At 62.2% G+C, this 83406-nt stretch carries 90 protein-coding genes and 1 pseudogene; 39 read left to right on the forward strand and 52 right to left on the reverse strand.

The features are described 5' to 3' along the window. The 3 genes from CO670_RS20295 to CO670_RS20305 all read right to left on the reverse strand — a co-directional run. Positions 1-451 (reverse strand): ThuA domain-containing protein (locus CO670_RS20295; protein ID WP_176538988.1); only part of this gene is annotated, 451 nt, incomplete at its 3' end. A 194-nt stretch (positions 452-645) separates the two neighbouring features. Next, positions 646-987, reverse strand: a complete 342-nt coding sequence (locus tag CO670_RS20300; RefSeq protein WP_088672874.1) for an SMR family transporter — start codon at positions 985-987, stop codon at positions 646-648. Between the two features lie 19 nt (positions 988-1006). Beyond that, entirely contained in the window at positions 1007-1570 is a 564-nt protein-coding gene (locus tag CO670_RS20305; protein ID WP_097591908.1) for a TetR/AcrR family transcriptional regulator, read from the reverse strand. Between the two features lie 169 nt (positions 1571-1739). On the opposite strand from CO670_RS20305, the gene CO670_RS20310 reads away from it, so the two are divergent. Both CO670_RS20310 and CO670_RS20315 read left to right on the forward strand, forming a co-directional pair. Beyond that, on the forward strand, positions 1740-2150 hold the full coding sequence (locus CO670_RS20310; protein WP_097591972.1) for a group II truncated hemoglobin: 411 nt from the start codon (positions 1740-1742) through the stop codon (positions 2148-2150). Then, entirely contained in the window at positions 2147-2518 is a 372-nt protein-coding gene (locus CO670_RS20315) for a DUF423 domain-containing protein (protein WP_097591909.1), read from the forward strand. Before CO670_RS20310 ends, CO670_RS20315 begins: the two co-directional genes overlap by 4 nt. On the opposite strand, the gene CO670_RS20320 is transcribed toward CO670_RS20315, so the two are convergent. The 6 genes from CO670_RS20320 to CO670_RS20345 all read right to left on the reverse strand — a co-directional run bounded on the left by CO670_RS20320 (position 2515) and on the right by CO670_RS20345 (position 5764). Continuing rightward, positions 2515-2886 (reverse strand): VOC family protein, encoded by a 372-nt coding sequence (locus CO670_RS20320; RefSeq protein ID WP_097591910.1) that lies wholly within the window; start codon positions 2884-2886, stop codon positions 2515-2517. The genes CO670_RS20315 and CO670_RS20320 overlap by 4 nt on opposite strands. Continuing rightward, positions 2883-3197 carry an antibiotic biosynthesis monooxygenase gene (locus CO670_RS20325; protein WP_016733880.1) on the reverse strand — a complete coding sequence of 105 codons (315 nt, stop codon included), beginning with the start codon at positions 3195-3197 and terminating at the stop codon, positions 2883-2885. Before CO670_RS20325 ends, CO670_RS20320 begins: the two co-directional genes overlap by 4 nt. Positions 3198-3206: 9 nt before the next feature. Beyond that, the gene (locus tag CO670_RS20330) at positions 3207-3479 is read right to left on the reverse strand and encodes a hypothetical protein (protein ID WP_097591911.1); all 273 of its coding nucleotides are present in this window, start codon (positions 3477-3479) and stop codon (positions 3207-3209) included. Next, positions 3476-3883: a DUF2325 domain-containing protein gene (locus tag CO670_RS20335; protein ID WP_064835535.1), complete on the reverse strand. Its 408-nt coding sequence runs from the start codon at positions 3881-3883 to the stop codon at positions 3476-3478. The genes CO670_RS20330 and CO670_RS20335 overlap by 4 nt, the downstream gene beginning before the upstream one ends. Positions 3884-3991: 108 nt before the next feature. After that, positions 3992-5281, reverse strand: a complete 1290-nt coding sequence (locus CO670_RS20340; RefSeq protein WP_097591912.1) for a TonB family protein — start codon at positions 5279-5281, stop codon at positions 3992-3994. Positions 5282-5338: 57 nt separating this feature from the next. Then, positions 5339-5764: a hypothetical protein gene (locus CO670_RS20345; protein ID WP_097591913.1), complete on the reverse strand. Its 426-nt coding sequence runs from the start codon at positions 5762-5764 to the stop codon at positions 5339-5341. Positions 5765-5941: 177 nt separating this feature from the next. Here CO670_RS20345 and CO670_RS20350 point away from each other — a divergent pair, with 177 nt between their 5' ends. The 7 genes from CO670_RS20350 (at position 5942) to CO670_RS20380 (ending at position 10964) form a co-directional block, all read left to right on the forward strand. After that, the gene (locus CO670_RS20350) at positions 5942-6124 is read left to right on the forward strand and encodes a hemin uptake protein HemP (protein ID WP_088673716.1); all 183 of its coding nucleotides are present in this window, start codon (positions 5942-5944) and stop codon (positions 6122-6124) included. A 19-nt stretch (positions 6125-6143) separates the two neighbouring features. Next, a complete protein-coding gene (locus CO670_RS20355) occupies positions 6144-7193 on the forward strand; it encodes a ChuX/HutX family heme-like substrate-binding protein (protein WP_097591914.1) in 1050 nt (349 codons plus the stop codon). Between the two features lie 11 nt (positions 7194-7204). Continuing rightward, on the forward strand, positions 7205-8134 hold the full coding sequence (locus tag CO670_RS20360) for an ABC transporter substrate-binding protein (RefSeq protein ID WP_097591915.1): 930 nt from the start codon (positions 7205-7207) through the stop codon (positions 8132-8134). A 2-nt stretch (positions 8135-8136) separates the two neighbouring features. Continuing rightward, positions 8137-9240 carry an iron ABC transporter permease gene (locus tag CO670_RS20365; protein ID WP_097591916.1) on the forward strand — a complete coding sequence of 368 codons (1104 nt, stop codon included), beginning with the start codon at positions 8137-8139 and terminating at the stop codon, positions 9238-9240. Between the two features lie 23 nt (positions 9241-9263). Continuing rightward, positions 9264-10058 (forward strand): heme ABC transporter ATP-binding protein, encoded by a 795-nt coding sequence (locus CO670_RS20370; RefSeq protein WP_097591917.1) that lies wholly within the window; start codon positions 9264-9266, stop codon positions 10056-10058. Between the two features lie 150 nt (positions 10059-10208). Then, entirely contained in the window at positions 10209-10553 is a 345-nt protein-coding gene (locus tag CO670_RS20375; protein ID WP_097591918.1) for a DUF883 family protein, read from the forward strand. A gap of 9 nt (positions 10554-10562) precedes the next feature. Beyond that, complete coding sequence (locus CO670_RS20380; RefSeq protein WP_097591919.1) at positions 10563-10964, forward strand: hypothetical protein; 402 nt, start codon at positions 10563-10565, stop codon at positions 10962-10964. 270 nt (positions 10965-11234) lie between these two features. On the opposite strand, the gene CO670_RS20385 is transcribed toward CO670_RS20380, so the two are convergent. Further along, positions 11235-11792 carry an RNA polymerase sigma factor gene (locus CO670_RS20385; RefSeq protein ID WP_004677121.1) on the reverse strand — a complete coding sequence of 186 codons (558 nt, stop codon included), beginning with the start codon at positions 11790-11792 and terminating at the stop codon, positions 11235-11237. Between the two features lie 10 nt (positions 11793-11802). Further along, positions 11803-12009, reverse strand: coding sequence for a NepR family anti-sigma factor (locus CO670_RS20390; protein WP_088672860.1), 207 nt, complete (start codon positions 12007-12009; stop codon positions 11803-11805). 51 nt (positions 12010-12060) lie between these two features. Here CO670_RS20390 and CO670_RS32610 point away from each other — a divergent pair, with 51 nt between their 5' ends. The 5 genes from CO670_RS32610 (at position 12061) to preA (ending at position 17356) form a co-directional block, all read left to right on the forward strand. Beyond that, positions 12061-12243: a hypothetical protein gene (locus CO670_RS32610; RefSeq protein ID WP_141502348.1), complete on the forward strand. Its 183-nt coding sequence runs from the start codon at positions 12061-12063 to the stop codon at positions 12241-12243. Positions 12244-12275: 32 nt separating this feature from the next. Then, positions 12276-13070 carry a response regulator gene (locus tag CO670_RS20395; RefSeq protein ID WP_097591920.1) on the forward strand — a complete coding sequence of 265 codons (795 nt, stop codon included), beginning with the start codon at positions 12276-12278 and terminating at the stop codon, positions 13068-13070. A 192-nt stretch (positions 13071-13262) separates the two neighbouring features. After that, positions 13263-14258: an HWE histidine kinase domain-containing protein gene (locus CO670_RS20400; protein WP_176538990.1), complete on the forward strand. Its 996-nt coding sequence runs from the start codon at positions 13263-13265 to the stop codon at positions 14256-14258. 408 nt (positions 14259-14666) lie between these two features. Further along, positions 14667-16028 (forward strand): NAD(P)-dependent oxidoreductase, encoded by a 1362-nt coding sequence (locus CO670_RS20405; protein ID WP_097591921.1) that lies wholly within the window; start codon positions 14667-14669, stop codon positions 16026-16028. 14 nt (positions 16029-16042) lie between these two features. After that, positions 16043-17356 carry an NAD-dependent dihydropyrimidine dehydrogenase subunit PreA gene (gene preA, locus CO670_RS20410; RefSeq protein WP_097591922.1) on the forward strand — a complete coding sequence of 438 codons (1314 nt, stop codon included), beginning with the start codon at positions 16043-16045 and terminating at the stop codon, positions 17354-17356. 131 nt (positions 17357-17487) lie between these two features. On the opposite strand, the gene CO670_RS20415 is transcribed toward preA, so the two are convergent. From CO670_RS20415 to ftrA, 5 genes are all read right to left on the reverse strand, one after another. Then, positions 17488-18483, reverse strand: coding sequence for a TIGR03885 family FMN-dependent LLM class oxidoreductase (locus tag CO670_RS20415; protein WP_097591923.1), 996 nt, complete (start codon positions 18481-18483; stop codon positions 17488-17490). 345 nt (positions 18484-18828) lie between these two features. After that, positions 18829-19002 carry a peptide chain release factor-like protein gene (locus tag CO670_RS33405; protein ID WP_245425912.1) on the reverse strand — a complete coding sequence of 58 codons (174 nt, stop codon included), beginning with the start codon at positions 19000-19002 and terminating at the stop codon, positions 18829-18831. Next, a complete protein-coding gene (locus CO670_RS20420) occupies positions 18999-19442 on the reverse strand; it encodes a peptide chain release factor H (RefSeq protein WP_245425914.1) in 444 nt (147 codons plus the stop codon). The genes CO670_RS33405 and CO670_RS20420 overlap by 4 nt, the downstream gene beginning before the upstream one ends. After that, a complete protein-coding gene (locus CO670_RS20425; RefSeq protein WP_245425916.1) occupies positions 19429-20619 on the reverse strand; it encodes an RNA ligase RtcB family protein in 1191 nt (396 codons plus the stop codon). Before CO670_RS20425 ends, CO670_RS20420 begins: the two co-directional genes overlap by 14 nt. A 234-nt stretch (positions 20620-20853) precedes the next feature. Next, positions 20854-21855, reverse strand: a complete 1002-nt coding sequence (ftrA, locus tag CO670_RS20430; RefSeq protein WP_097591925.1) for a transcriptional regulator FtrA — start codon at positions 21853-21855, stop codon at positions 20854-20856. A gap of 71 nt (positions 21856-21926) precedes the next feature. Between ftrA and CO670_RS20435 the strand changes: the two genes are divergently transcribed. Then, positions 21927-22337 carry a rhodanese-like domain-containing protein gene (locus tag CO670_RS20435; protein ID WP_097591926.1) on the forward strand — a complete coding sequence of 137 codons (411 nt, stop codon included), beginning with the start codon at positions 21927-21929 and terminating at the stop codon, positions 22335-22337. A 39-nt stretch (positions 22338-22376) separates the two neighbouring features. Here the strand turns inward: CO670_RS20435 and CO670_RS20440 are convergent, their stop codons facing one another. After that, positions 22377-23399 (reverse strand): NAD(P)-dependent alcohol dehydrogenase, encoded by a 1023-nt coding sequence (locus tag CO670_RS20440; RefSeq protein ID WP_097591927.1) that lies wholly within the window; start codon positions 23397-23399, stop codon positions 22377-22379. A 103-nt stretch (positions 23400-23502) separates the two neighbouring features. Between CO670_RS20440 and CO670_RS20445 the strand changes: the two genes are divergently transcribed. From CO670_RS20445 to CO670_RS20455, 3 genes are all read left to right on the forward strand, one after another. Beyond that, positions 23503-24402, forward strand: coding sequence for a LysR family transcriptional regulator (locus CO670_RS20445; protein ID WP_097591928.1), 900 nt, complete (start codon positions 23503-23505; stop codon positions 24400-24402). A gap of 185 nt (positions 24403-24587) precedes the next feature. After that, entirely contained in the window at positions 24588-25124 is a 537-nt protein-coding gene (locus CO670_RS20450; protein WP_097591929.1) for a biliverdin-producing heme oxygenase, read from the forward strand. Beyond that, positions 25121-27694 carry an HWE histidine kinase domain-containing protein gene (locus CO670_RS20455; RefSeq protein WP_097591930.1) on the forward strand — a complete coding sequence of 858 codons (2574 nt, stop codon included), beginning with the start codon at positions 25121-25123 and terminating at the stop codon, positions 27692-27694. Before CO670_RS20450 ends, CO670_RS20455 begins: the two co-directional genes overlap by 4 nt. 5 nt (positions 27695-27699) lie before the next feature. Here CO670_RS20455 and CO670_RS20460 read toward each other — a convergent pair whose 3' ends face one another. Next, positions 27700-28344, reverse strand: a complete 645-nt coding sequence (locus CO670_RS20460) for a TetR family transcriptional regulator C-terminal domain-containing protein (RefSeq protein WP_088684768.1) — start codon at positions 28342-28344, stop codon at positions 27700-27702. Positions 28345-28643: 299 nt separating this feature from the next. On the opposite strand from CO670_RS20460, the gene CO670_RS20465 reads away from it, so the two are divergent. The 3 genes from CO670_RS20465 to hydA are packed head-to-tail and all read left to right on the forward strand — an operon-like array spanning position 28644 to position 31938. After that, positions 28644-29897 carry a Zn-dependent hydrolase gene (locus CO670_RS20465; protein ID WP_097591931.1) on the forward strand — a complete coding sequence of 418 codons (1254 nt, stop codon included), beginning with the start codon at positions 28644-28646 and terminating at the stop codon, positions 29895-29897. Beyond that, on the forward strand, positions 29897-30487 hold the full coding sequence (locus CO670_RS20470) for an endonuclease domain-containing protein (protein ID WP_097591932.1): 591 nt from the start codon (positions 29897-29899) through the stop codon (positions 30485-30487). Before CO670_RS20465 ends, CO670_RS20470 begins: the two co-directional genes overlap by 1 nt. Then, the gene (gene hydA, locus CO670_RS20475) at positions 30484-31938 is read left to right on the forward strand and encodes a dihydropyrimidinase (RefSeq protein WP_097591933.1); all 1455 of its coding nucleotides are present in this window, start codon (positions 30484-30486) and stop codon (positions 31936-31938) included. The genes CO670_RS20470 and hydA overlap by 4 nt, the downstream gene beginning before the upstream one ends. 57 nt (positions 31939-31995) lie before the next feature. Here the strand turns inward: hydA and CO670_RS20480 are convergent, their stop codons facing one another. Continuing rightward, positions 31996-32409: a cupin domain-containing protein gene (locus CO670_RS20480; protein ID WP_097591934.1), complete on the reverse strand. Its 414-nt coding sequence runs from the start codon at positions 32407-32409 to the stop codon at positions 31996-31998. Positions 32410-32503: 94 nt separating this feature from the next. On the opposite strand from CO670_RS20480, the gene CO670_RS20485 reads away from it, so the two are divergent. The 7 genes from CO670_RS20485 to CO670_RS20515 all read left to right on the forward strand — a co-directional run bounded on the left by CO670_RS20485 (position 32504) and on the right by CO670_RS20515 (position 41959). Beyond that, entirely contained in the window at positions 32504-33289 is a 786-nt protein-coding gene (locus CO670_RS20485; protein WP_097591935.1) for an ABC transporter ATP-binding protein, read from the forward strand. Between the two features lie 184 nt (positions 33290-33473). After that, the gene (locus CO670_RS20490) at positions 33474-33854 is read left to right on the forward strand and encodes a DUF559 domain-containing protein (RefSeq protein ID WP_097591936.1); all 381 of its coding nucleotides are present in this window, start codon (positions 33474-33476) and stop codon (positions 33852-33854) included. Then, on the forward strand, positions 33851-34780 hold the full coding sequence (locus CO670_RS20495) for an ABC transporter permease (RefSeq protein WP_097591937.1): 930 nt from the start codon (positions 33851-33853) through the stop codon (positions 34778-34780). Before CO670_RS20490 ends, CO670_RS20495 begins: the two co-directional genes overlap by 4 nt. Further along, complete coding sequence (locus tag CO670_RS20500; RefSeq protein ID WP_097591938.1) at positions 34777-35904, forward strand: ABC transporter permease; 1128 nt, start codon at positions 34777-34779, stop codon at positions 35902-35904. Before CO670_RS20495 ends, CO670_RS20500 begins: the two co-directional genes overlap by 4 nt. Before the next feature lie 59 nt (positions 35905-35963). Further along, positions 35964-36935 (forward strand): ABC transporter substrate-binding protein, encoded by a 972-nt coding sequence (locus CO670_RS20505; RefSeq protein ID WP_097591939.1) that lies wholly within the window; start codon positions 35964-35966, stop codon positions 36933-36935. 500 nt (positions 36936-37435) lie between these two features. Next, positions 37436-38626 (forward strand): efflux RND transporter periplasmic adaptor subunit, encoded by a 1191-nt coding sequence (locus CO670_RS20510; protein ID WP_097591940.1) that lies wholly within the window; start codon positions 37436-37438, stop codon positions 38624-38626. A 12-nt stretch (positions 38627-38638) separates the two neighbouring features. After that, positions 38639-41959, forward strand: coding sequence for an efflux RND transporter permease subunit (locus CO670_RS20515; protein ID WP_097591941.1), 3321 nt, complete (start codon positions 38639-38641; stop codon positions 41957-41959). Positions 41960-42051: 92 nt separating this feature from the next. Here the strand turns inward: CO670_RS20515 and ureG are convergent, their stop codons facing one another. The 19 genes from ureG to CO670_RS20610 form a co-directional block, all read right to left on the reverse strand. After that, positions 42052-42663, reverse strand: a complete 612-nt coding sequence (gene ureG, locus CO670_RS20520) for an urease accessory protein UreG (RefSeq protein WP_097591942.1) — start codon at positions 42661-42663, stop codon at positions 42052-42054. A gap of 84 nt (positions 42664-42747) precedes the next feature. After that, positions 42748-43419 (reverse strand): urease accessory protein UreF, encoded by a 672-nt coding sequence (locus tag CO670_RS20525; RefSeq protein ID WP_097591943.1) that lies wholly within the window; start codon positions 43417-43419, stop codon positions 42748-42750. A gap of 5 nt (positions 43420-43424) precedes the next feature. Then, positions 43425-43997: an urease accessory protein UreE gene (gene ureE, locus CO670_RS20530; protein ID WP_097591944.1), complete on the reverse strand. Its 573-nt coding sequence runs from the start codon at positions 43995-43997 to the stop codon at positions 43425-43427. An 80-nt stretch (positions 43998-44077) separates the two neighbouring features. After that, the gene (locus CO670_RS20535; RefSeq protein ID WP_097591945.1) at positions 44078-44941 is read right to left on the reverse strand and encodes a GGDEF domain-containing protein; all 864 of its coding nucleotides are present in this window, start codon (positions 44939-44941) and stop codon (positions 44078-44080) included. 330 nt (positions 44942-45271) lie between these two features. Then, the gene (locus CO670_RS20540) at positions 45272-45943 is read right to left on the reverse strand and encodes a TIGR02117 family protein (RefSeq protein WP_097591946.1); all 672 of its coding nucleotides are present in this window, start codon (positions 45941-45943) and stop codon (positions 45272-45274) included. 32 nt (positions 45944-45975) lie between these two features. Further along, positions 45976-47688, reverse strand: a complete 1713-nt coding sequence (gene ureC / locus CO670_RS20545) for an urease subunit alpha (RefSeq protein ID WP_097591947.1) — start codon at positions 47686-47688, stop codon at positions 45976-45978. A gap of 100 nt (positions 47689-47788) precedes the next feature. Beyond that, positions 47789-48427 carry a Urease operon accessory protein gene (locus CO670_RS20550; protein ID WP_176538991.1) on the reverse strand — a complete coding sequence of 213 codons (639 nt, stop codon included), beginning with the start codon at positions 48425-48427 and terminating at the stop codon, positions 47789-47791. A 16-nt stretch (positions 48428-48443) separates the two neighbouring features. After that, positions 48444-48851, reverse strand: a complete 408-nt coding sequence (locus tag CO670_RS20555) for a lysozyme inhibitor LprI family protein (RefSeq protein ID WP_097591949.1) — start codon at positions 48849-48851, stop codon at positions 48444-48446. 17 nt (positions 48852-48868) lie between these two features. Next, positions 48869-49174 carry an urease subunit beta gene (locus CO670_RS20560; RefSeq protein ID WP_010014268.1) on the reverse strand — a complete coding sequence of 102 codons (306 nt, stop codon included), beginning with the start codon at positions 49172-49174 and terminating at the stop codon, positions 48869-48871. A 10-nt stretch (positions 49175-49184) separates the two neighbouring features. After that, a complete protein-coding gene (locus CO670_RS20565; protein ID WP_097591950.1) occupies positions 49185-49436 on the reverse strand; it encodes a DUF1272 domain-containing protein in 252 nt (83 codons plus the stop codon). A 9-nt stretch (positions 49437-49445) separates the two neighbouring features. After that, complete coding sequence (locus CO670_RS20570; RefSeq protein WP_007816043.1) at positions 49446-49748, reverse strand: urease subunit gamma; 303 nt, start codon at positions 49746-49748, stop codon at positions 49446-49448. 21 nt (positions 49749-49769) lie between these two features. After that, complete coding sequence (locus CO670_RS20575) at positions 49770-50591, reverse strand: urease accessory protein UreD (RefSeq protein WP_097591951.1); 822 nt, start codon at positions 50589-50591, stop codon at positions 49770-49772. A gap of 149 nt (positions 50592-50740) precedes the next feature. Next, complete coding sequence (urtE, locus tag CO670_RS20580) at positions 50741-51436, reverse strand: urea ABC transporter ATP-binding subunit UrtE (RefSeq protein WP_003542323.1); 696 nt, start codon at positions 51434-51436, stop codon at positions 50741-50743. An 18-nt stretch (positions 51437-51454) separates the two neighbouring features. Then, positions 51455-51973: a hypothetical protein gene (locus CO670_RS20585; protein ID WP_097591974.1), complete on the reverse strand. Its 519-nt coding sequence runs from the start codon at positions 51971-51973 to the stop codon at positions 51455-51457. A gap of 76 nt (positions 51974-52049) precedes the next feature. Beyond that, positions 52050-52805: an urea ABC transporter ATP-binding protein UrtD gene (urtD, locus tag CO670_RS20590; RefSeq protein WP_097591952.1), complete on the reverse strand. Its 756-nt coding sequence runs from the start codon at positions 52803-52805 to the stop codon at positions 52050-52052. A 5-nt stretch (positions 52806-52810) separates the two neighbouring features. Beyond that, on the reverse strand, positions 52811-53974 hold the full coding sequence (gene urtC / locus CO670_RS20595; protein WP_097591953.1) for an urea ABC transporter permease subunit UrtC: 1164 nt from the start codon (positions 53972-53974) through the stop codon (positions 52811-52813). Then, positions 53971-55596: an urea ABC transporter permease subunit UrtB gene (gene urtB, locus CO670_RS20600; protein WP_097591954.1), complete on the reverse strand. Its 1626-nt coding sequence runs from the start codon at positions 55594-55596 to the stop codon at positions 53971-53973. The genes urtC and urtB overlap by 4 nt, the downstream gene beginning before the upstream one ends. Positions 55597-55709: 113 nt before the next feature. After that, positions 55710-57002 (reverse strand): urea ABC transporter substrate-binding protein, encoded by a 1293-nt coding sequence (gene urtA / locus CO670_RS20605; RefSeq protein ID WP_097591955.1) that lies wholly within the window; start codon positions 57000-57002, stop codon positions 55710-55712. Positions 57003-57188: 186 nt separating this feature from the next. Then, positions 57189-59093, reverse strand: coding sequence for a phosphatase PAP2 family protein (locus CO670_RS20610; protein ID WP_097591956.1), 1905 nt, complete (start codon positions 59091-59093; stop codon positions 57189-57191). Between the two features lie 179 nt (positions 59094-59272). Here CO670_RS20610 and CO670_RS20615 point away from each other — a divergent pair, with 179 nt between their 5' ends. Together CO670_RS20615 and CO670_RS20620 are read left to right on the forward strand one after the other, a co-directional pair. Further along, complete coding sequence (locus CO670_RS20615) at positions 59273-62656, forward strand: ATP-binding protein (protein ID WP_097591957.1); 3384 nt, start codon at positions 59273-59275, stop codon at positions 62654-62656. Then, the gene (locus CO670_RS20620) at positions 62649-63566 is read left to right on the forward strand and encodes a response regulator transcription factor (RefSeq protein ID WP_097591958.1); all 918 of its coding nucleotides are present in this window, start codon (positions 62649-62651) and stop codon (positions 63564-63566) included. Before CO670_RS20615 ends, CO670_RS20620 begins: the two co-directional genes overlap by 8 nt. A 44-nt stretch (positions 63567-63610) precedes the next feature. Here the strand turns inward: CO670_RS20620 and CO670_RS33410 are convergent. From CO670_RS33410 to CO670_RS20655, 7 genes and pseudogenes are all read right to left on the reverse strand, one after another. Next, a pseudogene (locus tag CO670_RS33410) lies at positions 63611-63861 on the reverse strand (NAD(P)-dependent oxidoreductase); the annotation flags it as partial. An 85-nt stretch (positions 63862-63946) separates the two neighbouring features. Then, on the reverse strand, positions 63947-65068 hold the full coding sequence (locus tag CO670_RS20630) for a branched-chain amino acid ABC transporter substrate-binding protein (protein ID WP_097591959.1): 1122 nt from the start codon (positions 65066-65068) through the stop codon (positions 63947-63949). Positions 65069-65188: 120 nt separating this feature from the next. Next, positions 65189-65542 (reverse strand): DUF6867 family protein, encoded by a 354-nt coding sequence (locus CO670_RS20635; RefSeq protein ID WP_088686981.1) that lies wholly within the window; start codon positions 65540-65542, stop codon positions 65189-65191. A 132-nt stretch (positions 65543-65674) separates the two neighbouring features. Next, positions 65675-66418 (reverse strand): ABC transporter ATP-binding protein, encoded by a 744-nt coding sequence (locus CO670_RS20640; RefSeq protein ID WP_176538989.1) that lies wholly within the window; start codon positions 66416-66418, stop codon positions 65675-65677. Continuing rightward, entirely contained in the window at positions 66418-67293 is an 876-nt protein-coding gene (locus CO670_RS20645; protein WP_097591960.1) for an ABC transporter ATP-binding protein, read from the reverse strand. The genes CO670_RS20640 and CO670_RS20645 overlap by 1 nt, the downstream gene beginning before the upstream one ends. Next, entirely contained in the window at positions 67293-68690 is a 1398-nt protein-coding gene (gene livM, locus CO670_RS20650) for a high-affinity branched-chain amino acid ABC transporter permease LivM (RefSeq protein WP_097591961.1), read from the reverse strand. Before livM ends, CO670_RS20645 begins: the two co-directional genes overlap by 1 nt. A gap of 4 nt (positions 68691-68694) precedes the next feature. Then, a complete protein-coding gene (locus CO670_RS20655) occupies positions 68695-69597 on the reverse strand; it encodes a branched-chain amino acid ABC transporter permease LivH (RefSeq protein ID WP_088686979.1) in 903 nt (300 codons plus the stop codon). 550 nt (positions 69598-70147) lie between these two features. Here CO670_RS20655 and cysQ point away from each other — a divergent pair. Next, on the forward strand, positions 70148-70945 hold the full coding sequence (cysQ, locus tag CO670_RS20665; RefSeq protein ID WP_097591963.1) for a 3'(2'),5'-bisphosphate nucleotidase CysQ: 798 nt from the start codon (positions 70148-70150) through the stop codon (positions 70943-70945). Between the two features lie 632 nt (positions 70946-71577). Next, positions 71578-72303: a sugar transferase gene (locus CO670_RS20670; RefSeq protein ID WP_088672816.1), complete on the forward strand. Its 726-nt coding sequence runs from the start codon at positions 71578-71580 to the stop codon at positions 72301-72303. A gap of 109 nt (positions 72304-72412) precedes the next feature. Here CO670_RS20670 and CO670_RS20675 read toward each other — a convergent pair whose 3' ends face one another. Beyond that, positions 72413-73159, reverse strand: coding sequence for a LuxR C-terminal-related transcriptional regulator (locus tag CO670_RS20675; protein WP_097591964.1), 747 nt, complete (start codon positions 73157-73159; stop codon positions 72413-72415). A 400-nt stretch (positions 73160-73559) separates the two neighbouring features. Here CO670_RS20675 and CO670_RS20680 point away from each other — a divergent pair, with 400 nt between their 5' ends. Then, the gene (locus CO670_RS20680) at positions 73560-73835 is read left to right on the forward strand and encodes a DUF1153 domain-containing protein (RefSeq protein WP_007533628.1); all 276 of its coding nucleotides are present in this window, start codon (positions 73560-73562) and stop codon (positions 73833-73835) included. Between the two features lie 20 nt (positions 73836-73855). Here CO670_RS20680 and CO670_RS20685 read toward each other — a convergent pair whose 3' ends face one another. Next, entirely contained in the window at positions 73856-74323 is a 468-nt protein-coding gene (locus CO670_RS20685) for a paraquat-inducible protein A (protein WP_097591965.1), read from the reverse strand. A 134-nt stretch (positions 74324-74457) separates the two neighbouring features. On the opposite strand from CO670_RS20685, the gene CO670_RS20690 reads away from it, so the two are divergent. Then, positions 74458-74736, forward strand: coding sequence for a GNAT family N-acetyltransferase (locus CO670_RS20690; protein WP_097591966.1), 279 nt, complete (start codon positions 74458-74460; stop codon positions 74734-74736). Positions 74737-74970: 234 nt separating this feature from the next. Here the strand turns inward: CO670_RS20690 and CO670_RS20695 are convergent, their stop codons facing one another. Beyond that, entirely contained in the window at positions 74971-75321 is a 351-nt protein-coding gene (locus CO670_RS20695; RefSeq protein ID WP_088672812.1) for a flagellar export protein FliJ, read from the reverse strand. A gap of 436 nt (positions 75322-75757) precedes the next feature. Between CO670_RS20695 and ctrA the strand changes: the two genes are divergently transcribed. Continuing rightward, positions 75758-76459, forward strand: coding sequence for a cell cycle two-component system response regulator CtrA (gene ctrA, locus CO670_RS20700; RefSeq protein ID WP_007533606.1), 702 nt, complete (start codon positions 75758-75760; stop codon positions 76457-76459). Positions 76460-76664: 205 nt separating this feature from the next. On the opposite strand, the gene CO670_RS20705 is transcribed toward ctrA, so the two are convergent. Next, on the reverse strand, positions 76665-77027 hold the full coding sequence (locus tag CO670_RS20705) for a response regulator (protein ID WP_011426567.1): 363 nt from the start codon (positions 77025-77027) through the stop codon (positions 76665-76667). A 120-nt stretch (positions 77028-77147) separates the two neighbouring features. Further along, complete coding sequence (locus CO670_RS20710; RefSeq protein ID WP_097591975.1) at positions 77148-77795, reverse strand: histidine phosphotransferase family protein; 648 nt, start codon at positions 77793-77795, stop codon at positions 77148-77150. Positions 77796-77989: 194 nt separating this feature from the next. Between CO670_RS20710 and CO670_RS20715 the strand changes: the two genes are divergently transcribed. Further along, entirely contained in the window at positions 77990-78577 is a 588-nt protein-coding gene (locus CO670_RS20715) for an EipA family protein (protein WP_097591967.1), read from the forward strand. 116 nt (positions 78578-78693) lie between these two features. Further along, positions 78694-79854 carry a hypothetical protein gene (locus CO670_RS20720; RefSeq protein ID WP_097591968.1) on the forward strand — a complete coding sequence of 387 codons (1161 nt, stop codon included), beginning with the start codon at positions 78694-78696 and terminating at the stop codon, positions 79852-79854. 3 nt (positions 79855-79857) lie between these two features. Here the strand turns inward: CO670_RS20720 and CO670_RS20725 are convergent, their stop codons facing one another. Together CO670_RS20725 and CO670_RS20730 are read right to left on the reverse strand one after the other, a co-directional pair. Then, the gene (locus CO670_RS20725) at positions 79858-80682 is read right to left on the reverse strand and encodes an RNA methyltransferase (protein WP_097591969.1); all 825 of its coding nucleotides are present in this window, start codon (positions 80680-80682) and stop codon (positions 79858-79860) included. A gap of 7 nt (positions 80683-80689) precedes the next feature. Continuing rightward, the gene (locus tag CO670_RS20730; protein WP_097591970.1) at positions 80690-81076 is read right to left on the reverse strand and encodes a hypothetical protein; all 387 of its coding nucleotides are present in this window, start codon (positions 81074-81076) and stop codon (positions 80690-80692) included. Between the two features lie 41 nt (positions 81077-81117). On the opposite strand from CO670_RS20730, the gene CO670_RS20735 reads away from it, so the two are divergent. Next, positions 81118-82143, forward strand: coding sequence for an RluA family pseudouridine synthase (locus CO670_RS20735; protein WP_097591971.1), 1026 nt, complete (start codon positions 81118-81120; stop codon positions 82141-82143). A gap of 190 nt (positions 82144-82333) precedes the next feature. Beyond that, positions 82334-83242, forward strand: a complete 909-nt coding sequence (gene rpoH / locus CO670_RS20740; RefSeq protein WP_088672805.1) for an RNA polymerase sigma factor RpoH — start codon at positions 82334-82336, stop codon at positions 83240-83242. The last annotated feature ends 164 nt before the right edge of the window (positions 83243-83406 follow it).

The following is an 83406-nucleotide window of genomic DNA, read 5'->3' on the forward strand; positions in this document are numbered from 1 at the left end:
CGTTCTCGAGCTCGAAATGCTCGCCGATGCCGGCGGCAATCGGGTGGCGTTGGTTGATCGTCCACAGCCGCTCGCGTTCGCCGGCCTCGCGCCATTTCAGTGCGCAGGGCGTGCCCATCAGCCGTTTGAAGATCTTGGAGAAATGGCCGGAATGCAGCACCAGCAGGCCCATGCCCTCCCAGACGCGCTTGGCGACACGCTCGACGACGATGTCGGAGACCGCGCCATGATCCTTGTGGCCCCACCAGGTCAAGACGTCGGTCTCGGCAAGCCGGGCTTCGCTGAGGCCATGCTCCGGCTCCTGCAGCGTCGCCGTCGTCGCCGAGATGGCGGGATCGGCATTCAGCGCATTGGCGATCGTCGTGTGCATGCCCTCGGGATAGATGCCGCGGACGATTTCATTGGTGGTCTCGTGAATATTCTCTCCCCAGACGACGGTGCGTATGGCCATGATGTGCTCCTCTGGAAGCTGGAAGTCTCGAGCAGGCGGGAAAAGCAGAATTCAAAGCGCTTTGGAAAAAGGCGCTGGGTACGCCCCGATCTCCTCCACGTCCAAGCAACACATAGCCCTTTGTCAGGAATTTGACAAAGGGGAAAATTTGTCGCGCGGGCCTCGAAGGAGGATTCTGAAATATCGCAGTGAAATCAATGCGAAACGGACTTCGAGAACAGGTTGACGACGACGACGCCCGATATGATCAGCCCGAGGCCGATGATCGCCGGCAAGTCGAGGCGCTGCTTGAAGAAGACGAGGCCGACCGAGGAAATCAGCACGATTCCCAAAGCGCTCCAAATCGCATAGGCGATGCCGACGGGAATGCTCTTCAGCGTCAGCGACAGGCAATAGAAGGCGGCCGCATAGCAGGCGACGACAAGTGCCGTCGGCCCGATGCGGGTGAACTGTTGCGACAATTGCAGCGCGGTCGTGCCGATGACTTCGAGCACGATGGCTGCAAAGAGCAGCCCGTAAATGGCGGCCTGGCTCATAGAGGCATTCCTTTTCGGATTACTTTCCGGTGAGCTCGACAAGGCGGCCGATGAGATCCCGCCTCAGAGCATCGCTGATGTCATGGCTCTCCAGCGTATCGGAGAACCAAAGGCCGTCGGCCGCAAAGCGCACGATCTGCGCGTCGAGCGAGGAATCGGTGCCGACATATTCCTCCGCCCGGGCCTGCACCCATTGTCGCCAGCGCAGCCGCAGCCGGGGTTCGGCAAGAAGCGCGATCGTCACCTGCGTCCAGCTTTTGGAATCGTCGGGACGATCCTTGAGACCGGACACCGCCCTCAGATAGGCGCGGGTGAAGCGGCCTTGCGGCTGCGGATCGCCGCGCATCAATTCCTCGATATCGGCGTCGAACTTTTCGAGCAGGCTCTCGAACAGCGCGTCGAGCAGCGCATTCTTCGTCGGGAAATGGTGCAGCAGCCCGCCCTTGCTGACGCTGGAGGCGGAAGAGACCGCATCGAGCGTGACGGCCGCCATACCATCGCTGGCGGCAAGACGCGCGGCGACCTCCAGCAACTGCTGGCGCACGAGAGCCGGTTGTTTCTTGCGATGATGAGCGTTCGACATGCCGTTATAAAGATACCGTCCGGACGGTTTTGTCAAGAAGAATCGGCTGAACAGCTTGCGCCATAGGCATTATGGGCGAAATGCCGCGGCACTTTGATGACAGTTGCGATCGTTTTCCGCCCGGTGCATGAAGGGTCGGCCGGATGGCAATGATATCGGGGATGGTTTCGTGACGGAAAAGGTCACCACTCTATATGAAGCGATCGGCGGCGATCCCGCCGTGCGGGCGCTGACGCATCGCTTCTACGTGCTGATGGATACGCTGCCGGAGGCAAGCAACGTGCGCGCCGTTCATCCGCCGAGCCTTGAGGGCAGCGAAGAGAAATTCTACGAATATATGAGCGGCTATCTCGGCGGCCCGCCGCTCTATACCGACAAGCGCGGCCATCCGCGCCTGCGCAGCCGCCACTTCGTCGCCGAGATCGGCCCGGTCGAGCGCGACGAATGGCTGCTCTGCTTCCGCCGCGCGCTCGATGAGACGATCGCCAGCCAGGCGCTGCGCGACCTGATCTGGGCGCCGGTCGAACGCCTTGCCTATCACATGCAAAACAAAGCCCCTGACACCGAGGAACAGCCATGAGCCTGAACACGCGCCTGGAGCCGGTGCTCTATCTCTTTGCCGGCCTGTTCGGTGTATCAGGCGTGGCGCTCGCCGCCCTTGCCGCCCACGGCGGCGGACAAGCCAACGTTGCGGCATCCGCATCGGCCATGTGCCTCGCGCACGCGCCTGCCCTCTTGGCATTGGCTCTCGGGACAGCAAGGCTCAAAACCGCCTGGCTGGCCGGTTTCCTCATGATCCTGGGAACGCTGCTCTTTGCGGGCGACCTCGTCACCCTGCGCTTCACCGGCGCCGGCCTCTTCCCCTATGCCGCGCCGACCGGCGGCTGGGCGATGATGCTCGGCTGGCTGGCCGTTGCGGCGGGTGCTGTCTTCCGCGTCAGAGCTTAGCCGCGCTGCTGCGGTACGCGACCGAAGCGCAAGAGGTTGCCGTGTGGATCATGGATATAGAACTCCTCCATGTTCCACGGCCGCACTTCCATCTCGGTCAGGCGTTCGATGCCCTTTTTGCGATATTCCGCATGAAGGGCGCCGATACCGCCGCCCCTGAGATAGACGGAGGTCTTCTCGCAGAGCCCGGTATCTTCGGTGCGCCAGAAATGCAGCTCCATGTCGTCACGCCGCAGGATGAGATAATCCTCCGCCTGATAGACGACATTGGCAAAGCCGAGCTTGTCTCGATAGAAGGCAAGCGTCGCATCGATATCGAGCGACGGAAGAACCGGCAGGACCTCGATGCGATCAGGCCCCTGATTCATATGCCGTCGACCACGTTGAAGCCTTCGAAGACCGGCGGCCCCTTGTACATCGCCTTGCGGTCGCCGGCATTGCGGTGTGCGGCGCGGAAATTCTCGGACTTCGTCCAGTTCTGAAAATCCTCTTCGCTCTTCCAGACCGTGTGCGAGGAATAGAGCGTATAGCCCTCCTCTTCGTTGAGCTTGCCGCGCAGCAGGCGGAATTCGACGAAACCGGGCACCTCGGCCAGGCTGGAATCGCGGTTGCGCCAGACGGTCTCGAAATCGCCCTCAGTCCCGGTGACGACCTTGAAGCGGTTCATTGCGATATACATGAAATCTCCTTACGCCTTCCTCTTTGCCGCCCTTGCTGCACGAGAGGGAAAGGCGAGAATATTATTGCCGTTTGCCGCCGCCGCGCCAAGCGGTCTCGTTGTCGCTTCTCCGGGCATGCGCGCCTCCCAGGTCGGGAACAGCGTCACGTTCGGATAGATCTGCTGGCGTTCGGCATGCTGCTGAAAAAGTTCGTAGAGCTCGGGCACGAGGCCGTCGCCGTTCTGGGCGGCGAGCTTGTGCAGGCCGATCATGGTGAAGCCGTCGGGGCGGTGGTCGTTCATCGGGAATTGTCTCGTTCGTTCATCGTCTGCAGCGCACGCTCCAGGCTGGACTTGCTGCCGTTGCGAAGTGGGATGAAGGCCTTGCCGAACTTCTTGCAGCCGGTCTTCACGCGCAGGCAGGCATCGTGGCTGATACAGTCGATCGGGCAGAACACGCAGTCGACCGAAGGAAGCACGGTATCGATGCGCGAAACCGCTTCGCGCAAGCCCCCGTCGTGATGAATGAGCTCGGCGCCGAAATTGCTGCAGATCTGGCGAAGATGCGCCACCTGGCAGTCACGCCCGCCGACATAGAGGAAACTGCGGCCATCGAGTTTCGATCGCCCATGGGATGCCAGGCCGGCCTCCTCGCCCGCGCTGTCGCGGACCTCCCGGTTCGATCCCTTCTTGCCCTTGCGAGCCATATACCACCCGTTCGCTCGTTGATCGTCACACGATTCCTGCGTGTGCGAACGGACCTTATTAAACTTGATTTTTAGAGTAAAGTATAAAGTTGATTATTTTTATCATATTTACTCCCTCCCGATCTCGAAGACCTGCGTGAAGCTCATCGAGATTCCGCCTGGAGTCGGACTGAAGGGTGACGCGCGCCGCACAGCCTCAGCAGCCGCCCGATCGATCTCCGGAACGCCCGAGCTTCTGGAGATGACAGCAGAGACAAGATTGCCGCTTCCAGTGATGGTCAGCGTCACTCCGGCCGTCCCGCTAACGTTCTTCGGCTCGCGAAGGGCGCGCCGGATGCGTGCACGAACCTTTCCGCCGTAGTTGGCGCGGGCGGCTGTGCCTACCCCGTTATTATTGGCGGCGGCTTGCGAATTGCGGTCTGACTGGGCTGACGGATTACCTTCAGCAACGCCACGCACAGAATCCTGCTGCCCCTCGCCCTGCGAGCCCGCAGTCTTCTTCGGCAGGCGCTTTTTCTCGGTCGGTTTCGGCTTTTCCTCAGTTACCGCTTTAGGTTTCGGCTTCGGCGTCACGACCTCTTCCGGCACATCTGGCTCCGGCTGCACCTCGGCCGTTTCGACGGGCTTGACCTCCTCGGGCTCGACTGCGGCGACAGGAGGGGTCTCTGATGGCTGAACTGCCGGGGGTATTTCGTCAGCGGGCCTCTGCTCCTCGGGAACGACCGTCGACATCGGTTGTGCGACGGCAGTTTCCGCCGGAACTTCGGAAACAAGGATTTCCGGTTCGACCGCCGCTGCCGTCTCCGGCGAAACACGCGTTACCTCAGGAGCAGGCGCTTGCTGGATCGGATCCTGAGTTTCTATGGGCGAGACTTCGGTCGGCTGGATTGTCTCCGGCTCAACCGCCTCTGGAATGATTTCTTCCTGTACGGTCACATCGGTCTCGCCTGCGGCGGTCTGGTCGATGTCGGAGTTACCGTACATCACAACGCTGACAGCCTCTCCGGCCTCCTCGATTGCTTCTTCCGGGATGTGGGGGAAGGCAACGATCAGTGCTGCGGCCAGCGTCGCATGGAAAATCAGCGAGCAAACACAACTTAGCGCCACCCGCCGCCGTACCGGCGTCTGCTCGTCTTCCTGCTTTTCCACCGCCGCATCCATCGGCGGCGCAGGAGCCGGAGTTTCCGGCGCGGTTTCCGGATGGTCGGGGAAGGAAGATATCTGGGCGAAACGCGTGTAGTGGATCACCGTTTCGCCGGCCGGCTGGCGTTGCGCGTTGCGCAGTTCCGGAAGCTCGTGGCCAGGATGCATGCCGGGCGTATTGTCGTTCAGGCTGTCGTCGGCGTCCGCCTCCCCGATGAGCACCTGTCTCGATCTGGACTTCGCTGAAATCGCCATTGTCTACGCCTCGGACAGCCTGAAACATGCCCGCCGGGGTTCATCCCCGGCGTGTTCTCATCCCTCGAAGGGAACGGAAATCTGCGAGCGGGTGACGATACCCTTCATGCATTCGCCGGCCGCCGGCCCGTCGCAAACAGGCGTGTCGTTGATGAGGATGCGGGTCACGCTCTCGCATTTGACATTCGGCATGTCGAACTGGCGCACGCGCTTCTTGCCTTGCGGCAGATCGCGGAAGTCGAGAACGGTGATGCGGTCGACGGCATTCTTGTCGTTGAAGAAGGCGAGCTCGAAGGAGACCTTGTTGATGGCGGCAGGCAGCTTGTTGAGCGCCACGAAGGTCATCATGCAGCCCTTCTGCGAAGGCGCCAGCGCATTGAGCTCGACATCGAGAGAAGCGGCGGGCGCCGCCTCCTGCGCCTGGCATAGACTTGAAAACGCCATCACGATGCCGGCCGCAACGGCCGCGAACCTACCCGTCATAATCTTCTCCGCATTGTCGTGAGCCGTCGGCGGACGGCTTCATATCAGCAATCTCAAAAACTTGACTGCGTTAGTCTTCTATTGCGTCTTTAAAAAACTATGAGTATGAAAGTCAAGATAATTGTAAACGCAGCCGGAGACCTCCCGATCCCCGGTCTCATGGAATTGCCAGCCGAAATGATGGTTGAAAAGCCAGATAGCTTTAAGCATGCGCCACTGCCCAGCGAGCCGGCGGCGCAACACCGGATCGTCGAAAGCGCGGATCTTTTCCGCGGCACGAACGAGATCATGATCAGACATGACGGGCTGGTTTACCGCCTGAAGATCACCCGCCAGGGCAAACTCATTCTCAATAAATAGGCCAATAAGTAGGTAAGACATGACTGAGCAGAAAAGACCGGCGCCAGCCGAAATCCGTGCGTTTCGCGCCGACAATCCGAAAATGCGTGAGCGCGATATCGCCGCCCAGCTGAAGATTTCCGAGGCAGCCCTCGTCGCCGCCGAAACCGGCATCAGCGTCACCCGCATCGATGGCAGCGCGACGAAGCTTCTCGAACGCGTGGAGCGCCTCGGCGAAGTGATGGCGCTGTCGCGCAACGAAAGCGCCGTGCACGAAAAGATCGGCATGTTCGAAAACATCAAGGCCGGCATGCAGAGCGCGATCGTGCTCGGCGAGAATATCGACCTGCGCATCTTCCCGAGCCGCTGGGAGCATGGCTTCGCCGTCTCCAAGAAGGACGGCGATCAGGAGCGCCTCAGCCTGCAATATTTCGACAAGGCGGGCAACGCCGTGCACAAGGTGCATCTGCGCCCGAATTCGAATGTCGAAGCCTATCATGCGATCGTCGCCGAGCTGAAGCTCGAAGAGCAGTCGCAGGAATTCGTCGAGGCCGAAATATCGAATGCCGCCGATGACGCCTCCGACGTCAGCCGCGACGAGCTGCGCGACAACTGGAGCAAGCTTACCGACACCCACGAGTTCTTCGGCATGCTGAAGCGCCTGAAGATCGGCCGCCAGGCCGCCATCCGCACGGTCGGCGACGATTATGCCTGGAAGCTCGACAACACCGCGACGGCAGAGATGATGCATGCTTCGGTGAAGTCGGGCCTGCCGATCATGTGCTTCGTCGCCAACAACGGCATCGTCCAGATCCATTCCGGCCCGATCTTCAACGTGCAGGCCATGGGTCCGTGGATCAACATCATGGACCCGACCTTCCACCTGCATCTGCGCCAGGATCACATCGCCGAGACCTGGGCGGTGCGCAAGCCGACCAAGGATGGCCACGTGACCTCGCTGGAGGCCTACAATGCCGAGGGCGAGATGATCATCCAGTTCTTCGGCAAGCGGCAGGAAGGTTTCGACGAACGCGCCGAATGGCGCGAGATCATGGAAAACCTGCCGCGGGCAGCAAGCGTGGCCGCTTAAGGATCATAGCGATGACGATGCGTAACAATCTGCGCCGGATCCGTCCCTGGGAACTGGCCCTGACGGCGGCCGTCATGGCGCTGCCGCTGATCCCGAACGCGCCGGCCGGCCAAAGCTTCGCCTTCGTCCGCGCCGCTCATGCCGAAGACAGGAAGCTCGATACGTCGCGCCTGGTTTCGGTCGGCGGCGACGTCACCGAGATCGTCTATGCGCTCGGCGAGGAAGGCCGGCTGATCGCCCGCGACACGACGAGCCTCTATCCGGAGGCCGCGCTGAAATTGCCCAATGTCGGCTATATGCGCGCCCTCTCGCCGGAAGGCATTCTTGCCATGAACCCGACGGCGATCATCGCCGTCGAAGGGTCCGGTCCGCCGGAGGCGCTGACCGTGCTGAAGAATGCGAGCGTGCCCTTCGAAACCGTGCCGAACACCTTCACCCGGGACGGCATCATCGCCAAGATCGACCGGGTCGGCGCCCTGCTGGGCGTGCCCGACAAGGCGAAGGCGCTCGAAGAAACGGTCGCGGCCGATCTCGACGCGGCGATCGCCGATGCCGGAAAGCGCCCGGAGGCCGAGCGCAAGCGTGTTCTCTTCATCCTCAGCGCCCAGAACGGCCGGATCATGGCATCGGGCACCGGCACGGCGGCCGATGGCGTCATCAAGCTTGCCGGCGCCGTCAACGCCGTCGGCGCATTCCCGGGCTACAAGCCGCTGACGGACGAGGCGATCATCGAAGCCAAGCCCGACATCATCCTGATGATGAATCGCGGTGACGGCGCCGGCACCAAAAACGAGGACCTGCTGGCCCAGCCGGCGATCGCGCTGACGCCGGCCGGCGAGAAGAAAGCGATCATCCGGATGGACGGCGTCTACCTGCTCGGCTTCGGGCCGCGCACGGCGGCCGCCGTGCGGGATCTCAACGCGGCGATCTACGGGGGCTGATCATGGCCCTGCCGCAAGCCATGACGGAACGAAGGCGACTGGTCCCGATGCGTGACGTCAGGCAGGCGGGCGACAGGACGCGCCTCGCCCTGCTGGCGATCGCCCTGCTCGTTGCCGGCTCGATCTTCTCGATGCTGTTTTCGGTGACGACGGGCGCTTCGGATGCCTCGATCGTCGACATCATCGCCAACATGGCCGGCTCCGAGGCGGCGCTCAGCGCCCGTGATCGCATCATCATCTTCGATATCCGCCTGCCCCGCACCATTCTCGGCTTCCTGATCGGCGCCTCGCTCGCCGTTTCGGGCACGGTGATGCAGGGCCTGTTCCGCAATCCGCTGGCCGATCCCGGCCTCGTCGGCGTCTCCTCCGGCGCAAGCTTCGGCGCGGTCGCCATGATCGTGCTCGGCGGCGGTCTCGCAGCCCCGCTCGAAGCGCTTCTCGGCATCTACGCGCTGCCCGCGGCTGCCTTCGGCGGCGGCCTCGCCACGACGCTGCTGCTCTACAGGATCGCCACCCGCCACGGCCAGACTTCGGTGGCGACGATGCTGCTGGCCGGCATCGCGCTCGGCGCGCTTGCGCTCGCCCTTACCGGCCTGCTGATCTACATGGCGAACGACCAGCAGCTGCGCGACCTGACCTTCTGGAGCATGGGCTCGCTTGCCGGCGCCACATGGACGAAGATCGCCGCCGCCGGCCCGATCGTGCTTCTGTCCTTCACCGCCCTCCCCTTCATGGCCCGCGGCCTCAATGCCATTACGCTTGGCGAAGCCGCCGCCTTTCATATGGGCGTGCCCGTGCAGCGGCTGAAGAACGTCGCCATCGTCGGCGTCGCGGCCGCGACCGGCGCATCCGTCGCCGTCAGCGGCGGCATCGGCTTCGTCGGCATCGTCGTGCCGCATATCCTGCGTATGGCGATCGGGCCGGATCACCGTTTCCTGCTGCCGGCAGCCGCCCTTCTCGGCGGCTCGCTGCTGATCTTCGCCGACGTGCTCGCCCGCACCTTGGTCGCGCCGGCCGAGCTCCCGATCGGCATCATCACCGCGGCCGTCGGCGGTCCCTTCTTCCTGTGGATCCTGCTGAAGCAGCGTTCGCGCCTTGCCCTCTAAGCGACCTTGTGAGTGACGTGCAGATGATCGAAGTGTCCGGCCTCTCCGTGCGCCTTTCCGGCAAGTCGATCATCAGCGACGTCGCCTTCGCCGCAAAGGCCGGCGAGCTGACGGCGATCGCCGGGCCGAACGGCTCCGGCAAGACGACGACGATGAAGGCGATCTCTGGCGAACTCGGCTATGATGGCTCGGTGCGCATCGGCGGCGACGAGGTGAAGGGGCTGAAACCCTGGCAGCTTGCCGCTATCCGCGGTGTGCTGCCGCAGGCCAGCACCATCTTCTTTCCCTTCACCGTGCGCGAGATCGTCCGCATGGGCCTGACCTCGGGCCTGAACCTCAATCCCGACAAGGCCAATCAGACGGCGGCGGCGGCACTTGCCTCGGTCGACCTCAACGGCTTCGAAGGCCACTTCTACCAGGAACTCTCGGGCGGCGAGCAGCAACGCGTGCAGCTTGCCCGCGTGCTCTGCCAAATATCCGAGCCCGTCGTCGACGGCAAACCCTGCTGGCTGCTGCTCGACGAGCCGGTCTCGAGCCTCGACATCAGCCACCAGCTGACCATCATGAGGCTCGCCCGCAATTTCTGCGAACGCGGCGGCGGCGTCATCGCCGTCATGCACGACCTCAACCTGACCGCCCTCTTTGCCGACCGCATCGTGCTGATGAAATCCGGCCGGCTCGCCGCCGCCGGCAATGTCGGCGAGGTGCTGAACGACGAAACCATGCTCTCCGTGTTCGGCTGCCCGCTGCGGATCAATCAGGTGCCGGCCGACGGCACGCCCTTCGTGCTCGCCCACAGCGCGGTTTCCAGCTCCTAACGGCCTGTCTGGCGGAACTTTTTCATAGCTCAACACGTTGTCGCCAATGATTTGGGTCAATGCCGGGCGGTCTCATGCATGCAACCATCGGTCATGACCCCCGGTGCAGAACAGGCGGGCTTGCGCGCGCCCCAGCCAATGGAGACAGCCATGACCTATTCCATCTTCCACTCCGGCCGCAGCCGCCGCAACGGCAGCTTCCACAATATCGAATCCGGCATCGAAGAGCAGATCGAAGCCCTACGCGAGGAACTCGCCGAACTGACGCGCCTGGTCGGCAAGGGATCGCGCCACCAGGGCGACAAGATCCGCAGCCAGGCGAGCGCCGGCTATGACGAGCTGCTGAGCCGCAGCGAGGACCTGCTGCGCGAACTGCAGCACGGCTATGAGCGTGGCGCGACCGAAATGCGCGAGACCGTGCGCAAGCATCCGCTCGCCACCATCGGCGCCGCGGCCGCTGTCGGCCTGGCCATCGCCTTCCTCGCCCGCCGCTGAGGAAGCGCGATGCTCTTTTCGATCCTCAGCCTGCTGACGGGCGCAAGCGTGCACCGGACCATCGCGCGGACGAAGCGCAACGGCATTTTCATCGCGCTTGCCCTGCTCTTCCTCCTCACCGCCTACGCGCTGGCGGTCACCGCCGGCGCCATCTGGCTCGCCGGCATTTACGGCCCGGTCGGCGCCGCCCTCTTCCTCGCCGCTTGCGCGCTGCTGCTCGCAATCATCGTGCTGGTGGTGATGTCGATCATGAACGCCCGCGAGGCCCGCCGCGCCCGCGACCGCCGCGCCGCGCTGGAATCCATGGCAACCGTAGGCCTCGGCCTCGTCCGCGCCCAGCCGCTGCTGACGGCGGGTGTGCTGACGGCCATCGTCGCGGCCAATCTGGTGGGGTCGAAGCGGGAGGATTGATCTTCTTGCGCCGCCGCTCCCCGATCCCGAAGAGGTGAAGCACCTACCTCTCCTACCTCATTCCTGTGCTTGTCACAGGAATCCAGCCACGGCGCGTCCGCGCCGTGAATGAACTACCATCTTAAACGGAAAGAGTCTTTCGCGCCCAAGGACTTGGGCGCACTGGATTCCTGTGACAAGCACAGGAATGAGGGTCGAGAGGTTAGTGCCCGCAACATACATGCCGCGAGAACCGGCGCCTCAACAGGCAACCGGCCTCTCAATCTCTCATCAAAACGCAAACGCCTTCGACGTCAGCGGCGCAGAAGTCGCGTCGGGACCGAAATCGGCCTCGCCTGAAATCTGCAGCAGTTCCTGCAGGCGCTGTCGCGCGCGGTTCACACGGCTCTTGATGGTGCCGACGGCGCAGCCGCAGATTTCGGCGGCCTCTTCATAGGAGAAGCCCGAGGCGCCGACGAGGATGATCGCTTCGCGCTGGTCCGGCGGCAACTGGTCGAGCGCCTTCTTGAAATCCTGCAGGTCGAGGGCGCCGTATTGCGACGGGTGCATCGCCATCGATTCGGTGAACAGCCCGTCGCTGTCCTGCACCTCGCGGCCGCTCTTGCGCATCTGGCTGTAAAGCTCGTTGCGCAGGATCGTGAAGAGCCAGGCCTTCATATTGGTGCCCATCTCGAAATGGTCCTGCTTGGCCCAGGCCTTCATGATGGTGTCCTGGACGAGATCGTCGGCCCGGTCATGCCGTCCGATCAGGGAAATGGCGAAAGCGCGAAGGCTAGGGAGGGCCGCCAGCAATTCCCGCTTGAAGCTGGGTTGCACTTTGTCTTCCATGCGGGCGATCCTATTCGGCCATCTTGGCAGAAGCCATCATTTCGGCATGGTCGAGCTTTTCGAGAAGGTCGAGGAAACGATCGGGAATCGCCTCATCCTGCGCGGCCGCGTAGAGAGACCGCAGCTTGACGCCGATCTGATTGTTCGGGTCCAGGATGTCGCTTGCCCGCAGCTCGAGCTTCCGCTGCTCCGCTGCTTCCTTATTGCGTGTAGTCATCAACTCGTCTTCTCGCCGTTATCTGTTCCAGGGGCGCAGTGTGGAATAACCATGATTTCAGCAGCCGCCAATGCCGTCGATATTGAGTGTTATACTATCAATGTCGCGGGCATCTGCTGCTGCGTGGGTCAAAATGTTACGCCCTTTCATGTCGGCTTGGATAATGCGGCGCGACAAAAAAAGTTCCTGCCGTTCCGGAACTTTTTTATCAAGGCGGCGTTAACCGCTCATTGAAGCCAAGACCGGCCTGCATACGGGAGCCCTTTATGACACTTTCTACTCGAATTGCGCCGCACCTTCCTTATCTGCGTCGCTATTCCCGCGCCCTTACCGGCACTCAGACATCAGGCGACGCTTATGTCGCCGCCGTTCTTGAAGCCATTATCGCCGATCTATCGATTTTCCCGGATACGGCGAATGACCGGGTTGCACTCTACAAACTGTTTACTCAACTGTTTGGTTCCACCGCCGTCCAGATTCCCGAGCCGACCTCTCCCTATGCCTGGGAGCAGCGCGCCACGCTCAATCTTTCCAAGGTCTCGGCCGGCGCCCGCCAGGCCTTCCTGCTTGCCGCCGTGGAGAATTTCCGTGTTGCCGAAATCTCGGAGATCCTGGAGCTCGACGAACAGGACGTCATGCTCCTGCTCGACAAGGCTTCGCAGGAAATTTCCCGCCAGGTCGCGACCGATATCATGATCATCGAGGATGAACCGCTGATCGCCATGGATATCGAGCAGATGGTCGAAAGCCTCGGCCACCGCGTCACCGGCATTGCCCGCACCCATGCCGAGGCCGTGGCGCTTTACAACAAGACCAAGCCGAGCATGGTGCTGGCCGACATCCAGCTGGCCGACGGCAGTTCCGGTATCGACGCGGTCAACGACATCCTCAAGACGGCGAGCGTGCCGGTCATTTTCATCACCGCCTTCCCGGAACGGCTGCTGACCGGCGAGCGCCCGGAACCGACTTTCCTTGTCACCAAGCCCTTCAATCCCGACATGGTCAAAGCCCTGATCAGTCAGGCTCTTTTCTTCAATGAATCGACCAGAGTAGCCGCCTGAGGCGCAATTTTCCGGCCCTCGGAACCAAATCGCCAAAGCAAGCGTTCCGGTGCTGCCGGGACGCTCCGGCGGCTTTAACGGTTTTTGCAGCGCTTTGCTCTAGAGTTGGCAGGCGATTTCTGGAAGTGCGCTCTCTCTAGCGGCGTTCGAGATGTCACAAGGAAAGGCGGCCGAGTGAATACGACTGAACCGTTGTCCGGCACGCCTCTCGCATTCGAGGGCAAGGCCGCAATGATGGAACGCGCGCTCGGCAGCGCCGGGATTTCCGTCCTCTGCCAGGACGCCCGGCTTTCGATCTTCTACGCCGAAAATCTGCCGCCGCATTTCGCAGCGCTCTTTGCCCCCGGCGGCAGCGACGCCGCGCTTTTCGGCGATGCCCATGGGCAATATCTGACGGCGCTGAAACACAAGGTGCTGGAAACCGGCATTCCCAACAATGCCGAGGTCGAGATCGACGTCGACGGCGAAATGCGCACCTATGAGCTGAAGATCCAGCGCACCGGCGAACGCGGCACCTATGGACTTCTGTCTGTCATGGCCGAAGTCACCGAAAGCCGGCATCGCGAAAAAGTGCTGAAATCGCTGTTGCGCGAACTCTCGCACCGCTCGAAGAACCTGCTTGCGATCATTCAGGGCATTGCCACCCAGACAGCGCGCAACACGCTCTCCCTCGACAGCTTCCTCGTCAAGTTCCGCGGGCGGCTGCAGTCGCTCTCCAACTCGCAGGACCTGATCACCGATTCGAGCTGGCGCGGCGCCTTCCTCTTCGAGCTCGCCGAAAAGCAGTTCGCCCCCTATTGGCCGGAAACATCAGGCTCCATGCCGGTCTACGGCATCAACGCCCATCTGACGCCCAATGCCGCGGTGCATCTCGGGCTTGCGCTCCACGAACTCATCGTCAATTCCGCCTCCTACGGCGCCATATCGGGCGGCGCCGCCTCCATCACGCTCAACTGCCGCGAGGCCATGATCGGCGAGAGACGGGCAATCGAGATCGCCTGGGCCGAGGTGCTGCAGGATCAGTCGGAAGTTCATGAATTCAGCGACAACAGCTTCGGCCGCACCGTGCTCGAGCGGGTCGTGCCCTCCTCGGTCAACGGCAAGGCGGAGCTGAACCTCGTGCCGGGCCGCATCGAATATCGCCTGACCATTCCCGAAACCGAATTCGAAATCCTCAAGCGGGTGTGAAGCCCAAACACACGGCCGACAACAGAAAAACAGCCGGTGCGAGGGCGGCGCACCGGCTGTCTTCACTCACCGGGAGGGGACCGTGAGTACGTCCGGATAGTGGGTTGGGGGCGCGCATGTTGGGTCGATGCGATCACCATCCGGATATCGCAATAACGAGGAAGCCCCGGTTTGGTTCCCGGGCATTCGAAAAAAATCGACTTTTTTTGAATCTTTTTTCTGATGCTCTGCCCCTCCCGCGTTCCGGCATGAATCCCGGCTTCGAAGAGGGTGAATTCCATATGTAAAAACAAATACTTGCCTGGAAACATCAGGCGACAAGGTTTAAAAATTTTACCGTTTGATAAATTTTTAAACCTGAGTTACGCTTTCCCTCACAGGCCGTTTACCAATAATGAGGGAACTTCAATGGAACGACTGGAAACTGGGATTCATGCCGGCCGGCTTACGCCCGCCGAGTATGAGGCTAATTTTTCCGATCTGCATCCGCGCCTTGACAATCATGAGGCGCTGGTCGCCGCCGATCGCTGTTATTTCTGCTATGACGCGCCGTGCATGACGGCCTGTCCCACCTCGATCGACATCCCGCTCTTCATCCGTCAGATTTCGACCGGCAATCCGCTCGGCTCGGCGAAGACGATCTTCGATCAGAACATTCTCGGCGGCATGTGCGCCCGCGTCTGTCCCACCGAAGAGCTCTGCGAACAGGCCTGTGTGCGCAACACGGCCGAAGAGCGGCCTGTCGAGATCGGCCGGCTGCAGCGTTATGCGACCGATGCCGCCATGCAGGCCGGCAAGCAATTCTATGTCAGGGCCGAAGCATCAGGAAAGAGGATCGCCGTCGTCGGCGCCGGCCCGGCCGGCCTTGCCGCAGCCCATCGGCTGGCGGTGAAAGGCCATTCCGTCACCATCTACGACGGCAGGGAAAAATCCGGCGGCCTCAACGAATACGGCATCGCCACCTATAAGACGGTCGACGATTTCGCTCAGCAGGAAGTCGATTACATCATGTCGATCGGCGGCATCGAGGTGCGCCACGGCGCCCTTCTCGGCCGCGACTTTTCGCTTTCCGATCTGCAGGCGCAATATGACGCCGTCTTCCTCGGCATCGGCCTTGCCGGCGTCAACGCGCTGCGCATCGAGGGCGAAAACCTTGCCGGCGTCGACGATGCCGTCGATTTCATCGCCGCACTCCGCCAGGCCGAAGACAAGAGCGACATCGCCATCGGCCGCCGCGTCGTCGTCCTTGGCGGCGGCATGACGGCGATCGACGCCGCGGTCCAGGCAAAGCTGCTTGGCGCCGAGGAGGTGACGATCTGTTACCGCCGCGGCAAGGAGCACATGAATGCCTCGGAATACGAACAGGATCTGGCAAGCTCCAAGGGTGTGATCATCCGCCACTGGCTGGCGCCGAAATCGATCCTGTCGCAGGACGGCAAGGTCGCCGCCATCGAAGTGGAATATACCAAAATCCTGGACGGCCGCCTCGTCGGCACCGGCGAAACCGGCGTGATCGCCGCCGACCAGATCTTCAAGGCGATCGGCCAGACCTTTGAAGCCTCAGGGCTTGGCGCACTGCGTATGGAATCCGGCCGGATCGCGGTCGATGTCGAAGGCCGCACCTCGCTTGACGGCGTCTGGGCCGGCGGCGACTGCGTCTTCGGCGGCGAGGATCTCACGGTTTCCGCCGTTGCCCACGGCCGCGACGCGGCTGAATCCATCCATCGCACCCTTTCCGCAGCAGCCGCTCCGGCTGTCGCGGTTGCTTGAGGGGAGAGAGAACAATGGCTGATCTCCGCAATAATTTCGTCGGCATCAAATCCCCGAACCCGTTCTGGCTGGCATCCGCGCCGCCGACCGACAAGGCCTACAACGTCGAGCGCGCCTTCAAGGCCGGATGGGGCGGCGTGGTCTGGAAGACGCTTGGCGAGGAAGGCCCGCCCGTCGTCAACGTCAACGGCCCGCGCTACGGCGCGATCTGGGGCGCCGACCGCCGCCTGCTTGGCCTCAACAATATCGAGCTCATCACCGACCGCGACCTCTACACCAACCTGCGTGAGATGAAGCAGGTGAAGATGAACTGGCCGGACCGGGCGCTGATCGCCTCGATCATGGTGCCTTGCGAAGAGCAAGCCTGGAAGTCGATCCTGCCGCTCGTCGAAGAGACCGGCGCCGATGGCATCGAGCTCAATTTCGGCTGTCCGCACGGCATGTCGGAGCGCGGCATGGGCTCGGCTGTCGGCCAGGTGCCGGAATATATCGAAATGGTCGTGCGCTGGTGCAAGCAGTATACCCGCATGCCCGTCATCACCAAGCTGACGCCCAACATCACCGATATCCGCCGCCCCGCCCGCGCCGCCAAGGCCGGCGGCACAGACGCCGTCTCGCTGATCAACACGATCAATTCGATCGTCTCCGTCGATCTCGACAATTTCGCGCCCAACCCGACGGTCGGCGGCAAGGGCAGCCATGGCGGCTATTGCGGCCCGGCGGTCAAGCCGATCGCCCTCAACATGGTGGCCGAGATCGCCCGCGATCCGGAGACCTACGGCCTGCCGATCTCGGGCATCGGCGGCATCACGACCTGGCGGGACGCGGCCGAATTCCTCGTTCTCGGCGCTGGCAACGTCCAGGTCTGCACCGCCGCCATGACCTACGGCTTCAAGATCGTGCAGGAGATGATCACCGGCCTCAGCGACTGGATGGATGAAAAGGGTCACAAAACCCTCGACGACATCACCGGCCGCGCCGTGCCCAACGTCACCGACTGGCAATATCTGAACCTCAACTACATCGCCAAGGCGAAGATCGACCAGGATGCCTGCATCAAATGCGGCCGCTGCTACATCGCCTGCGAGGACACCTCGCATCAGGCGATCACCAACGTCGTCAACGGCCTGCGCCATTTCGAGGTGATCGAAGAGGAATGCGTCGGCTGCAATCTCTGCGTCAGCGTCTGCCCGGTCGAGAATTGCATCACCATGGAGCAGCTTCCAGCCGGCTCGCTCGACAAGCGCACCGGCAAGGTGGTCGATCCGAACTACGCCAACTGGACGACGCACCCGAACAACCCGATGGCTCGCCAGGCGGCGGAGTAACGGCTTTGCAACGCCGCGGAGACGTTCGATCCGCGGCGTTGCCTTGAACCGGCAATGCCATGCTCAACCAAGAGATCCTCGAAAGAGGCGAATGGCGCTTGGGAGCATCGATCGGAACCAGGCCCGCCAGCTCAAACGGATGTCGGCCCCAGCGCGTCAGTCTTGAACGAGGGTAGAACCTCTCTCCCAAAGGCTTCGATGAACGCGCGCTGATTGCGACCGACATTGTGAACGTAGATCTCCTCGAATCCCATCGCGGCATCGGCCTTCAGCAATTCGACATGACGTCGCGGATCGGCCGAGATGCGCACATGCTCGTCCATATCCTCCGGCCGCACCTTGAGGCAGGCCTCGTCGAACTCCTCCGGCAAGCGAAGCGTTTCCGAGATCGCAGCAGAGATCGCGTTGCTGCGCCACTGGTCGAAGGCGTTCGCCCTGGCCTCCTCGTCGGAACCGGCAAAGGAAACATGTGTCTGTAGATAGAGCGGTTTCCCCTTCCCGCCGCCGCGCCGAAAGGCATCGATGATTTCGCCGAGCTTGTCCCGCGGCTGATTGATGGTGATAAGCGCATCCGCCCAGCCCCCTGCGAACTCCGCCGTATTCGGCGAAAGCGCTCCGGCGACGATCCGGGGAACCTTGTCGGGGAGCGTATGGACGCGCGCCTGATCGACTTTGATCGGCTCCATCCGGCTAACAAGCTTGCCTGCCCAGAGCTCGCGTATGATCTCGACCGCCGCCCGCAGCCTTTCGTTTCTTTCAGGCTTGGAGGGCCAGCGTTCGCCGATGACGTGCTCGTTCATCGCCTGCCCGGTGCCGACGGCGATCCACGGCAATCGTCCCGGAAACATCTGCGCGACCGTCGCTCCGGCCTGTGCAGTGATCGCCGGATGATAGCGCCATGCCATCGGAACGGTGATGATGCCGAACGGAATGGATTGCGTCGCCTGCAGCGCCGCCCCCAGCCAGGCCCAGGCAAATCCCGACTGCCCCTGCCTCTCGCTCCACGGCGTCAGGTGGTCGGACGACATCACCGCCCCGAACCCGGCAGCCTCCGCAGCCTGCACATATCCAAGAAGCTCGGCCGGCGAAAATTGTTCATGGGAAGCGTGATAACCGATCAGCGTCATGATCCGTCCCCTTTCAGCAACTGGCAGTCGTACCCATAGGGCGCTAGCCGCAGCTGCTTCGGTTCGACATCGCGACAAGTTCCTGCGGCCGCCATTGGAAACGTATAACTGATCGAGTGAGACCGGGTTCCTTGGTTTCCGCCGCCCCACCGCTCGGGGATTCGCCGCATGGCCTTTGGGACAGAGCGTGACGACTTTGCAGAGGCGGTTTCAAGAACTGCTGCCTGCAATCCGGCCGCTATGACGGCATCGAACGGGATCTCTATTTTTAGGGACCGCGACTGAAAGCAGCGGCGCCCTTCATCGAAGGGCGCCGTTTGTTGTTGCGGTCGGACCGAAGCCCGGTCAAAGCTTGAAAGCCTTGACCTCGTTGCCTCGCTCGATGGTCCGGTTGGCAATGAAGCGTCCGGATTTGGCCGCCTCCTGCTTTTCAGCCTCGAGTTGATGCAACATCGCCGCAAGACGCCGAAGCGCCAGGGCTTTGTTGCGGTGCTGGGAGCGCTCGTCACGCGCCGTCACAACGATTCCGGTCGGCCGATGCAGGACACGTACCGCACTGTCGGTGGTGTTTGATGCTGACCGCCCGGTCCGCCTGCCCGCAACGTCTCGAACCGCAGGTCGGCCGGATCGATCGTCACCTCGCCGCCCTCCGGTCTGGCCTCGATACGCTGAACCGCAACGTACCAGTTCTGCCGTTTGTGACCAGAACGCACCGGGCTCTTGAAGGTAAACCTGATCGTGCCGGAATATCCGGCAGCAATCCGTTCCGCCCCGATACCATCGAGGCTGACGATCGCCGACTTCGCACCGTGCTGGTCCGGCATCGGACCGAGGCTGGCCTCGAAAGAGCAGCCAAGACCCATCGCCTCACGTTCGAGGATGCCGAGAAGCGCAGAGAGTGCGATACGACATTCGACCGGGCCGTTGCCCGATGTGACAAGAAGATCAATAGCGCTCATGGTCGCGGCCTCCTTGCCGACGATATTCAGGTTTTCGCCGACGCTGCTCGACCTCCGCCTCGTCGACCGCCCTCTTGAAGGTGACAAGCGGCCGCAAGCTGGCAAGCCCGACGATCAGTCCCTCCTTTTCGAGATCGCTCACCACCTGCCCGGCATCCTTGTAGGCCGACGCCGCTTCTTCGACGACGAGAGAGCGATCGTCGCAGATGGCGATACCGCCCCAGGGATTGCGCAGCAGCTGTTCGCGTTCGGACCGATTGCGGCCGACACGCCCATGCATCGTGGCGCGATCGTATTTGCGGCCGGCCCCATGAGAGATGCCGCCGAGCGAACGGCCGATGCCGGCATCCGCGACAACCACGTGGCTGAGGCTGGCGCGAGACCCGGCAATCGGTGCAAGCTCGCCGGGTTCGACGGCCGCAGCGCCCTTGTAATGCACAAACCCGCGATCCAGGCGGCGAACGAGATTGTGCGGTATGTCGGCGATGAGGCGCAGATCGGTGCGAAGCGCCGCAGCCGCCCGCGCTGCGATCAGCCTCCGGTTCAGCGATGCCCAGGCAACGCAGCGATCATGGCTCGCAAGCCACGCCGCGCCGGCTTCCGAACCTGGATCGAGACCGGCTGCAAGCCCCGAATGAGCGGTCACCGTCTCCGCGAAGACGGCGGCGCCAAGGGAGCGTGAGCCGGAATGAACGAGGAGGTAAAGCCCCTGATCGTCGAGACCGGCAGCACGTCCGCCCTCGGCAAGATCTTCTACCGCCTGCAGCTCGCAGAAATGGTTGCCGCCACCGATCGTGCCCAAAGCACCGGGCACCAGGTCGGCGGGCAGCCCTGCTTCGGCGAGCCATTCGCCTGCCTCGCCTATCGTTTGCATTTCAAGCCGGCGAAGCCGCTCCGCAGCCTTGTCGATCTTCAGTTTGCGCAACGGCAGATCGAGGCCGAAGAGCGACATGCCGCAGCCGATATCGTTGCCGATCAGCAGCGGGTGCAGCCTGGATGACAGCAGGGCGACACCGGTCGCACCGTATTTGCCGGGATGCAGATCCGGAAAGGCCGCGATTTCCAATACGCCCGGCAGTCGTGACATCTCGTCGAGCTGGTCCAAGGCCGCGCCTTCGATCCAGGCGGAACCGGAAAAGAAACGATTGATGACCGCCGGATGAGCCAACGACGTCATCGGGGAGCTTCCGCTCCCGATAGAATTGCCCATGATAATGAACTCTGGATATGAGTGGTCTTTCATCGCCTGAGATGGCGATGTTCAACCGGCCTGCATCAGCCATTGGCTGAGTTAAGCCGAAACCCTCTCGGGGCGTGCGGAGATATTTGTCATCGTGGCGCTCCCTTCATCCAGAACAATCGAGAGCGCCCCTTTAGGGGAAGTCGGATATAAATGCAAGCATGACGCGCTTCAGCCGCCGAATGATTTCCGGTAGGCATGCGGGCTCGTTCCGAGCCGCCGGCGGAAGTGGTGCCGCATCGTCGCCAGCGTGCCGAAGCCGCTTGATATTGCGATGTCGTCCAGCGAGACGGCAAGCTCCCTTTCGAGAAGATCGCGGGCATGGCGCAGCCGCTCCTTCAGCAGCCATTCGCCGACGCTGAGGCCTGTCGTTGATTCGAAGCGGCGCTGGAAGGTGCGCATGCTCATGCCCGCCCTCTTGGCGAGCAGGCTGATCGGCTGCTCCTCGGCGAGGCTTTCGCGCATCCATTCGATCAGCGGGCCGAGGCGAATACCCTCGCGCTCCTGCGGCACCGGTGCGCTGATGAACTGCGCCTGCCCGCCTTCGCGATGCGGCGGCACGACGAGGCGGCGGGCGACGCTGTTGACGGCCTCCGAGCCGAAATCGCCGCGCACGACATGCAGGCAAAGATCGATGCCGGCGGCACTGCCGGCCGCCGTCAGCAGGCTGCCCTCGTCGATGTAGAGGACGTCGGCATCCAGCGTGATATCGGGATAACGCGCGGCGATCGAGGCGACATAGCGCCAATGCGTCGTCGCCCTGCGATTGGCGAGCAGCCCGGAGCCGGCGAGGACCGCAACGCCGGAGCAGAGCGACATGATGCGCGCACCGCGCTGATGCGCCGCCCTGAGTGCGGCCGCGAGCGGCTCCGGCACCGGCGCATCGATCGACCGCCAGCCGGGCACGACGATCAGGTCCGCCTCGTCGAGCACTTCCAGCCCCTTGTCGACCGCGACGCTCAATCCGCCGGCGGCGCGAAGCGGGCCCGGCTCGATGCCGCAAACGGAGAAGCGATACCAGCCTTCGCCCATCTCGGGACGCGGCAGGCCGAAGACCTCATAGGCAATCCCGAATTCGAAGGTGCAGAGCCCGTCATAGGCGAGCACTGCGACCAGCGGCCCTTTGGTCTGCTGCGGCGATGCGTTTGGCATGATCTTTACGCTGTCGGTCATGATGGCCAGTTTCGCAGATTTCTAGCATCGGCGATACCAGGCGGCAATTCCAACACCGAGGGAAAAGACCGATGCCAAGCCCCGTCTCCGAAATACCCGCCGCCGCACCCGATCTCGCCGCCGCCCATTATGCCGCCAAGCTCGCCTTCGAAACCGATTGTTCGGACGTCCGCGCCGCCTTCGCCTCCGGCAAAATCGATTTCGTCCTGCTCGATGTGCGCTCGCCGGCGCTGTTTGCGCAATCCCATGTGCCGGGCGCGATCAACCTGCCGCACGGCAAGATGACCGCGCATCGCATGTCGGAATGGCCGAGGGACACGCTGTTCGTCGTCTATTGCGCCGGCCCTCATTGCAACGGCGCCGACAAGGCCGCTTTCCGCCTCGCCAAGCTCGGCCTCCAGGCCAAGCTGATGATCGGCGGCATCACCGGCTGGGCCGACGAAGGTTTCGCCTTCGAAAGCGAGGCAATCGCTGCCGAATAACAGCAAGCTCCCCTCCACGATGCGGGGGGAGCGCTTGTTTCAAAACTCGATGACGACCTTGCCGAACGGGCCGCGATAGAGATGATCGAGCGCCTGCGGCAGTTCCTCGAAGGCATAGCGCCGGTCGATGACAGGCTTCAGGCCGGTGCGGTCGACGGCGCGCACCAGATCTTCCAGCGCCCGGCGGTGGCCGACCGAAATTCCCTGTATGACGGGTGCCTTCAAAAGCAGGGGCGCCGCGGGCCCCGAGACGTCGAAACCCTCGAACACGCCGATCACCGAGATGCGGCCGTTGACCGCCACGGCCTTCAGCGCCTGGCCGAGATGCGGTCCGCCGACGATCTCAAGCACGTGGTCGGCGCCGTAATCGCCGGTCAAGCGATAAAGCTGCTCCACCCAGTCGCCTTCGTGCCGGTTGATCAGATGATCGGCGCCGAGCGCCGACGCCCATTCGAGCTTTTCGGTGCTGCCTGACGTGATAAAGACCTCGGCGCCATGCGCCTTGGCGATCTGCAGGCCGAAGAGCGCGACACCGCCGGTTCCCTGCACCAGCACCTTATCGCCAGCCTTGAGCCTGCCGCATTCAATGAGGGCGAACCATGCCGTCAGGCCGGCGCAGGGCAGCGTGCTTGCTTCGGCGGCATCGAGTGTATCAGGCGCAAGCGTGAACCACTTCTCGGAAAGCACGCTATGTTCGGACAGCACGCCCGGATAGAAGCCGCCGCGTGTATGATAGTGCGGAGTGCGGGCTGTGCCCGGCCCGCGCCCCTCGATCCAGTCCGGGGAAAAGGTCGAGATCACCCGGTCGCCGGCTTTGAAGCGGGTGACATCCGGCCCGACGGCCTCGACCACGCCTGCCATGTCCGAGGCCGGCACGAAGGGAAATTGCAGCGGCAGCCCCATGCCGCTCTCCAGCACCAGCCTGTCGCGGAAATTGAGAGACACCGCCTGCGTCCGCACCCGGACCATCGTGCCTGACACTTCGGGAATTCCGGCTTCACCGATCTTCAGATCAGCTTCCGGTCCGATCGCCTCTGTCTGCCACTGCCTTGTCGTCTGCATCTCTCTGCTCCTTCTCGGTTGGAGGAGCCGCAGATATATCGTTGAATATTCGTCCGCTGTTGCGATATTATTGCGACAGAATGGTGCCATAGTGGAAACAAACATGGAGCAGCTGAAAGGAATCTCGATCTTCGTCCAGACGGTCGAAGCCGGCGGCTTCTCGGCTGCTGCCGAGCGGCTTCATCTCAGCCGCTCGGCGGTCAGCAAGACGATCGCAAGGCTCGAACAGCGCCTCGGCGTCCGGCTCTTCAACCGCACCACCCGGTCCCAGAGCCTGACCGACGAAGGCCGGTTCTTCTATGAGCGCTGCCTGAGAGCCATCGAGGAAATCCGGCTCGGCGAGGCCCAGCTTGAATCGGGCAGGCGCGAGGTCCGAGGCAGGCTGCGGGTATCCATGCCGGCGCTGTTCGGGCGCCATTGCGCCGCTCCGATCCTCACCCGCCTGCTCGACGACCACCCCGATCTCGAACTCGACTTTTCCTTCAGCGATCGCGTCGTCGATCTCCTGGAGGACGGCTTCGATCTTGCCGTCCGCAACGGCCCGCTGAAGGACAATCCCGACCTGATGGCGCGCGCGATCGCCCGCCAGTCCATGACGGTCTGCGCCTCGCCCGCCTATCTGGAAAAGCACGGCGTGCCGCAAACGCTCGACGATCTCGCCCGCCATCAGGGCATCGTCTATCGCAGGGGCGACAATGACAAGGCCTGGACCTTCCCGGCGGTGGCCGGTCCCCCGCGCGAAGTCCTGCCGAAATCGCGGCTGCGGCTCGACGATCTCGCCTCGATAGCAGACGCTGCCGTCGAAGGCCGCGGGCTTGCCTGGCTGACCTGCTGGCTGGTGCGGGACAGGGTCCTGTCAGGCGAACTCGTGCGTGTTCTGACCGATGTGCCGTCCAGCATCTTCGAAGCCTATGCCGTCTGGCCGCGATCGCCGGTGATGCTGCCGAAGGTGCGCCTTGCCATCGACACGCTGGCGGCAAATCTGCCTCGCCTGATGGGTTGAACGGCGCGCTCGCGCCGCAAGTGCCGCCGGTTAAAACCGGATAGGCTGGGCAGCGGATTCGCAAAGTGGAGAAACCCATGTTTTTCTATGGGTTTCTCTGGAAATACTGAGATGCTGCAATATATCGCTAATCTGCCATCCGAATAAACGGCACCATGTGCCACATCACTCAGAACACGGTCCGTATGTCACTTCGCAGCGTGCTCCGCGCACAAACAGCAGATTGCCACGCCGAAGTCGACAAGCTCTTCGGCACCTTCGACCTCTCCAACAAAGAGCAATACAGGACATTCCTGCGCGCGCACGCCCGGATCATACCGGCCGCCGAAAATGCGCTCGAGGACGCCGGCGTCATCCGCCTGCTGCCCGACTGGCCGGAACGAAGGCGGGCGCAGCTGCTGTTTGCCGATATCGGGGAACTCGGCGACCGGTTGCCCGAGCACCTTCCGCCACCCGCATTGCACGGCGAAGCGGCACTCTGGGGCACCCTTTACGTCCTGGAAGGCTCCAAGCTCGGCGGCGCTCTGCTCGCCAAATCCGTACCCGATCCCCTGCCCAGCAGCTATCTCACGCCGCAAGGCCCCAAGGGCGCCATCAGGATCTTCATGGATCGCCTCGATGCGAGCGATGTCGACGATCCCGCCGCCGCCGTTTCGGCAGCCCGCGCGCTCTTCGATCTTTTCCTCAAAGCCGGGCAGCTCGAACTGGAAGCCGTCCCATGAGCGAGGCGCGCGAACCAGTCGATCTCACCAATTGCGACCGCGAGCCGATCCATCAGCTCGGCGCCATCCAGCCCTTCGGCTTCCTGCTGGCGATATCGCTCGACTGGATGGTGACGCGGGCTTCCGCAAATCTTGCCGAATTTCTCGGAATACCGCAGGCCGATGCGCTCGGCCGTCCGATTTCCTCGCTGATCACGCCGGAGGCGCTTCACACGATCCGCAACAAGCTGACCACGCTGCGCGGTCCCGATGTCGTCGAACGCATCTTCGACATTGCCCTGATGCCCGATCAGGCCCGTTTCGACCTTGCCGTGCACATCAACGAAAATCAGGTCATTCTCGAAGGCGAACGCTGCCAGGAAGACAGGCGCAACGCCCCCTCGCTTTCCATGCGCAGCATGATGTCCCGCCTCGACCAGGCGGAAACGCTGGAGGCCTTCTTCCGCGAGGGCGCAAGGCAGGCGCGCGCGCTGACCGGCTTCGACCGGGTGATGGTCTATCGTTTCGACGAAGGCGGTTCCGGCGAGGTCGTGGCGGAAGCCGCCCGCAGCGGCATCGGCTCGTTCCTCGGGCTGCATTATCCGGCCTCCGACATTCCGGTGCAGGCGCGTGCGCTTTATCTGCGCAACCTGTTCCGCATCATCGCCGATATCGACGCGGTGCCCGTGGCGGTGTTCCCGCAACTCGACGAACACGGCCAGCCGCTCGATCTTTCCATGTCGGTGCTGCGTTCGGTCTCGCCGATCCACATCGAATATCTGAAGAATATGGGCGTCGGTGCTTCGCTCTCCATATCGATCGTCGTGGACGGCAAGCTCTGGGGCCTGTTTGCCTGCCATCATTACGGTCCGCGCCTGCCCTCGGCACAAAGCCGCTCCACCGCCGAGCTCTTCGGCCAGATGTTCGCGTCGCGCCTCGAAAGCCGCGAGCGGCGGCTGGCGCTCGACTACGAGACGAAGGCACGCCGCATTGCCGACCGGCTTCTCACCTCGGTGGCGGACAATGCCAGCCTGCTCGACGACCCCGCCTGGCTGATCGACGCGCTTGCCGACGCCGTTCCCGCCGACGGGATCGGTGTGTGGATCAACGGCCGGATGGCGCTTGCCGGCATCGGGCCGGACGAGAGAGGCTTTTCGGCACTCGTGCGCCATCTCAACCGCAATGCCGGCGGGCGCATCTATGCGGTGGACAGGCTTGCCGAGACCTATCCGGATCTCGATATCGACGATGCGGTGGCGGGCATGCTCGCCATACCGATTTCACGTTCGCCGCGCGATTACGTCGTGCTGTTCCGTCAGGAATTGGTGCGCACCGTCCGCTGGGGCGGCGATCCGCACAAGCCGGTGGAATACGGCCCCAACGGCCCGCGGCTGACGCCGCGCAAGAGCTTCGAAGCCTGGTCCGAACTCGTGCGCGGCCGTTCCCTCCCCTTTACCGAGGCGGAGCGGCGGGTCGCCGAAACGATCCGCGTTACGCTGATCGAGGTGGTGTTGCGCCTGACTGACGAGGCCAGCATGGCGCGCCAGATGGCGAACGAGCGGCAGGAGCTGCTGATCGCCGAACTCAACCACCGCGTCCGCAACATATTGAGCCTGATCACCGGCATCGTCCGGCAGTCGCAGACGACGTCGGTCGGCCTCGGTGATTATATCCGCCAGCTCGAAGGCCGCATTCAGTCGCTCGCCCGCGCCCATGACCAGATCACCAGGGATCACTGGGCGCCCGCCTCGCTGCGGCAACTGCTGTCGGCCGAAACCGCGGCCTATCTCGGGAAAAATGCGCAACGCTTCCGGATGAGCGGTGAAGACGTTCTGCTGGATCCCCAGGCCTTCTCCACCGCCGCCCTGGTTTTCCATGAATTGATGACCAACAGCGCCAAATACGGCAGCCTCTCCGGCGCCGGCAGCGGCACCGTCGAACTCGGCTGGAATCGCGACGATGAAGGCAATCTGCGCATCGGCTGGCGTGAAAAGGATGGCCCGCCCGTGGCCGAGCCGAAGCGCCACGGATTCGGCTCGACGATCATCCGGCGCTCCATTCCCTACGACCTCGGCGGCAAGGCCGAAATCCGCTATGTCAAAGAGGGGCTGGAGGCGGATTTCGTCATCCCCGCCCGCTACGTGGACGCCGTCGATCCAAGCGTGCTGCCGGGGGCAGCGCCTGCCGGCGTTGCGGAACACAAGGCTGCTCCCGCCGACCGGGAGCCGCTTTCGGGCTTGAAGATCCTGCTGGTGGAAAACAACCTGATCATCGCCATGGACGGGGAGGATATCCTGCGCCGCCTGGGTGCCGAAGTGACGACGGCGCCCAGTGTCGCCGAGGCGATGGAGATCCTGGCCGGCCAGTCCTTCGATTTCGCGCTTCTCGATGTCAATCTGGGAGACGAGACGAGTTTTGGGATTGCCGACCGATTGGCCGCCGCAGGCGTGCCCTTCGTTTTTGCCACGGGTTATGGCGAAGGCATCGCCCAAGCCAACAGCCACTCGGGCGCGCCGGTCTTGCAGAAGCCCTATACCACCGAAGGCATCTCGGATCTCCTTGCCCGAGTGCAGCTTCCCAAGAGAGGGTAGAACGGTCAGCTGCCCTCCGGCCGCAGCCCGCCGATGAAGAGCTGCTCCAAAAACCGCGCCGCATCCTCGAAGCGCCCTTCGCCGGCATGCTCCTGCCCCAGCACGGCACGCACCTGGACGTCGAAATCCGCATAATGCTGCGTCGTCGACCAGATCGAGAAGATCAGGTGGTAGGGATCGCATTCGGCGATCTTGCCTGATTTCGTCCAGGCGCGGATGACCTCCGCCTTCTCGTCGACCAATTCCTTCAGCGGCCCCTTCAGCTCGTCCTCGATATGGGGCGCGCCCTGCAGCACCTCATTGGCGAAAAGCCTGCTCTCGCGCGGAAAATCGCGCGCCATCTCCAGCTTGCGCCTGATGTAGCTGCGGATTTCTTCCTCCGGATTACCCTCGGCGTCGAAGGCGCGCAGCGGCTCCAGCCAGGTGTAGAGCACCCGGTCGATCAGCGCCCGGTGCATGGCTTCCTTGGTGCGGAAATAATAGAGCAGATTGGGCTTCGACATGCCGGCCACTTCCGCGATCTGATCAATCGTCGAGCCGCGAAAACCGCGTGCCGAAAACACGTCGAGCGCCGCCTCCAGAATCTGCTCTTCCTTCTCCTCCTGGATTCGCGTTCGCCTCAGGGTCTTCGCTGCTCTCGGAATAGCCATCGGCTATTGTTTCCCCTTGAAATTCAACTTCTTCCCTCAAGTTTCAGCAGAAGCGGCCTCTGCCGTTTTCTTGAGCAACTGCCCGCATTTTTATCGGCAATTTTCGTGATTTTCGTCTTGAGCCCGGCGGTGGAAGTTGTAATGTTTACCAATCGGTCAAATATCCGCCAGATGAAAAACAAAGGCAACTGGCGATTTTCCGGCGCTCGACAAAACCAATAAGAGGCGCGGGAATGGACCACGGGAACAGGCGGGCATGCCCCTTGCATGACTGCCGCAAACAGGTGAGGGCTTAAAAAATGGTGGCAGCACCAGGCGAGAACATGCGCGTCAATGGCGACCGTCTCTGGGACAGTCTCATGGACATGGCCAAGATCGGCCCCGGTATTGCCGGCGGCAACAATCGCCAGACGCTGACGGATTCGGATGCTGAAGGCCGCAGCCTTTTCAAGACATGGTGCGACGAAGCCGGCCTGACGATGGGCGTCGACCAAATGGGCACGATGTTCGCCACCCGTCCCGGCACCGATCCCGATGCCCTGCCGGTCTATGTCGGCTCCCATCTCGACACCCAGCCGACCGGGGGCAAATATGACGGCGTTCTCGGTGTGCTTTCGGCGCTCGAAGTCGTGCGCACGATGAACGATCTCGGCATCAGGACCAAGCACCCGATCGTCGTCACCAACTGGACGAACGAGGAAGGCGCGCGCTTCGCGCCCGCCATGCTGGCGTCGGGCGTCTTTGCCGGCGTGCACAGCCTGGACTTCGCCTATAACCGCAGGGACCCCGAGGGCAACCTCTTCGGCGACGAGTTGAAGCGCATCGGCTGGGTCGGCGACGAAGAGGTCGGCGCCCGCAAGATGCACGCCTATTTCGAATATCACATCGAACAAGGCCCGATCCTCGAAGCCGAAAACAAGCAGATCGGCGTCGTCACTCACTGTCAGGGCCTGTGGTGGCTCGAATTCACCCTGACCGGCAAGGAAGCGCATACCGGCTCGACGCCGATGAACATGCGTGTCAATGCCGGTCTCGCCATGTCGCGCATCATGGAAATGGTCCAAGCTGTCGCAATGGGCGAACAGCCGGGCGCCGTCGGCGGCGTCGGCCAGGTTTTCTTCTCGCCGAATTCGCGCAACGTCCTGCCGGGCAAGGTGGTCTTCACCGTCGACATCCGCTCGCCCGACAAGGCCAAGCTCGACCGCATGCGGGCAAAGATCGAAGCCGAAGCCCCGAAGATCTGCGACGCGCTCGCCGTCGGCTGTTCCATCGAGGCGATCGGCCATTTCGCCCCCGTCACCTTCGACGAAAAGCTCGTCACCGCGGTCCGCTCCGCCGCCGAACGGCTCGGCTACAGCCACATGAACCTCATCTCCGGCGCCGGCCACGACGCCTGCTGGGCCGCCAAGGTCGCGCCTGCCACCATGGTCATGTGCCCCTGCGTCGGCGGGCTCAGCCACAACGAAGCGGAAGAGATTTCCAAGGAATGGGCGACGGCGGGCGCCGACGTGCTGTTCCACGCGGTGGTGGAGACGGCGGAGATTGTGGTGTGATGTCTAATGTCGCGCCCGGAGCCCCCTCATCCGACCCTTCGGGCCACCTTCTCCCCGCTGGGGAGAAGGGAACGGCTGCCGTTGCGGCTTCCCCCTTCTCCCCTCGGGGAGAAGGTGCCCGAAGGGCGGATGAGGGGGCTCCGGGCGCGACTAAAATTATCAAACAGGATGTCCGTAAACATCGTCCAGCGAAAACCGGGCAAGCCCGCCAGCTTCGCCGCAACGAAACCGAAGAGGAATACCACCTCTGGAGCGATTTGCGCGCGCGACGCCTGAACGGCTACAAATTCGCACGGCAGGTTCCGCTCGGCCCCTTCATCGTCGATTTTCTCTGTCGTGAAGAGCGACTGATTGTTGAAGTCGATGGCTTCCAGCATGCCGAGAGCGCGACCGATCAACGCCGAGCGGAATGGCTCAACGCCAATGGCTATTCGGTCTTGCGCTTTTGGAATCAGGAAATCTCGCGCGAACGGCGCTCGGTCCTGGAAACGATCCTTGCGGCCTTGCAGGGCCGACTCGAATTCAGCTCCGAATTGCCGAGCTTCTATTCGCCAGCCGCATTCACAGATAAGGATAGGGAACGATCATGACCACAGTCATCAAGAACGGCACCATCGTCACGGCCGACCTCACCTACAAGGCTGACGTCAAGATCGATGGCGGCAAGATCGTCGAGATCGGTCCGAACCTCTCCGGCGACGAAACGCTGGATGCGACCGGCTGCTATGTCATGCCGGGCGGTATCGATCCGCACACCCATCTCGAAATGCCCTTCATGGGCACCTATTCCTCCGACGATTTCGAGAGCGGCACGCGCGCGGCCCTTTCCGGCGGCACCACAATGGTGGTCGATTTCGCCCTTCCCGCCCCGGGCCAGTCGCTGCTCGAGGCGCTGACCATGTGGGACAACAAATCGACCCGGGCCAATTGCGATTATTCCTTCCACATGGCGGTGACCTGGTGGAGCGAGCAGGTCTTCAAGGAGATGGAGACCATCGTCCGCGACAAGGGCATCAACACCTTCAAGCACTTCATGGCCTATAAGGGCGCGCTGATGGTGGATGACGACGAGATGTTCGCCTCGTTCCAGCGTTGCGCCGAACTCGGCGCGCTGCCGCTGGTGCATGCCGAAAACGGCGACGTCGTCGCCTCGATGTCGGCAAAGCTGCTCGCCGAAGGCAATAACGGTCCCGAGGCGCATGCCTATTCCCGCCCGGCCGAGGTCGAGGGCGAGGCCACCAACCGCGCCATCATGATCGCCGACATGGCCGGCTGCCCTGTCTATATCGTCCATACCTCCTGCGAGCAGGCGCATGAGGCGATCCGCCGGGCCCGCGCCAAGGGCATGCGCGTCTACGGCGAACCGCTGATCCAGCACCTTACGCTCGACGAGAGCGAATATTCCAATCCCGACTGGGATCACGCCGCCCGCCGGGTCATGTCGCCGCCCTTCCGCAGCAAGCAGCACCAGGACAGCCTCTGGGCGGGGCTTGCCTCCGGCTCGCTGCAGGTGGTCGCGACCGACCATTGCGCCTTCACGACGGCGCAGAAACGTTTCGGCGTCGGCGATTTCACCAAGATCCCGAACGGCACCGGCGGCCTCGAAGACCGCATGCCGATGCTCTGGACGCACGGCGTCAACACCGGCCGGCTGACGATGAACGAATTCGTCGCCGTCACCTCGACCAACATCGCCAAGATCCTCAACATCTATCCGAAGAAGGGCGCGATCCTCGTCGGCGCCGATGCCGATATCGTCGCTTGGGATCCGAAGCGCTCCAAGATCATCTCGTCGAAGAGCCAGCAGTCGGCGATCGATTACAACGTCTTCGAAGGCAAGGAAGTGACCGGCCTGCCGCGCTACACGCTGACCCGCGGCGTCGTCGCAATCGAGGAAAGTACCATCAAGACCCAGGAGGGCCACGGCGAATTCGTCCGTCGCGAACCGGTAACCGCCGTCAGCAAGGCGCTCTCCACCTGGAAGGAGATCACCTCTCCGCGCAAGGTGGAACGCAGCGGCATCCCGGCAACGGGCGTGTGACATGGCGCGCGACGATACGGCCAACAACCGGGGAACGGCGCCTCCATGCGGATGACCTCACGCCGGCACCAGCGCGTCCAGCTCCGGGAGAAGCACGACGCTTTCCTGCTCGTGCGGATCGGTGCGGGCGATGACCGCCGTGCATGGCGTGCTGCTGAGGTTCGCCGGCATATGCGGCACGCCTGCCGGGATGTAGAAGAGCTCTCCGGCATGGGTAATGACGTGATGCTCCAGCCGGTCGCCATACCAGGTATGGGCCTCGCCGGAGAGCACGTAGATCGCCGTCTCATGCGCTTCGTGCAGGTGCGCCTTGGCGCGCACGCCGGGCGGGATCGTCAGCAGGTGCATGCAGATGCCCTTGGCGCCGACCGTCTCGGCCGCTATCCCTTGGAAATAGCTCAGCCCCTGCTTGCCATCATAGGCATGGTTGGGGCGAACGATGTGGCAGGTGGGTTTTGATGTCGCGTCCATTTTCTTCCTCCATGAAATATGCCGCCGGCCAAGCCTGCGGCGATGGTAACATGCAAACCGCCTCCCGGCGGCGAAAACAAGATCGGTCGCATTGATGCAAGCACCCTCCGTCGTATCCGCCAAGGACCTCTGTCTCACCTACCAGGCGAATGACGGCCCGGTGCGGGCGCTGAGCGATGTCAATCTCGATGTGCGCAAGGGCGATTTCGTTTCCTTCATCGGCCCGTCCGGCTGCGGCAAGACGACCTTCCTGCGCGTCATCGCCGACCTCGAAAAGAGCACCTCGGGCGAAATCTCGATCAACGGCATGACGCCGGAACAGGCCCGCAAGGCCCGCGCCTACGGCTATGTCTTCCAGGCGCCGGCGCTCTATCCCTGGCGCACCATCGAAAACAACATCGCCCTGCCCCTGGAGATCATGGGCTATGGCGGCGCCGACCGGACGAGGCGGATCGCCGAGGCACTCGATCTCGTCGGCCTCTCCGGCTTCGAAAAGAAATTCCCCTGGCAGCTTTCCGGCGGCATGCAGCAGCGCGCCTCGATCGCCCGCGCGCTCGCCTTCGACGCCGACCTGCTGCTGATGGACGAGCCCTTCGGCGCATTGGACGAAATCGTCCGCGACCATCTGAACGAAGAACTGCTGAAACTCTGGGCCCGCACCAACAAGACCATCTGCTTCGTCACTCACTCCATCCCCGAGGCGGTCTATCTCTCGACCAAGATCGTGGTGATGTCGCCGCGCCCGGGCCGCGTCACCGATGTGATCGACTCGACGCTTCCGGCCGAACGCCCGCTCGACATCCGCGACACCCCGGAATTCCTGGAAATCGCCCACCGCGTCCGCGAGGGGCTGAGGACGGGGCATAGCCATGAGGTTTAGGCGCGTGTTGTTGGAAAAGACCCCTCCCCAACCCCTCCCCACAAGGGGGAGGGGCTTTGGCGCTCGCAGCAATCCCTCATCTTCTGACGCAACGCTACAGCAAGCTGTGACCTTGCTATGGAAGACAAAGCGGGCCGCAGGCTTGCCCCTCCCCCTTGTGGGGAGGGGTTGGGGAGGGGTTTAGATGCCACATTCCAACATCACCCCTAAAACCCGCCAAAGGGCAAAACGCCTCCGCCGTGAACTCACAAAGGCAGAGGCTGCGATGTGGAACATGCTTCGCGATCTCAGGCCCCACGGTGCCCGGTTCCGGCGCGAAACGCCGATCGGCCCCTATATCGCTGATTTTGCCTGGCTGTCGGCACGTCTCATCGTCGAAGTTGACGGCGACAGCCACGAAACGACCGCCGGTCGCCGGCATGATCTCGCCCGGGACGCATTTTTGCGCAACCAAGGTTTCGACGTGCTCCGCTTCGACAATGCCCAAGTGCTTGATGGACCTGACTACGTATTCATCACCATCGAGAAACATGCCGCTCCATTCTTGAAGGAGCGCGCAGCATGAAACCCGACACCTTCAAGGACAAGATCGTCCCCGTCACCGCCATCCTGCTCCTCCTGATCGCCATCTGGTATGTCGCCGCCGTGCTGATGAACGCGCCGTTCCAGCGCGACATGGACAGCCGCGCCGGCGTCACGCCGACGACGATGGAATTCATCGGCAAGACGCTGGCGCAGCCGAAACCGATCCTGCCGGCACCGCATCAGGTGGCGCAGAACGTCTATGAGAACACCGTCCTGCGCAGCCTTTCGAGCAGCCGCAGCCTCGTCTATCACAGCTGGGTCACGCTCTCATCCACCCTGCTCGGCTTCGGTTTCGGCATGCTGCTCGGAATCCTTCTTGCCGTGCTGATCGTGCACAACCGCGCCATGGACCGCTCGCTCATGCCCTGGCTGGTGGCAAGCCAGACGATCCCGATCCTCGCCATCGCGCCGATGATCGTCATCATCTCCTATAACGTCCTGACCGGCGACAATGCGCTCGCGCATCTCCTGAACCTCGATTCCGACGCCTCCCGCCTCGTCTCCAAGGCGCTGATCTCCACCTATCTTTCCTTCTTCCCCGTCGCCGTCGGCATGGTGAAGGGGCTGCGCTCGCCCGAAATCATGTATCTCGACCTGATGCGCACCTATAATGCCAGCCCCATGCAGACCTTCTGGAAGCTGCGCGTTCCGGCCTCTATCCCCTTCCTCTTCACCTCGATGAAGGTCGCGATCGCCGCAAGTCTGGTCGGGGCCATCGTCGGCGAGCTGCCGACGGGCGCCGTCGCCGGCATCGGCTCCAAGCTGCTCGCCGGTTCCTATTACAGCCAGACCATCGATATCTGGGCGGCCCTCGTCGCCGGATCGCTGCTTGCGGGCGTTCTGGTCGCGATCGTCGGCCTTGCGGCGAAGATCGTCGACCGCGCCATGGGCGGGAGGCCGGCATGAGACATCTGACCTTCTCCTGGCAGGGCACGGTCGCCCTGCTCCTCTGTCTCGCGGCTCTGATAAGCCTGCCGCTTGTGGCCGAGGGCGCCGCCAATCCTTTAACCGACGGCACGGCAAGCCTCATCTTCATCACCGTCGCCGCGGCCGCTCTCCTGTCTTTCGCGCCGCAGCCGCCGGCCTACCGCGCCACCGTGCTGTTCATCGGCGCGCATGGCGCCGCCTGGATGCTGCTGTCGGCGCTGTCCGGCAACGAGGGTCTTGCGACCCGGGCCTTCTTCCTGCTGCTCTTCGCCTCCTGGCTGCTTGCCTGGCGATGCGTCACGGAACTCTCGAAACTGCAACCGCTGACCACATTCGGCAAGTCGGCGCTGCAATTGCTGATTCCGGCGATCTTCGGCGCTTGGATCCTCATCCTCTGGGAAGCGATCACCCGCGGCGCCGGCGTCCCCTTCATCCTGCTGCCGCCGCCGAGCGCCATCGGCGCGCGCATCATGGCGTCCCTGCCGATCCTCGGCGATGACGTCAGGCAGACGATCTTCAAGGCGGTGCTGATCGGCTATGTCGTCGGCTGCCTCAGCGGCTTCGTCGTCGCGGTGCTGGCCGACCGCGTCGCTTTCCTGCGCCGCGGCCTGCTGCCGATCGGCAACATGGTGTCGGCCCTGCCGATCATCGGCATCGCCCCCGTCATGGTCATGTGGTTCGGCTTCGACTGGCCGTCGAAAGCCGCCGTCGTCATCATCATGACCTTCTTCCCGATGCTGGTGAACACCGTCGCTGGCCTCGCCGCCTCCGGCAGCATGGAGCGCGACCTGATGCGCACCTATGCATCGAGCGACTGGCAAACGCTGCTGAAGCTCAAGCTTCCGGCGGCCATGCCCTTCATTTTCAACGCACTGAAGATCAACTCGACGCTGGCGCTGATTGGTGCCATCGTTGCGGAATTCTTCGGGACGCCGATCGTCGGCATGGGCTTTCGCATCTCCACCGAGATCGGCCGCATGAACGTCGACATGGTCTGGGCGGAAATCGCCGTTGCGGCGCTGGCCGGCTCGATCTTCTATGGCATCATCGCCCTGACGGAACGGGCGGTGACGTTCTGGCATCCGTCTATCCGTGGTGGCTAGGCGCGCGCGGGCTTCGCAAATGGGGTTCGGGCATAACTTCAGAGGGTAAGGACAAGAAAATGAAAAAGTTGATGGTTGCAATGTTGGCGAGCGCCATGTCGCTCGCAGCCGCCCACGCGATGGCTGCCGACAAGGTGGTTCTGCAGCTGAAATGGGTCACGCAGAGCCAGTTCGGCGGGTATTATGTCGCCAAGGACAAGGGCTTCTACAAGGAGGAAGGCCTCGACGTCGAGATCAAGCCCGGCGGTCCGGATATCGCTCCCGAGCAGGTGATCGCCGGCGGCGGCGCCGATGTCATCGTCGACTGGATGGGCGGCGCGCTGGTTGCCCGCGAAAAGGGCGTTCCGCTCGTCAACATCGCCCAGCCCTATCAAAAGTCCGGCCTGGAAATGATCTGCCGCAAGGACGGCCCTGTTAAGACCGAAGCCGATTTCAAGGGCCACACACTCGGCGTCTGGTTCTTCGGCAACGAATATCCCTTCTTCGCCTGGATGAACAAGCTCGGCCTCTCCACAGACGGCGGCGCAAACGGCGTTACCGTGCTGAAGCAGAGCTTCGACGTGCAGCCGCTCGTCCAGAAGCAGGCCGACTGCATCTCCGTCATGACCTATAACGAATACTGGCAGGCGATCGATGCCGGCTTCAAGCCGGAAGAACTGACGGTGTTCAACTATACGGAGATGGGCAACGACCTCCTGGAAGACGGCCTCTACGCCATGGAGGACAAGCTGAAGGATCCGGCCTTCAAGGAGAAAATGGTCAAGTTCGTCCGCGCCTCGATGAAGGGCTGGAAATATGCGACCGAAAATCCCGATGAAGCCGCCGAGATCGTGCTGGACAATGGCGGCCAGGACGAGAACCATCAGAAGCGCATGATGGGCGAAGTCGCCAAGCTCGTCGGCGACGGCTCCGGCAAGCTGGACGAGGCGCTCTATGCCCGCACGGCAAAGGCGCTGCTCGACCAGAAGATCATCAGCAAGGAGCCCGCGGGCGCCTGGACGCACGAAATCACCGACGCCGCCGCCAAGTAATCGCGACCGGATTTCGAGACAGACGCGCGGGGGAGGTCTCCCGCGCGTTCCGCATTTTTTCTCGTTGATAAAAAAATGTCTTGCGACTGTAGCATTTATCGAGGCTGAAACGTCATTGATATAAACCGCCTGACATCTGCGGCGGTTCGAAACGCGATATGCATGCAAACAATGAGGCGAAGCCCAGCGCATGGATCAAATTCGATGCGACGCGCTTTAGAGAGAAGCAGGATCAATCATCGTAATGTTCACATAACCCTGCGGTGATTGATTCAGGTTCTGATGGTAATTATTATCGGCTCATGGGGAATTGTTTTCTGCCGGGCTTGCATATCGAGCAAATCGATACCAACTAGAAGCCGATTTGCCGGCGAGGGATGAAGACGGCAAATGATGTGTGGATACCCCTGAGAATGCAGGTAAAGGCAGTGGCCTGGTCGCGAGCTCAATGGCAGACGCGCGAATTCGGCTAACCTTGTGAAGAGATTGGACGAAAACGCATGGCACGCAAGCCGACCGGAATTCTAGGCGCATCCACCCTTTTTGCAGCCGTACTGGCTGCATCCACTGCATTTTCCGAGGAAGCGCCGGTCGCACAACCGCAGCAGAACCTGCCGGCGATCGTCGTCACCACGGCTGTCAATCGCACCCTTGTCGATCGAGTCATCGGCACGGGAACGGTCAAGCCCGTCGAGGAAGTCTATATCCAGCCTCAGGTCGAAGGCCTCTCGATCCGCACCCTGAAAGCCGATGTCGGTGACAAGGTTCAAGCCGAAAGCACGCTGGCGACGCTCAACGACGACGCGCTGATCCTGGAAAAGAGCCAGATGATGGCAACGAAAGCCAAGGGCGAGGCAAGCCTCGCCCAGCTGCGCGCCCAGCTCATCGAGGCGCAGGCCAATGCCGAACAGGCAAGGCAGCAGCAGGCCCGCTCCCAGGAAATGGGCAAGAAGGGCACGGTTTCCACCGCCCAGGTCGAGCAGGCCGATGCGACCGCCGCCGCCGCCAATGCCCGCGTCGTCTCCGCCGAACAGGCGATCGAAGTCGCCGAGGCCGATCTCAAGGTCTTCGACAGCCAGATCGCCGATGCCGATCTGAAACTCGCCCGCACCGACGTGAAGACGCCGGTTGCCGGCGTGGTTTCCGCAAAGAATGCCAAGGTCGGCGCCATCGCCGCCGGCAACGGCGATCCGCTGTTCACCATCATCCGCGACGGCGATATCGAACTGGTGGCCGAAGTCGCCGAAAGCGACATCGTCAGGATCGTGGCCGGCCAGAAGGCGACGATCTCGCTTTCCGGCAGCCGCGAAAAGCTTTCCGGCGCCGTGCGCCTGGTGTCGCCGACCGTCGATCCGAGCACCCGCCTCGGCCTCGTCCATATCTCCATCGACGATGACAGCAAGGCGCGTTCCGGCATGTATGGCAGCGCCGAGATCATCGTCCGCGAGACCGAGGGCGTATCGCTGCCGCTGACCGCGGTGCTCACGGGCAATGAAGGCTCCTCGGCCCGCAAGGTCGAGGACGGCGTGGTGAAATTCGCCAAGATCGAAACCGGCATACAGGACGGCGCCTATGTGGAAATCGTCAACGGATTGAAGACCGGCGACGAGGTCGTGGCCAAGGCGGGCGCCTATGTCCGCGACGGCGACCGCATTACGCCAGTGCGTGAACAGCCTGCGGCTTCCAACTAAAGAGACCATCCGATGAATTTTTCAGCCTGGTCCATTCGAAATCCGATCGCGCCGCTCCTGGCCTTCTGCCTGCTGATCTTCATCGGCATGCAGTCTTTCAATAAGCTGCCGATCACGCGCTTCCCCAACATCGACGTACCGCTCGTTTCGATCAGCGTGACGCAGAGCGGCGCTTCGCCGGCCGAACTCGAAATGCAGGTGACGAAGGAGATCGAAGACGCGATCGCCTCCATCACCGGCATCGACGAAATCCAGTCGACGGTGACCGACGGCAGTTCGCAGACCAACGTCATGTTCCGCATGGAAGTGCCGACGGAACAGGCCGTACAGGACGTCAAGGACGCGATCGACCGCATTCGCAGCGATCTGCCGGCGACGGCCGAAACCCCGATCGTCACCAAGGTCGATGTCGAGGGCCAGGCGATCCAGACCTTCGCCGTTTCCTCGCCCGACATGTCGCTCGAAGAACTCTCCTGGTTCGTCGACGATACGATCAAGCGCGCCCTTCAGGGCCAGGCCGGTATCGGCCGCGTCGACCGTTACGGCGGCGCGGAGCGAGAAGTGCGCATCGAGCTCACTCCCGGCAAGCTCGATGCCTACGGCATCACCGCTGCCAGCGTGAACCAGCAGCTGCGCGGCACCAACATCGACCTCGGCTCCGGCCGTGGCCAGGTGGCGGGCAGCGAACAGGCGATCCGCGTTCTCGGCGACGCCCGCAACGTCGCCGAACTTGCCGATACCACGATTGCGCTGCCGAACGGCCGCTTCGTCAAGCTGTCTGATCTCGGCGTCATCAAGGACACCTACGAGGAGCCGAAATCCTTCTCGCGCTTCAACGACACCCCAGTCGTCACCTTCGGCGTCTTCCGCTCGAAGGGCGCCAGCGAAGTCAGCGTCGCCGAAACCGTGGCGCAGAGCCTCGAAAAGGTCAGGAGCGAAAATCCGAACGTGAAGATCGAGCTGATCGACGATTCGGTTTATTTCACCTACGGCAACTACGAAGCCGCGATCCACACGCTGCTCGAAGGCGCGCTGCTCGCCGTCATCGTCGTCCTGCTCTTCCTCCGGAACTGGCGCGCGACCCTGATCTCGGCGATCGCGCTGCCGCTTTCGGCGATCCCGACCTTCTGGGTCATGGACCTGATGGGCTTCTCGCTGAACCTCGTCAGCTTCCTCGCTTTGACGCTCGCGACGGGTATCCTGGTCGACGACGCGATCGTTGAAATCGAGAACATCGCCCGCCACATCAAGATGGGCAAGACGCCCTATCGGGCGGCGATCGAGGCGGCCGATGAAATCGGCCTCGCCGTCATCGCCACCACCTTCACGATCATCGCCGTCTTCGTGCCCGTCTCCTTCATGCCGGGCATCCCCGGTCAGTATTTCATCCAGTTCGGCCTGACTGTCGCCTTCTCCGTCTTCTTCTCGCTGATGGTGGCGCGCCTCATCACCCCGATGATGGCCGCCTATCTCATGCGCGCCGAAGACGGCATGGAAGACCATCACGACAATGATAGCCTGCTGATGAAGGGTTACACCCGCCTGATACGCGGCACGACCGGGCACAAATATTCGCGATACCTGACGCTGCTCGCCGCGATCGGCTTCCTCGTCGGCTCCGTTTTCCTGCTGATGAAGGTTCCCGGCAGCTTCCTGCCGCCGGAAGACGCCTCGCGCATCGTTCTCTCCGTCGAACTGCCGCCCAATGCCCGGCTTGACGACACCGAGAAGACAACCGATGCGATCTACGACAGGGTCAAGGACATCAACGGCGTCGAAAGCGTCTTCGTCCTCGGCGGCGCGTCGCCGAAGGGCGATCTCGAACTGCGCCGCGCCACCATCACGCTGGCGCTCCACAAGCTCGACCAGTCGCTGATCAAGAAGGTGGTCAACGACGTCTTCGGCGCCATCCCAGTCATCGGGCCTATGCTGCCGAAGGTGGAGGTCCATGGCCGCGAGCGCCCGCAATGGGACATCGAAAAGGAAGTCTTCGCCAAGCTGCGCGACATTCCCGACGTCCATATCCTGAAGCTCAACGACCGCGGCGAACGCGACCTCTCCTTCAACTTCCTTTCCAAGAACGAGAAGGACCTGAACGACGCCGTCGGCATTCTGGAATCGAAACTCCGCGCCGATCCGCTGCTCGCCAATGTCAGCGCCGACGGCGCCCTGCCCCGTCCGGAACTGCAGGTCTACCCGCGCAAGGATGAGGCCGCCCGCCTCGGCATCACGCCGCAGCAGATCTCCGAGACGATCCGTGTCGCCACCATCGGCGATGTCGATGCGGCACTTGCCAAGATCTCGCTCGACGATCGCCAGATCCCGATCCGCGTCCAGGCAGCGCTCGACATGCGCCGCGACCTCGCGGCCATCCGGGCGCTGAAGATCCAGACCGCCAGCGGCGGCACCGTTCCGCTGTCGAGCGTCGCCAATATCGACTATTCGGAAGGCGTCAGCTCGATCAAGCGCAACAACCGCTATCGCGTCGTCTCGATCGGCTCCGACCTGCCGCAGGGCGTAGCGCTCGACACGGCCTCGGCCCGCTTCCGCGAGATCGTCAACGCGGCCAACATTCCGGCCACGGTGCACCTTGCCGAAAGCGGCGACACCAAGGTGCAAACCGAGATGCAGCAGAGCTTCGTCAACGCCATGTTGATGGGCCTCCTCTTGGTGCTGACGGTGCTGATCCTGCTCTTCAAGGACGTGATCCAGCCCTTCACCATCCTGTTCTCGCTGCCGCTCGCCATCGGCGGCGTCGCGGCGGGCCTGATCATCACCAGCAACCCGCTGTCCATGCCGGTCATGATCGGCATCCTGATGCTGATGGGCATCGTCACCAAGAACGCCATCCTGCTCGTCGATTTCGCGATCGAGATGCGCCACCAGGGCATGTCCCGCGTCGAGGCGATGGTCGAAGCCGGCCGCAAGCGCGCCCGGCCGATCATCATGACCTCGATCGCCATGTCGGCCGGCATGCTGCCGTCCGCGCTCGGCGTCGGCGAAGGCGGCTCGTTCCGCGCGCCGATGGCGATCGCCGTGATCGGCGGCATCATCGTCTCGACTGTGCTGTCGCTCGTCGTCGTGCCCTCCTTCTTCCTGATCATGGACGATCTGTCCCGCCTGCTCGGCTGGATGTTCGGACGCATGGTCGGCCGGAAGGACGAAGAGGACCTGCCGCTGTCGCGCGAGGATCTCACCCGCGTGACCCGCGAGAACCGCAGCGATATCGACGCGCTGGACGAACGCCTGACCGCGATCGAAAAGCCGGAAAGCAAGCGCAAGAGCGCCAACGACACCAACGTGCTTCGCCTGCCTCCATTCGCGGCGGAGTGAGCGAAACCTCGATAAACGAAACGGGCCGGGAACGATCTCCCGGCCCGTTTCGTTTTACCGCCCTCGCCGCGTCGGCAAGGGGTGTCTGACCCTCAGAGCCCGCCGTGCTCCCTCAGGAAACTGACGATCGAGCTGACGCCGTCGCCGCGCTTCATGTCGGAGAACACGAAGGGGCGGCTCGCACGCATGCGCGTCGCATCCCGGTCCATCACTTCGAGATCGGCGCCGACATGAGGCGCCAGATCCTTCTTGTTGATGACGAGCAGGTCCGACCGGGTGATGCCCGGTCCGCCCTTGCGCGGGATTTCCTCGCCCTGGCAGACGGAGATGACATAGATGGTGATATCGGCAAGATCGGGTGAAAAGGTCGCCGCCAGATTGTCGCCGCCGGATTCGATGAAGACGATGTCGAGATCGGGAATGCGCTCGTTGAGCCCGGCGATCGCCTGAAGATTGATCGTCGCATCCTCGCGAATGGCGGTATGCGGGCAGCCGCCCGTCTCCACACCGACGATGCGGTCGGAAGGCAAGGCCTGCATGCGCACCAGCGCCTCGGCATCCTCGGTCGTATAGATGTCGTTGGTGACGACGGCGACCGAATAGTCGTCGCGCATCGCCTTGCAGAGCTTTTCCGTCAGCGCCGTCTTGCCCGAGCCGACCGGCCCGCCAATGCCGACACGCAAAGGTCCGTTTCTTGATTTCATCTGTTGCACTCCAATAGGATCCCGATGATACCCGCGCGACCGGCGCGCGCCACCGTCAAATGACGCAGATGCTGCGATAATCTTTCACGAGCGGAACAGCCGCGTCGCCTGCGTCTCATGGCGCAGGCTGGCGATATCGGCCTGTATGGCGGCGGAACCGAGATCGTCGAGTGTCGAGTCCGCAGCCCGCCGGGCGATCGCTGCAATCTGCTCCTCGAGGCCGGCAAGAACGGCAACGCCATCCCTCTGTCCGGCGACGCCGAGGCGGATGCCCGCCGAAACGGCCTGCGAGGCATAGGCGTGCAAGAAGACCGCAATCACCTTCTCAAGCCCAATGCCATGCGCACCCGCAACCGCTCCGACAGCGATCGGATAAGCAGCCTTATCAGGCAACCTCTCAAAAACGTCGTCCGGCCAGGCCCGCGCCGCCGCGAGGAAGGCGTCGCCGAGCAGCATGGTTTCCTGATGGCGTTCGCGCGATCCGGCCAGCGCCTCGGCGAGTGCCGCGATCTCGGCAAGGCGCTCGGGATCGGCCTGCTGCCGGTGGCCTTCGGCCAGAAGCACGGCATCGTTCCAGGCAGAACCGTGTTCGATCAGCGTGCCGATCCACGCAGCCAGCGAGGCCGCATCGCAGACGAGCCCATCGGCCACCGCCCGCTCCAGCCCGCCCGAATAGGCAAAACTGCCAACCGGAAAGGCCGGTGAAAGCCATGCCGTCAGGCGCAGCAATGCCTGCAGCTCATGATCCCCACTCATCCGCTTCAGTCGTGCTTGTGGCCGTGATGTCCGTGGTCATGATCGCATCCCGGCCCATGCACATGGCCATGGTCATGGCCGTGATCGTGTTTATGCTCATGGCCGTGATCGTGATGGGCATGACCATGATCGTGCGAATGCCCGCCATGGGCATGATAGGCTCCGCGCGCCGGCTGGAAGGGCTCCTCGATATCGAGGACGGTTGCTCCAAGGCCCTGCAGCATGGAGCGGATGACATGGTCGCGCAGGATGACGATGCGGTCTTCCTCGATCTGGGCTGCAAGATGGCGGTTGCCGAGATGCCAGGCGAGCTCGGTGAGATGCGTGCGGTCGCGTCCGCGAATTTCGAAGAGCTTCTCGTCGGCCGCAAGGATCTCGATCAGTTCGCCATCCTCGCGCACGAGCAGATCGCCATTGGCGAAAAGCACCGGATCCTTGAGATCGAGCATGACCATCTCGCCATTCTCCAGATGCAGGAGCTTGCGGCGCAGATGCCGCAGGTCATGCGGCAGCTTGACCTGGGCGGTCGGATGGGAGGAAGGGGTGCCGGCGGGAAGATAGGAGGTGACGCGCTGCATGATATGTCCACTTTGCTGAGACGACGACCATGCAAAATAGCCCTTTCCGATGCAAGCACCAATGGTCGGGCTTGCGGCTTTTATATTCCGTAGGCCTGCATCACGTTGTCGCTCCCCTGCCCCCGGCTCTCGGCGTCGGGACTGTTTTCGGAAAGCCCGTGCCAGGCATGATGCAGCCCCTCCCGCTCGTGGACGACACGGTTGCGGCCGAGCGCCTTGGCGAGATAGAGCGCCCGGTCGGCCGAGGCATAGACCTGCTGCTTGTTGCGCCCGGCGACGAGATCGGCCACGCCGCCGGAAATGGTGATTGCGATATTGTGCCCCTCCGCCAGGATCGGCCCGCCGGCGAGCCTGGCCCGCACGGCCTCGATCCGCTCGAGCCGTGCTTCCAGCGGCTCGCCGGAAACGATGACGCCGAATTCCTCGCCGCCGAGCCGCGCAACGACGGAGAACTCATCGAAGGCGGAAGTCAGCACCGCCGAGACCGCCGTGATGACGGCGTCGCCGCAGGCATGGCCGAAACGGTCGTTGATCGCCTTGAAGCGGTCGACATCGAAGATGACGAGCGAAGCATCGCCTTCGATCCTGTCCAGCGCTTCCGTGAAGGCGCGCCGGTTCAAGAGGCCGGAAAGCGTATCCGTGCGGCTGAGCTTTTCGAATTCCGCCCGCGACAGTGTCAGCTCGCGCATCGTAAACCCCGTCGCCAGCGACAGCACGCCGGAAACCGTGCCGCCGACGAGCCATGAAAAGACGGCGCCGAAGCCGATCGCATGCAGAAGATTCACCGGCAGCAGCCCGAAAAAGCCGAGCGGCGGTATCGTCAGCGCCATGATGGCGCCGGAGAGAATGACGGCAAGAAAGCTCATCTTCAACGCAAAGACATAGACGTTCCTGCGATATTGAAAATTGCCGAAATCGGCCTGCAGCGACATCCAGTTTCTCATGAGAATCGACCTTCCTGCCCGGCGTTTCAAGGCATTGATAAGAGGCCAATTGCTGCGGGTGTCTTAATCGACTCGTTAAAATTCGAATGGTTTTGGACGATTTGGCGTGCAGATTTTTTCTAGCAGGGGATGCAAGCACCCGATCCCTGAATCGGACAGAGCGGGGAGACAGTGAGATGATTGATATTAAAAGGTTTTTCCTGGCTTAACCCCAGGCCTGTTCCAGAATGGCTTACCTGTGGAAAACACAGGTTTCCCCATCGATTTTTACAACCAGATGGGGTGGACCGTTCACAATTGCGTTTACGTCAGGACTGGCCTGCGGCTGCGTCAATTGTAGACACCGAGAGATAATCGCAATGATTGTGGAAGCGGATTCCATAGGCCGGTTCGAAGCCCGGCCGAACGCAGTGCTGCGGCAGTCCAGGTGTTGCAGCCAAAGAGGGCGTTGAAATATCCCTTGGCCTCGAAGAACCGGTCGATTTCGCCGTAACCCGCATTCCGGATCGGCGCGATCTCTCCCTCGTTGCGGACGAAGCTGTCCAAGATGAAGCCGCGCAGCCGCGCCAGTTGATCGCTATCGATATCGAAGGCCATAACGGCTGGCTGCGGCTCGGTGATATGGCCAGCGAGATCCACATGCAGCACCGAGCGGTCGATCGTCAGCGCCCGCAGCACCGGCAGCGGTTTCAGCTCCGACCAGCTCGGCGTTTCCAGATAGAAGGCGCGGCCGCCCCAGCCGACGACCAGCCATTCCGCATTCGGGTGGCCGAGCGGGAAATCGCCGTCGTCGAGAAAGGAAAAAGCTGCCCGCGTCTCCTCATCGAGCGGAATGGCAATATCGGTGTGGATCGGTCCCGACAGAAGCAGAATCCGCTGCGTCGCCGCCGCGGACGAGGCCTTGACCGGCGCAAACAGTGGCCGCGGAATGAAGGTCCCGCCCGCAGCCAGCGCCAAGAGCAGGATCGTGATCCGCAACAGCCAGCGGATGCCTGTTTTCATCGGAAACGTCCGGCCCGCACGGATGATCGGGCCTAGAACAGGAAATAGCGCTGCGCCATCGGCAGCACCGTCGCCGGCTCGCAGGTCAGCAGCTCGCCGTTCGCCCGGACTTCATAGGTCTCGGGATCGACTTCGATCTCCGGCGTCAGGTCGTTATGGATCATCGATGCCTTGGAGATGCCGCCGCGGGTATTCTTCACCGCCACTAGGTCCTTGGCGACTCCGAGCCTGCCTTTCAGGCCGGCATCGAGCGAGGCCTGGCTGACGAAGGTGACGGAGGAATTGGTGAGGCTCTTGCCGTAGGAGGCAAACATCGGCCGGTAGTGCACCGGCTGCGGCGTCGGGATCGAGGCGTTCGGATCGCCCATGGGTGCAGCCGCGATCGAGCCGCCGAGCAGCACCATGTCGGGCTTCACGCCGAAGAAAGCCGGGTTCCAGAGCACGAGGTCGGCGCGCTTGCCGATCTCGACAGAGCCGATCTCATGGCTGAGACCATGGGCGATCGCCGGATTGATCGTGTATTTGGCGATGTAGCGGCGAACGCGGAAATTGTCGTTGTCGCCCTTCTCCTCCTTCTGCCGGCCGCGCTGGCGCTTCATCTTGTCGGCCGTCTGCCAGGTGCGGATCGCCACCTCGCCGACGCGGCCCATGGCCTGGCTGTCGGACGAGATGATCGAAAAGGCGCCGATATCGTGCAGAATGTCTTCGGCCGCGATCGTCTCCTTGCGGATGCGGCTTTCGGCAAAGGCGATATCCTCGGGGATCGACGGCGACAGGTGATGGCAGACCATCAGCATGTCGAGATGCTCGGCAATCGTATTGACCGTATAGGGCCGCGTCGGATTGGTGGAGGACGGGATGACATTCGGCTGGCCGCAGATCTTGATGATATCAGGCGCGTGCCCGCCGCCGGCACCCTCGGTATGGAAGGCATGGATGGTGCGGCCCTTGATGGCGCCGATCGTATCCTCGACGAAGCCGCTTTCGTTCAGCGTATCGGTGTGGATCATCACCTGCACGTCATATTCGTCGGCGACCGACAGGCAGCAGTCGATGGCGCCCGGCGTCGTGCCCCAGTCCTCGTGCAGCTTGAGCGAGGTGGCGCCGGCCAGCACCATCTCGGTCAAAGCGCCCGGCAGCGAGGCATTGCCCTTGCCGGCAAAGGCGAGGTTCATCGGGAAGGCGTCGGCCGCTTCGATCATGCGCGCGATATGCCAGGGGCCGGGTGTGCAGGTGGTGGCAAGCGTGCCGTGCGCCGGTCCCGTGCCGCCGCCGAGCATGCAGGTCATGCCCGACATCAGCGCTTCCTCGATCTGCTGCGGCGCGATGAAGTGAATATGGCTGTCCATGCCGCCGGCGGTGACGATCTTGCCTTCGCCGGCGATCGCCTCCGTGCCCGGGCCGACGATGATATTGACGCCGGGCTGCATATCGGGATTGCCGGCCTTGCCGATCGCCGCGATGCGCCCGTTCTTGAGGCCGATATCGGCCTTGTAGATGCCGGAATGATCGACGATCACCGCATTGGTGATGACGGTGTCGACCGCGCCGTCCGCCCGCGTCACCTGGCTCTGGCCCATGCCGTCGCGGATCACCTTGCCGCCGCCGAACTTCACCTCCTCGCCATAGGTGGTGAAATCCTTCTCGATCTCGATGAAGAGCTCCGTATCGGCAAGGCGCACCTTATCGCCGGTGGTCGGTCCGAACATGCCGGCATAGGCGGCGCGCGAGATCTTATAGGGCATCCATCAGGCTCCGTAGGAGGAGAGATAAGAGCATGATGCCGAAAAGTGTGTGCGGTTTTCGGACGACGTCATGCTCTAACTCTTTAATTTAGAACAGGATTCAGATTTTAGGCCAACCGGGCCTAAAATCATCCTGTTCTAGCATTTTCCCGCCGAGCCGCCTGAGGCGGCCAGCGGCAATATAACGATCGACAAGCTGCCGTTCGGCGGCAAAGGGGTGCCATTCCCAGCCGGCATGACCGAAGCCTGCCAGCGCCACTTCGGCCTCGGCATATTTGCTGAGCACTTCGGCGATGACGATCATGCCGCTGCTCGGCACGACATAGGGCGCGGGCGCAAAGGCCGAAAGCGAGGCATCGACGGCCTCGTGGACCGACTTGCCGATCACCACATGCCTCTTGCCGGTCTCCGCGCAGAAGGCGCCGAACGCCTCCGTATAGTCGTCGCAGAAATCGTCGAGATCGGGATGCGAGACGGCAAGCGGGGGCCGCATCGCGGCGAATTTTTCCGGGTCGCGCACGCTCCAGATTTCACGGGCCGAGACGACGCCGGGATGGGCGCGCCACTCCGGCGAACCGAGCATCGCCTTTGCCGGCCGTCCGGTATTGCAGACCGCGACGGCGTCCGTGCGGCTGCCGCCGACACCGTAGGAGCGGCAATCGTTGAAGCGGATGACGAAATCGGCGGCATCGATGATGCCTGCCTCTCTCTCTCCAACCTCGCCGTTGCCGACGATCACGATCTTCCTGATCACCTTAGTTGCCCATCGTTTCTTCGAGCTCTTTCAGCTCTTTGGTGCGCTTGTCCGTCTCTTCCGCCAGGCATCCGGCAACCAGCATCGGCTCCATCGTGCCGCCGCGGGCCTGAAAGCCGAAGGCGTCGCATTGGGCGTCGCGGTAATCGATCCAGGCGCGCTGCGCTTTCACCAGCGCCTTTTCCGCGCCCTTCATGTCGCCGTCGAGATCCTTGTCGATCGCCACCATGGCGGCGCGGGTCTTCTTGTATTGCTCGTTCAGCGCCTTGTCGGCAGCATCGTGACGCGCCACCTCGCAAGAGGTCATGTCCGATTGCGTCTTGGGGTTCTGGCAATCGATATCCTGAGCGGAGACGTGACCTGCCGTCAGCAGCATCGCCGCCCCGATGAGGAGGATATTCAAACGCATGAATCTCTCCCCTTGTTCTAAAGCTTGCCCATCACCAGCTGGCGGAAGCCGTAGACCTCGCGCTTGCCGGAAAGCGGGATCAGCGTCACCGAGCGCGTCTGCCCCGGCTCGAAACGCACGGCCGTTCCCGAGGGAATATCGAGCCGCTTGCCGTGCGCGGCCGCGCGGTCGAAGGAGAGGCCGGCATTGGTCTCGGCGAAATGATAGTGGCTGCCCACCTGCACCGGCCGGTCGCCCGTATTGGAAACCTCCAGCGTCACCGTCGGCGCACCGGCATTGAGTTCGATGTCGCCGCTTGCGGCAATGATTTCACCCGGAATCATCTCGTTCTCCTCAAGCTGCCCTGGGCGCGCAGCCCTCGGCCTTCAGTACGCGTTTCGTCGACGCCGAATGTCTGGCGAGCATATCAGCCGGCCGGATCGGCCTCGCGACGAGATTGCCGCCGCAATTCGGGCAGACGCCCTTCAGCATATTGTCCACGCAATCGGCGCAGAAGGTGCATTCATAGGTGCAGATCCGCGCCTCCATGCTCTCCGGCGGCAAATCCTTGTCGCAGCACTCGCAGTTGGGTCTGAGTTCCAGCATTCTATTTCCTCACCTGATCGGTTCGTGCACGGTGACGAGCTTGGTGCCGTCGGGGAATGTTGCCTCCACCTGCACGTCGTGGATCATCTCGGCAATGCCTTCCATCACCTGATCGCGGCTGATCACATGGGCACCGGCCTCCATCAGTTCGGCGACGGGGCGGCCGTCGCGGGCGCCTTCGACGACGAAGTCGCTGATCAGCGCGATCGCCTCGGGATAGTTCAGCTTGACGCCGCGCTCCAGCCGCCGCCGCGCCACCATCGCCGCCATTGAAATCAGCAGCTTGTCTTTTTCTCTCGGAGTGAGGTTCATTGCTTGCCCATCTGCTTCGCTTTAGAGATTCCAGACTTTCGGCACAGGCGCACCATTGCGCAAGGCGGAAATGACCGGGATCAGGATTTTTCTCAGCGTGAAGCCGTCGGCCGCCGCAAGGCGAACGACCAGCTTGTCGCTCCAGGCGCTTGCGCCGCTCATCGCCCCCTCGAGAAGGGGCCGGACTCTGCCGAGATAGGCTTCCGCCAGCGGCCCGGCATAAAGCAGCGTCGCAAAGGCCACCTGCCCGCCGAGCACCGCCTGGCGCGCCGCAAGCGCCGCAACACCCTCGGAAAGCCTGAGCTCCTCGGCATGGATCAGCCGGCCCGAGCGGCGGATGCGCCAGCGGTCGCGGAAGAGACCCGTACCCACCGTCTCGCCCATCGCCTTGCGGCCGAGCAGCACGGCTTCGACGGCCAGGAATTCGGCAGTGTCGTCGAGATCGACATCGAGCCGGCGGAAGAGCGCCGCCCGGTCGAAGAGAATGGTTTCCTGCGGTAGCCAGTCGACACGCGCCCCTGCCCCCGCTTCGATGCGGGTCGTCACCTCGGCGACGCCGGCCGAGGCCTTATAGATCTTTTCGCAGGCCTGGGTCGTGACGTCGATCTTCGTGCCGGCGCCGGCAACGACGCTCCAGTCCATCCGGTCGCCGCCGGTCAACCCCCCGGCGGTGTTGATGATGACGGCTTCCATCGAGGCATCGAACGTATCCGGCAGGCGGATCTTTGCCGCCCCCTCCTGATAGAGCTCACGGATGCGCGTACGGCCATCGAGCAGTTTTGCTGCCAGATGCCCGCGTCCTTCCGCTCTTTGCGGTCGCGTGGCTGTCGCCACAATCGTCATATCGTTCCTTTCAGTCGCGCCGCCGCTTCCATTCAATCGCGCTGATGACGGAAAGCAAGCAATTCCCGTGCCGCCTGCGAAGGCCGCCAGCCGGCGCGGGAGATCGGCACAGCATTGCGCCGCCTGCCGCAAAAAGCGGCAGCTGCCGGTCAGACGGTCAAATGACGGCGGGCCTCCGGCGTATCCAGCGTCTCGGCCAGTCCTTCATGCACGATCTCGCCGCGGTCCATGATGTAGACATAATCGGCAAGCTCCCGGCAGAAATCGAGATATTGCTCGACGAGCAGGATCGCCATGCCGGTGGAGTCGCGCAGGTAACGGATCGCCCGGCCGATATCCTTGATGATCGACGGCTGAATGCCTTCGGTCGGCTCGTCGAGCACCAGTATCCTCGGCCGCGTCACCATCGCCCGGCCGATCGCCAGCTGCTGCTGCTGCCCGCCGGAGAGATCGCCGCCGCGCCGCGACAGCATCGACTTCAGCACCGGGAAGAGGCTGAAGATATCGTCGGGTATGTTGCGGTCGCGGCGGCCGAGCGGCGCAAAACCGGTTTCGAGATTTTCCTTGACCGTCAGCAGCGGGAAAATCTCGCGCCCTTGCGGCACGTAGCCGATGCCCTGCTTGGCGCGGGCAAAGGGCGGCAGGCCGTTGAGCTTGGTGTCGTTGAAGGTGACGGTGCCGGCCGATAGCGGGTGCTGGCCGGTGACCGCGCGCAGGAGCGAACTCTTGCCGACGCCGTTGCGCCCCAGAACGCAAGTGATCTTGCCCATCTCCGCCTTGATGGAGATGCCGCGCAGCGCCTGGGCGGCGCCATAATGCAGGTTTGCGTTTTCGACTGTCAGCATCCGTTCACCCGTTTCCCATCAGTTCATCAGGCTGCGCCTCAGCATCTGCAGGGCGTATTCCTGTTGCGTCGTTTTTTCGCCGCCGGCGGCGGCCACATCCTCGGCAATGCCGATCAGTTGCTGGCGCTCCTGCATGTCGAGCGCCTTGATCCAAAGATCCCGGAACCGGCGGATCGGATCTTCGGGACTGGTGACGTTCTTGGACGCCCACTCACCGAAAACCAGCACCTCCTCCATGTCTTCAGGCCGGATGATGCCTTTCATGCGGTTGCGGATGACGTCTTTCGCCGCATCCAGATACATCGGCTTTTCCTGGGCAAGGCAGAAGAAGAACGCCACCGCCGCGATCGCCGGATCGGCAATCGAGGCCATCGGCGCTGCCTCCGCCTGCTTGCGAAGCTTTCCGCGCTTATAGGCGCCCCGCATGCGCTCGACGGAATCGATGATCTCGCTTCCCGCCTCACGCATCATTTTCAAACGCCAATACCAGGCGGCCGCGCCGCTGATCGCCACGACCAGAATGCCGAGAAAAGCCATGATGAAACCCCACAATAAAACCCGCCCGTTTTAGAGCGTCTTCTCCTGTCAGGTTCAAGCCTGGAAGTTGCATTCTTCACCGTCCCAGATAGTTCTCGATCACCTTCGGATCGGAACTGACGAAATCGATCGATCCTTCCGCCAGCACCGAGCCCTCCGCAAGGCACGTCACCTTGACGCCGAGGTCGCGGATGAAGCCCATATCGTGCTCGACGACGACGACCGAGCGGGTCTTGGCGATGTCCTTGAGCAGGATCGCCGTTTCCGCCGTCTCGGCATCGGTCATGCCGGCCACCGGCTCGTCGACGAGCAAGAGCTTCGGCTCCTGGGCGAGCAGCATGCCGATCTCCAGCCACTGCTTCTGCCCATGCGAGAGGTTGGCGGCCAGTTCATCGCGCCGGTGCGTCAACCGCACCGTTTCGAGGATTTCCTCGATGCGTGCCTTGTCCTCGCCCGAAAGCCGGTAGAACAGCGTCGAAAACACCGAGCGGCGGCGGTTCAGCGCCAGTTCCAGATTGTCCCAGACCGTATGGCTTTCGAAGACCGTCGGCTTCTGGAATTTGCGGCCAATGCCGAGCTGGGCGATATCGGCTTCGTCCTTCTTGGTGAGGTCGACGGTGCCGTTGAAGAACACCTCGCCCTCGTCGGGCCGGGTCTTGCCGGTGATGATGTCCATCATCGTCGTCTTGCCGGCGCCGTTCGGCCCGATGATGGCGCGAAGTTCACCCGGCTCGATGACGATCGAGAGCGAATTCAGCGCCTTGAAGCCATCGAAGGAAACGGAGACGCCGCTGAGATAAAGCACGCTGGTAGGTTTGACGTCAGGGATCATGGCGCTCACTCCGCTGCCTGGATTTTCGGCTCGACGCCGTCTTCCAGAGCCGCCGGCGGCGCAGCTTCGGTGACGCTCTTCCGCCTGGCGAAATAGTGCGCGACCGTGCCGACGACGCCCTTCGGCAGGAACAGCGTGACCGCGACGAAAAGCCCGCCGAGCGCAAAGAGCCAGACCTCCGGGAAGAGACCGGTGAAGATCGTCTTGCCGCCATTGACCAGGATCGCGCCGATGATCGGGCCGATCAGCGTGCCTCGCCCGCCGACAGCCGTCCAGATGACGACTTCGATGGAATTGGCGGGCGCGAATTCGCCGGGATTGATGATGCCGACCTGCGGTACGTAGAGCGCACCCGCTATGCCCGCCATCATCGCCGAAACGACGAAGGTGAAGAGCTTGAAATGCTCGACGCGGTAGCCGAGGAAGCGCGTGCGGCTTTCCGCATCGCGCACGCCGACCAGCACCTTGCCGAACTTCGAGCGCACGATCGCCGAGGCGATCGTCAGCGACAGCGCCAGGAAGATCGCGGTCGCTGCAAAGAGGCTGGCGCGCGTGCCGTCGGCCTGGATGTTGAAGCCGAGGATATCCTTGAAGTCGGTCATGCCGTTATTGCCCCCGAAACCCATGTCGTTGCGGAAGAAGGCCAGCAGCAGCGCATAGGTCATCGCCTGGGTGATGATCGAGAGGTAAACGCCGTTGACACGGGAGCGGAAGGCGAACCAGCCGAAGACGAAGGCGAGCAGGCCCGGCACGGCGAGCACCATCAGCGCCGCGAACCAGAACTGGTCGAAGCCGTACCAGAACCAGGGCAGTTCCTTCCAGTTCAGGAACACCATGAAATCGGGCAGGACGGGATCGCCGTAGACGCCGCGCGAGCCGATCTGGCGCATCAGATACATGCCCATCGCATAACCGCCGAGCGCGAAGAAGGCGCCGTGGCCGAGCGAGAGGATGCCGCAGAAACCCCAGACGAGATCGAGCGCCAGCGCCAGCAGCGCATAGGTCAGATACTTGCCGAACAGCGCCATGATATAGGTCGGGATGTGCAGCGGATGGCTCGGGCCGGTCGCGAGGTTCAAGACGGGCACCAGAATGGCGACCGCCAGCAGCAGCGCGACGGCGACAGAGATCCTGCGATCGAGAGACCGGAGAAGGAAGGTCGTTATCATGCTTCCACCGCCCTTCCTTTGAGTGCGAAGAGCCCGCGCGGACGCTTCTGGATGAAGAGAATGATGAGGACGAGCACCAGGATCTTGCCGAGCACGGCGCCGGCGAAAGGCTCGAGGAACTTGTTGACGACGCCGAGCGACAAGGCGCCGACCAGCGTGCCCCAGAGATTGCCGACACCGCCGAAGACGACGACCATGAAGCTGTCGATGATATAGTTCTGGCCGAGGTTCGGCGAGACGTTGTCGATCTGCGAGAGCGCCACACCCGCCATGCCGGCAATGCCGGAGCCGAGCGCGAAGGTGAAGGCGTCGACCCAGCCGGTGCGGATGCCCATGGAGGAGGCCATGCGCCGGTTCTGCGTCACCGCCCGCATCTGCAGGCCGAAGGCGGAGCGCTTGAGCAGCATCAGCAGCGTCAGGAACACCACCAGCGAAAAGACGATGATCCAGAGCCGGTTCCAGGTGATGACCAGCCCGCCGAAATCGAAGGCGCCGGACATCCAGCTCGGATTGCGGACCTCGCGATTGGTCGGGCCGAAATAGCTGCGGATCGCCTGCTGCAAGATCAGCGAAACGCCCCAGGTGGCGAGCAGCGTTTCCAGCGGCCGGCCGTAGAGATAGCGGATCACCGAACGTTCGATCACGAGGCCGACGAGGCCGGTGAAGAGGAAGGCGGCCGGCACCGCGAAGGCCAGCGAATAATCGGCAAGCGAAGGAAAGGCCGAGGCAATCGTTTCCTGCACGACATAGGTCGTATAGGCGCCGATCATCACCATCTCGCCATGCGCCATGTTGATGACGCCCATGACGCCGAAGGTGATGGCAAGGCCGATCGCCGCAAGCAGCAGCACGGAGCCGAGCGACAGGCCGTACCAGACGTTCTGGACGACATCCCAAAGCGCCAGATCGCGGTTGATCGAGTCGATCTCCGCCTGGATCGCCGGCTTCAGATCGTCAGGCGCGGTCGCCATCGCCGTCGACAGGATCGTCAGCGCATCGCGGCCGCCGCGCGCGGCGATCGTATCGATCGCGGCCTTCTTCTCCTCGATGCCGGCGTCGCTCTTCAGCACCATCACGGCGCGCGCCGCTTCCATCGTGTTTTTGATCTCACCGTCCTTCTCGCTCGAAAGAGCCGAATTCAGGAGATCGAGATTGGCGGGATCGGCGTCCTTGAGCATGCCTTCGGCCGCTGCGAGCCGCGCGGAGCGATCCGGGCTCAGAAGCGTCAGCTGGCTCATCATCGTCGTGATCGTGGTGCGCAGCGCATTATTGATCTTGACCTTCGACATCGTGTCGGGGTCGATGTCGGCGACCGCCTCGCCGGTGATCGGATCGGAATAAGTCGGCTCGTCCTCCGTGCCGCCCTGCACGAGAACGGGACCGCCTTCCGAATTGACGTAGAGCTGGCCGTCGCTCAAGCGCTGCAGGATCTGGCTGACATGCGAATCCCCGGAAGCGACGAGCGCCCGGATGGCCGCGTCACGCTCGGGAAAACCGCCGACGCCGAGCGCATCGACAAGGGCGTGCACATCGTCCTGGGCGCGAAGGCCGGCCGCCGGGAGCGTCAGCCCCGAAAGCATCAGGCAAAATGTCAGAAGAAAAATCTTGATGGCGCGAAACATCTTCTCTCTCGCCTCGATTGTCGCCGGCCGGAGGCGCAGCGGTAAGGACGGAGCTTCCGCCCGGATCAGATCCGGACGGAAGTCTTCAGGCTGTCAACGGATCGGGGTTTTCCTCAGGAGCCCTTGCCGCCGCACTTGCCGGTCGCAACATTGAAGTTGCCGCAGTTGAGGGGCTTGCGCCAATCGGAGATCAGGTCCTTGGAGTCGGGCAGGTAATCCGACCATTCGTCACCGACGACGGCGGGCGTCTGCTGGACGATTTCGAACTGGCCGTCGGCCTGGATTTCACCGATCAGCACCGGCTTGGTGATGTGGTGGTTCGGCATGACGGTGGCATAGCCGCCGGAGAGGTTCGGAACGGTGACGCCGATAATGTTGTCGAGAACAGCATCCGTATCGGTGGTGCCGGCGGCCTGCACGGCCTTCACCCAGGCGTTGAAGCCGATATAGGCGGCCTCCATCGGGTCGTTGGTCACGCGCTTGTCGTTCTTGGTGAACGCATGCCATTCCTTGATGAACTTCTTGTTGGCCGGGCTTTCCACGGACTCGAAGTAGTTCCAGGCGGCGAGATGGCCGACGAGCGGCTTGGTGTCGAGACCGGCAAGCTCTTCTTCGCCGACCGAGAAGGCGACGACCGGGATGTCGGTTGCCTTGATGCCCTGGTTGCCGAGTTCCTTGTAGAAAGGCACGTTGGCGTCGCCGTTGATGGTCGAGACGACGGCGGTCTTCTTGCCGGCAGAACCGAATTCCTTGATCTTGGCGACCTCTGTCTGCCAGTCGGAGAAGCCGAAGGGCGTGTAGTTGACGAGGATGTCTTCCTTCGGAATGCCCTTGGATTCGAGATAGGCTTCGAGGATCTTGTTGGTCGTGCGGGGATAGACGTAGTCGGTGCCTTCGAGCACGAAGCGCTTCACGCCTTCGGTGTTCATCAGGTAGTCGACGGCTGGGATCGCCTGCTGGTTCGGAGCGGCACCGGTGTAGAAGATGTTGCGCGAGGATTCTTCGCCTTCATACTGCACGGGGTAGAAGAGCAGCGAGTTCAGCTCTTCGAAAACGGGCAGGACGGATTTGCGCGAGGACGACGTCCAGCAGCCGAAGACGGCGGCGACCTTGTCCTTTTCGATCAGCTCGCGTGCCTTTTCGGCAAAGAGCGGCCAGTCGGACGCCGGATCGACGACGACGGCTTCGAGCTTCTTGCCGAGAAGGCCGCCCTTCTTGTTCTGCTCGTCGATGAGCATCAGCATGGCGTCTTTCAGCGTGGTTTCGGAAATCGCCATCGTGCCGGAGAGCGAATGCAGCACGCCGACCTTGATGGTGTCATCGGCAGCGACCGCGCCATGGAAGGCGGCCGAGGCCGCCATGACGGCGCCGAGTGCTGCGCCGGTAAGAATGGATTTGAGATTCATTTGGTTGATCCCCTCTTTGTTCCGCAACAGGCCGGAAACGAAATTCACTGTTGCCGAGGGGGACTATCGGGTGCTGCAGCGCGAAAACACATACGCAAAATGACGTAGGCGCAGGGGGTAAACGGGCAGGCCGAAAAGCAAAGGGCATCCCGCGGCCGGGATGCCCTGCAGCTATGAGACGGAAAATCAGTAGCCGATCCTCAAGGTGACCGATGTCGGGCCATAGGAGAGGCTCGCCCTGTGGCCGGAGATGGTGAACTTGCCGAAGCTGCCGGTGACGTTGTCGGCCTTCAGGATCTCGATCCTGGTTCCGGGCGCCGGGGAGAAACCGTCGGCAAGCGCCACGTCGAGATCACCGGCGAGCTCCGCCTTGCCCTTGACAACCAGGGTGCCGGCGCCATCCGCGCCGAGCGCCAGCTTCGCCACCCCATTGGAGACCTGCTGATAGTCGCCGCCCACGGTCAGAGGCTTGTCAGCGGCCAGAACCAGCGAACCGCCATTGACAGTCAGCCCGCCGCTGCCCAAGGCCGAGGACGATCCGGCGACCAGCACGCCCGCTTCCAGAACGGTGCCGCCGGCATAGCTGTTGGCGCCCGACAGGCCGAGGATGCCGCTGCCGCTCTTCACCAGCCTGCCCTTGCCGCCGATGTCGTTGCGCCAGGTGTCGATCGCATTGAAACCGCCCTTCTCCGCATCCATCGTCACGGTCACATCCTGGTCGAAAGCGCCGTAGCCGTCGGCTGCGGCAAACAGGTTGAGGCGGCCGTAACCTTCGGCGTCGTCAATAAGCGGATAGCCCGAGGCGATCGCCGTCGTCTTCAGAACCTCGCGGCGCTGCTCGCCATCGAGATAGGGCAGACGCGTTTCGAGAAGCGCTTCGGCGCCCTGCGGCACGCGGGCCGGCTGATCGGTCGGATGGATCGTCGGCAGGCCATAGCTCAGGCGCTGCAGCACGTAAGCCCGATTGGCGTCATGATCGGCGAAACGGTCCGCGGCAAGCGGCGCCGCATGAGCGGCGACTTGAAGCGCACCCGCATCGGCAACGCCGGACTTTGCGATCAGCCACGACTGCGCCTGGGCGTAGGCATCGCTCTTCAGCGCGGCATTATCGGCCTTGTTCAGGTTGTAGACGACCGTGGCGGTGCCGAGCATGCGGCCGCCCATCACGTCGAGCGGAGAATGCATGCCGGCAAGGATGCGGTCTTCGCCCAGTTCGCTGGCGCGTGTGATCATTTCCTGGAAGCGCTGCGGCACGAGATAAGCCATGGCGAGCGCATCGCGCCAGGCTTCCGCCGTATGTCCGCTCGGGAAGCCGCCGTCCTCGACCGGCTTGCCGCTCTTGGCAGGCGCGAGCGTCGGGACGACCGAAACGTCCTGGCTCCAGCGATAGGGACGCGCATATTTGAAATAGCGCTTGGCGGGCTCCGTCGAGCCGTCACCGCTTGCCGCGTTGATGAAGTCGATGGCAAGGCCCATGTCAGGATTGGCATCGGTCTTGTTTTCCGTGTCCGGCTTGCTGCCGGCGCCGCGATTGTTGCCCTTGTCGTCATACTTGACCGTCGTCGCGTCGGCCGCCACCTCGGTGATCGTGGTGGTCTGCTTGGAACCGGCCTTCCAGGCATCGGTCAGCGGGCCGAGGCCGTCGACGATGCTGGCATTCTTGCCGCGCCGGTCGTCGAGATAGGCGGCAACGGCCTGCTCGGCCGTCCGCGCCTTGGTCACCTTGACGGAATAGGCGATGTTCGCGTCATGGACAAGCTTGTTGACGATCTGACCGTCGGTCTTGCTGAAGGGAATGCCGTCCCAATCCGTCTTGGCGACCGCCGCGCAATTGTCCTTGGCAGGCGCCTCGACGCCGGCGTCGACGAAAGGTGTGCGCGGCGTCCAGACTTCCAGGAAGCCGGAGAGAAGATGAACGGCGGCATTGGTGTCCACCGTCGAGAAGCAGGCGTCACCACGCTTGTTGGTATTTCCGGTTTCGGCATAAGGCACCTTTGCCGCTGTGGCCTGATCGGCGGCAGCAAGCGACGGGACGATCGAAACGAGGCAGACAAGAGCGGTGCTCAGACGGAAAAAGCTTAAAACAGACATGGGTGCACCCGAAATGGTTGAACGAACGGCGGGAGGGTTAGAGCGCTTATGTGACAGAGCCGTTTCAAAAATATTACTGTTCTGCGAATCTGCCAATGCTCCGCCTCTTGCCTTTCCCGTCCATCCCGCCAAAACTGCCGCGGAGAAGATGAGCCCAACAAGAGTGCCGGAAAGAGGGCATGACAGCGCGCCAACGCATCATTCCGGTGAGACGCGAATACAATCGCTGGGTCGCCAACCAAACGCTGGAAGATTATGCGCTGCGCTTCACCGCAAAGAGCGCCCGCCATTTCTCGTCCGAGCGCATTTCGCAGACCGCCATCGGCGCGATCTCCTTCCTGGCGCTCGAAGCGATCGGCGGCGCGATCACCCTCTCCTACGGCACCACCAACGCCTTCTATGCCATCATCGTCGCCTCGCTCGCCATGCTGGCGATCGGCCTGCCGATCAGCCGCTACGCCATCCGTCACGGCGTCGATATCGATCTTCTGACGCGCGGCGCCGGTTTCGGCTATATCGGCTCCACCATCACCTCGCTGATCTATGCAAGCTTCACCTTCATGCTGTTTGCGATCGAGGCGTCGATCATGTCCGGCGCGCTGGAGCTGACACTCGGCATTCCGCTCTGGATCGGCTATATCATCAGCGCCGTCATGGTGATTCCGCTGGTAACGCACGGCGTGCGGCTGATCAGCAAGTTCCAGCTGATCACCCAGCCCTTCTGGATCGTGCTGAACATCCTGCCCTTCATCTTCATCGCCTTGATGGACTGGGAGAAGTTCGATCTCTGGCGCGCCTTTTCCGGCATCCGCCACGCCTCCGGCCCGCCGGGCACCATCGCCGACTTCGATCTGGTGGAGTTCGGCGCCGCCTCCGCCGTCATCCTGGCGCTGATGTCGCAGATCGGCGAGCAGGCCGATTTCCTGCGCTTCCTGCCGCCGGTGCCGCAGCGCAAATGGCGCCATCGCCTGGCTATCTTCCTTGCCGGACCCGGCTGGGTCATCATCGGCGCGCCGAAGCTGCTTGCCGGCTCCTTCCTCGTCGTTCTGACCTTCACCTCCGGCGTGCCCCTCGACCGCGCCGCCGATCCCGCGCAGATGTATCTGACCGCCTTCGGCTACATGGTCCCCTGGCACAATGCGGCGCTGTTGCTGATGGCGGCCTTCGTCGTCGTCTCGCAGCTCAAGATCAACGTGATGAACGCCTATGCCGGCTCGCTCGCCTGGTCGAACTTCTTCTCCCGGCTGACCCACAGCCATCCCGGCCGCGTCATCTGGCTGGTCTTCAACGTGGCGATCGCTCTGTTGCTGATGGAACTCGGCATCTACCGGCTGCTGGAGGAAACGCTCGGCATCTTCTCGATCATCGCCATGGCCTGGCTCTGCACGATCTCCGCCGATCTCTTCATCAACAAGCCGCTGGGGCTCGCCCCTCCCGGCATCGAGTTCAAGCGCGCCCATCTCTACGACATCAACCCCGTCGGCCTCGGCGCCATGACGCTGTCGGCAACCCTATCGCTGATCGCCCATTTCGGCGCCTTCGGCGAGACAGCCGCTTCGCTCGCGCCCTATATCACCCTCGCAATCGCCTTCATCGCGACGCCGACGCTCGCCTGGGCGACGAGAGGCAAATTCTATCTCGCCCGCAAGCCGCGCCAGAGCTGGAAGACGCTGACGAGCATCACCTGCTCCGTCTGCGAACACCCGTTCGAGCCGGAGGATATGGCCTGGTGCCCCGCCTATGCCGCGCCGATCTGCTCGCTCTGCTGCTCGCTCGACAGCCGCTGCCACGACATGTGCAAGCCGGCAGCGCGTTTCAACGCCCAGGTCGGCACCGTCGCCAGGACGCTGTTGCCGGAAAGCATTCTGGGCAAGCTGACGACGCGCCTCGGCCGCTATGGCATCGCCGTCGCGCTGGCGCTGACCGCCATCGGCGCAATCCTGGCGATGATCGCCCATCAGGTCGCCTCCGCCTCGCCCGAGACGGCCGAAGTGGTCAATCGCACCATCCTCATCGTCTTCTTCGTCTTCTCGGTGATTTCAGGCGTCGTCTGCTGGTTCTACGTGCTTGCCCATGACAGCCGCGTCGTCGCCGAGGAAGAATCCTCGCGCCAGAACACGCTGCTGCTCAAGGAAATCGCCGCCCACAAGAAGACCGACGCCGCCCTGCAGAATGCCAAGGAGACGGCCGAAGCCGCCAACCGCGCCAAGAGCCGCTATGTCGTCGGCCTCAGCCATGAGCTGCGCACGCCTTTGAATGCCGTGCTCGGCTATGCCCAGATCCTCGAACGCGACGAGACGATCCCCGCGCCGCGCCATTCCTCGATCAAGGTCATCCGCCGCAGCGCCGAACATCTCTCCGGCCTGATCGACGGCCTTCTCGATATTTCCAAGATCGAGGCCGGCCGCCTGCAGGTCTATTCCAACGAGATCAACATCCAGGATTTTCTCGACCAGATCGTCGAGATGTTCCGCCCGCAGGCGCAGGCAAAGGGGCTTGCCTTCCTGCATGCGCGCTCGCCCGCCTTGCCGCAATTCGTCCGCACCGATGAAAAGCGCCTGCGCCAGATCCTGGTCAACCTGCTCTCCAATGCCATCAAGTTCACCGACGAGGGCAGCGTCACCTTCGATGTCGCCTATCGCAGCCAGGTTGCGACCTTTACCGTCACCGACACCGGCCGCGGCATCGCCGAGAAGGATCTGACGCGCATTTACGAACCCTTCCAGCGCGGCGAGGCCGACAGCGTGCGGCCGATGCCCGGCCTCGGTCTCGGCCTCACCATCACCCGGCTCCTGACCAACACGCTCGGCGGCGAAATTGCGGTTTCGAGCGTCAAGGACGAAGGCTCGACCTTCCGCGTGCGGCTGATGCTGTCCGCCGTCATGCGCGCCGCAGCACCGCCGCAGGAAAAGCGCATCGCCGGCTATGACGGCCCGCGCCGCACGATCGTCGTCGTCGACGACAACGAGGATCACCGCGAGATGATGCGCGAAATCCTGGCGCCGCTCGATTTCATCGTGCTGACGGCGGCAGGCGGTGCGGAATGCCTGACGCTGATCGACGGCATCATGCCCGACCTCTTCCTTGTCGATATCCTGATGCCCGGCATGAGCGGCTGGCAGCTCGTCTCGCGCCTGCGCGAGGCCGGCCAGACGGCCCCGGTGCTGATGCTTTCGGCCAATATCGGCGATGCGGCGGTTCTGAGCGACAGCGACGACAGCCACAATGATGCGATCGGCAAGCCCGTCGACATCCGCCAGCTGCGCGACAAGCTCGCTTTGCATCTCGGCCTGAAATGGATCTATGCCGATGCGGCGCCGGCCATCGTGGAAAAGACCAAGGCGCCGATGCTGAGCCCGGGTGCCGCCCATGTGCAGGAACTGCTGCGGCTCGGCGAGATCGGTTACATCAGAGGCATTGAAGCGAAGCTTTCCGACCTTGCCAAGGTGGAGGCAAATCGGCCATTCACGGAGGCTCTTCGACCCTATGTAGCCGCCTTCGATCTGACCGGCTTCATGAACTTCCTGCACGACTTCGACGAAAAGGTGGAATCCATTGGCTGAGCCGGCCCTCCCTCGCGACATCGTTCTTCTCGTCGACGACTCGCCGGAGGCGCTGGGCTTCCTGACCGACGCGCTCGAACAGTCCGGCTTCTCGGTGCTGATCGCGACGTCGGGCACGGCGGCACTTGGCATCGTCGAGCGCATCACGCCCGATCTCATCCTGCTTGACGCGGTCATGCCCGCCATGGACGGCTTCGAGACCTGCCGCCGGCTGAAGGCGAATGCCGCGGTGGCGCAGGTGCCGGTCATCTTCATGACCGGACTGACCGAGACCGAGCATGTCGTGCATGCGCTGGAATCCGGCGGCGTCGATTACCTCACCAAGCCGATCAACATCGACGAATTGCGCGCCCGCATCCGCGTCCATCTCAGAAATGCCCGCTCGACCCAGAGCGCCCGTGTCGCGCTGGATGCCGCCGGACGCCATCTGCTGGCGGTCAAGGGCGACGGTGCGATCCATTGGTCGACGCCGCAGGCAACGCGGCTGGTCAATACGGCGATGGGCAGCGACGACGGCATGGAGGTCGTCGTCCGCCATATCGCCGGCTGGATGCGCGACCGCATGGCCGCAGTGCGCGACGGCATCATCTCGATCACCCATGCCGGCCAGGCGGCGCTGCAGCTCGCCTTCCTCGGCGCGATCGGCCCGGACGAATATCTCTTCCGCCTCACGGCCGCCAGCCAGCGCAGCGACGACGAGGTGCTGCGCCAGCGCTTCTCGCTCACACAGCGCGAATCCGAAGTGCTTCTCTGGATCGCCAAGGGCAAGGCCAACCGCGATATCGGCGAGATATTGGGACTGTCGGCGCGCACGGTGAATAAGCACCTCGAGCAGATCTATGTGAAACTCGGCGTCGAGAACCGCGCCTCGGCTGCGGTAAAAGCGACGCATGTGCTGCACGAGGTGTAGAGGCATATTGCAAGGCACGCCGTGTCCGCCCTCTCCATGATCCTTCAGACGATCCGATCGGGCGCGTCCCTGCCCTCGATGAAATCCGTCACTTCTCGACCACCTTCATGCCCATGGCGGTCCGCATTTTCTTCGTCGCGCTGCCGCGATGCGGCAGCAGAGCCGCATTCTCAATCCGCCGCAAGGTTTCCGGTACATTCGGTTCCGCCTCATAGACATCGAGCCACGCACCGCGGATCGTGCCTGCCGCCAGAACCGAAATCAGCACAGCTTCATCCACGACGTCGCCGCAGGCGAACCGCACTGAAATGTGCTGAAAAAGAAAGAAGCCCGGTAGGAACCGGGCTTCGATCAGATCGTATCCAAAAAGGAAGTAAAGCTTACATGCCCTGCGGGACGTAGGTGTACTTGCCGTCCGCGCCCTTCTTCCATTCGTACATGATGTAGCCAGGAATCTTCGGGTCGCCCTTTTCGTCGAACGAAATGTCGCCGAGAACCGTCGGGAACGGACCCTTTTCCTTCATGGCAGCGGCGACGGCTTCAGGATCCACCGAACCGGCAGCCTTGGCGGCACCGGCGATCGCCTGCATCGCAGCGTAGGAGTAGAGCGTATAGGCTTCGGGGTTGAAACCGGCAGCCTTGAACTTTTCGACGAGTTCCTTGTTGGCCGGGTTCAGCGTCGGGTCGGGACCGAAGGTGTTGAGCGTACCGGCAACGGCGTCACCGGCGATCGAGGCCAGTTCGTTCGAAACGATGCCAGCGCCCGAAACCAGCGTTGCCTTCAGGCCCTGGTCGGCAGCCTGGCGGATGATGAGACCGGCTTCGGTGTGCAGGCCGCCCCAATAGATGATCGAGACGCCGGCTTCCTTCATCTTGGCGATGAGGGCCGAGAAGTCCTTGTCGCCGACATTGATGCCTTCGTACATGACTTCGGTCACGCCGGCGGCATTCATGGCCTTCTTGGTTTCGTCTGCAAGGCCCTGACCGTACGGGGTCTTGTCGTGAACGACGGCGATCTTGGCATCCTTGAAGTGGTCGGCAAGATACTTGCCGGCGATGGCGCCCTGCTGGTCGTCACGGCCGCAGGTGCGGAACGTGTTCCAGAGGCCGCGCTCGGTGAACTTCGGGTTGGTAGCAGCCGGGGTGATTTCGAGAATGCCGTTTTCGGCATAGACTTCCGAAGCCGGGATCGAAACGCCCGAGTTGAAGTGGCCGATGACGAACTTGACGCCGTCAGCAACGAATTTGTTGGCGACCGAAATGCCCTGCTTCGGGTCGGAGACGTCGTCGCCGAGCTCGATCTTGATCTGCTCGCCGTTGATGCCGCCAGCAGCGTTGATGTCGGCGGCCGCCTGCTCGGCGCCCTTCTGAAGCTGCGCGCCGAAAGCGGCGTTCGGGCCGGTCAGCGGACCAGCGACAGCGATGAGGACGTCGGCCCAGGCGTTGCCGCTGAAGGCGACCATCGCCGTCAGAGCCACTGCCGACAGAAGAGACTTCTTCATATTGTTACTCCCAATTTTTGGGCGGGTTCCGGTCCAAGACCCGGCGCATTACCCACCATTGACTGCGCCAGGAAAGCTGTTCCACTCTGAAGGCAATTCATGCCTAGTTTCAACGGACTGTCAATGTTTGTCCTTCCACGAAAACGCGGAAGTTTTTTCGTACAGCCAGTAATAGTTGTTTACCATCTGATTGGTGCGGCGATAGCGGAAGCCGGCCGTCGCGAAGACCAGCAGCGTCACGAAATCGATGCCGTAATAGAGGGCGCTGAGCATCGGCCCATTGAACAGGGCATGGTGCAGAAACTGCATCGCCCAGGCCAGCAGGAAGGTATAGACGACCACCAGCGGATAGTCGTTCCAGCCGTCTGCAACCGCCTTGCCGGCCCGCCAGGCCGTCCAGAAGCCGATCAGTACGACGATCGCGCGGATGACGACGCGAGCGCCGCTATCGCTTTCGAAGAAAAGCCCCTGCATGTTAATCTCTCCCTTCGACGAGAGCACGATGCCGAAAATTATAACCCGCGTTTTCGGTCGACGTCATGCTCTCATCATTTCATTCAGAGCAGGATTCATATTTTGGCTAACGCGCCCTAAAATCATCCCGCTCTAGTGTCTTCCACCTTCGAGATAAGCGGCGCGGACCTCGGGGTTGGCGAGAAGTTCCTTGCTGGAGCCGCTCATCGTTACCTTGCCGTTCACCATGACGTAGCCGCGATGCGAAAGCCTGAGAGCTGCGAACGCATTCTGCTCGACCAGGAAAACGGTCAGACCTTCCTGCTCATTCAGCTTTTTGATCGCCTCGAAGATGCCCTTTACGATGAGCGGCGCCAGGCCAAGCGAAGGTTCGTCGAGCAGCAGCAGCTTCGGGCGGGCCATGAGTGCACGCCCGATCGACAGCATCTGCTGCTCGCCGCCCGAAAGGGTGCCGCCGCGCTGGGCATGGCGTTCCTTGAGGCGCGGGAAGAGCGCGAAGATTTTCTCGACGTCCTCGGCGAAATATTTGAGATTGTCGAGACCCGCACCCATCTGCAGGTTCTCCAGAACCGTCATGCGCGGGAAGATGCGGCGACCTTCCGGCGACTGCGCGATGCGCAGCCGGGCGATTTCATGGGTCGGAAGCTTGGTGATGTCGCGGCCCTCGAAGACGACGGAGCCGGTGCGGGCCTGAGGACTGCCGCAGATCGTCATCATCAGCGTCGACTTGCCGGCGCCGTTGGCGCCGATCAGGCTGACGATCTCACCCTTGTTGACCTGCACATCGATGCCGGCCAATGCACGGATATTGCCATAATAGGTTTCGACGCCATTCACCTGAAGAAGCGGTTGACCCGTCATTACTGCATCGCCCATCAGTTTGAGCCTCCTTCGAGCTGCTCGACGGTTGCGATCACCTCTTCCACTTCCTCATCCTCGACGCCGAGATAGGCCGCGATGACCTTCGGATCGTTCTTCACATGGTCGGGCGTTCCATCGGAGATCTTCTGCCCATATTCGAGAACGACGACATGGTCGGAAATTTCCATGACCACCGACATGTCGTGTTCGATGAGCAGGATGGACGTTCCGGTTTCGGCGCGGATGCTCTGCAGAAGCTCGTTGAGCTTTGCCGATTCCCGCGGATTGAGGCCGGCGGCCGGTTCATCCAGGCAAAGCAGCTCCGGGCCGGTGCACATGGCACGCGCAATCTCGAGACGTCTTTGGGCGCCGTAAGGCAGATCGCCCGCCGGATCGTCGGCGCGATCGATCAGTTCTGCCTTTTCAAGCCAATGGCGCGCGAGTTCGACCGCGGCGGTTGCCTCCCGCTTATAGGGACCGATGCCGATGAGGCCGAGGATGGTGAAGCCCGACGCCTGCATCAGCTTGTTGTGCTGGGCGACGAGCAGATTTTCGAGAACGGTCAGGCCGGAGAACAGCCGGATGTTCTGGAAGGTGCGCGCAACCTTGGCTTCCTTGGTGATGCGAAAGTCCGGCAGACGCTCCAAAAGGTACTGCTTGCCGCTTTTCTGGTTGAGCGTGATCATGCCCATCGTCGGCTTGTAGAAGCCGGTGATGCAGTTGAAGACAGTTGTCTTGCCGGCGCCATTCGGGCCGATCAGCGCGGTGATATCGCCGCGCTTGGCCTCGAAGGAGAAGTCGTTGATGGCCATCAGGCCGCCGAACTTCATCGACAGGTGCTCGACCTTGAGCAAAGTGTCGCTCGACATCGCGTTGGTAACGGGGCTCATCAACCGTGGCCCTCCTTGGTGAAGCTTCCTGAGACCGCCTTGCGCTCCTTGAGGAAGGCGGTCGGCTCACGCGAACCGACGAAGCCGCGTGGCTTGAACAGCATGACGATGACCATGGCCAGGCCGAAGATCAACATCCGGTAGAGTTCCGGCGTAAAGTCAGGTCCGAAGATCTCCTTCAGGAAATCCATTTCGCGAAGAGCCTCGGTGCCGCCGACCATGACAACAGCAGCGATCGCAATACCCGTCAGCGAACCCATGCCGCCAAGAACGACAATAGCAAGAATGACTGCCGACTCCAGGAAGACGAAGGATTCCGGTGAAACGAAGCCTTGGCGGGCTGCAAAGAACGAGCCTGCGAAGCCCCCGAACATTGCACCCGTCGCGAACGCCGTGAGCTTGGTCGTCACGGTGTTGATACCAAGTGAACGGCAGGCGATCTCGTCTTCACGCAGCGCTTCCCATGCACGACCGATCGGCATGCGGCGCAGTCGGATCGTGACATAGGCGGTCAGCATGCAAAGCGCCAGGATGACGTAGAACAGGAAGACCTTGTAGTAGCCGGAGGCCATGGGCAGCCCGAACACTTTGGCAAAATTGTTCGCTTTGCCGACGTCAAAAGTCCAGATGCCGAAGATCGACGCCTTGGCGATGCCGGAAATACCGAAAGTGCCTTTCGTAACTTCCGTCCAATTTATGATGACCAGACGAATGATTTCGCCGAAGGCAAGCGTGACGATAGCAAGATAATCACCGCGAAGGCGCAGCACCGGAAAGCCGAGAATGACGCCCCAGAGAGCCGCAAGGATACCGGAAAGCGGCAGCAGCACCCAGAAAGAGAGGCCGTAATAGCTTGAAAGCAGCGCATATGAATAGGCGCCGACAGCGTAGAAGGCGACGTATCCGAGATCGAGAAGACCCGCGAGACCAACCACGATGTTGAGGCCCCAGGCGAGCATCACGTAGATGAGGATCTGAATGCCGAAATTGTCGACCATCGTCAGTGAGCGCTGCGGACCGTAGAAGAGCAGAGCAGCCATCGGGTAGATCAGCAGGAATACAAGCGCGATCTTGAGGAAATGCTGGTGGAAGAAGTTCTTCTCGGTCGAGATCTCGAGATCGCCCTCTCGCGCCTTGTTGAGCTTGCGGCGGTCGATATTAGGCTTGATCAAGACGACCATGATGAACCGGCCGACGGCAGCGATCAGCACGAAGATCGCAAGCAGCCCCCAGCGCTGGACGACAATCAGCTCGTTATTGATGTTCTGCTGCGTGCCGAGACCGACATAAAGCACGAACAGACCAAGGGTGACGAGGCCGGCGAAAAAAGCTTCCCTAAGCCCCTTCTGGACAAGTCCGGCATCGGGCTCGCCTGCAGAATTCTCGATATTTGCCATGACGTTATACCTTCTCGACTTCCGGCCGTCCCAGGATACCCGTCGGCTTGAAGATCAGCACGAAAGCGAGGATGGCGAAGGTCGCGACATCCTTGTAGGCGATCGTGAAATAGGCCGACCACAACGATTCGATGAGGCCGATCATCAACCCGCCGAGAACGGCGCCCGGCAGCGAGCCGATGCCACCGAGAACGGCCGCGGTAAACGCCTTCACGCCCGGCGTGAAGCCGTCGGCGAACGAAGCAACGCCATAATACATCAGATACATCGTGCCGGCGACGGCAGCGAGTGCCGCACCCATGACGAAGGTGATGGAGATCGTCTGGTCGACATTGACGCCAAGCAGCGCCGCCATCTTGCGGTCCTGCTCGGTGGCGCGCTGGGCGCGGCCAAGCGCAGTCCGATTGACGATATACCAGAAGGCCGCAAGCAGCACCGCCGTGATCACGATGATGATGATCTGCTTTAGCGACACCGAAATATTGCCGAACTGATAGACCGAGCTCACCATCGGCGGGATCGGCTTGTTGCGCGGACCCTGCGTCACCTGGATGAAGTTGGACAGCACGATCGACATGCCGATCGCGGTGATCAGCGGCGCCAGGCGGAACGAACCGCGCAATGGGCGGTATGCGATGCGCTCGATCGTCCAATTCCACAAACTCGTCATCAGCATCGCCACGACAAGCATCGCCAGCAGCAAAACTGCCACCGGGAGACCTGCGAAGATGGATGTGAGGACGAGGAAGACGATAAGAGCGGCAAAACCACCGAGCATGAAAATGTCGCCATGGGCGAAGTTGATCATGCCGATAATGCCATAAACCATCGTATAGCCGATAGCCACAAGGCCATAGATGGATCCGAGCGTCAGCCCATTGAAGAGCTGCTGGACGAAATACTCCATATGTCGTTTTCCCCTGGATGCGAGCGCAAAATGCTGCATCTCTTTTTGGTTATTCGGTTCCCCGTTTCAGGCAACCTTATAAGCCGCATGCATACCGGTTTCGTTGAAAATGTGAAGACAAAAAGGATTTACTCCGCCAGATTCTTGCGGAAACAGGCCGACATGGCGCATTTTGAACCAAAATCCACAGAAAAACAGCAAAGTTGGGCGCGTTTTTAGCCAAAAACGGTCACTGAATTAACCGTTCCCAAACGACGCCGTTGATTCCTCCCGCCACCGTGGTGCGTAAGCTATTCCACCGGATTGGAAGTTGGCGCAAATTCAGACCCTGGGACGGGCATTTTTTCGAATGCCATTTCACGAGCAAATGCCCGCCATCTTCGTCTGACAAGACTGGGAACTTATGGTAGCATTCCGGATGCGCGAAGTGGGGATGCGCAGCGTGACGGAAACACCATATAAATAGCTGGCAGGTATATGGTTGTGACAGGGATGGTTTGCGGACGAGCGGCAGCGGGGTGCTCGACGCGTGGCGAACGGCAAAAGGACAATGCTGAGGACATTTGAAAAGGCGGCACTGGAAGCCGGTAAGGCCATCATCACGGTCTTGCGCGAGGGCTTTCCCGTCGCCATGAAAGCGGATGCAAGTCCGGTCACCGTCGCCGACGAAGAGGCCGAGCGCATCATCCTCGGCCATCTTGCCAGAGATTATCCCGACATACCTGTCGTGGCCGAAGAATCGGTCGCCGCCGGCAAGGTGCCCGATATCAGCGGCCGCGGCTTCTTCCTGGTCGACCCACTCGACGGCACGCGCGAATTCGTCGACGGACGGCAGGAATTCACCGTCAACATCGCCTATATCGAAAACGGCGCACCGGTCGCCGGCATCGTCTACGCTCCGGCACTCGGACTTGCCTTCTCCGGAGAATGCGGCCACGCCGAACGGCTGGTCATTACCGAGGATTTCACCGTCGGTCAGCGCAGCGCCATCACCGTCCGCGAACAGCCGGACGACAGGCTGGCGCTCGCAAGCCTGCGCCACAACAGCCCGGAGACCGGCAGCTTCCTCGCGCACCACGCCATTTCCAAATGCACCAATATCGGCTCGTCGCTGAAATTCTGCCTGCTGGCCGAAGGCAAGGCCGACGTCTATCCGCGCTTCACCCGCACCATGGAATGGGATACCGCGGCCGGCGATGCCGTGCTGCGCGCCGCCGGCGGCTCGACCGTGACACTGGACGGCGCGCCGCTGACATACGGCAAGACGGGAACGGCTGCCGATTTCGACTTCGCCAATCCGAACTTCATCTCCTGGGGCGGCAGGAAGCGCGTGCTTGAGCCGGCGTGATCCCGCGCCGGGTCGCCTCATCCTTCAAAATTTGCTCCCTGTCTGCAGCCCGTAGCGACCAGTGGCTTGCGCGCGCAGCTATCCCTTCCTTGCTACCTGCTGTCCTGCTCTGATCGAACCGCTCCCTGCGCCACCGGAGCCGGAGAACTCGCCGACTGATTCGCGATCGGCGGCTTCAGGGGTGATTCTGACCCTGGAATCGGCTCACTGTGTATTTTTCGAACGTCTGCTATGCGCAGCCTCGCCTTGATTTTGTCATATTCCGACACATTTTGAGAACCACCGAACTCCTTGTCCCTCAAAATTTAGGGCGGGAATTCGTTAAAAACATTCCCTAACGTCTGGTGGTCGCGTGCCGAAACTGCACGTTGCCCGACCCCTGGGAGCCCCTGCCAAAGGCCTAGAAAGCTTGATGAAATTCCAATTCTTAACGAAATATCATGAGCTTGCCTCAACTTAACGCAAATGCGAAAGATTTGTTGCGATGCGATATTTCTCTGGACAGCATTACACAATTGTCGCATTTTTCCGTTTTAGTAGGGTTACCAAGACCTGAGTGCAGCCCTGGTGACAGGGTTAACCATTGATCGCCTATTGCCGCCGCGCCCCTCGAAGACAACAGAGTACGATCCTTGAGCATCACGGAACTAAACAACACCATTTCGAATGAGTCCTTCAGGCCGAGCCGCCGCCAGCTGCCGAGCCTGAAGATCCAGACCCCTGTTATCCATAGCGATGCGCCGCAGGCGCCGTGGATGGATCTTGCCCTGAAGCGGGCGTTCGACATCGTTTCGTCGTTGAGCGCCCTCCTCGTCCTCGCTCCTTTCCTTCTGTTGGTCGCCGTGCTGATCAAGCTCGACAGCCCGGGACCGGTGCTTTTCAAGCAGACCCGCTGGGGTAAGAACTGCAAGGCCATCAAGGTCTACAAGTTCCGCTCCATGCGCACCGACCTCTGCGATGCCACCGGCGTTGCCCAGACGGTGAGGAACGATCCCCGCGTCACCCGCATCGGCGCCATCCTGCGCCGCACGAATATCGATGAGTTGCCGCAACTGCTGAACGTGCTGCTGGGCGACATGTCGGTCGTCGGTCCGCGCTGCCATGCTATCGGCATGCGCGCCAGCGACATGCTTTACGAGGAACTCGTTCCGGAATACCACCAGCGCCACGCCATGCGTCCCGGCATGACGGGTCTCGCTCAAATGCGTGGCCTGCGCGGCCCGACCGATCGTCCGGCCAAGGCCCGCGCCCGCATCGCCTGCGATCTCTATTATGTTCAGAATTTTTCCATTCTGATGGATATGCACATCATCGTCGGCACCGTCGTGTCAGAACTGACCCGCGGAAAAGGCTTCTAAGCCTTCCGGAACCGGCCAGTCCGCCTCTCTCCATTTCGCCCGAAACCGCGCTTGCGGTTTCGGGCGAAATGCTTTTGGAGGCACGCCCTCAAAGTGCGGAGCAGCGCTCTCAGAGCAGCCGGTATCGGAACGCCCTGGCAACCGCCTGCATGCGGTTGACCGAATCAAGCTTGCGCATCGCGCTCTTCAGATAGCCGGCCACCGTATGCGACGAGAGATCGAGAATGATCGCGATCTCGTCGCTGCTCTTTCCGGCTGCCGACCAGCGCAGGCATTCGATTTCGCGCCGCGTCAGCGTCTCCAACGGCGCATCCTTGAAGCTCTGAGCGCGCGAGACCCTGTCCAGAAGCTCCATGCAGCCATAAAGCAGCGCCGTCGCCTGCTCGCGTGCGGGCATGGGAGCGCCGCCCGAGAAGGCGAAGATGTATTGTTTCAGGTCAGCGTCGTGCAGCGTGAGGGCGAACGTGTCCTTCAGTCCGTGCATCTGAAAGAGCGTGTTGAGACGCCGGTTTTCCTGATTGGCCGCACTGCCCTCAAAAGATCCGTCCTCGCAGAAGACCGGCATGGCCGTCCGCTTCATCGCGGTGACCAGCCGGCTGCAATAGAAGAGATCGGCCGCCTCGTAGAAGCTGACGAGGCTCTGCGGCCAGTTGCTGATCACGCAATTTTCGATGAAGCCCGTGCGGTCACCGCGCGGGAAAGCAGAGAGCAGATAGAAATCGAAACCCGCAAGCTTCGCCAGCTCCCCGAGGCGCGCCTTGCCGTCGTCGAACGACGGTCCGGCGCCATCGGCCTGCAAAGGCGAAAATGCAGCATCCTCAGCGCAGTCGCCGTCCGCGCGCTCACGTCTCTTCATCTCGGTATCCTTCCAGAGCGAGCTTCGGCCCGGCGCCGCTGGCGGCGGCGAGAAGCTCTCGCCGGGGCATCAGCAAAGCGGCCTTGACCCGCACTCCTGCCGAGAACACGAAGCGTCAAAGGCGCGAACCGAACGGTTGGCAGCGGGAGGGGCGAAGACGAAGGCTTGCGCTCGTTTGTGTTGGAGCGCTTATAAAATTTCCCGGGGGAAGCCGGTAATATTTATTCCGCATGGCTCCCATGCAGCCGCCACAAACTGACGTTGCGGCAGGCAATCGGCCCAAATCACAGCCCGGAAGGGCGTCTAAATTTGTTATCAAAGTCTTACGATGGGCTTAGGCAATTTTTAAATGTGGCAAGCTAGAGTGGCGTCCGTGGTCTTGCGTTGTGTAGAGAGTCCCATGACCGAAATGATACGTCCCCGAGTAAAATATGTCATCGGCCCCGATGGCAGCCCCCTGACGATCGCGGATCTTCCGCCGCCCAATACGCGGCGCTGGGTGATCCGCCGCAAGGCAGAGGTTGTCGCGGCTGTTCGCGGTGGCCTGTTGAGCTTGGAAGAGGCCTGCGAGCGTTATACGCTCACGGTCGAAGAATTCCTTTCCTGGCAGTCGTCGATCAACAGCCACGGCCTTGCCGGCCTGCGCACTACGCGCATCCAGCAATATCGCCACTGATCGCACGCCATCATCGACATTTATTTCGGGCCGGACGCATCTCCCATCAGGGAATGAAGAAGGCCCGAAATCATTGACGAGGCCGCGTAGCACCAGAGGCCAGGCTGCGTGAAGGCATCCGCCAACCCCGTTGTCTTCGCCGCAGCAATGACGATCGCGACCAGCAGCACGTCCATCATTGACCACTTGGACAGATGCGGCACGACGCGACGATAGAAAAGGCTTCCGGCCCCGCCGCCGGCAGCCGTTGCTTCCGCCGCGATCCCGATCATCTTCAGGAGCGGAAGCACGATCGACACCAGCGCGACGATCGCCGCCAGCAGCCCGTCCCCGCCCTGCCAGAGCGAAACAACGATTTCGATGAGCGATGGGGTCTGATCGAAAAAATACAGCGTTTCGAAACGGACCAGCGGCAAGATGAGGCCGAGCGCCAGAAGGAACGGCGCCGTCACGAGAAGAACCGGACGGATTACCGAAAGCGCGCTCATTGCCGCAAACCTCGCGCCGATCCGACATTTTTCATGAACACTCCGTCTCCCTCTGGAACTGCGTCACCGGCTTGGCACGGCCGCGCAGCCGTGTCACCGTCGGCGGCGACAATATCTGTGCATGAGGAAAGACGATGGAAATTCGAAATGAAGAAGGCGCCTCCGGCGGCCGTTATGCCGTAGAGGTCGAGGGCCACGGGGCGGAGATGACCTATTCGCGCACGTCGCCGAAGCTCGTCATCATCGATCACACGGCCGTTCCCGATGCGCTGCGCGGCAAAGGCGTCGGCCAGGCATTGGCGCTTCACGCGGTCGAAGCGGCCCGCGCCGGCGGCTGGAAGATCATTCCGCTCTGCCCTTTCTTCAAAGCCCAGGCGCAGCGCCACCCCGAATGGCACGATGTCGTGAATTGAGTGATGCGGCCCGAAGCGGCCACGCTTAAAGCATGTCGCGCAAAAGTGTGCAGCGGTTTGCTGCAACGACATGCGTTCAAACAAGAAGCTAAAGCGCAAGGAGCGAATCTGAAAGATCGCGACACGCTTTAGGATAACGAAAACACCAAAAGCCATGTATGACGGACAGTGCGCCCATCATACATGGCTTCTCTCTGGCGATCCCAGGCGCCGAAGCCGGCGCCCGTCCTTCTGTTAGGCCCTTGCCCGGGCGCTGACGTCACGCTCTTCCAGCGCCGCCGCCCTTGCATATTCCGCCTGCATCTCCTCGAGCGCCAATTCCAGCGCCTCTTCCTGCATCTTCAGTTCCTTGATCGAAACCTGCAGGTTGTCGGCCCGCTGACGCGCAGCCTTGGCGAAGGTCGGATAAGCAAAGTGATTCGGGTCTGATATACCGGACTTCTTTTCCTCGACGACGATCTGGCTCTCCAGATCCTTCGTCATCCGTTCGAATTCGGACATCATCATCTGCAATTGCTGCAATTGACGTCGTTTTTCGTTCACCTGAAACTCTTTCAGGCGAACGAGACTTTCTCGCGACTTCATACGCATTACTCCCGTGATGCGAGACCCCGGCTCAACTTGAAACCGCCCTGCGCGCCGCTTTGACACGGTTTGCCGAAAAATTTCCTGCGATATTAACAAAAACCTACCGCTGGTAACCTTTCGTTTACGGGCATCGTTAATGATAGAGCGGATGATTTAAGGCTCGGTAAATGCCGCGGCATGAAGTTCGAACCTTTTCATTGGCGAGTCGGATGAATCACTTAGCGCCATTTCCTAATGTTAAAGTTTAGGAATGCCTTTTTGAGATTCCTATTGGAAAACAGAGAAATGGAAAAATTATTTAATAAATTCGATACTCCTTGCCAGAGTGAATTAGAATTTGTTAACCATTTCGTGGCAGCTTCCAAATCACGTAGCTTGTTCGGTAGCGTGTAGGGGGCCAGACCACCTTTCGGCGGCGGTAAAGGGGATAATTATGCGGGTACTACTCATCGAGGATGACAGCGCTACGGCGCAGAGCATCGAACTGATGCTCAAATCTGAAAGTTTCAATGTTTACACCACCGATCTCGGTGAAGAAGGCGTCGATCTGGGCAAGCTGTATGATTACGATATCATCCTTCTCGATCTGAACCTGCCCGACATGTCCGGATATGAAGTGCTCCGCACTCTCCGGCTGTCCAAGGTCAAGACACCCATTCTCATTCTGTCGGGCATGGCAGGCATCGAAGACAAGGTTCGCGGCCTCGGCTTTGGCGCCGACGACTACATGACCAAGCCGTTCCACAAGGACGAGCTGGTCGCCCGCATCCACGCGATCGTCCGCCGCTCCAAGGGCCACGCCCAGTCGGTCATCATGACCGGCGAGCTCATCGTCAACCTCGACGCCAAGACCGTCGAAGTCGGCGGCCAGCGCGTCCACCTGACGGGCAAGGAATATCAGATGCTGGAGCTGCTTTCGCTCCGCAAGGGCACCACCCTCACCAAGGAAATGTTCCTGAACCACCTTTACGGCGGCATGGACGAGCCGGAACTGAAGATCATCGACGTCTTCATCTGCAAGCTGCGCAAGAAGCTCGCCAACGCCGCCGGCGGCGCCAACTACATCGAGACGGTCTGGGGCCGCGGTTATGTTCTTCGCGAGCCGGATGGCACCGAATACGCTGAAACCGCTTGATTTTCCGATCCCCCTTATCGGATGACGAAGATCCCGCCCTTCCGGCGGGATTTTTCGTTTTTGGCTGGCGATAAGATGAGATGGTCTGAGGTCTGACCGTCCTTCATCTCGCTGAAAGAGGCAGAGCCGCGGCGTCAGCCGAACGCGCCCGCGCTTTTCGGCATCAAGTTACAGAGATGGATGATGTTGCGGAATGCGCCAGCCGTCAGGCGGCGATGGCGCGGTTTCCGAAAACGGCGGTCAGGATCTTGCGATCGAACGGCTTCAGCAGGAAGTCGGTGGCGCCGGCGCGTTTACCCGCCATCAGCTTCTTCAGATCGGCCTCGATGACGCAGTAATAGATCTTCACCTCTTTGCCGCCGTCCATGGCGCGGATGGCGGCAATGAGATCGAGCGCCCCTTCCATGCCGGAATCGACGATCAGATATTCCGGCAGCTCCGTCTGGCAGCGCTGCAGCGCCTCGGCGGCATTGGAGGCCTCGCTGACGAGAAAGTCGAGTTCGGAGAGAATGCGCTTGCCGACCTTGCGGACGATGTCCGAATTATCGGTGATCATGAACCTTTGCATGGCCGCTCCTTTTCCCCCGCATTCGTCGCAGCGAGGGGCCTCTTACAACCTTAGAGAATAGGTCCATCAGGCTAAGGAATCGTTACCGGACGCGCGTAGCGACCCCTCCCCGCACCGAATTCAGGCAGTGGCAACCACTGCGGTGAACACCAGTTCATCGGGGCTTGCGCTGTGATCGAGCGTCATTCCGCACTCCTCGGCCAGAAGCACCGCGTAGTAAGGCTGGATCGAATGGGCGTCGATCGCCTCCTCGATCGTGCCGGTCGAGATCTCGACGAACTTCGGCGGCAAACGCATCAGCTTGCCCTTCGCCGTCAGTTTGAACTTGGCGTCGAATTCGGGATTTTCGAGCGTCACCTCCAGCACGCCGCCGCGCGGAATGGAGGAATAGGCGACGAGGAAGAGGTTGAGCAGCAGCTTGACGCGGTTCTTGGCGACGATGGCGCGCGGCCCGTTCCAGATCACCTCGGTCTTCTTTTCGGCAAGCGCGAAATCCTTCGCCGCCCGCTCGGCTTCGCCGGTATCGATGGAGGCGCCGACGGAGCCGGACGCGCCGAAGGCAAGGCGGGCGAATTTCAGGCGGACGGAAGCGTTGAGCGCGCTCGTGCGGATCAGGTCCATGGCATCGGAATCGGCGCCGCCCTCATCCAGCAGTTCCAGGCCGTTGTTGATCGCGCCGACGGGCGAGATGACGTCGTGGCAAACGCGGCTGCAGAGAAGCGCGGCCAGATCCGGGCCGGACAGGGTAAGATTGGGGTTCTTGGACATCATCGTCTCCTGAGGGGCGGCAAGTTCATCGCGCCCGGAATTATGCTTCATCGAAATTGCGCGAAGTTTGCGATCGTATTCGGTGCCATAATGACACCATATTTGGTAAACCGATTGTTAAGATCATCGGCGCAAAATGCATCAATCGCCGCGAGCGCTTGCCGCTCACAGCCAAACGACGAACGGATGACACCATGCGCCATCGATTCCCGCGCCGATTCATCGGCTTCTGCAGGCTGCTTTCGGCCATCGTCTTCTCCACCTGGATGATTGCCGGGCCGGCCGCCGCTCAGGACAACAGCAAATACACGATGCAGGAAATCGTCGATACCGGCCACTCCTTCTTTGGCTCAGCCAGCGGCGGACTGGCTAAAGTCGTCGAAAGCGCCTTCCAGAAATACGGTCTGCCGAACGGCTATATCCTCGGACAGGAAGGCGGCGGCGCCTTCATCGCCGGTCTCACTTATGGCGAAGGCCAGCTGAACACCAAGAATGCCGGCGAACATCCGCTCTACTGGCAGGGCCCTTCCCTCGGCATAGATTACGGCGGCCAGGGCTCCCGCGTGATGATGCTGGTCTACGACCTGCCCACCGTCAATGGCATCTATGCGCGCTTCGGCGGCGTCAGCGGCTCGGCCTATGTGATCGCCGGCTTCGGCATGACCGTGCTGAAAAACAACGACGTGCTCGTCGTGCCGATCCGCACCGGCGTCGGCGCCCGCCTCGGCGTCAATGTCGGCTATCTCAAGATCACCAGCGCACCGACCTGGAACCCCTTCTGAACCGGCGAAACCGCAGCAAATGGCCGCCGTTCGCATCGGCGGCCTTGCGATATCTGCCATGCATGCTTAATCATCACGGTTGACCCTGTATTAACCTTCGAATCGATGGCCGCGCCGTGATCGAATATGCTCTGTTGTTCGGATTGGGCTTCCTGACCGCGGCCTTCCTCGTTTTTCTGGTTTCGCCCGCCGTCCATCGCCGCATCGTCTGGTACACCGAGAACCGGCTGAAGGCGACGATGCCGCTGAGCCCGCAGGAAGTGCGCGCCCAGAAGGATATGGTGCGCGCGCTCTATGCCGCCGAGAATGCCCGCACCGCCCAGGACCTTCTGCGCGAGCGCGAAAAATCCCTGTCGTTCCAGCTGCGCCACGACGCGCTTGCCGTCGATGCCGGAAGGCTTGCCGCCGAGATCAGCGAGTTGCAGGCGCAGATCGGCGAGATGCATGTCGAGGCGGCCGAGCAGCGCTCGCATCTGCGCAAGGACGAGAATTATATCAGCCAATTGAAGACCAACCTGCATATCGCCGAGCAATCCGTTGCCAATAAGGAGAGCGAGTTGGCGACGATGCGCACGCGGCTGAGCAAGCTCGGCGAACAGGCTGACGGGCTGAGGATCGACCTGGCGGCACGCGACACCGAGGCGGAAAGCTTGAAATTCCGCACCAACGCGCTGCGCGACGAACGCGACACGCTGCGCCAGGACGTCACCTTGCTGCAGAAGCGGGCAAAGGATGCCGAGCAGAAACTGACGCAGCAGCAGCATATGGTGATCCGCCTGGAGGACAAGGCCGCGCGCGAAAGCGCTTCCGCCGCCGAGAAGGAAACACAGCTCGCCCGCCGCCAACAGGAGATCGCCAAGTTGAAGGATCAGTTGAAGGCCGCCAATGCCGAGATCCGCAAGATCAACCGGGTGCTGCGCGATGCCGGCCTTGCCAAGATGGCGGCCGAACTGCCGGTGGAAATAACCGCCGAAGATGCAGCCGAATCCGCATTCGACACCGCCGCCATCGCCGCTGAGATGGGTGAGGATGTCCGCACGCGCAGTGCTGCCCTTGCCGAGCGCCTGCAGAAGGCAAAGACCGTGACCGGACGCGATGGCGCGATCCGCGAGGAGATCGCCTCGATCGCCGCCAACATGGTGGCGCTCACCGCGCTCAACGAAGGCCCTTCTTCGCCGATCCGAACGCTGCTGCCGGATGCCGGCAACACGGACCCGAACGACCGCGTCAGCCTTGCCGACAGGGCGGCCGCCATCATCGCCAATCCGGTGCGATAAGCTTCAGATCCGTCCCATGGCCGAGGCCATGGAAAACAGCGCGATCCCTGTCGCCGTCGCGGCGTTGAGGCTGTCGAGTTCGTCCGATTGCGGGATGCGTGCGCTCTGAAAGCGCGCGAGCAGCTCTTCCGGCAAGCCTTCCCCTTCCGTGCCGATGACCAGCGCCATACGCGCCGAGGCAGGAATCGCGCGGATGTCGGTCTGCCCGTGAGGCGAAAGCGTCCAGATGGCAAAGCCCCGCTCGGCAAGTGCTAGAAGCACATCCAGCGCCTTGCCGCCGCGCCGGTGCGGGACGCTCAGCACCGAACCGACCGAGACGCGCAGCGCCTTGCGATAAAGCGGATCGCAGGAGGTTTCGTCGAGCAGAATTGCATCCGCCCGGAAGGCGGCCGCATTGCGGAACATCGAACCGGCATTGTCGTGATTGGAGATGCCGCAGCCGACGAGCACCAGCGCCCGTTCCGGCAATGCCTCGAGAAGGGCAGCCTCGCCGCGGTCCTCTCGCCGCCCGAGGGCGAGAACCCCGCGATGCAGGTGAAAGCCGACGACGCCGTCGAGCACATCCGCCTCCGCGACATAGACCGGCACATCGGCCGGAAACCGCTCCAGGATGGGCTGCACGCCCCCGACGCGGTTGCTGAGCAGCAGGATCTTCTCGGCCGAGAAGCCGCGGCCGGCCGCGTGCGCCTCGGCGAGCATGCGCAGCACGACAGTGCCTTCGGCGATGAAACGGTTCTCCCGGCCCGTCAGGTCACGTTCGCGGATATCGCGGAATTCGGCGATGCGCGGGTCGGCGGCGCTGTCGATGACGATCGGGTCGGCCGCCATGCCAGCCTCAATTGCCAGCGACGGTGACGTCGGCGACGGTGCGGCCGGTCCTGAGATCGAGCACCAGCGCCTTTCTCTTGCCCTCGACGGTTTCGCCGTAGAACAGGATCTGCCCTGCCGAAAACGAAGTGGACTGCACCTTGAAGCCGAGCGGCAGGGAGACGGTCGCCGCAAGCGGCGCGTCCGAAGGCACGCCGGAGGCGCTGACGGCCGAGGCCGGCTCCTTCGGTTCGCTGCGCGTCACCTTGTAGACAACGGCACCGAAGACCGCCATAAGGCTCACGAACATGATGGCGCCGGAAACGATCTGCAGGCGGACCATCTTGCGCCGGACACTTTCCATCGCCGGATCAAGGGGCTTCTCTTCCTGGTCGTCTGGCTCGATTGCTGTCATCTGTGCGTTCCGTTCTAAAAATACGTCGGAGAAGAAGCGTCTTGAGCGACCCCTTTAAACAAGCAGCCGGCATTAGAAAAGTCCTGACAGCCGATGAAACCGCCGAAGGCCGGCTCGATGCCTGGCTGACGGCGCAGGTCGGCGAGGAGTTTTCCCGCAGCCGCATCAAGGCGCTCATCAAGGACGGCCAGGTTTCCATGCGCGGCCAGCCCGTCACCGATCCGCAGCGCAAGGTGCGCGCCGGCGACAGTTTCGAGATCACCCTGCCCGAGCCGGAGGATCCGACGCCGCAGGGCGAGAACATCCCGCTCGATATCCTATATGAGGACGAGGACCTCATCGTCATCTCCAAGCCCGCCGGCCTCGTCGTCCATCCCGCCGCGGGCAACTGGACGGGGACGCTGGTCAATGCCCTGATCCACCATTGCGGCGATACGCTTTCCGGCATCGGCGGCGTGCGCCGCCCCGGCATCGTCCACCGCCTCGACAAGGACACGACCGGCGTCATGGTCGTCGCCAAGAACGACATCGCCCACCGCCATCTCTCGCTTCAATTTGCCGACCACGGCCGCACCATGCCGCTGGAGCGGGCCTATCAGGCCGTCGTCTGGGGCCGGCCCCGCTCGCTGTCGGGCACGGTCGACGCACCGCTCGGCCGCGCCACCGGCGACCGCACCCGCCGCGCCGTCAAGCGCCCTGACAGTCACGACGCCGATGAGGCGATCACGCATTATCAGGTGATCGAGCGCTTCCAGGAGAACCCGGATGCCTCCGCGCTCGCCTCGCTGGTCGAGTGCCACCTGGAAACCGGCCGCACGCATCAGATCCGCGTCCACATGGCCCATATCGGCCATCCGCTGCTCGGCGATACGGTTTACGGCGCTGGCTTCAAGACCAAGGCCAATGCCATGCCCGAAGAGGTCCGCAAGGTCGTCAAAGGTTTCGACCGTCAGGCCCTGCATGCCTTCATGCTGCAGTTCGAGCATCCCCGCACCGGCGAGGTCATGCATTTCGAGACGCCACTGCCGGATGATATGGTCGGATTGATCGAGGCGCTGCGGGGATAAAGGGCATTCCTCGAAGCTCCGCTTCACCGCTCACACCTGCGTGAGCGGCTCCTTGAACCGCGCTTTTGCCATACTTATCTGTATATAGACTTAGTGCGGGCTTGGATAAAGCCGCACGTCCCGGTTTGCCTTTCTCGACGCGAGGGCGCGTTTCCATCGGGAACCGGAATCTATATCAGGAGGGTGCACTATGGCCCGAAATACCTTGCCGTCCATTACCGCCGGCGAAGCCGGTCTCAATCGTTATCTCGACGAAATCCGCAAGTTTCCCATGCTCGAACCGCAGCAGGAATACATGCTTGCGAAGCGCTATGCCGAACATGGCGACCGCGATGCCGCCCACAAGCTCGTCACCAGCCATCTTCGCCTCGTCGCGAAGATCGCAATGGGTTACCGCGGCTACGGCCTGCCGATCGGCGAAGTCGTCTCCGAGGGCAATGTCGGCCTGATGCAGGCCGTCAAGAAATTCGACGCGGAGCGCGGTTTCCGCCTCGCCACCTATGCCATGTGGTGGATCAAGGCCTCGATCCAGGAATATATCCTGCGGTCGTGGTCGCTGGTGAAGATGGGCACGACAGCCAACCAGAAGCGCCTGTTTTTCAACCTGCGCCGGCTGAAAGGCCGCATTCAGGCGATCGACGACGGCGATCTGAAGCCCGAGCACGTCTCGGAAATCGCCACGAAGCTGAATGTGTCGGAGGAGGAGGTCATCTCGATGAACCGCCGCCTCTCCGGCGACGCTTCGCTGAACGCGCCGATCAAGGCGGCCGAAGGCGACAGCGGCCAGTGGCAGGATTGGCTGGTGGACGACCACGACAGCCAGGAAGACGTGCTGATCGAACAGGATGAGCTCGAAACCCGCAGGCGCATGCTGGCGAAAGCCATGAGCGTGCTGAACGAACGCGAACGCCGCATCTTCGAGGCCCGCCGCCTCGCCGAGGATCCGGTCACGCTGGAAGACCTTTCGGCGGAATTCGACATCAGCCGCGAACGCGTCCGCCAGATCGAGGTCCGCGCCTTCGAAAAGGTCCAGGACGCCGTCCGCAAGGAAGCCCTGGAACGCGCCAAGGCCGTCCGCGTGGTCGAAGCTACGGCCTGATAGGGCTGAACTTAAGGATTGGAACGCCACCCCTCCGGCACGGACGGGTGGCGTTTCTGTTTCTACGGTTTGTAGAGAGTGCGTAAAGCTGTGGCTATGTTGGTCAAGCTCAGCAAATCAGGCGGTCCTGACGGGCACGCCGTGCGGCCCCCTTGCATGTTCAA

It is taken from the genome of Rhizobium sp. J15 (genome assembly GCF_002531825.1).
Classification (GTDB): domain Bacteria; phylum Pseudomonadota; class Alphaproteobacteria; order Rhizobiales; family Rhizobiaceae; genus Rhizobium.

Coding starts and splice junctions, on each gene's coding strand:
- CO670_RS20300 (WP_088672874.1), bottom strand. CDS start 987: ATGAGCCAGGCCGCCATTTACGGGCTGCTCTTTGCAGCCATCGTGCTC.
- CO670_RS20305 (WP_097591908.1), bottom strand. CDS start 1,570: ATGTCGAACGCTCATCATCGCAAGAAACAACCGGCTCTCGTGCGCCAG.
- CO670_RS20315 (WP_097591909.1), top strand. CDS start 2,147: ATGAGCCTGAACACGCGCCTGGAGCCGGTGCTCTATCTCTTTGCCGGC.
- CO670_RS20320 (WP_097591910.1), bottom strand. CDS start 2,886: ATGAATCAGGGGCCTGATCGCATCGAGGTCCTGCCGGTTCTTCCGTCG.
- CO670_RS20325 (WP_016733880.1), bottom strand. CDS start 3,197: ATGTATATCGCAATGAACCGCTTCAAGGTCGTCACCGGGACTGAGGGC.
- CO670_RS20330 (WP_097591911.1), bottom strand. CDS start 3,479: ATGAACGACCACCGCCCCGACGGCTTCACCATGATCGGCCTGCACAAG.
- CO670_RS20335 (WP_064835535.1), bottom strand. CDS start 3,883: ATGGCTCGCAAGGGCAAGAAGGGATCGAACCGGGAGGTCCGCGACAGC.
- CO670_RS20340 (WP_097591912.1), bottom strand. CDS start 5,281: ATGGCGATTTCAGCGAAGTCCAGATCGAGACAGGTGCTCATCGGGGAG.
- CO670_RS20345 (WP_097591913.1), bottom strand. CDS start 5,764: ATGACGGGTAGGTTCGCGGCCGTTGCGGCCGGCATCGTGATGGCGTTT.
- CO670_RS20350 (WP_088673716.1), top strand. CDS start 5,942: ATGATGGTTGAAAAGCCAGATAGCTTTAAGCATGCGCCACTGCCCAGC.
- CO670_RS20355 (WP_097591914.1), top strand. CDS start 6,144: ATGACTGAGCAGAAAAGACCGGCGCCAGCCGAAATCCGTGCGTTTCGC.
- CO670_RS20360 (WP_097591915.1), top strand. CDS start 7,205: ATGACGATGCGTAACAATCTGCGCCGGATCCGTCCCTGGGAACTGGCC.
- CO670_RS20365 (WP_097591916.1), top strand. CDS start 8,137: ATGGCCCTGCCGCAAGCCATGACGGAACGAAGGCGACTGGTCCCGATG.
- CO670_RS20370 (WP_097591917.1), top strand. CDS start 9,264: ATGATCGAAGTGTCCGGCCTCTCCGTGCGCCTTTCCGGCAAGTCGATC.
- CO670_RS20375 (WP_097591918.1), top strand. CDS start 10,209: ATGACCTATTCCATCTTCCACTCCGGCCGCAGCCGCCGCAACGGCAGC.
- CO670_RS20380 (WP_097591919.1), top strand. CDS start 10,563: ATGCTCTTTTCGATCCTCAGCCTGCTGACGGGCGCAAGCGTGCACCGG.
- CO670_RS20385 (WP_004677121.1), bottom strand. CDS start 11,792: ATGGAAGACAAAGTGCAACCCAGCTTCAAGCGGGAATTGCTGGCGGCC.
- CO670_RS20390 (WP_088672860.1), bottom strand. CDS start 12,009: ATGACTACACGCAATAAGGAAGCAGCGGAGCAGCGGAAGCTCGAGCTG.
- CO670_RS32610 (WP_141502348.1), top strand. CDS start 12,061: ATGATTTCAGCAGCCGCCAATGCCGTCGATATTGAGTGTTATACTATC.
- CO670_RS20395 (WP_097591920.1), top strand. CDS start 12,276: ATGACACTTTCTACTCGAATTGCGCCGCACCTTCCTTATCTGCGTCGC.
- CO670_RS20405 (WP_097591921.1), top strand. CDS start 14,667: ATGGAACGACTGGAAACTGGGATTCATGCCGGCCGGCTTACGCCCGCC.
- preA (WP_097591922.1), top strand. CDS start 16,043: ATGGCTGATCTCCGCAATAATTTCGTCGGCATCAAATCCCCGAACCCG.
- CO670_RS20415 (WP_097591923.1), bottom strand. CDS start 18,483: ATGACGCTGATCGGTTATCACGCTTCCCATGAACAATTTTCGCCGGCC.
- CO670_RS20420 (WP_245425914.1), bottom strand. CDS start 19,442: ATGAGCGCTATTGATCTTCTTGTCACATCGGGCAACGGCCCGGTCGAA.
- CO670_RS20425 (WP_245425916.1), bottom strand. CDS start 20,619: ATGACGTCGTTGGCTCATCCGGCGGTCATCAATCGTTTCTTTTCCGGT.
- ftrA (WP_097591925.1), bottom strand. CDS start 21,855: ATGACCGACAGCGTAAAGATCATGCCAAACGCATCGCCGCAGCAGACC.
- CO670_RS20435 (WP_097591926.1), top strand. CDS start 21,927: ATGCCAAGCCCCGTCTCCGAAATACCCGCCGCCGCACCCGATCTCGCC.
- CO670_RS20440 (WP_097591927.1), bottom strand. CDS start 23,399: ATGCAGACGACAAGGCAGTGGCAGACAGAGGCGATCGGACCGGAAGCT.
- CO670_RS20445 (WP_097591928.1), top strand. CDS start 23,503: ATGGAGCAGCTGAAAGGAATCTCGATCTTCGTCCAGACGGTCGAAGCC.
- CO670_RS20450 (WP_097591929.1), top strand. CDS start 24,588: ATGTCACTTCGCAGCGTGCTCCGCGCACAAACAGCAGATTGCCACGCC.
- CO670_RS20455 (WP_097591930.1), top strand. CDS start 25,121: ATGAGCGAGGCGCGCGAACCAGTCGATCTCACCAATTGCGACCGCGAG.
- CO670_RS20460 (WP_088684768.1), bottom strand. CDS start 28,344: ATGGCTATTCCGAGAGCAGCGAAGACCCTGAGGCGAACGCGAATCCAG.
- CO670_RS20465 (WP_097591931.1), top strand. CDS start 28,644: ATGGTGGCAGCACCAGGCGAGAACATGCGCGTCAATGGCGACCGTCTC.
- CO670_RS20470 (WP_097591932.1), top strand. CDS start 29,897: ATGTCTAATGTCGCGCCCGGAGCCCCCTCATCCGACCCTTCGGGCCAC.
- hydA (WP_097591933.1), top strand. CDS start 30,484: ATGACCACAGTCATCAAGAACGGCACCATCGTCACGGCCGACCTCACC.
- CO670_RS20480 (WP_097591934.1), bottom strand. CDS start 32,409: ATGGACGCGACATCAAAACCCACCTGCCACATCGTTCGCCCCAACCAT.
- CO670_RS20485 (WP_097591935.1), top strand. CDS start 32,504: ATGCAAGCACCCTCCGTCGTATCCGCCAAGGACCTCTGTCTCACCTAC.
- CO670_RS20490 (WP_097591936.1), top strand. CDS start 33,474: ATGCCACATTCCAACATCACCCCTAAAACCCGCCAAAGGGCAAAACGC.
- CO670_RS20495 (WP_097591937.1), top strand. CDS start 33,851: ATGAAACCCGACACCTTCAAGGACAAGATCGTCCCCGTCACCGCCATC.
- CO670_RS20500 (WP_097591938.1), top strand. CDS start 34,777: ATGAGACATCTGACCTTCTCCTGGCAGGGCACGGTCGCCCTGCTCCTC.
- CO670_RS20505 (WP_097591939.1), top strand. CDS start 35,964: ATGAAAAAGTTGATGGTTGCAATGTTGGCGAGCGCCATGTCGCTCGCA.
- CO670_RS20510 (WP_097591940.1), top strand. CDS start 37,436: ATGGCACGCAAGCCGACCGGAATTCTAGGCGCATCCACCCTTTTTGCA.
- CO670_RS20515 (WP_097591941.1), top strand. CDS start 38,639: ATGAATTTTTCAGCCTGGTCCATTCGAAATCCGATCGCGCCGCTCCTG.
- ureG (WP_097591942.1), bottom strand. CDS start 42,663: ATGAAATCAAGAAACGGACCTTTGCGTGTCGGCATTGGCGGGCCGGTC.
- CO670_RS20525 (WP_097591943.1), bottom strand. CDS start 43,419: ATGAGTGGGGATCATGAGCTGCAGGCATTGCTGCGCCTGACGGCATGG.
- ureE (WP_097591944.1), bottom strand. CDS start 43,997: ATGCAGCGCGTCACCTCCTATCTTCCCGCCGGCACCCCTTCCTCCCAT.
- CO670_RS20535 (WP_097591945.1), bottom strand. CDS start 44,941: ATGAGAAACTGGATGTCGCTGCAGGCCGATTTCGGCAATTTTCAATAT.
- CO670_RS20540 (WP_097591946.1), bottom strand. CDS start 45,943: ATGAAAACAGGCATCCGCTGGCTGTTGCGGATCACGATCCTGCTCTTG.
- ureC (WP_097591947.1), bottom strand. CDS start 47,688: ATGCCCTATAAGATCTCGCGCGCCGCCTATGCCGGCATGTTCGGACCG.
- CO670_RS20555 (WP_097591949.1), bottom strand. CDS start 48,851: ATGCGTTTGAATATCCTCCTCATCGGGGCGGCGATGCTGCTGACGGCA.
- CO670_RS20560 (WP_010014268.1), bottom strand. CDS start 49,174: ATGATTCCGGGTGAAATCATTGCCGCAAGCGGCGACATCGAACTCAAT.
- CO670_RS20565 (WP_097591950.1), bottom strand. CDS start 49,436: ATGCTGGAACTCAGACCCAACTGCGAGTGCTGCGACAAGGATTTGCCG.
- CO670_RS20570 (WP_007816043.1), bottom strand. CDS start 49,748: ATGAACCTCACTCCGAGAGAAAAAGACAAGCTGCTGATTTCAATGGCG.
- CO670_RS20575 (WP_097591951.1), bottom strand. CDS start 50,591: ATGACGATTGTGGCGACAGCCACGCGACCGCAAAGAGCGGAAGGACGC.
- urtE (WP_003542323.1), bottom strand. CDS start 51,436: ATGCTGACAGTCGAAAACGCAAACCTGCATTATGGCGCCGCCCAGGCG.
- CO670_RS20585 (WP_097591974.1), bottom strand. CDS start 51,973: ATGGCTTTTCTCGGCATTCTGGTCGTGGCGATCAGCGGCGCGGCCGCC.
- urtD (WP_097591952.1), bottom strand. CDS start 52,805: ATGATCCCTGACGTCAAACCTACCAGCGTGCTTTATCTCAGCGGCGTC.
- urtC (WP_097591953.1), bottom strand. CDS start 53,974: ATGATAACGACCTTCCTTCTCCGGTCTCTCGATCGCAGGATCTCTGTC.
- urtB (WP_097591954.1), bottom strand. CDS start 55,596: ATGTTTCGCGCCATCAAGATTTTTCTTCTGACATTTTGCCTGATGCTT.
- urtA (WP_097591955.1), bottom strand. CDS start 57,002: ATGAATCTCAAATCCATTCTTACCGGCGCAGCACTCGGCGCCGTCATG.
- CO670_RS20610 (WP_097591956.1), bottom strand. CDS start 59,093: ATGTCTGTTTTAAGCTTTTTCCGTCTGAGCACCGCTCTTGTCTGCCTC.
- CO670_RS20615 (WP_097591957.1), top strand. CDS start 59,273: ATGACAGCGCGCCAACGCATCATTCCGGTGAGACGCGAATACAATCGC.
- CO670_RS20630 (WP_097591959.1), bottom strand. CDS start 65,068: ATGAAGAAGTCTCTTCTGTCGGCAGTGGCTCTGACGGCGATGGTCGCC.
- CO670_RS20635 (WP_088686981.1), bottom strand. CDS start 65,542: ATGCAGGGGCTTTTCTTCGAAAGCGATAGCGGCGCTCGCGTCGTCATC.
- CO670_RS20640 (WP_176538989.1), bottom strand. CDS start 66,418: ATGGGCGATGCAGTAATGACGGGTCAACCGCTTCTTCAGGTGAATGGC.
- CO670_RS20645 (WP_097591960.1), bottom strand. CDS start 67,293: ATGAGCCCCGTTACCAACGCGATGTCGAGCGACACTTTGCTCAAGGTC.
- livM (WP_097591961.1), bottom strand. CDS start 68,690: ATGGCAAATATCGAGAATTCTGCAGGCGAGCCCGATGCCGGACTTGTC.
- CO670_RS20655 (WP_088686979.1), bottom strand. CDS start 69,597: ATGGAGTATTTCGTCCAGCAGCTCTTCAATGGGCTGACGCTCGGATCC.
- cysQ (WP_097591963.1), top strand. CDS start 70,148: ATGCTGAGGACATTTGAAAAGGCGGCACTGGAAGCCGGTAAGGCCATC.
- CO670_RS20675 (WP_097591964.1), bottom strand. CDS start 73,159: ATGAAGAGACGTGAGCGCGCGGACGGCGACTGCGCTGAGGATGCTGCA.
- CO670_RS20680 (WP_007533628.1), top strand. CDS start 73,560: ATGACCGAAATGATACGTCCCCGAGTAAAATATGTCATCGGCCCCGAT.
- CO670_RS20685 (WP_097591965.1), bottom strand. CDS start 74,323: ATGAGCGCGCTTTCGGTAATCCGTCCGGTTCTTCTCGTGACGGCGCCG.
- CO670_RS20690 (WP_097591966.1), top strand. CDS start 74,458: ATGGAAATTCGAAATGAAGAAGGCGCCTCCGGCGGCCGTTATGCCGTA.
- CO670_RS20695 (WP_088672812.1), bottom strand. CDS start 75,321: ATGAAGTCGCGAGAAAGTCTCGTTCGCCTGAAAGAGTTTCAGGTGAAC.
- ctrA (WP_007533606.1), top strand. CDS start 75,758: ATGCGGGTACTACTCATCGAGGATGACAGCGCTACGGCGCAGAGCATC.
- CO670_RS20705 (WP_011426567.1), bottom strand. CDS start 77,027: ATGCAAAGGTTCATGATCACCGATAATTCGGACATCGTCCGCAAGGTC.
- CO670_RS20710 (WP_097591975.1), bottom strand. CDS start 77,795: ATGTCCAAGAACCCCAATCTTACCCTGTCCGGCCCGGATCTGGCCGCG.
- CO670_RS20715 (WP_097591967.1), top strand. CDS start 77,990: ATGCGCCATCGATTCCCGCGCCGATTCATCGGCTTCTGCAGGCTGCTT.
- CO670_RS20725 (WP_097591969.1), bottom strand. CDS start 80,682: ATGGCGGCCGACCCGATCGTCATCGACAGCGCCGCCGACCCGCGCATC.
- CO670_RS20730 (WP_097591970.1), bottom strand. CDS start 81,076: ATGACAGCAATCGAGCCAGACGACCAGGAAGAGAAGCCCCTTGATCCG.
- rpoH (WP_088672805.1), top strand. CDS start 82,334: ATGGCCCGAAATACCTTGCCGTCCATTACCGCCGGCGAAGCCGGTCTC.